General features: G+C 36.3%; 102 protein-coding genes, 1 tRNA gene, 1 other RNA gene, 2 pseudogenes and 2 riboswitches. Of the genes and pseudogenes, 23 read left to right on the top strand and 83 right to left on the bottom strand.

Translation table 11 applies throughout. The features are described from left to right. Window positions 1-244 precede the first annotated feature (244 nt). From JUJ52_RS02295 to JUJ52_RS02260, 8 genes are all read right to left on the bottom strand, one after another. On the bottom strand, window positions 245-1,027 hold the full coding sequence (locus tag JUJ52_RS02295) for a VLRF1 family aeRF1-type release factor (protein WP_205388780.1): 783 nt from the start codon (window positions 1,025-1,027) through the stop codon (window positions 245-247). 77 nt (window positions 1,028-1,104) lie between these two features. Beyond that, window positions 1,105-1,419 carry a DMT family transporter gene (locus JUJ52_RS02290; RefSeq protein WP_205388781.1) on the bottom strand — a complete coding sequence of 105 codons (315 nt, stop codon included), beginning with the start codon at window positions 1,417-1,419 and terminating at the stop codon, window positions 1,105-1,107. A 3-nt stretch (window positions 1,420-1,422) separates the two neighbouring features. Next, the gene (locus JUJ52_RS02285; RefSeq protein ID WP_026680015.1) at window positions 1,423-1,758 is read right to left on the bottom strand and encodes a DMT family transporter; all 336 of its coding nucleotides are present in this window, start codon (window positions 1,756-1,758) and stop codon (window positions 1,423-1,425) included. A gap of 84 nt (window positions 1,759-1,842) precedes the next feature. Continuing rightward, a riboswitch (guanidine-I (ykkC/yxkD leader) is annotated at window positions 1,843-1,941 on the bottom strand. A gap of 68 nt (window positions 1,942-2,009) precedes the next feature. Continuing rightward, complete coding sequence (locus tag JUJ52_RS02280) at window positions 2,010-3,296, bottom strand: hemolysin family protein (protein WP_205388782.1); 1,287 nt, start codon at window positions 3,294-3,296, stop codon at window positions 2,010-2,012. 371 nt (window positions 3,297-3,667) lie between these two features. Continuing rightward, window positions 3,668-5,158 carry a BCCT family transporter gene (locus tag JUJ52_RS02275; protein ID WP_205388783.1) on the bottom strand — a complete coding sequence of 497 codons (1,491 nt, stop codon included), beginning with the start codon at window positions 5,156-5,158 and terminating at the stop codon, window positions 3,668-3,670. Window positions 5,159-5,554: 396 nt separating this feature from the next. Continuing rightward, window positions 5,555-6,790, bottom strand: coding sequence for a C40 family peptidase (locus JUJ52_RS02270; RefSeq protein WP_026680012.1), 1,236 nt, complete (start codon window positions 6,788-6,790; stop codon window positions 5,555-5,557). A 265-nt stretch (window positions 6,791-7,055) separates the two neighbouring features. Further along, on the bottom strand, window positions 7,056-8,339 hold the full coding sequence (gene aceA, locus JUJ52_RS02265; protein ID WP_205388784.1) for an isocitrate lyase: 1,284 nt from the start codon (window positions 8,337-8,339) through the stop codon (window positions 7,056-7,058). Window positions 8,340-8,627: 288 nt separating this feature from the next. Next, window positions 8,628-8,732 (bottom strand): YhfH family protein, encoded by a 105-nt coding sequence (locus tag JUJ52_RS02260; protein ID WP_371413977.1) that lies wholly within the window; start codon window positions 8,730-8,732, stop codon window positions 8,628-8,630. A gap of 176 nt (window positions 8,733-8,908) precedes the next feature. On the opposite strand from JUJ52_RS02260, the gene JUJ52_RS02255 reads away from it, so the two are divergent. After that, window positions 8,909-9,937 carry an aromatic acid exporter family protein gene (locus JUJ52_RS02255; protein ID WP_246484484.1) on the top strand — a complete coding sequence of 343 codons (1,029 nt, stop codon included), beginning with the start codon at window positions 8,909-8,911 and terminating at the stop codon, window positions 9,935-9,937. 222 nt (window positions 9,938-10,159) lie between these two features. Here the strand turns inward: JUJ52_RS02255 and JUJ52_RS02250 are convergent, their stop codons facing one another. The 5 genes from JUJ52_RS02250 to JUJ52_RS02230 form a co-directional block, all read right to left on the bottom strand. Next, window positions 10,160-10,789 (bottom strand): response regulator, encoded by a 630-nt coding sequence (locus JUJ52_RS02250; protein WP_026680009.1) that lies wholly within the window; start codon window positions 10,787-10,789, stop codon window positions 10,160-10,162. A 4-nt stretch (window positions 10,790-10,793) separates the two neighbouring features. Continuing rightward, a complete protein-coding gene (locus tag JUJ52_RS02245) occupies window positions 10,794-11,822 on the bottom strand; it encodes a sensor histidine kinase (protein ID WP_026680008.1) in 1,029 nt (342 codons plus the stop codon). After that, complete coding sequence (gene liaF, locus JUJ52_RS02240; RefSeq protein ID WP_026680007.1) at window positions 11,819-12,550, bottom strand: cell wall-active antibiotics response protein LiaF; 732 nt, start codon at window positions 12,548-12,550, stop codon at window positions 11,819-11,821. Before liaF ends, JUJ52_RS02245 begins: the two co-directional genes overlap by 4 nt. Window positions 12,551-12,701: 151 nt before the next feature. Then, window positions 12,702-13,334 (bottom strand): PspA/IM30 family protein, encoded by a 633-nt coding sequence (locus JUJ52_RS02235; RefSeq protein ID WP_026680006.1) that lies wholly within the window; start codon window positions 13,332-13,334, stop codon window positions 12,702-12,704. An 18-nt stretch (window positions 13,335-13,352) separates the two neighbouring features. Continuing rightward, window positions 13,353-13,709, bottom strand: coding sequence for a lmo0954 family membrane protein (locus JUJ52_RS02230; RefSeq protein WP_026680005.1), 357 nt, complete (start codon window positions 13,707-13,709; stop codon window positions 13,353-13,355). Window positions 13,710-14,241: 532 nt separating this feature from the next. On the opposite strand from JUJ52_RS02230, the gene JUJ52_RS02225 reads away from it, so the two are divergent. The 5 genes from JUJ52_RS02225 to JUJ52_RS02205 all read left to right on the top strand — a co-directional run bounded on the left by JUJ52_RS02225 (window position 14,242) and on the right by JUJ52_RS02205 (window position 18,260). Next, window positions 14,242-14,568, top strand: coding sequence for a DUF3862 domain-containing protein (locus JUJ52_RS02225; RefSeq protein ID WP_205388786.1), 327 nt, complete (start codon window positions 14,242-14,244; stop codon window positions 14,566-14,568). A gap of 2 nt (window positions 14,569-14,570) precedes the next feature. After that, entirely contained in the window at window positions 14,571-15,446 is an 876-nt protein-coding gene (locus JUJ52_RS02220; RefSeq protein WP_205388787.1) for an ABC transporter permease subunit, read from the top strand. Next, on the top strand, window positions 15,430-16,335 hold the full coding sequence (locus JUJ52_RS02215) for an ABC transporter permease subunit (protein ID WP_228088642.1): 906 nt from the start codon (window positions 15,430-15,432) through the stop codon (window positions 16,333-16,335). Before JUJ52_RS02220 ends, JUJ52_RS02215 begins: the two co-directional genes overlap by 17 nt. A 350-nt stretch (window positions 16,336-16,685) precedes the next feature. Continuing rightward, window positions 16,686-17,201, top strand: coding sequence for a GNAT family N-acetyltransferase (locus JUJ52_RS02210; RefSeq protein WP_205388788.1), 516 nt, complete (start codon window positions 16,686-16,688; stop codon window positions 17,199-17,201). Between the two features lie 342 nt (window positions 17,202-17,543). Continuing rightward, window positions 17,544-18,260: a hypothetical protein gene (locus JUJ52_RS02205; RefSeq protein ID WP_026680001.1), complete on the top strand. Its 717-nt coding sequence runs from the start codon at window positions 17,544-17,546 to the stop codon at window positions 18,258-18,260. Window positions 18,261-18,691: 431 nt separating this feature from the next. On the opposite strand, the gene JUJ52_RS02200 is transcribed toward JUJ52_RS02205, so the two are convergent. Continuing rightward, on the bottom strand, window positions 18,692-19,750 hold the full coding sequence (locus JUJ52_RS02200) for a M42 family metallopeptidase (RefSeq protein ID WP_205388789.1): 1,059 nt from the start codon (window positions 19,748-19,750) through the stop codon (window positions 18,692-18,694). A 21-nt stretch (window positions 19,751-19,771) separates the two neighbouring features. Continuing rightward, window positions 19,772-20,347: a DUF1836 domain-containing protein gene (locus JUJ52_RS02195; RefSeq protein WP_026679999.1), complete on the bottom strand. Its 576-nt coding sequence runs from the start codon at window positions 20,345-20,347 to the stop codon at window positions 19,772-19,774. Window positions 20,348-20,500: 153 nt separating this feature from the next. Here JUJ52_RS02195 and trhA point away from each other — a divergent pair, with 153 nt between their 5' ends. After that, window positions 20,501-21,148 (top strand): PAQR family membrane homeostasis protein TrhA, encoded by a 648-nt coding sequence (gene trhA, locus JUJ52_RS02190; protein ID WP_205388790.1) that lies wholly within the window; start codon window positions 20,501-20,503, stop codon window positions 21,146-21,148. A 149-nt stretch (window positions 21,149-21,297) separates the two neighbouring features. Here trhA and JUJ52_RS02185 read toward each other — a convergent pair whose 3' ends face one another. The 3 genes from JUJ52_RS02185 to shc all read right to left on the bottom strand — a co-directional run bounded on the left by JUJ52_RS02185 (window position 21,298) and on the right by shc (window position 24,054). Further along, window positions 21,298-21,738 carry a CBS domain-containing protein gene (locus JUJ52_RS02185; protein WP_026679997.1) on the bottom strand — a complete coding sequence of 147 codons (441 nt, stop codon included), beginning with the start codon at window positions 21,736-21,738 and terminating at the stop codon, window positions 21,298-21,300. Window positions 21,739-21,843: 105 nt separating this feature from the next. Beyond that, window positions 21,844-22,062: a YppG family protein gene (locus tag JUJ52_RS02180; RefSeq protein WP_162986476.1), complete on the bottom strand. Its 219-nt coding sequence runs from the start codon at window positions 22,060-22,062 to the stop codon at window positions 21,844-21,846. Window positions 22,063-22,164: 102 nt separating this feature from the next. Then, window positions 22,165-24,054 carry a squalene--hopene cyclase gene (gene shc, locus JUJ52_RS02175; protein WP_205388791.1) on the bottom strand — a complete coding sequence of 630 codons (1,890 nt, stop codon included), beginning with the start codon at window positions 24,052-24,054 and terminating at the stop codon, window positions 22,165-22,167. Between the two features lie 83 nt (window positions 24,055-24,137). On the opposite strand from shc, the gene JUJ52_RS02170 reads away from it, so the two are divergent. Further along, on the top strand, window positions 24,138-25,283 hold the full coding sequence (locus JUJ52_RS02170) for a DUF2515 family protein (protein WP_166529754.1): 1,146 nt from the start codon (window positions 24,138-24,140) through the stop codon (window positions 25,281-25,283). Continuing rightward, window positions 25,210-25,665: a CBO0543 family protein gene (locus JUJ52_RS02165; protein ID WP_228088645.1), complete on the top strand. Its 456-nt coding sequence runs from the start codon at window positions 25,210-25,212 to the stop codon at window positions 25,663-25,665. Before JUJ52_RS02170 ends, JUJ52_RS02165 begins: the two co-directional genes overlap by 74 nt. Window positions 25,666-25,699: 34 nt before the next feature. Here JUJ52_RS02165 and JUJ52_RS02160 read toward each other — a convergent pair whose 3' ends face one another. From JUJ52_RS02160 to JUJ52_RS23560, 5 genes are all read right to left on the bottom strand, one after another. Continuing rightward, the gene (locus JUJ52_RS02160) at window positions 25,700-26,368 is read right to left on the bottom strand and encodes a response regulator transcription factor (RefSeq protein ID WP_228088590.1); all 669 of its coding nucleotides are present in this window, start codon (window positions 26,366-26,368) and stop codon (window positions 25,700-25,702) included. Window positions 26,369-26,441: 73 nt separating this feature from the next. After that, window positions 26,442-27,032 carry a class D sortase gene (locus tag JUJ52_RS02155; RefSeq protein WP_026679992.1) on the bottom strand — a complete coding sequence of 197 codons (591 nt, stop codon included), beginning with the start codon at window positions 27,030-27,032 and terminating at the stop codon, window positions 26,442-26,444. 30 nt (window positions 27,033-27,062) lie between these two features. After that, on the bottom strand, window positions 27,063-32,435 hold the full coding sequence (locus tag JUJ52_RS02150; protein WP_205388793.1) for a SpaA isopeptide-forming pilin-related protein: 5,373 nt from the start codon (window positions 32,433-32,435) through the stop codon (window positions 27,063-27,065). A 286-nt stretch (window positions 32,436-32,721) separates the two neighbouring features. Beyond that, entirely contained in the window at window positions 32,722-32,937 is a 216-nt protein-coding gene (locus JUJ52_RS02145) for a hypothetical protein (protein WP_121604397.1), read from the bottom strand. Between the two features lie 332 nt (window positions 32,938-33,269). Then, window positions 33,270-34,406: a response regulator gene (locus JUJ52_RS23560; protein ID WP_205388794.1), complete on the bottom strand. Its 1,137-nt coding sequence runs from the start codon at window positions 34,404-34,406 to the stop codon at window positions 33,270-33,272. Between the two features lie 364 nt (window positions 34,407-34,770). Here JUJ52_RS23560 and JUJ52_RS02135 point away from each other — a divergent pair, with 364 nt between their 5' ends. Then, complete coding sequence (locus JUJ52_RS02135; protein ID WP_205388795.1) at window positions 34,771-37,839, top strand: hybrid sensor histidine kinase/response regulator; 3,069 nt, start codon at window positions 34,771-34,773, stop codon at window positions 37,837-37,839. Window positions 37,840-38,011: 172 nt separating this feature from the next. Next, on the top strand, window positions 38,012-38,929 hold the full coding sequence (gene cyoE, locus JUJ52_RS02130) for a heme o synthase (protein ID WP_205388796.1): 918 nt from the start codon (window positions 38,012-38,014) through the stop codon (window positions 38,927-38,929). A gap of 749 nt (window positions 38,930-39,678) precedes the next feature. On the opposite strand, the gene JUJ52_RS02125 is transcribed toward cyoE, so the two are convergent. The 3 genes from JUJ52_RS02125 to JUJ52_RS02115 are packed head-to-tail and all read right to left on the bottom strand — an operon-like array spanning window position 39,679 to window position 43,335. Next, window positions 39,679-40,821, bottom strand: a complete 1,143-nt coding sequence (locus JUJ52_RS02125) for a Ger(x)C family spore germination protein (RefSeq protein ID WP_205388798.1) — start codon at window positions 40,819-40,821, stop codon at window positions 39,679-39,681. A 1-nt stretch (window position 40,822) separates the two neighbouring features. Continuing rightward, complete coding sequence (locus JUJ52_RS02120; protein WP_205388799.1) at window positions 40,823-42,259, bottom strand: spore germination protein; 1,437 nt, start codon at window positions 42,257-42,259, stop codon at window positions 40,823-40,825. Next, window positions 42,256-43,335: an endospore germination permease gene (locus JUJ52_RS02115; RefSeq protein WP_121605635.1), complete on the bottom strand. Its 1,080-nt coding sequence runs from the start codon at window positions 43,333-43,335 to the stop codon at window positions 42,256-42,258. The genes JUJ52_RS02120 and JUJ52_RS02115 overlap by 4 nt, the downstream gene beginning before the upstream one ends. 590 nt (window positions 43,336-43,925) lie before the next feature. Between JUJ52_RS02115 and JUJ52_RS02110 the strand changes: the two genes are divergently transcribed. The 4 genes and pseudogenes from JUJ52_RS02110 to JUJ52_RS02095 all read left to right on the top strand — a co-directional run. Beyond that, window positions 43,926-44,261 carry an ArsR/SmtB family transcription factor gene (locus JUJ52_RS02110; RefSeq protein ID WP_121605636.1) on the top strand — a complete coding sequence of 112 codons (336 nt, stop codon included), beginning with the start codon at window positions 43,926-43,928 and terminating at the stop codon, window positions 44,259-44,261. Window positions 44,262-44,304: 43 nt separating this feature from the next. Beyond that, window positions 44,305-45,302 (top strand): annotated as a pseudogene (locus tag JUJ52_RS02105) (NADP-dependent oxidoreductase). A 704-nt stretch (window positions 45,303-46,006) separates the two neighbouring features. Next, the gene (locus JUJ52_RS02100; protein ID WP_205388800.1) at window positions 46,007-47,284 is read left to right on the top strand and encodes a sensor histidine kinase; all 1,278 of its coding nucleotides are present in this window, start codon (window positions 46,007-46,009) and stop codon (window positions 47,282-47,284) included. Window positions 47,285-47,545: 261 nt separating this feature from the next. Next, window positions 47,546-47,884 (top strand): annotated as a pseudogene (locus JUJ52_RS02095) (transposase); the annotation flags it as partial. 757 nt (window positions 47,885-48,641) lie between these two features. On the opposite strand, the gene ssrA reads toward JUJ52_RS02095, so the two are convergent. The 6 genes from ssrA to JUJ52_RS02065 form a co-directional block, all read right to left on the bottom strand. Then, window positions 48,642-49,005: a transfer-messenger RNA gene (gene ssrA, locus JUJ52_RS02090) on the bottom strand. 123 nt (window positions 49,006-49,128) lie between these two features. After that, window positions 49,129-49,593 (bottom strand): SsrA-binding protein SmpB, encoded by a 465-nt coding sequence (gene smpB, locus JUJ52_RS02085; protein ID WP_121605639.1) that lies wholly within the window; start codon window positions 49,591-49,593, stop codon window positions 49,129-49,131. Between the two features lie 476 nt (window positions 49,594-50,069). Further along, window positions 50,070-52,241, bottom strand: a complete 2,172-nt coding sequence (rnr, locus tag JUJ52_RS02080; RefSeq protein ID WP_205388801.1) for a ribonuclease R — start codon at window positions 52,239-52,241, stop codon at window positions 50,070-50,072. Between the two features lie 48 nt (window positions 52,242-52,289). Then, window positions 52,290-53,036 carry an alpha/beta hydrolase gene (locus JUJ52_RS02075; protein ID WP_121605640.1) on the bottom strand — a complete coding sequence of 249 codons (747 nt, stop codon included), beginning with the start codon at window positions 53,034-53,036 and terminating at the stop codon, window positions 52,290-52,292. Between the two features lie 97 nt (window positions 53,037-53,133). Next, window positions 53,134-53,367 (bottom strand): preprotein translocase subunit SecG, encoded by a 234-nt coding sequence (gene secG, locus JUJ52_RS02070; protein ID WP_021289023.1) that lies wholly within the window; start codon window positions 53,365-53,367, stop codon window positions 53,134-53,136. 392 nt (window positions 53,368-53,759) lie between these two features. Further along, a complete protein-coding gene (locus JUJ52_RS02065; protein WP_121605641.1) occupies window positions 53,760-54,800 on the bottom strand; it encodes a M14 family zinc carboxypeptidase in 1,041 nt (346 codons plus the stop codon). 169 nt (window positions 54,801-54,969) lie between these two features. Between JUJ52_RS02065 and JUJ52_RS02060 the strand changes: the two genes are divergently transcribed. Together JUJ52_RS02060 and ptsP are read left to right on the top strand one after the other, a co-directional pair. After that, complete coding sequence (locus JUJ52_RS02060; protein ID WP_026681622.1) at window positions 54,970-55,893, top strand: alpha/beta fold hydrolase; 924 nt, start codon at window positions 54,970-54,972, stop codon at window positions 55,891-55,893. A gap of 159 nt (window positions 55,894-56,052) precedes the next feature. Continuing rightward, on the top strand, window positions 56,053-57,765 hold the full coding sequence (ptsP, locus tag JUJ52_RS02055; protein WP_166530214.1) for a phosphoenolpyruvate--protein phosphotransferase: 1,713 nt from the start codon (window positions 56,053-56,055) through the stop codon (window positions 57,763-57,765). 181 nt (window positions 57,766-57,946) lie between these two features. On the opposite strand, the gene JUJ52_RS02050 is transcribed toward ptsP, so the two are convergent. The 14 genes from JUJ52_RS02050 to rpoN all read right to left on the bottom strand — a co-directional run bounded on the left by JUJ52_RS02050 (window position 57,947) and on the right by rpoN (window position 72,146). Further along, window positions 57,947-58,927 carry a nucleoside hydrolase gene (locus JUJ52_RS02050; RefSeq protein WP_026681624.1) on the bottom strand — a complete coding sequence of 327 codons (981 nt, stop codon included), beginning with the start codon at window positions 58,925-58,927 and terminating at the stop codon, window positions 57,947-57,949. A gap of 62 nt (window positions 58,928-58,989) precedes the next feature. Continuing rightward, on the bottom strand, window positions 58,990-59,778 hold the full coding sequence (locus tag JUJ52_RS02045) for a TatD family hydrolase (protein ID WP_026681625.1): 789 nt from the start codon (window positions 59,776-59,778) through the stop codon (window positions 58,990-58,992). Continuing rightward, window positions 59,771-60,511: an ABC transporter ATP-binding protein gene (locus tag JUJ52_RS02040; protein WP_026681626.1), complete on the bottom strand. Its 741-nt coding sequence runs from the start codon at window positions 60,509-60,511 to the stop codon at window positions 59,771-59,773. Before JUJ52_RS02040 ends, JUJ52_RS02045 begins: the two co-directional genes overlap by 8 nt. Then, window positions 60,504-61,274, bottom strand: coding sequence for an ABC transporter permease (locus JUJ52_RS02035; protein WP_026681627.1), 771 nt, complete (start codon window positions 61,272-61,274; stop codon window positions 60,504-60,506). The genes JUJ52_RS02040 and JUJ52_RS02035 overlap by 8 nt, the downstream gene beginning before the upstream one ends. Further along, window positions 61,274-61,564 (bottom strand): thiamine-binding protein, encoded by a 291-nt coding sequence (locus JUJ52_RS02030; RefSeq protein WP_026681628.1) that lies wholly within the window; start codon window positions 61,562-61,564, stop codon window positions 61,274-61,276. Before JUJ52_RS02030 ends, JUJ52_RS02035 begins: the two co-directional genes overlap by 1 nt. A gap of 3 nt (window positions 61,565-61,567) precedes the next feature. Then, window positions 61,568-62,581 (bottom strand): ABC transporter substrate-binding protein, encoded by a 1,014-nt coding sequence (locus JUJ52_RS02025; RefSeq protein WP_226983538.1) that lies wholly within the window; start codon window positions 62,579-62,581, stop codon window positions 61,568-61,570. 315 nt (window positions 62,582-62,896) lie between these two features. Beyond that, a riboswitch (TPP riboswitch) is annotated at window positions 62,897-63,006 on the bottom strand. Window positions 63,007-63,348: 342 nt separating this feature from the next. Then, complete coding sequence (gene eno, locus JUJ52_RS02020) at window positions 63,349-64,635, bottom strand: phosphopyruvate hydratase (RefSeq protein ID WP_205388802.1); 1,287 nt, start codon at window positions 64,633-64,635, stop codon at window positions 63,349-63,351. A gap of 25 nt (window positions 64,636-64,660) precedes the next feature. Further along, a complete protein-coding gene (gene gpmI / locus JUJ52_RS02015) occupies window positions 64,661-66,196 on the bottom strand; it encodes a 2,3-bisphosphoglycerate-independent phosphoglycerate mutase (RefSeq protein ID WP_026681631.1) in 1,536 nt (511 codons plus the stop codon). After that, window positions 66,193-66,951: a triose-phosphate isomerase gene (gene tpiA, locus JUJ52_RS02010; RefSeq protein WP_026681632.1), complete on the bottom strand. Its 759-nt coding sequence runs from the start codon at window positions 66,949-66,951 to the stop codon at window positions 66,193-66,195. The genes gpmI and tpiA overlap by 4 nt, the downstream gene beginning before the upstream one ends. Before the next feature lie 22 nt (window positions 66,952-66,973). Beyond that, a complete protein-coding gene (locus JUJ52_RS02005) occupies window positions 66,974-68,155 on the bottom strand; it encodes a phosphoglycerate kinase (RefSeq protein ID WP_205388803.1) in 1,182 nt (393 codons plus the stop codon). 135 nt (window positions 68,156-68,290) lie between these two features. Further along, window positions 68,291-69,298 carry a type I glyceraldehyde-3-phosphate dehydrogenase gene (gap, locus tag JUJ52_RS02000; RefSeq protein ID WP_121605645.1) on the bottom strand — a complete coding sequence of 336 codons (1,008 nt, stop codon included), beginning with the start codon at window positions 69,296-69,298 and terminating at the stop codon, window positions 68,291-68,293. A gap of 37 nt (window positions 69,299-69,335) precedes the next feature. Next, entirely contained in the window at window positions 69,336-70,364 is a 1,029-nt protein-coding gene (locus JUJ52_RS01995; RefSeq protein ID WP_121605646.1) for a sugar-binding transcriptional regulator, read from the bottom strand. A 254-nt stretch (window positions 70,365-70,618) separates the two neighbouring features. Continuing rightward, the gene (locus JUJ52_RS01990; RefSeq protein WP_080668693.1) at window positions 70,619-70,861 is read right to left on the bottom strand and encodes a glutaredoxin family protein; all 243 of its coding nucleotides are present in this window, start codon (window positions 70,859-70,861) and stop codon (window positions 70,619-70,621) included. A 1-nt stretch (window position 70,862) separates the two neighbouring features. Next, on the bottom strand, window positions 70,863-72,146 hold the full coding sequence (rpoN, locus tag JUJ52_RS01985) for an RNA polymerase factor sigma-54 (RefSeq protein ID WP_205388804.1): 1,284 nt from the start codon (window positions 72,144-72,146) through the stop codon (window positions 70,863-70,865). Window positions 72,147-72,410: 264 nt separating this feature from the next. Between rpoN and JUJ52_RS01980 the strand changes: the two genes are divergently transcribed. Further along, entirely contained in the window at window positions 72,411-72,806 is a 396-nt protein-coding gene (locus tag JUJ52_RS01980; RefSeq protein WP_026681638.1) for a ribonuclease HI family protein, read from the top strand. Window positions 72,807-72,837: 31 nt separating this feature from the next. On the opposite strand, the gene JUJ52_RS01975 is transcribed toward JUJ52_RS01980, so the two are convergent. Both JUJ52_RS01975 and JUJ52_RS01970 read right to left on the bottom strand, forming a co-directional pair. Then, window positions 72,838-74,367 (bottom strand): solute symporter family protein, encoded by a 1,530-nt coding sequence (locus JUJ52_RS01975; protein ID WP_026681639.1) that lies wholly within the window; start codon window positions 74,365-74,367, stop codon window positions 72,838-72,840. After that, the gene (locus JUJ52_RS01970; protein ID WP_026681640.1) at window positions 74,364-74,720 is read right to left on the bottom strand and encodes a DUF485 domain-containing protein; all 357 of its coding nucleotides are present in this window, start codon (window positions 74,718-74,720) and stop codon (window positions 74,364-74,366) included. The genes JUJ52_RS01975 and JUJ52_RS01970 overlap by 4 nt, the downstream gene beginning before the upstream one ends. Before the next feature lie 363 nt (window positions 74,721-75,083). On the opposite strand from JUJ52_RS01970, the gene JUJ52_RS01965 reads away from it, so the two are divergent. Next, a complete protein-coding gene (locus JUJ52_RS01965; protein WP_228088589.1) occupies window positions 75,084-75,368 on the top strand; it encodes a hypothetical protein in 285 nt (94 codons plus the stop codon). A 691-nt stretch (window positions 75,369-76,059) separates the two neighbouring features. On the opposite strand, the gene JUJ52_RS01960 is transcribed toward JUJ52_RS01965, so the two are convergent. Then, window positions 76,060-76,986 (bottom strand): fumarylacetoacetate hydrolase family protein, encoded by a 927-nt coding sequence (locus tag JUJ52_RS01960; RefSeq protein ID WP_121605650.1) that lies wholly within the window; start codon window positions 76,984-76,986, stop codon window positions 76,060-76,062. Window positions 76,987-77,175: 189 nt separating this feature from the next. On the opposite strand from JUJ52_RS01960, the gene JUJ52_RS01955 reads away from it, so the two are divergent. Continuing rightward, window positions 77,176-77,817 carry a protein kinase family protein gene (locus JUJ52_RS01955; protein WP_121605651.1) on the top strand — a complete coding sequence of 214 codons (642 nt, stop codon included), beginning with the start codon at window positions 77,176-77,178 and terminating at the stop codon, window positions 77,815-77,817. 40 nt (window positions 77,818-77,857) lie between these two features. Here JUJ52_RS01955 and JUJ52_RS01950 read toward each other — a convergent pair whose 3' ends face one another. The 7 genes from JUJ52_RS01950 to aroD form a co-directional block, all read right to left on the bottom strand. Next, window positions 77,858-79,141, bottom strand: a complete 1,284-nt coding sequence (locus JUJ52_RS01950; protein ID WP_121605652.1) for a GntP family permease — start codon at window positions 79,139-79,141, stop codon at window positions 77,858-77,860. Window positions 79,142-79,168: 27 nt separating this feature from the next. Next, window positions 79,169-80,347 (bottom strand): thiolase family protein, encoded by a 1,179-nt coding sequence (locus tag JUJ52_RS01945; RefSeq protein WP_026681645.1) that lies wholly within the window; start codon window positions 80,345-80,347, stop codon window positions 79,169-79,171. 21 nt (window positions 80,348-80,368) lie between these two features. Continuing rightward, complete coding sequence (locus JUJ52_RS01940; protein ID WP_026681646.1) at window positions 80,369-81,145, bottom strand: 3-hydroxybutyrate dehydrogenase; 777 nt, start codon at window positions 81,143-81,145, stop codon at window positions 80,369-80,371. A 25-nt stretch (window positions 81,146-81,170) separates the two neighbouring features. Beyond that, window positions 81,171-81,848 carry a 3-oxoacid CoA-transferase subunit B gene (locus JUJ52_RS01935; RefSeq protein ID WP_034679183.1) on the bottom strand — a complete coding sequence of 226 codons (678 nt, stop codon included), beginning with the start codon at window positions 81,846-81,848 and terminating at the stop codon, window positions 81,171-81,173. Between the two features lie 16 nt (window positions 81,849-81,864). Further along, window positions 81,865-82,560: a CoA transferase subunit A gene (locus JUJ52_RS01930; protein WP_026681648.1), complete on the bottom strand. Its 696-nt coding sequence runs from the start codon at window positions 82,558-82,560 to the stop codon at window positions 81,865-81,867. 267 nt (window positions 82,561-82,827) lie between these two features. Next, complete coding sequence (locus tag JUJ52_RS01925; RefSeq protein ID WP_166530207.1) at window positions 82,828-84,195, bottom strand: sigma-54 interaction domain-containing protein; 1,368 nt, start codon at window positions 84,193-84,195, stop codon at window positions 82,828-82,830. A gap of 316 nt (window positions 84,196-84,511) precedes the next feature. Beyond that, the gene (gene aroD / locus JUJ52_RS01920; RefSeq protein ID WP_226983539.1) at window positions 84,512-85,279 is read right to left on the bottom strand and encodes a type I 3-dehydroquinate dehydratase; all 768 of its coding nucleotides are present in this window, start codon (window positions 85,277-85,279) and stop codon (window positions 84,512-84,514) included. Window positions 85,280-85,421: 142 nt separating this feature from the next. Between aroD and JUJ52_RS01915 the strand changes: the two genes are divergently transcribed. Further along, window positions 85,422-85,982: a shikimate kinase gene (locus tag JUJ52_RS01915; protein ID WP_026681651.1), complete on the top strand. Its 561-nt coding sequence runs from the start codon at window positions 85,422-85,424 to the stop codon at window positions 85,980-85,982. A 211-nt stretch (window positions 85,983-86,193) separates the two neighbouring features. On the opposite strand, the gene JUJ52_RS23680 is transcribed toward JUJ52_RS01915, so the two are convergent. From JUJ52_RS23680 to JUJ52_RS01905, 3 genes are all read right to left on the bottom strand, one after another. Next, the gene (locus JUJ52_RS23680; protein WP_226983665.1) at window positions 86,194-86,271 is read right to left on the bottom strand and encodes a putative holin-like toxin; all 78 of its coding nucleotides are present in this window, start codon (window positions 86,269-86,271) and stop codon (window positions 86,194-86,196) included. A gap of 221 nt (window positions 86,272-86,492) precedes the next feature. Further along, window positions 86,493-86,756 (bottom strand): hypothetical protein, encoded by a 264-nt coding sequence (locus JUJ52_RS01910; protein WP_051388336.1) that lies wholly within the window; start codon window positions 86,754-86,756, stop codon window positions 86,493-86,495. 578 nt (window positions 86,757-87,334) lie between these two features. Further along, a complete protein-coding gene (locus JUJ52_RS01905; RefSeq protein WP_026681652.1) occupies window positions 87,335-87,568 on the bottom strand; it encodes a phage holin in 234 nt (77 codons plus the stop codon). Between the two features lie 1,035 nt (window positions 87,569-88,603). Here JUJ52_RS01905 and erm point away from each other — a divergent pair. Beyond that, window positions 88,604-89,461 carry a 23S ribosomal RNA methyltransferase Erm gene (gene erm / locus JUJ52_RS01900; protein WP_205388805.1) on the top strand — a complete coding sequence of 286 codons (858 nt, stop codon included), beginning with the start codon at window positions 88,604-88,606 and terminating at the stop codon, window positions 89,459-89,461. 165 nt (window positions 89,462-89,626) lie between these two features. On the opposite strand, the gene cypC is transcribed toward erm, so the two are convergent. After that, the gene (gene cypC / locus JUJ52_RS01895; RefSeq protein ID WP_205388806.1) at window positions 89,627-90,886 is read right to left on the bottom strand and encodes a CYP152 family fatty-acid peroxygenase CypC; all 1,260 of its coding nucleotides are present in this window, start codon (window positions 90,884-90,886) and stop codon (window positions 89,627-89,629) included. 432 nt (window positions 90,887-91,318) lie between these two features. Further along, window positions 91,319-91,391 (bottom strand) — tRNA-Arg (locus JUJ52_RS01890). A gap of 225 nt (window positions 91,392-91,616) precedes the next feature. On the opposite strand from JUJ52_RS01890, the gene clpP reads away from it, so the two are divergent. After that, the gene (gene clpP, locus JUJ52_RS01885; protein WP_026681655.1) at window positions 91,617-92,204 is read left to right on the top strand and encodes an ATP-dependent Clp endopeptidase proteolytic subunit ClpP; all 588 of its coding nucleotides are present in this window, start codon (window positions 91,617-91,619) and stop codon (window positions 92,202-92,204) included. Between the two features lie 44 nt (window positions 92,205-92,248). Here clpP and JUJ52_RS01880 read toward each other — a convergent pair whose 3' ends face one another. The 22 genes from JUJ52_RS01880 to uvrB all read right to left on the bottom strand — a co-directional run bounded on the left by JUJ52_RS01880 (window position 92,249) and on the right by uvrB (window position 115,076). Then, window positions 92,249-92,503, bottom strand: coding sequence for an HPr family phosphocarrier protein (locus JUJ52_RS01880; protein WP_026681656.1), 255 nt, complete (start codon window positions 92,501-92,503; stop codon window positions 92,249-92,251). A 163-nt stretch (window positions 92,504-92,666) separates the two neighbouring features. Then, window positions 92,667-93,611, bottom strand: coding sequence for a DNA-binding protein WhiA (whiA, locus tag JUJ52_RS01875; RefSeq protein WP_121605658.1), 945 nt, complete (start codon window positions 93,609-93,611; stop codon window positions 92,667-92,669). A 29-nt stretch (window positions 93,612-93,640) separates the two neighbouring features. Continuing rightward, window positions 93,641-94,606 carry a gluconeogenesis factor YvcK family protein gene (locus tag JUJ52_RS01870; RefSeq protein ID WP_026681658.1) on the bottom strand — a complete coding sequence of 322 codons (966 nt, stop codon included), beginning with the start codon at window positions 94,604-94,606 and terminating at the stop codon, window positions 93,641-93,643. Between the two features lie 2 nt (window positions 94,607-94,608). Further along, window positions 94,609-95,493 (bottom strand): RNase adapter RapZ, encoded by an 885-nt coding sequence (rapZ, locus tag JUJ52_RS01865; protein WP_026681659.1) that lies wholly within the window; start codon window positions 95,491-95,493, stop codon window positions 94,609-94,611. Between the two features lie 25 nt (window positions 95,494-95,518). Next, window positions 95,519-95,983, bottom strand: coding sequence for an NUDIX domain-containing protein (locus JUJ52_RS01860; protein ID WP_026681660.1), 465 nt, complete (start codon window positions 95,981-95,983; stop codon window positions 95,519-95,521). Window positions 95,984-96,487: 504 nt separating this feature from the next. Then, window positions 96,488-97,441 (bottom strand): thioredoxin-disulfide reductase, encoded by a 954-nt coding sequence (gene trxB, locus JUJ52_RS01855; RefSeq protein ID WP_026681661.1) that lies wholly within the window; start codon window positions 97,439-97,441, stop codon window positions 96,488-96,490. A gap of 79 nt (window positions 97,442-97,520) precedes the next feature. Further along, complete coding sequence (locus JUJ52_RS01850; protein WP_205388807.1) at window positions 97,521-98,534, bottom strand: tetratricopeptide repeat protein; 1,014 nt, start codon at window positions 98,532-98,534, stop codon at window positions 97,521-97,523. Window positions 98,535-98,677: 143 nt separating this feature from the next. After that, on the bottom strand, window positions 98,678-100,345 hold the full coding sequence (locus tag JUJ52_RS01845) for a glycerol-3-phosphate dehydrogenase/oxidase (protein ID WP_121605660.1): 1,668 nt from the start codon (window positions 100,343-100,345) through the stop codon (window positions 98,678-98,680). A 223-nt stretch (window positions 100,346-100,568) separates the two neighbouring features. Next, a complete protein-coding gene (glpK, locus tag JUJ52_RS01840) occupies window positions 100,569-102,059 on the bottom strand; it encodes a glycerol kinase GlpK (RefSeq protein WP_026681664.1) in 1,491 nt (496 codons plus the stop codon). A 46-nt stretch (window positions 102,060-102,105) separates the two neighbouring features. Then, window positions 102,106-102,900 carry an MIP/aquaporin family protein gene (locus JUJ52_RS01835; RefSeq protein WP_121605662.1) on the bottom strand — a complete coding sequence of 265 codons (795 nt, stop codon included), beginning with the start codon at window positions 102,898-102,900 and terminating at the stop codon, window positions 102,106-102,108. Between the two features lie 185 nt (window positions 102,901-103,085). Next, the gene (locus JUJ52_RS01830; RefSeq protein WP_026681666.1) at window positions 103,086-103,634 is read right to left on the bottom strand and encodes a glycerol-3-phosphate responsive antiterminator; all 549 of its coding nucleotides are present in this window, start codon (window positions 103,632-103,634) and stop codon (window positions 103,086-103,088) included. Window positions 103,635-103,643: 9 nt separating this feature from the next. Continuing rightward, window positions 103,644-104,165, bottom strand: coding sequence for an acyltransferase (locus JUJ52_RS01825; protein WP_026681667.1), 522 nt, complete (start codon window positions 104,163-104,165; stop codon window positions 103,644-103,646). 3 nt (window positions 104,166-104,168) lie between these two features. After that, on the bottom strand, window positions 104,169-104,804 hold the full coding sequence (gene ppaX, locus JUJ52_RS01820) for a pyrophosphatase PpaX (RefSeq protein ID WP_121605663.1): 636 nt from the start codon (window positions 104,802-104,804) through the stop codon (window positions 104,169-104,171). After that, window positions 104,779-105,741, bottom strand: coding sequence for a nucleoside recognition domain-containing protein (locus JUJ52_RS01815; protein WP_121605664.1), 963 nt, complete (start codon window positions 105,739-105,741; stop codon window positions 104,779-104,781). Before JUJ52_RS01815 ends, ppaX begins: the two co-directional genes overlap by 26 nt. A 92-nt stretch (window positions 105,742-105,833) precedes the next feature. Next, window positions 105,834-106,709 carry a prolipoprotein diacylglyceryl transferase gene (lgt, locus tag JUJ52_RS01810; RefSeq protein ID WP_121605665.1) on the bottom strand — a complete coding sequence of 292 codons (876 nt, stop codon included), beginning with the start codon at window positions 106,707-106,709 and terminating at the stop codon, window positions 105,834-105,836. A gap of 12 nt (window positions 106,710-106,721) precedes the next feature. Continuing rightward, a complete protein-coding gene (gene hprK, locus JUJ52_RS01805) occupies window positions 106,722-107,648 on the bottom strand; it encodes an HPr(Ser) kinase/phosphatase (RefSeq protein WP_026681671.1) in 927 nt (308 codons plus the stop codon). A gap of 486 nt (window positions 107,649-108,134) precedes the next feature. After that, complete coding sequence (locus JUJ52_RS01800; RefSeq protein ID WP_026681672.1) at window positions 108,135-108,491, bottom strand: phage holin family protein; 357 nt, start codon at window positions 108,489-108,491, stop codon at window positions 108,135-108,137. Further along, window positions 108,491-108,685, bottom strand: a complete 195-nt coding sequence (locus tag JUJ52_RS01795; RefSeq protein WP_026681673.1) for a PspC domain-containing protein — start codon at window positions 108,683-108,685, stop codon at window positions 108,491-108,493. Before JUJ52_RS01795 ends, JUJ52_RS01800 begins: the two co-directional genes overlap by 1 nt. A 53-nt stretch (window positions 108,686-108,738) precedes the next feature. Then, complete coding sequence (bshB2, locus tag JUJ52_RS01790; protein ID WP_121605936.1) at window positions 108,739-109,404, bottom strand: bacillithiol biosynthesis deacetylase BshB2; 666 nt, start codon at window positions 109,402-109,404, stop codon at window positions 108,739-108,741. A 30-nt stretch (window positions 109,405-109,434) separates the two neighbouring features. Further along, on the bottom strand, window positions 109,435-109,788 hold the full coding sequence (locus JUJ52_RS01785; RefSeq protein WP_026681675.1) for a YojF family protein: 354 nt from the start codon (window positions 109,786-109,788) through the stop codon (window positions 109,435-109,437). Between the two features lie 420 nt (window positions 109,789-110,208). Continuing rightward, window positions 110,209-113,085, bottom strand: coding sequence for an excinuclease ABC subunit UvrA (uvrA, locus tag JUJ52_RS01780; protein WP_121605666.1), 2,877 nt, complete (start codon window positions 113,083-113,085; stop codon window positions 110,209-110,211). 5 nt (window positions 113,086-113,090) lie between these two features. Continuing rightward, window positions 113,091-115,076, bottom strand: a complete 1,986-nt coding sequence (gene uvrB / locus JUJ52_RS01775) for an excinuclease ABC subunit UvrB (RefSeq protein ID WP_121605667.1) — start codon at window positions 115,074-115,076, stop codon at window positions 113,091-113,093. Window positions 115,077-115,343 lie beyond the last annotated feature (267 nt).

Raw genomic sequence — 115,343 nt, 5'->3', positions numbered from 1 at the left:
TACATCAAACATTTCAAAATAACTACTTGGCTTAACGCAGTCATTGCACTGATTTTATACTTTCTTAACTTACTACAAAAAATCCCACGGTGCATGAATGGCACCGTGGTTTCTCCTTCATTCGACATACTCGACGAAAGCTTGCGTTATAAAATATATTGCCTATTACTCCTTCTCACGGTCATTCATCTATTCTCGTTGCTTAAAAACTGCTCTAATCATTTAACCATAAAGTCCATTTATTTTATCCAAAAACTTCCTGAAATATTTTTGATTCCTCATGATCAAGCATGTTTTTCTGAATAATTCGATCAATCGACTTATTCATTTGCTCTGCTAAAGACTGCGAAGATCCAGGTTCACCGATCACATATATTTTTTCCCAATCATTGTTTTTAGCGTGCTTATCCAACATTGGTGCGATCTTTTTGTACCATCGATGTTTATTTGCCTCATATCGGGATTGCAAATTATCTTTCTGAATAGATGGATTACCTGGACCCATTGCAGTCTTTTCTCGCCAGTTATCCGTCTCTAGATCTAATTCAAACGATTTTGTTTCATTAATTTCATTTAAGTAGGACTCTATAAACTTTACTTCATTTTGCTGCACAGGAATGATACCTGCTTTTGGATAGTCCTTTTTTAGCTTTTTCACTTGGTCTAATACAGGTGTTTCCTGCCAAAAGAACGCGGTCTCTAATCTCAATTGGACACGTGCAGCAAACCAAACTTCTTCATCAGCTGTTGCAAAAACAATAACGCCCTTACGAAATTCCTGTTCATTTCCGCGAATAAATTTTTCTACTTTTTGCTTTACAAGTTGAAAGCTTTTAAGTTCTTCCTTGTTATTGGCTTCCTCTAAATATTGTTCAAAATTACGCATGCCATTTTTGAATTGTATTTTCCATTCTCCCCCCTGTTGCTCAGGATCAGAGGGATCAGTATTTAAGTACATGGTAAATACCTTATCCGATCCTTCTCTATGAACGGCTTCTAACTGCTTTATTTCATGATTTAAATCCATCACATCGGCACTCCTTTACGTTAGTTTTCAACGTTACTTAGTATTGTTTAACCGATTATAATAGCGTGTAAACATATCTAAGAGATTAGCTTTAAACCAATAGCAGCAGTTAGAATCATACTGATAAATAGGAGCCTCTTCCAGTCTCTAGACTCTTGAAAGAATAACATCCCAGCTAAAGCACTACCTACTGTACCGATTCCTGTCCAAACAGCATAAGCAGTGCTCATTGGAATTGTCCTCATTGCTATGCTTAAACAAGCAAAGCTTGTGACAAATCCGCCAATAAGCCAAATGAAGGAAGCTAGACTGCGTTGATGATTTATTTTATTTATCCCCATCACTCCAATTACTTCACTCACTCCCGCAATAATTAAAAATAGCCAATTCACTTCTTACACCTCTTCTCTTTCATCCGTGGTAGTGACCATTTTTAAGCCAAGCACACCAATCAACAGAACCATTATGAATACGATTTTTATCATACGAAAAGGCTCATCAAACAATACAATTTCGGCAATAACAGTCCCAGCTGTACCAATGCCTGTAAATACTGCATAACTGGTTCCAATTGGAAGCTTTCGGGAAGCAATAATAAGCAAATGCATACTTATATAAATTGCAAACACCGTTAATAACCAAGTAAATAAATTGTAAGAATGCTTTAAACCAATCACCCAACCAATTTCAAATAATCCAGCCACCAAAATAATTATCCAATTTTTATTCATTCATACCACCTCACAACTTTTAGAGTACCCAATTGTAGCTCAAACTCCATTAAAAAAACCGGAAAGATATCCATACGTAAGATATCCTCCCGGGCTTTTATCCCTCCGTGTACACGTATAACGTGCATTTCCTCTCGGACCAGACCAATTAAAAACAATTGCGGAACCCTAGGAAATCGCTATGCAATTCATTTAGATTATATACAGTCTATATAAGTGTGTCAACCCTTATAGCAAGGCATCACTAGAACTTACTTTTTCGTAATCCTTACCTCTTTTATTTGATATCCATCCATTTCTTCCACAGTAAATTGAAATCCTTCATGATCAATAATTGTTCCTTTTGTAGCATCTAAATTCTTCATAAAAATCCAGCCACCGATCGTATCAATTTCTTCATCTTCCAGATTAGTACCGATTAATTGATTTACTTCATCTAGTTGTAATTTACCTGAGACGATCTTATTCTTATGATCAACGTTTTCTATCATTGGTTTTTCATGGAGATCAAATTCATCTCGTATCTCGCCAACAATTTCTTCTAATATATCTTCTACAGTAATTAAACCAGCTGTGCCACCATATTCATCATTAACAATGGCCATATGGATTCGTTCCTTTTGCATTTTTAACAAAAGCTGCTTAATTGGTGTAGCCTCTGAAACATGAAGGATTGGTCGGATAAATTCTTCAATCGATATCGGCTTTTCCTCTTCTAGACGACCTGTGAATAAGGCTTTTATATTGACGAGACCAATAATCGTATCTTTATCCCCATCAGCTACAGGGTATCTGGTAAATTGTCCTTCTTGAATAACTTCAAGATTTACATCAAAACTATCATCTTTATAAAAACAAAGAATCTCAGTCCGCGGAGTCATAATGTTTTTTGCAAGTTGTTCATCAAACTCAAAAACATTGTTTACATACATCATTTCAGATTGATTGATTTTTCCACTTTTATAACTTTCCGAAAGAATTAAACGTAATTCCTCTTCCGTATGTGCAATTTCATGCTCCTTCACAGGTTTAAATCCAAATAATTGAATAAAAAGCCGGGCTGAGCCATTTAACAGCCAAATAAACGGATACATTATTTTATAAAAGAAGATAAGCGGTCTAGCAAGATATAACGTTACTGCCTCTGCCTTTTGAATGGCAATTGTCTTTGGTGCTAATTCGCCAATTACAACATGTAAATACGTGATTAACAAAAAGGCTATAGCAAATGATACTATAGAAGCAATTGTTTCATTCATTCCTATACTGTCAAACACGGGATGAAGAATTCTTTCCAGGGTTGGTTCACCTAGCCACCCTAATCCTAATGCCGTTACGGTAATTCCTAATTGACAAGCAGATAAATAGGCATCTAAATTATCGATAAGCTTTTTTGCATGAATCGCCTTTTTATTCCCTTCAGCAATTAAATGATCTATCCGAGTTGAACGAACTTTAACGATTGCAAATTCGGTTGCTACAAAGAATGCGGTCAGCATAATCAATATAGCAACCAATAATAAGTTTACAATTTCCAATTATAATCCTTGTATCATTAGATACAAGGATTCCACCTCCTGCATAATAATTTATTTATACCTTATCCGTTAGCAGGTGAATCACCTGTCAACATAACCACTAATCCTATGGCCTTCCCACGTGAATCACCTCCCTCTCTAATAGCTTTTATTTTACCCTATTCGTATCCTATCGTCTATTCTTATGTATGTGTAGAAAGTGACTAGAAGCAAGCAAAGGAGATAATTAAAGTAAGAGCCAAACGATCATTCGAAACCGTTCGGCCTTTTGCTAGTTCTAAACAATTGACTATGCTTTTAAACACTAATCAGCGAAGTGTGTTATTGTAGTACTGCACAACAACAGACAAGCATTCAAGCTATGTTACTGACTATTTTTTATAATCTTTTTTAATCATTCGCAAAAAGGTAACTACCATGAATAATAAAATCACAGTAAATGGCAGTGCCGAGATTAACGAAGCAGTTTGTAAGGCTTGAAGACCACCTGCCAATAGTAAAACTACAGCAATCGCCGTAATGAGCACACCCCATACAATTTTTGTTACTAAAGCAGGATTTAAGCTCCCTCTCGATGTCATTGACCCTAAAATATATGTCGCAGAATCAGCAGACGTAACCAGGAATGTAAAGATTAAAAAGATTGACAACAATGATAATACCGTTGTAAATGGCAAATGCTGATAGGTTTCAAATAAAGCTACTGCGACATCAGCATTCACTGCTTCTGCAATGGAACTACCATTAAATAGATCATTGTAAAGTGCTGTTCCACCAAACGCAGCAATCCATATACAAGCAATTGCAGGGGATACTACTAATACACCTATAACGTATTCTCGAATTGATCTTCCTCGTGATACGCGAGCAACAAATGCTCCAACAAATGGTGACCATGCTGTTGACCAAGCCCAGTAAAATATCGTCCACTCTCTCACCCATGTTTCACCTGAATAAGGCGTTAGTCGTAAACTATATTGGACAAAGTTTGTGAAATAATCTCCTAAACCCAATACAAATGTATTGAAAATAAATACTGTTGGTCCTGCTAATAATACAAAAACTAATAATAAGAGACATAAGCCTAAATTGATATTACTTAACCATTTAATTCCCTTATCTAATCCAGTACTGGATGAAATTAAATATGTAATTAACATAACCCCAGCTATAGCCATTTGAACCCATATTGACGTCGGTACATCAAATACAGATTTTAGTCCTCCATTCATTTGTAAGATTCCTAATCCTAAAGAGGTTGCAACCCCCATTACCGTAGCAATAACCGCAAGGGAGTCAATCGTATTACCAACCATCTTATTCTTACCAACAATTGGTTGAATAGATGTAGAGATTAAGCCCCTTTCTTTTTTCTTGAATTGAAGGTACGCAATTACTAATCCAACAACAGCGAAGACTGACCATTGGCTAATCCCCCAATGGAAGAAAGCATATCCCATTGCAACTCTTGCAGACTCTTCCGTCATGGATTCTAATTCTGGAAATGGTGTATCGAAGAAATGACTCATTGGTTCTGCCACACCCCAAAAGACTAACCCAGCACCAAATCCTGCTGAAAATAACATTCCAATCCAAGTAAAGAAGGAATACTCTGGTTTCGAATCAGAGGCACCTAGACGTATTTTTCCATATTTACTGAACGAAATTCCAATTAAGAACAGTATAAAAACAAAAACCGCTAATAAATAGAACCAACCAAAGTTTATCGTCGTAAAATCAAATAACTTTCCTGCTACATCCCCGAACTTCTTTGGCATTGTAGCACCAATAATTACTAGTAAAAATACAATGATGGCAGATACATAGAAAACGGGATTTTTGAATGCGCTATTTTTATTCATAACAGATCCTTTCTATAAGTTTTATGTACCATTTACGGGATACGGAACGTAAAGAGGCACATTTTATTATACCCCTTTTATTTTTTAACTAAACCTCAAATTTCCAGCTCAATACCCTCAAAAGAAACTAAGCATTTGGACTGCAAAACTTACTTCCATCAGACAAGCTTATAATCGTCGTAACATGAATTATACTAACTCTCCACAGGATAGGAAGGCTTCAGAGCAATATATTGCAAACAAAAGCTCTCGTTTTCAAAGAGTCTCGCTTATTTCAGCTGCTAAATGAATGATTCTAATCAAAAAAACGAACGATAATTAATTTCATCAACTAATCATCGCTCGTTTTTGATTGCTTCTTATTTACTTTTTCCAGACTCTTTTAAATACTATCTATTATCGTACACGACGTACATGACCTTTAAAATGATTTTTCCAATACCCAGTACTCATATCAGCTACAGCTAGACCAGTTGAATTTTGAGCTCCGATAAACTTGCCACCGCCAACATAAATTCCAACATGTCCATTTGTTTTATACGTATTAAAGAATACGAGGTCACCTGGTTGAATATTGCTATAGGATACTTTTGTACCAGTTCCGGCAAGGGAAGATGTCGTTGAAGGAATAGAATATCCTGCTTGACCAAATGCCCAAGATACAAATCCTGAACAATCAAATCCGCTTGGTCCTTTACCTCCCCATACATATGGTACACCAAGATATTGATAGCCAGCATTAATTGCTGTACTAATGCCACCGCCTCCAGAAGATACAGATGGTTTAGATGATGAACCGCTACTGCTTAATGTTTGAAGCTTTCCAGCTGAACTTGAATTTGAGTTTGAAGAAGAAACAGTTGGTCTTTGTTGCTGAGCAATACTTTGTTTCACTTCATTTTCTAAAGAAGCTAGATTACTATCTTTTACTTGAAGCTCTTCTTTTAATGCTACAAGATCCTGTTTCTTATTTTTTAATGCTTCTTTTTTATTTTCATTTTCTCGTTTTTGCTCATTAATGGTTGCTTGTACACCTTTTAATTCAACCTTCATATCCTTAAGCTCTTCAAGCTTAGCTAATACTTTATCCTGTTTTTCTTCTACTTCTTTTTTATCTTTCTCTTGTTTTTCCATCAACTGGGTATCTGAGTCGGATATTTTATTCACAGCAGATACACGGCTAATAAAGTCACTAAAGCTTTTAGAACCAAAAATAACTTCTAAATAGCTAACATTTCCACCACTCTGTTGATAAGAAACTACACGCTCTTTTAAAATGTTGTAACGTTTCTCAATAGCTTCCTCAAGTTGAACAATTTCATCCTCTAAAGCTTGTACTTCTTTTTCTTTTTTAGCAATATCGCTTTCTGTCTTATCCATCATTTTTTGATTTTCTTTAAGCGCATGATTAACGTTTTTTATCTCTTTATTTAAATCTTCTAATTCTATTAAAACATCTGCAATTTTCGCTTCTGCTTCTGATAGATTTGCTTTAATTTCATCACGATTATCTTGAATCTCAGACTGTTTATTCTTGAGGTCATCCATCGTTTCCGCATGTGCATCCATTGCAAATGCACTACTTAAACCGACGACTGTCACAGTCGCTACTGTTACGATTGATTTCTTCACCTTTCTCCCCCACTTCTTTTTATCACGTCTGCAAATAAAATATGTATATTTTGTAATTCTTTTGATGGTATTATGCAGTAATGTGAAACTAGACTAGATTATGTATCCTATTAACTTAGGCAATTAGTAGTATAACAGTTAAAAATTGCACACATATTATAGTAATATTACAATTATGTTTCAAATGTGACATAAAACCTCTTTTTCCATTAAAAAAGGCGTTCATTCGATGTAGAATGAACGCCTTAGCCCAAGTTAATTTTCTTCAAAAAGAAGATGTAAATTGTTCCTCTTCTGTCGATCCCTTTAGTGCACCCGTTGAGAAACTACCACCAGATATTATTTGTGCTACTTCATCAAAATAGCCTGTTCCCACTTCGCGTTGATGACGTGTGGCACTATAACCAAATTGCTCACTAGCAAATTCTCCTTGCTGCAATTCGGAGTAGGCCTTCATTCCCTCATCTTTATATTTTCTAGACAGTTCAAACATACTATAGTTAAGAGCATGAAACCCTGCTAATGTAACAAATTGAAATTTGTAGCCTAATTCCCCTAATTTTTCTTGAAAAGTAGAAATTTCGTCATCCGATAACTTTTTCTTCCAATTAAATGATGGTGAGCAATTATAAGCTAGTAATTGATTTGGGTACTTTGCACGAATAGCTTCAGCAAACATGCTTGCTTCCTCCAAGTTTGGTTCTGATGTCTCACACCATACTAGATCTGCATATGGTGCATATGCTAGACCGCGGGCAATGGCTTGCTCAATTCCTGCTTTCGTTTTATAAAACCCCTCTGTCGTTCGCTCTCCAGTAATAAAACGAGCATCATATGGATCAACATCACTTGTAATTAAGTTAGCTGCGTTTGCATCTGTTCTAGCAATTATAATAGTAGGTGTTCCCATTACATCTGCGGCTAATCTAGCAGCAATTAGATTCCGTACTGCAGTCTGTGTTGGTAACAGTACTTTACCACCTAAATGACCACATTTCTTCTCTGATGATAACTGATCTTCAAAATGAACTGCTGATGCCCCGGCTTCAATCATAGATTTCATTAATTCGTAGACATTTAATTGTCCCCCAAATCCAGCCTCTGCATCAGCGATAATTGGAGCATACCAATCAATTGTTTGCTTCCCTTCTGAAAAATAAATTTGATCAGCTCGTTGAAGTGCTTGATTAATCCGTTTTACCACATTCGGTACACTATTCACAGGATACAGGCTCTGATCTGGATACATTTGCCCTGCCATATTTGCGTCTGCAGCTACCTGCCAGCCACTGAGATAAATGGCTTTCAAACCTGCTTTAACTTGTTGAACAGCTTGGTTTCCAGTTAATGCCCCTAATGCATGAATATATTTTTCTGTATGCAACAGTTTCCATAGCTTACGTGAACCTAATTCTGCTAGTGAGTAGTTGAGGTCAATTGAACCCCTTAATCGAATAACATCATTAGCAGTATATGGTCGTTCTACTCCTGACCACCGTTGATTATTTTCCCATTCTTCTTTAATTATTTCTGCTCTACTATTTGTCATCATAATCCTCCTTTAAAATCAACTACGATATAGTGAAACTTCAATCTGTTAGGGTTTGGTTTTCCCCCTCTAATTGTTAGCACCAAAAGGATATGACCTAAAGGCCCTTAAACCAATCGGACATTTACTGGCAGTTGATCCCACACTTACCATTATTGGTTTCTATTACTTGATGTGGAGAGCTTACTGCCAGTTATATGCGGGTAAAATCTAATCTGTATGACTATTTGGCAACAATTATTGTTATAATACATATTTATTTGTTATATAACAGAGCATATAAAAAAATTAGTCCTCCTTTTTAGATAGACAATAATCACATTCCTGTATATATCCATTAGTCTTCATCTTCTCTCCACAATCTGGACATCTTGCTGTTTCACTATTCATCAATTTAAGAACCTCCTTTTATATAACAATTTTATTTTTTGTATTTTGTTATAAAACAGTTTATGGTAATATTTGAAAAATTGCAACCCCTTTTTTAAACTTAGTTGAAAAAATTTTTTCGTTGTTGGAAAATAGATGATGGATAAGTGATTTAGGTTAAGACAGCTTAGGAGATGACGATGGTGAAACGATTTCATTTTATTGGGAGTAGAGTGGTTAAAACTGGAGTTGCTGTATTCATAACTGCTTGGATTTGCTCATTACTAAATATCCCGGCTGTATTTGCAGTTATTACAGCAATTGTAACAATAGAACCCACTGTTTCTGATTCTATTCGTAAGGGAATTATTCGATTTCCAGCTTCTGCAATTGGTTCTGCATATTCGGTATTTTTTATATTCTTATTCGGAAACTCTCCCTTAACATACGCACTAGCCGCAACATTTACGATCGTTACTTGTTTTAAGCTAAAACTACATGCCGGGCTTTTAGTAGCAACACTCACTGCTGTAGCAATGGTTGAAGTTATTCATAGCAATTACTTTATATCATTCTTGATTCGTTTAGGAACTACGACCCTTGGCCTATTAGTTTCCACAGGAGTGAACATGTTTGTTTTACCACCTGATTACACAAAAAATATTACAGTAAATATGGAGAGCATTCGTAAACAGACAGGAGATATGATCGCAAAAGTTTTTCAATGCATGGTCGATGTTGATAAGTCACCAATCACTATTAACCCAGCAGATCAAGTATACAAAAAAATACAGCTGACAGAGACACTCATTCGCTTTCAGAAAGATGAATCGAAATTCCATCCACTTGCTGATAGCGAGAGAAATTACTTTAAGATAATAGAAAAACAGCTGATATGTTTAAGGCTTATTCATTACCATACAGATAATGTACTCCATACTCCAAAGAACTTTAGAATGTGGGGAGAAAACGAACGAAGGATTATTTTACATGCAGTAGACGAACTCGTGGAAGGATTTTCACATGCGAAACAGTTTGAATCACAAAAGCATCAACAATGTTTGAAACAATTAAGTGAAATGTTTTGGGAAGAAAATGGTCTGTCAAAAAATAAACATGACTACGACGCCACCACTTTTCCTCCAGAACTTATTATTATTTATGAATTAATATCTATTTACCAACTAGCTGATCGTTATTTTGAGCGTAATCAAAAGTTAAACAATTAGATCGGCCGTGCAAAGACAAATAATATAGCGCTTGGAACTACTTTTTCCACTTCGAAGCAACTGGAAAATACATGACTCTAGTGATCAGAACAACCGTGAGGAGTTTGCAAAGGAATTGGTCTACTCACGAGAAGGCTGATCAAATGTCATGGGAAAATAGAATATGATAGCTATATGTATGAACTATCATTTGCGTCTTCTTTTAAGCATCATCTAGTTATGTTATTCCACTAGATGATGCTTAAATGCATAGATAACTGCCTGAGTACGATCCTGTACCTCCAGTTTACCTAGTAGATTACTTACATGTACCTTTACTGTTTTTAAAGAAATGAATAACTCATCAGCTATTTCCTGATTTGTTTTACCTTGAGCCAATAGGAGTAAAATTTCTTTCTCTCTTTCTGTTAACTGTTCATGTAATTCCACTTGCGGTGTACGCATGCGGTTCATAATCTTTCCAGTTACTTCTGGCTCAAGTACCGTTTGCCCTTGATACGTAGCACGAATAGCTTTGGCAATTTCTTCAGCCTTGGATGTTTTCAACATATAACTAGTAGCACCAGCTTCCAATGCCGGATAGACCTTTTCATCATCTAAGAAGCTAGTCACAATAATAATCTTTGCGTTTGGCCATTGTTCCATAATTAATTTTGTTGCTTCAATTCCATCCATATCTTTCATGACTAGATCCATTAAGATAATATCTGGTCTTAATTCTAATGCAAGTTCTACAGCTTTCTCACCATCATCAGCTTCTGCAATAACTTTAATATCAGGTTGAGCGGATAAATAGGAAGTGACTCCAATTCGAACCATTTCATGATCATCAGCAAATAAAACGTTAATCATTATTCTAATCCTCCTTTCCTAGATTCGGTACCTTTACTTCTATTCGTGTACCTTCATCTGGGAGACTAATTACCTTGAAGCTCCCACCTACCTCATACGCACGTTCTTGCATATTCTGTAAGCCGTAAGAGCCCGTCTTTATTTTTTCCATAACAAAACCAATACCGTTATCTGTTACTCGTAAAATTACGTTTTCATCTCTTTCAACAAGCATTACTTGTAATGTAGTTGCTTTTGCATGTCGCAGCGTATTTGACACTGCTTCCTGAAGGATACGAAACAATTGGTCCTCTACACCTTTATCTACAGTAAACGCCTCAACGTTCCAAGTAATATCCATTGGAACTTTTTGTGTTAATTCAAGCAATAATTCTTCTGCACCAGCTTGTAGGGATTTCCCCTTCAAGGCAACTGGCCGAAGATGTAGCAGTAATGCCCGCATCTCTAATTGAGATTGATGAATCATGTTTTCCACCATTCGCAGCTGCTTTTTCATTACAGTATCCTTAGGAGGGTTTGTTTCATTGATAGCCGACATCATCATGGAAGCAGCAAATAACTGTTGGCTGACCGAATCATGTAATTCTCTTGCTAAGCGATTACGCTCCTGAACAACAATTTCTTGTAAGCTTTGTTCGCGTTCAGTAGCTCTTTCTGTTGCTAATCGCTGCGCTTGTTCTGTCTGAGCCCTAATTTTATTTTGTATTTGTCCCATATACCGGTGAATGTCTTCTAAATCTTTATACGCATCTATATCAAGGGTTAGTTTTTGACCTTTAATGATTTCATCCAGTTGTCTTTCTACGTGATGAATTCGTTGTCTCCAATAATATCCAGTTACTGTCCCAATAATCAATCCCGCAGCAACAGATATAACAAAAATAACTAGCACGAACGATACATCACCTAATTTTTGATCTACAATACGGCTCCAATCATTGACGAACGCGACAAGTGTTAACCCAACCATTGCAATTGATAGTAAAATACTAAACATAACAGCAGTAACAATATGACGCAAAATCATATTCATATTCGCTTCACCTCAATATCACCAGACAATAATGAGGTAACAATTTTCACACGTGGAACAACGGTATCATAATCTTTCGTTTGATAAAGCAAAGATTGATTCATCAATTTTTCATGGTAATGTCCCAATATATGCGCGCGTCCGAATACGGAACTATGGTGTATACTTACTTCAACATCATAAGGAACATAAATTTCCAAGTTACCAACCAAGTGACGTATAGAGATAACTGCTGTGTCTTTAGGAAGTACTGTATTACTTAAGTCAATAATCCGATCACCAAATGCACCATGAATATTAACATCTTTCCATTGATAGGCTGTTTCCTCTGTTCGTTGGTCATCAAATAGTTTATGGTCTAATAATGGTTGCTTACTTATAATTGTTTCATTCGCCTTATGCTGATTCCCCATTATGGAAGGTCTCAGAACTTCCGCTGCTTTTTTGGATTTGCTATAGTTAACCACAAACAAAACGATAGCGGCAATAATTAAGAACCTTACCGCAAGCATATTAAGAATCGCAAAAATAATACCAACCATACCGCTCCAAAAGATTACCTTTCCCCATAGACTGTGGAACTTTTTCCTTCCAATATAAATAAGCAAGGCAAAAAATAAAGCTGGAATTAGCATTCCGCCATGGAAAAATGTGAGCTCAATAATAAAGAGGATTACTCCAATGATCAATATCCAATTTAGAGTGTCCGTTGTTAATCGTTGAAACATGAAGTAAGCCTCCCTTCTTTATTATGTAAAACAGGCGCATCCACGTGCGCCTGTATAGTATATCATTTTTTTAATTGCTGACGAAGAGAAAGTGTGATATCTCGATGGTTTAATAGGAACGGCACCTGCACTGCACTTTAGTGATACTTATTTATACTTGCTCCTTTTCTTTCATTTCTTGTTCTAGTTTGGCTATTTTGTTATCAAATGTACTACGATAGTATGAATTATTAACTCGATACTCGAGTCCTTCGATGTATCTTTCCATCTCCGCAAATTTAGAAAAAGGTTTATCGGATGTTTCGTCTACCACTTTGTTCATCTGATGGTTGGCACGTGCAACATTTTCTCGACCCATTAGCTCCATCCTGCGTAGATGCATATCTTTTAGCTTATGCTTCATATCTTCATACTTCTGCTCTAAGGTGTCTAATTCTTGTTCCGCCTCATCACGTGATGCTTTCAATCGCTCTGCACGAGCTTGATATTCTTCGTGTTCCCTCACTGCAAATGCATGCATTTGCTCTTCTCCTGCTTTCTCAGCAATTTCTGCTTGTTTTAGACGTTTTTCAGCTAGGTCATTAGCCATCTGATACTCTTTTGTAAACTCATCCTTTAACTTATATTGTCTTTCCACAAGCTTTCGCACTTTTTCTTTTTCCTGTTCACTTTGACGTAAGTAATGATTTAATGCTGCAATTGGATTTTTTTGTTCCTTCTGGTCCATAAGGTTATGAAGATCACTTGTTACAGAATCTTTAATACGTGTAAATATATTTGTCATTTTTCATGCTCTCCTTTTTTAGTGATGATTTATTTCAGCCCATTCACGCTCAAAATTAGTAAATGGGTCATCTGATTGAACTTCATGAACGATTGGTTCATGGTCTTCTTTTTTCCAGCTTTTATATATAAAGTAAAGTCCAATTGCTGCCACAACACCTATTAATGCAAACATATTTGAAATAGTGATGCTTAACACAATCAGCCCTAAGATAACCCAACCAATCTTTCCAATTGTTGAGTCACTTTTCATAAATTGTTTAAAGATAATGTAAAGTAGCCATATTCCTAAACCTAAAAACACCATTGGTCCCAAGTTTGCTACTAATACGATCAATGCAGCTAACCCTGCTAGAAATAATAGAAATTTCTTCACTTTGTTTCCTCCTTTCTTTATCTTAATTCCATATTACAGAAGTGTAGGGATTATCGTAATGAACTACAGCCATATTTTGAACTAGTACCTGAGACGTAGAAAAGTGTTAAATTGCAGAACAAAAGCGCCCGCGTTTAGAAACGTAGCAACTGGAGCGAGCCAGCAGTAGATAAAGGAATTATGTGCTTGCGACTCGATGATGATTTAAATTAGGGCGATTCGTGAAGTCGCCTCGTTTCTGGGTCTGGAGCTAAGTGACCCATGTTCATCTGTGTCGCTATCGCTTCGCTTATATATTAAATAGGTTGCTTATTAAATTCTCACCATAAACACAAACACTGTAAGTCTTTAATATAAAACCATTTATTCGAACAAAACTAGCAAGGGTGAAGAAGTGATTTTCGTGATAAATAGTTAAGAAGCTATGTTCTAAGCATATAAAAATCACTCTGAATCGGGTGAATTTTCAATCTTATATGCTAAAATAAAGTATAAGTCTAAAAAAGGAAAACTAATTTGGGGGATGAAATTCATGAAAGTGTTTCCACAGATTTCTTTAATGTTTATACTGGTTGCGGCATTGCTGACAGGGTGTGACGAGGGAGAGGTACAAAATCCAGATGGTCCTGTGACGATCCAGCAATATAACCAACTGGAGAATAGAATGGAATTCGATGATGTGATTGACATGCTGGGACAGCCGGATCTTATTAATTTCCAAGAAAATACGGAGGATGAAGTGGAATTCATCGATGAAAACACCTTGTACAGCTGGGATGGAGCAGCTCCGGACTCCGGAATAACTTTACGTTTCAGAGACGGGAAACTTTCCAGTAAAGAACAGGTGGGCCTTGAATAAGTATGTGGAATAATATCGCCAAGTCTTTTAGTGAAATTACTCTTATTCTATTCGTTATATTGCTAATCAGCTGTACACCTGGGTTATTCCAAACCCAGAGCTTTACCTATTTCTTACAGAGTTTGGGGTCAGGGATTTATTATTTGTTACAGCCGCAGAAGCTAACCGTTCCATTAAGCAATGGCGAGGAAGTAACTTTCTTTGCAGCGGTTTCCAACGCATATTTAAATTCCATTATCATTATACTTGGCTCCCTAATTTTATCCATTATTGTATCCATTCTATTTACATATGTATTTCACATGCTGGCAGCATCTATTAAAAAAGCGCTATCTGGGGTTTTTTTTATCATCGAAGCCATGCCGGATGTGTTAATAGTTTTATTATCTATCCAGTTTTTTATCTGGATTTTTAAGACTACAGGAATTTCTCTGGGGATTTACGAGTTTGGCGGGGAGACGATATACCTCTTGCCAATACTGGCATTAAGTTCCATTCCAACGATCTACCTGTTTAAATATATGGTGGCAGGAATTGCTGAGGAAAAGACCAAACACTATTATTTATTTTCACAATCAAGAGGCTTCGGGGAAAGCTATATCTTTTTCGTTCATCTATTCAGAAACACACTTTTAACACTCCTTCAATATTACAAAAATATCTTTCTGTACATGATTTCAAGCTTATTAATACTAGAAATTATTTTGCGGTTAAGCGGGATCATGAGCTTTGTCAAAGTGTATGGAATTGGAGACTTCCGAATATTGATGTGGGTGCTTATTATGCTGTATTTCCCTCTATATCTATTCAACAGAATAGGGGAATACGCAGTAAACAAATGGACGTTTAGCAAGGAGGTTGATGAGAGTGTTGGGTAAAGTAAACATGAAAATCTGTATAGGCATTCTATTGATCTTGATCCTTGTGTTATTCAGTTTCTTTCCCAATCTAATTCTCTCAAAGAAGCAGGCACCCTCCATTATGCTGGATGACAATGGTGACTTTATCGGGAAGCCGCCCTATTCTCCCGTGGAGTTTCCTCCTTTTGGGACAAATGTTATGGGAGAGTCTTTAGTTTACAACATACTGGCCGGTGCGAAATATACAATTATCTTTGTCCTTATTGTATGCTTGTTCCGTTTTCTCATTTCTTCCGGTTTAGCACTTATATATGCATTTTATATTCATAAGTTTAGAAATCTGGTACAACGTGTTGTAGAGATTACTTATATTATTCCACCTGTTATTATTGTCTTTTTTCTGCTTGCACCAATGCTCTGGTTCTTTCAGGAAGATAGTTTCCGCTTTATGTTTTTGCTGGTGCTTGTATTAATTGGTATTGGCACACCTCCCTTAACGTTATTAATTGGAGATGAGATAAAAGGGGAACTACACAAGGATTATATCAAGATTGCAAAATTACAAGGCGTGAGTAACTTTTATATTTTTAAAAAGCACATATGGAGAAACATAAAACCAAGGATTGGTATTTTCTTTATTCAGAATAATATTCAGCTACTCTTATTATTAATTCATTTGGGAGTACTGGGGATATTCATTGGAGGTAGTAGGAAAATAGATATTACCGAAGAAAGGAGTGCTTTTTTTTCCATCACCAATGAATGGGGTGGATTAATTGGTTCTTCCTATCAGGAATTTTTACATCATCCATGGATTGTAATGTCTCCTCTGTTTTCATTTATGATATTGATTATTTTACTAAAAATCGTACTGGCAGGAATAGAAGAGTCGACCAAATTAAAATAGTTACATATTTCGAATATTAGCTTTTGTGTTAAAATTAATAGAACAGTTCGTGTAAGAAGGTATATAATTAGACTACAAATAGTCACTGTTCATGAAACGGGATAGGTTGTTTCAGGATATATGTTAACGTTTAGGAATGGCAGTGGTTTTAGATATAGCTTAAAAGGAGGCCGTTAGTTGATGAGCTGAGGGGTTAAAATCACGCTTTGGACTCTTGTTGGTGTTTTTATTATTTTCTCTATTGTCAGCATTGCAACCTTCTATGCTTTCGAGTTCCGTTGAGTAAGCGGGCGTGTTTATTTAATATCGTTTATTTTTCCAATTTTGGAATTTTTGAAGGGAGAAAAAATATGTACATAAAAACAGAAAGATTAATTATACGTCATTTTGAATTAGATGATTGGGAAGGAGTATATGAGTATGCTTCCCAAAAGAGTGTAATGAAATATATGCCAGAAGGTGTATTAACAAAAGAAGAAACAAAGAAGTTCATCCAAAAAAATATTGATGATTCAGCTGAAAAATTCCCAGTAATACTAGCTGATGGAGATATTTTAATTGGACATTTAGAATTTTTTAAATATTTCGGTGATCATTCTTATGAAATAGGGTGGGTATTTAACCCTAAATATTATAATAAAGGTTACGCTTCCGAAGCTGCATCTGCGATAATAAAATATGGTTTTGAAGACTTAAAGTTACATAGAATTGTTGCTACATGTCAGCCAGAAAACATTCCTTCGTACCGTGTTATGGAAAAGATCGGCATGAGAAGAGAAGGTTATTTTAAAAAATGCATCCCTCATGGTGATCAATGGTGGGATGAATATTCCTATGCTATTTTAGAGGAAGAATGGGATAACTAAATAGTTTCTGCTACATTGTCAGTTACCTTATTGTGCTTACGGGTGTAATAACGAGCGGTTATAAATAAAGAGAAATTTCAATCGGTGGGGGGTTTTTGTTTTATCCCCCCGATGGTTCGTACCACAAGGGTATGACCTAAAAGCATTTGAACCAATCAGGTCCAACATATTTAATATTCGATAGTGAGAACGAATGCAACTACGAAGAATTAAATTCAATTTTTTGTGAAATGTCAGATTATTTAATAACATAAATTATTATAATCAATTCGTTTAATTGAGAATTATTATCACTTATTGTATATTAGTTAGTAACAATACATAAAGTGAGGAGAATATATAATGAAAATATACTGGACTAAAATAAATAAGATTATTGAAGAAACGCCTGAGGTAAAAACATACCTGCTCGACTGTCCGGACGACTTTACATGGGAAGAAGGTTCCCACACCCACTTCGCACTGGAAGGTTTTAATGCTGGAGATAAACCAAATCGCAGCCTGATTCGCCACATGTCCATCTCCACTTTACCGCACGAAAATTCAATCGGTATCACAACACGTATCAGAGAGCAGTGCTCTGAGTTTAAAACGATTTTAAGAAATCTTAAGGTCGGCAATGAAATTGCAATATTTAAAACGCATTCGAATGTACCACTTAAACGAGAAGACAAAAATGTTTACCTTCTGTCATCAGGTGTCGGTCTAGCAACTTTCAGACCGCTTGTACTTGATTATTTTGAACGTGCTGATAACGTCAATAAAATTCATTCCCTAAACATCGATTCATCAAAAGAATTCTTATTCACTGATATTTTTAAATCCGTACCAGACAAGAAGTTTACATCGCAGTTCGTCGATAACCGTAAAGATTACTATGAAGAAGTGAAAGATCTTGCTGCAGACAAGGATGGGCTCTTCTACGTTGTCGGTAGCGACGAATTCCTCATACAGAACATTGAAATGCTACGTGAGCAGGGCATCAAGCCGGAACAAATTATGCTCGACAAGCATGAACACGAACTGCCTAAGTTTTTATCATTTGATTTGTCAATTTAAGCGAGAAATATATTCTCTTGGTACATACTAAATAGATGTTGCGCTAACGAGTGTTTTTTTGGAATAACGGCATTTAAATTAGTTATTACATTCATGGAATGACACATCGAAAAGTAAAAGCTAAGTATAAATGAATGTTTTTTGAAATGCATCCAAACGGATTAATTGTTGTTGAAAGGGTTAGAAAAAGCAAAATATAATAACGAAATAGATTCAACGGATGTGGCAATAGCATTTACAGTTGTACTGAGGTGGAAAAATATACAAAAGAAGGAAATGTGATTTTATAAGAAGATTGATTATAACCTACTAAGAGTACCACCAAGAAAACGCGAAATTATAAAGGTAAGGAAATTACAATGTTAAAAAGCCCAATTCCTCAGCTTTAATTGAGAAATTGGGCTTTTTTCCCGAAACCCTCTAGCTTTAACTTACTTTCTTGTTACTGTTTCTGAACATACATAATGAAAAAGCAAATCTTCCGTATTTTTTAATGATGATTCATGCGTTCTTTCGAATGCATGAGATGAATCAATTCCAGGTCCAATTAGTCCATGAATAATATCATGACCAGCTCTAATAGCTGCCGAAGCATCGGAGCCATAATACGGGTAAATATCTAATTTATAGCCGATATTATTTTTTTGCGCTAAATCTACTAAATGCTTGCGGAGCCCATAATGGTATGGTCCTGATGCATCCTTCACACAAATAGAAACCGTATATTCGTCAGTGGATTGACCATCTCCCATTGCCCCCATATCTACAGCCAGATATTCTGTTGTTTCTACAGGAATATTTGAATTCCCCCCATAGCCAATTTCCTCATTATTAGAGATGAGAAAATGAGTCGTATAGGGTAGCTCTATGGATTCTTCTTTTAGCCGCTTAATAAGCTGTAGTAAAATACCGACACTCGCCTTATCATCTAAATGACGTGATTTTATAAATCCATTTTCTGTTACCTGTACGCGAGGATCAAAAGAAACAAAGTCTCCAACTTCTATACCTAGTGAGCGTATATCATCAGCATTTTCAACCTTTTCATCAATTCGCACTTCCATATTCTCTTTATCTCGTTTTGCTTCACCCGCATCTTTATATACATGAACCGATGTTTGATGCATTAAAATAGTACCTGTATAATTTTTACCATTGGCTGTATGAATCGTACAGTATTCACCTTCAATTGAATTAAAGTTAAACCCACCGATCAAGTCTAGACGCAATCTCCCATTATTCTTGACTTCTTTCACCATTGCTCCTAGCGTATCGACATGTGCTGTTAGCATACGATGCTCACTATTGTTTTTACCAGGTAAAGTGGCAATTAACCCTCCCTTAAGATTACGTTTTGTCTCTACATTTAATGCTTGAAGAAATTCCTCGACATAGCTGATAACTTGATCGGTATAACCAGATGGACTTGGAATCGATACCAATTTCTCAATAACTCCCTTTGTTTCTGTTACATTTGGATATGTATGCATAATTTTCCCCTCCACGATGGTTTATATATTTTCTTTAGCTATGTTGTCTACGATCCTCTCTGCTGCCCTACGATAATAATTACTCATATTTACGAAAGAAGCAACCAATAATAACTGTGTTAAGTAGTCAGATTTCTCACTATCTAGTGCCACTATATGCTTCGTTACTTCTTCAGACAACAACGACATTTCGTCTTTTAGTTGCCCCATGCTTTCATCGGCCATTTGAACATAACGCTTATATAAGTCCGTTAAATCAAAGCCTTCTTCGGTTATCATTGTGTTTAACGGATCTAAAGTCACCTTTACATCATTTATGGATAAAGCTCCTTTCATTTGATAGATCATGGCAATAAGCATCATATGAACTTTTGAATACTTTTTATTCTCAATAGGGAAAAATAATTTACCCTTCGCATAATTATTGATCATTGTTTTAGTTAGTACTTTTTCATTTTCATCTCGCTTTAAAATACCAAACTTATTTTCAAATAACTGAATAACCTGATCCATATACAAATCCAAGTCTGGGATTTCTTCTAAAGAAAGCTGACTATTTAATTGCATGCCGTCTAAAATGTCTTTATTGTTTTCCATTATTCAACCTCTTTAACGTTTTGTCCTAAACATTTCTATCCTATTATTATACGTGAGAATAAATATGAAGTAAACCTTGACTACATATCAAAATACATATATCATTTAAATATAGTTTTTAAAACTACATCACATTATAAAGGTGTTGGTTACATGTGTATACATATTCGTGAGCCAATTAATGGGCTTACACATTTATTTGGAGCTGTTTTATCCTTCGCTGGATTGCTAGCACTAGTCATAAAAGCAACAGCTACAACAGATTCTTCACTAGCTATTGCAGCTGTAATTGTATTTGGTATTAGTATGACATTGTTATATGCTGCCTCGGCCACCTATCATATGGTGATTGCAAGAGATCAAGTCATCGCATTTTTGCGGCGAATCGACCACTCAATGATATATGTATTAATTGCCGGGACGTATACGCCTTTTTGCCTAATTAGTCTACAGGGGACCTTAGGGTGGGCACTATTTGTGATTGTTAGTACACTAGCAGTACTCGGTGTTGTTTTTAAATTAATATGGTTTCATTCACCTAGATGGCTATCTACTTCATTATATATAGGTATGGGTTGGATTGTTGTATTCTTCAGTTCATCTCTAGCACCAATTATTAATACAAGTGGGATGATATTACTAGTATTAGGTGGTGTTTTTTATACGATTGGTGGCATCATTTACGGGCTTAAACCAAAAATATTATCATTTAAACATATGGGATTTCATGAGATTTTCCACATATTTATTCTAATTGGTAGCCTATTTCATTTTATTTGCGTCTATGGATATGTCTTATAAGGAATTAAAAAACGTGTGGTTTTTATTAAAATGCCCTTTACAAAGGGGGCTTTATATAAACCACACGTTTCTATTATTTAGATTAAAAACAACACCTTCTCAAAAGAACGCTCTCTTTCAACAGGTCCCTTTGAAACATCCTTATTCTTCTAATCCTTCTGAGGATCAGAAGGATTAGATATATCAGATAGAGCTTCTCCAGCTTCATTCTCTAATTGATTATCTACTGCTAAATCTCCTAAAGCAACCATTCCAACAATTTGTCCGTTCTCGACAACTGGCAAGCGACGGATTTGCTGTTGCGCCATAAGCTGCGCAGCTTCATGTGCATCCATTTCTGGTGTACCTTGAACGACTTGTTGTGCTGTCATCACTTGAGAAACCGGAGTTTGGGCAGCTTCTCCCTGTGCTGTAGAACGTAACGTAATATCACGATCAGTAATCATCCCAACTATGCTTCCATGTTGATCTACAACCGGAAGCGATCCAATATTATGTTCGCTCATTAGAGCAGCTGCTTCTTGTATCGATTGTGTATCATTGACTGTATACACATTCGATGTCATAAAATTTCGTAATTGTTGATGCATTAGTATGAACCTCCTTTTTACAGTAGCATTCGTCATTTGGCTTATTTTTATTATAAAATAAAACAAAAATAAACGTGTCACCATGCAGTGACACGAAACATATGCTTACTTCTTAAAGAAAGTAGTAATTAATGGACTTACTTGACCATATATCTTCCCCATTTGCGAGGCAACTTCTGTCATTTTATTAAAATCCAATTGTCCATCTTGATCACGGAATTGGGCAATAATATTTTCTGTTGTAGATGCTTTCTTAGGAGTATTCCTGCCTTGGAGTGGTCTTCCAAACCAATCAGCTTGACGTCTAGGAGGTGCTTGCCTCATTATTGATCTTCTTTGTCTATCAGGAAACATACCTACATCACCTCTTCATTATAGTCTGTTATAGTTTATGTGCTGACATGTTCAGTGATAAGGATATTTATACTAGGATTTATCATCTTCAACAAATTTTTTCTTGTAATGTGCTAATGCTAAAAGCGGGAAAAGGTATTCATAACTGTGATAATGCATGTAAAAGCTACCAGGTAGTGCTTGACCCTTTGGATAGTTTGTCGTCCAATTATTTTGTTTTTCTTGATTAGATAATAAAAAATCCATTCCTCGTTTTATTCCGTTCGTTTTTTTAACCTCAGCAGTAATCAACGTATCAAGCGCCCAAGCTGTTTGTGTCCGTGTGCTTTCCTTTAATGGAATATACGTTTTCTCCTGATCACTTTTACATGATTCCCCCCATCCACCATCTTCATGCTGTATTCGATACAACCAATTAACCGCTCTTCTGATTGAGGCATTCCCTGGATTAATTCCTGCTGCAACTAGTCCTGTTACTGCTGCCCAAGTACCATATATATAGCAAATACCCCACCTTCCATACCAAGAGCCATTCTGCTCTTGATTTTTGATTAACCAATGAACAGCTCGCTTTACTAGCGGATGAGACTGATTCAATTTCGTAAACGTAGCTAGGAATTCTAATGTCCTGCCAGTTAAATCTGCTGTTGAAGGATCAAGTAATAGTAGCTCTGCTCCTTTTATTGGCAACCATGTTAGAAGTAAGCTATCTACATCTTTTTCAAATGCTCCCCACCCACCATCATCATTCTGCATTGCTAAAATCCATTCTACTCCCCTATCCCATATAAAGCGATCCGTATTCTTAGTAAGGACACTTGTTCGTAGAGCTCGTAATGCTGCTGTTGTATCATCATGATCAGGTACTATAGTATTGACGTTGGAAAATCCCCATCCGCCGGGAAGTATATATGGTGTGTGAATTGCCCAATCTCCATAGAACTGTTGTTGTTTAGCACGAATATAATTTGTAGCCTCTTGAATGGTCTTTGAACGCGAAGAAACACCTGCTTCCTGTAAACTATAACTAATGAGTGACGTATTCCAAACAGTGGCAGTTGTAAATTGCATATGCAGTTGATTATCAACGGTGATGATAAAGGATCTTAATCCTTTTATCGCTCGTTTAATAACGGGATGATCCTTCCTGTACCCTCTTGCTATTAAAGCGAAAATCATCAGAAATGTTGAACTAAAATAGGTATTAAATGTTCCATCTGGTTCCACTCGCTGAAGTATATATGTTTCAGCTCTGTTTAACGCTAATTCATGTAATTCATGAGGCAGTCCTATTAATTTTTTTATCCCGCCTTTTAATATAGAAAAAAACGTTTGCCACTCCCGTAAATCTTCTTCCCAATTGGCCTTTCTCTGCATAGTTAGATCCGATAAATTAGGTGATGCAGATGTTGTTAACTGCAACTTTTTATCTGCTACTAGTAATATAGGTATGAAGTGAGCACGAGCGTAGACAGAGAAATCAAAAAGATTAATTGGAAAATAAGCTGGGAGCAATATGCCCTCAATGGGTATCGGTATATGCCTTGGCCAACTATATTGTCCTGTTAAGGCGAGCATTATTTTAGCAAATAATTGAATATTATTCAGTCCACCGTTACTTATTATAAAATGGCGAGCCTTTTGGATATGCTTATCATCTATTGTGTAATAGCCGCTATAAAGTAAAGCATAATAGGCTTCAACTGTAGCTGTAAGATTTCCTGGTCCTTCATCATAAAATAATTTCCATGCACCATTTGCTTGTTGTTTATTTGCAATTCGTTCAGCTAAAGACTTTATCAAATTAGAATCATTGATTTCCAACGTTCGTAATAGAATAATCATATAACTATCAGTTGTTATTCCTGTTTCAAATGGATAAGTCCAAGATCCATCCTGATTTTGCGTTCCTTTCAATTCATCCAATAACTTATTCATCGCTGCTTCCAGTTGTTTATCCATACGATATGTACTCCTTTTTGAAAGCTATTATGGAAAAACATATGCCACTACTACGATGCATATGCCTTAGAGGGAGGTGCTTTATGATAAAATGTATGGTTAAAAAACGAGCAACGAGCAATCGGAAATTAAAAAGACATTTAAAACATATCATTAGACATAGACCTCTGTCTGTTTCTGAATCCGATCTCACCGAATGGGAATTTAACCTCATTCAACAAATCAAAGCAAAAACAAGCAAATTAAATAAGAATAACGTAACAAGAACAAAAGCTTATTACCAATTTTACTGCGTTTATCCGGAAATTCACTGGGCACTCTTAGGTCATCTAGTTTCTAGAAATGGTGGTTGGAATATGACAGACCTTAAAGGAGATTTACTTCCCAGATTAATGACAGAGGCTGAGCGTGAACATTTTTTCTTATTTTTAGAGCGGGGAAACTGGCTCATTTTTCAAGACGTATTCCCACAATGTTTATTATATCAACATAGTCTGATAAATCAGAAGAACTTATTCTACTTACTTCCATACTTGAATGTTTCGGTGTTTATGGAAGCTATTTGGAATGATTTTTGGAAGTTTAGGGATTGTCGAAAATTAGCTATTGCGATGGTCATTAATGAACAGAATTATTTAGAAAATAGAGTCGTTCTAAACAAGCAATTTCAAGAAACCGTATTACACACCATCGAATTTAAACTATACGATGCTTTACGATTCAACCACATTATCTTCCCTAAACTTAGTGAAGTAACTGGTAGGCCTCGGATTATCGGCGAAACACTTTATCAATTCGCTGATCTACATAAACGAATTATGATCGGCATTCGCTTATATGACTTACTTTTTCAACGTAATCCCGTTCTACAAGCTATCTTACAATGGGCAAGTAAGCATCCGCATACGGGTTCGCGGTCTGATTATTGGAAAGATCTATTTCATCCAGTAAATGAATCTGTACCAGGTACCATATACAAACGAAGAACCAAGCATTGCAAGTTAAGAAAGGATGAACCACGTATTTATAGTCCACCATTAAAATTTGCTTGGAAGGATATAGAACATGAGGAGGCAGAAAAAGGGGATTGGTTCAACGACTTTCGAATATTACATTACTTAGATAAAAAAGAAATAGATACAGGTGGGGATATATATGATGATTATTGTAACGACCTCGAAAAAATCGAATTTGCGATTATCGCAAAAAATGCGATCTTCCAAAAGTAAGCGATCTATTCATGCATATATCACTGTAATATTATTCGCCTCACTAATCGGTACTTACTTAGATTTAGTTTGCGTTGAAATGGGGATGTATTCCTTTCCTATACGACTATTTCCAAGACTCTTTTCCATTAATATACTATTTACGCTCATCATTCTCCCAGTAGCTTCCATTTTATTTATCCGTGTTATGCGCCACTTAAAAACCATTCCCCGTACCTTTTTCCTCTTTACATGTAGCTTTCTGATTTGCATGATTGAACAAATAGCTGAACAAGTAGGCTTGTTTGTTCATCATGAGGATTGGAATCACATTTATTCGTTTGTTGGTTACTTCATCTTTTTAGTTGTCATATGGAAGGGATTTAGTTGGTTGTCTAACTAATAAAAGCTTACAAATATAGTGTAGTACTCCTTTCTTAATCATCTGCCATTAGGTAATGTAAAAACTCTATTACACTTTTGCGATTGCTGTTTTTTACTTTTTTATAAGCGTTGCTTACATAATCTCTAATTGTTTTTTCAGATAATTGTAGGGTATTGGCAATTTCTTTATTACTGTAATTTTTATACATTAAATACAATACGTCCATATCTCGCTTACTAACATCTATACCATTACTACATAATTTCTGTTTCAGCTTTTCTTTATTACCAATATTTTTTGGCCCAATTATATCAATCATTTGCTTTGCAATAGCTTCGGAAAAAACAAATTGACTATCGTAAACATTTCTTATGGAATGAACAAGTCCTTCGCCGGTAATAGTACTTACTAAGAACCCTCGTCCTTCTTTATCAATTGCTGTACGAATAACATTCACGTCCACATCTGACATCATAAACATTAAACTTATATGTGAGTAGCTCTCTCTAATTTCCTTTAGCTTAGACTTAATAGATTTCGTAAATTTATTTAACTGTATGAGTGCAATATCAGGTTTAAAATCCTCTAGTTTCTTAAAGATCGTTCGATTATTCGTATTACGTTCAATTTCTAACATTTCGATATCCGGTTCGTTCTCTAATAATAAATGTGTGTTTTGATTTATACCTTCACTCATATTTATGCATACAACTTTAATCATCTGACTTCCCTACTTTTATTTACAGATTGAAAAAATAATCCTGTAGCAATTAAACAACTACAGGATTTAACCATTAAACTTCACGATCTATTAATCTACCCTTTAATGCAATACGCTCTTTTCCATCTATTGTACAGGTGATTAATGTAATTTCCCTTTTATTATCTTTATCCTCAAGAATCTCAACCTTCGTTGCCTCAATAACTTCTGACGAGGTAATCTCATATACATATTTCTTAGTCGCCGTATGAAGAATAGCTTTATCACCTATCGACACTTCTGGCAACTGGCGAAAATGTCGATCACCTCGATATCCACGATGCCCTGCTATTGTAAAGTTTCCCTCACCTGGAGTTTGATTCGGTTTAATCTGAGTTAATGCAATACTCAAATTCGCTTCAGTAGTTTCAGGCAACACCTTTTGTTTTAAGTCGATGGAAGGGATTTCTAATTCAATCACTTGCTTTAATTCTTCTTGTGTGAAGGGCAAATCATCGATTGTAGATAAATCCACTGACTCATCGTCTGATTGCGCTATCAAGGATAACGCGTCTTCAAGAGCATTTACTTCTTTTTGTTGATTCCATTCATAGTATAAAGGAATTGCAACTAAGATGAGTCCGATGAAAATAAACGCTCCCCCAATTATTTTATTTCTATTCATCAATGAACGCATCCCTTTGCTTACCAAAAATTATACTTGTTTACGTCTTCGGAACACGACTATCGTTCCAATCATTATTGATGTAATTCCTAATATCAACAAATACCTAAGCCATTCTTCTCCAGTTTGTGGAAGTTTATTATAGGTTGGCGTAGTATCTTCTGGTTTGTCGGTTCCTGATAGTGTAGCTTGATTTGTAGCAGTTAACCTGACAAGGTCTGATTGACCTTTTTCTATCTTGAATGGAATCGGTGTAGAATCCAATTGATAGCCTATCGGTGCTTTTGTTTCCACAAATTGATAGCTTCCAGGCTTTAAATTATCTACGGTAATTTGACCTTGCGCATCCGTCAGTAGCCCTTGCTTCAACGTCTTACCATTTGCATCTTGAAGCTTGAATTCAGCGTTTGGCAACAGCTTATCGCTATTACTATGATCAACTTTGGTAAGTACAACAGAGCCTGGAATTATTTTATTTTCTACATTTAGTTGAACCAATTTGACATCCGCTTCTGTTTTACTTTTCTCGATTGTAAATGGAATGGATGTGTCATCTAAATAATAGCCAAACGGAGCTTTTGTTTCGACAAACCGATAGTTTCCTGGTTTTAAATCGTCTACAACTAGCTTTCCAGCTTTATTTGTTGTTAAGCCTTCTTGTAGTATATTTCCTTCTGCATCCTCCAATGTAAATTCCGCACCAGATAAAGATATATTACTGTTATCTGCATCTACCTTCGTCAATTCCACCTTACCAGTAATCCATTCATTTTCTGCAGAAATAGATAATGGTTCAGCTTGACTTTTCTTAACTTCAAATTCAATTGGTTTTTGATCTAATTGATAATACGCTGGTGCTTTTGTTTCTACAAATTGATAATGACCTGGTCGTAGATTGTTTATCAGAAGTTTTCCATCTTCATTCGTTGTCATTCCTTTTTTGATGGTATTCCCATCCTTATCTTGTAATTCAAATACAGCATTCTCTAGGAATTTTTCATGGTCATATTTGTCAACTTTCGTTAATTCTACTGAGCCTGGAATGAGTTGATTCGTAACCTGTACCTTTGTAGCATGGACAGTATCTTCCGTTTTACTTTTCTCAATGGTAAACGGCATCGGTTTTTGATTTAGCTGATAATGTTCTGGTGCTTTTGTTTCTACAAATTGATAGTTTCCTGGTTGTAAGTTATTAACAACCAACTTTCCATTACCATTCGTTGTTATGTCTTCCTTTATCAGGTTTCCTTCATTATCTAATAAGTTAAACGTTGCACCTTCAAGTACGATTTCCTTATTATCACTATCAACCTTTGTTAATTCTACCTTACCCCTTATTAATTGATTAGGAGCTTCAACTAAAATCGTTGCTGTTTCTCCATCTTTCACCGTAAATGGGATTGGTTGATGATTACGTTGGTAAAACGTTGGTGCTTTTGTTTCCACAAATTGATAGTTACCTGGTTGTAAGTTTCCAACAAATATCTCGCCCGCATCATTCGTTGTTAAAGATGGGTGAACAATCGTTCCATCTGCCTTTTCTAGCTTAAACGTCGCACCTTTTAACACTTTTGCATGATCTTTTTGATCAAATTTAGTTAATTGAACAGAACCTAGTTTTTCATTTTCTGCTGATAAATAAATAGCTTCTGTTTGTTTATCATGAATAGAAAACGGAATAGGTTTTTCACTCAATTTGTACCCATCCGGGGCTTTTTTCTCCATAAACCTGTACTCACCTGATTTAAGCTGATCGATAAAGATGATCCCCTGATCATCTGTTGTTAATTCTGCAATTTCTTCATACGTGTCTCCAACTTTTTCTTGTAATGAAAAAACTGCACCAGCTAATACTTCATTCGTCTCTTTGTCTTTTTTCGTCAGTTCTACTGCACGGATTATCTCGGTGTTCGTAACCGTTAGCTGATTCCCTGTTTTTTCATTGTTTCCTTGCTCAAAAGGCTGATAAATCGTAATAGTTTGTTGCTTATTATCTATCAAATATCCATCTGGGGCCTTTTCCTCTGTTAAAATATAATCTCCATATAGCAATCGATCAAAAGCAACTACGCCGTCTTTTCCAGTCGTTAGCCTATCAATAACTACACCACTATCTTTATCTACGAGAGAAAATACTGCTCCTTGTAATGGCACCCCTGTTGCTTTATCCGTTTTCGTAACGGTCAGGTGTCCAATTTCACCTGTACCATCACCCATCCCAGAGGTACGTCGTACTTGAACCGTTTCACTTGATTCATGCTCAACGATATCAATGTTCTCTCCGTTAAACGATACGTCATTTTTTATTTTAGATCCAGGTTTATCTAGAATAAGTGATTGATATTCCAAGATATACGCTTCATTGATTTCTTCTGAAAATGTAAGTGTAAAAGAATCAGGATTTTTATGAAGTGTTAACGTATAATCTTTGTCGCGCTCTAATTTATCTTTCTTTGCTACTTTCCCATCCTCACTTATCGTTGTAGCGTACACATCAAATGAGCTTTCCAATAACGATTGGTTCTCACTAGGGTTATCAATAACAGTAGCGTTGGTAACCCGAGACTGTCCAAAATTAATATTTACCTTCCAATCAATAATTTTGCCATTTTGTTTCCCTGTCTTTGTTGTATACTTTCCTCCATGCGGAATGGCAACAGAAGCATGTAGATCCGTCTCTTTTGTTTCACCATTGTATAAAGTTGCTGTATTTTCATAGCTCGCGTCTACAAGATCTAAATCCTTAAGGCTTGTTTTATAGACGATTTTATACGGTGAATGAATTTCCTGATTAAACGAAATTTGAAAACCTGGAGTTCCATCCTTGTCTTTAATCCAACTTATGGAGTAGTCTTCACTTGGTACATGCTCTTCGACTTCCGTTCCATTTTCGCCGCCAGTCAAATTCATCTTATATATGGTAATCGAATCTTTTACTAGCCGCTGATTTCCTTGAATGAAGTCTTTTATAATAGGATTTTCGATTGTTTTTAAATTATAGTTTACTCCAATATTCCAGGTGATTTCTTTATCTACTGCATTATAGGAGCCATACTTAAACCCGTTCGACTGTGTATACTCATCTGGTTTAAATTGCTTGCTTGTCTCTTGCGTTTTTGAGCTTCCGTGTTCATCCGTCCAATTAAATATTGCCTTATTTTCTAAATAATTCTTCCCTTTATCCGCTCTTGCTTCGTAAATAAATTCGGTAGTGTATGTTATGGTATGCGGCGTATTTATTTGATTGTTAAACCGAATTTCAAATTGATTAGCTTCATTTTTAATTAATGTATAGTCTTTTCCTTCAACAAGTTCCTTATTCTCAGTTGCAATTTTAAGCGTTTCCGGTTTTAAGATTAGCCCTTCATTCGTAAATACATCGGTTAAAACCACATCGTTCATTGGGTGCTTATCTTTATTAAATGTAACGGTCCAATCCACGGTTTTATCCTTATAATTTGGTGTTCCGTGACTCTTAAATAAGATTTGTTGGCCGATATTCTGACTACCCTCTGCGTTATGATTGCCAGTTTCTACTTTATTCGTTATTTTTTCATTTTCAAAAACGCGTTCGGACGCTTTTGTTTGATAAGTAATTTTATAGGCAGATGTAACATTTTCATCAAACTGTAGATGAAATCCATTTTTTCCTGCTTCTGTCTTAGCGGTTACTGTATAATTCTCAAAATCTTCACCATTACCTACCTCATTACCATCTTTATCAATAGTGATCTTCTTAACGTCAAAAGAGCTCTCGACAAGGTCTTGACTGGTGTTAAAAAAGTCTTTTAATAGAGCATCCTGCTGTTTAATTGTTTTTTCATTATAGTTGTATTTAATTTCCCATGTAATTATCTGATTTTCTTTATCGTAGGCTATTGATTGTTTTTCTAAAGGACTGCCACGCTTGACACTTACCGTAGCATCTGCAGATTTTGGTTGTTGGTTATCAGAAACCAAACTTGCTTCATTATGAAATGCCTTCTGATCTTCATCTGTAATTTCTGTTTGATATACTAACCGATAAGCAGTATGAATATCCTTATCAAAAACAATGGTAAAATCTTCACCGTTCTCCGTCTTACCTATTGTATACGTATTAGGATTCACTTCTTCTCCCAATGATACTTCCCCATTTAGCTTTGTATCTAGATGATAGAGTTTAATGGAGTCAGCCAATAAGGATTGACCTGCCTGAATAGGGTCTTGTAACAGTGGATTCTTGAGTGACTCTAGACTTTTATTAAAGTCGACTGTCCACTCAATTGTCTCCGCATTATAATCACGATTTGGTATTCCTTTTTTCTCAACAGAAGGTCCAATTGGTAGAAATTCGATTGGGATCGTAACCGATTCTTTACCCTCAATTGGTGTAACGATCACTTCTTTCTCTTCTGTGATAATAATATCTTCACTTAACTCCGTCCAGATCTCGATAGAGCCATTGATGTTTGAAAAGTCTTCAATAAACTTCGTGAACGTAATGGTAGCTGATCCACTCTCATTAACAGAGAAATACCCGATTGTTTCTCCGTTAAAATTCATTTCAGCTTTATCAATACTGTTATATACTTTAAGCTCCTTTGGAACGTCAAAGTGAAATTCATCTCCAGCTTTATATCCATGATTATTTGCAAGTTCCCATGTATAATTGATGGATATAAGCGAATTAATATCTGGTTTTTCAACTGCATTACCGTCAGTATCCTCATAGGATAATTCAGCACTTGTAAGAATGTTTTCCATTATTTCTTTTTTGGCGGTAAGTTTATTCTTTTTCTCTGTACCCTCACTCTGTGCCGTATCTGATTCACTGCTTTTTTCGCTTTTACGTTCTACATGATCATCTTCTTTAGGGAGATTGTCCTCAATGGTAGATTTTTCTTCTTGCTTTTCGTTAGATTCAGTGTCTTTGTGGGGTTTTTCTTCTGCTTCCTCTTCCAATGCTTGCTGATTATCCGTTTCATTGGTCAAGGCAGGGGAATCTTGATGCGCAAGATCTATAATAAATGTCCCACTTGCACGAGGTGCATTCACTATTTCCTCATTGAAGGTTATTGTTATCGTATTATTCGTATCTGTATAATACGATCCAACCTTCTTACCTCCATTTGTTACTTCTCCTTGATAATTCTTTTCCATGTCTACACCAGTAGGCAAGTCATGGATGTAAGCTTTATCTTTTTCTACTTCTAATCCTTCAATAGACCAACTTACTTTCATACTAGAAGCCTTTGTGTCTTGATCCATAATAGGATTACCTGCTTCATCTAAAAGCTCTATCTTCTTTACAATTCCAGTCTCAGCGCCTTGAGCATGACTCTGAATCGGAAATGCTAGACTGCTAGATATAGTTTGCAAAAGAAGCAATAGACTAAAAAGCACATATAGGGATTTTTTCACTACACTATCATCCTTTCTTTTCTCATTAAAATAAAAATAATGGGCATATCGAATCAATTGCCCTTCCGACTTGAAATGGTAACAAAGTAACCTCTACAAAATCTTTACATTTACATAACATTTCCATTATGTAATCGAAACCAAATCATTAAAACTGGGCCTGTAATCCGTTTTTGAAAAGAACAAAAGTGCAAGCACCCGATTAGAAACGTATTAAGAAAAACGGAGCAAAATTCGCTCAGTCCTTATCACTACATGCTCCGATTTACGCTTCCTCTAGTAGCTATTATGGAATAATAGCTACTGCTTGCTTGACCACCACTCCGGCTGCCCACTTCTCTTTCCGTGGGGTTTGTCCTTCAGCTAACTTTTTTAGCAAAACCCGCTCAAAAAAGTGGATCTTCAGGTCAAACATTTCCCACAGGAGTTGAAGTAGCCGGCCTTCGCTATTATCAGGCTCTACAACGCTAGCATGAAGTAACACAGCTGCTTTTATACTCACGGATAGCGATTTTCACTTTACCCATTGTAAAAAAAGTCAACCTATTACTTATGACAAGAATTGTTGCACCTTCGCATAGCGGAGACGAATTACGTAGACTCCTGCGGAATTAGCGCGAGCCGAAAATCCACTTTGCAACGTGTTCTTCTTTGCAAAGTTAGTTGAGGCCGTGCCCGCGGAAAGCGAAGTAATTAGTCGGAGCATTGCCAATATACATCAACATTTCAAAATAACTACTCGGCTTAACGCAGTCATTGCACTGATTTTATACTTTCTTAACTTATAAAAAAACCATGCTGGATAAGTGATCCACCATGGCTTTTTTAAACTATTTAATTATATTTTTTCCATTGACTGTACCAATTACGAATGTCTGCATGAGGCTTCGTTCCAAATTCTGTATGTAAAAATTCTTTTAAATTCTGATAATGCCTCTCAACATTAATCGAGTCATTCGTTGTAGCATAAATCTTCAGTAAAATAAAATGAGCTTCTTCGTTCTCTGGATGGCTATCACAAACTTTTTTAAACCATTTTTTCGCCTCCTGATACGACTGCTCCTTCCAATAAAAATAAGCAATTCTTAATGCATAATCCAACCAAACTTGTTCAAGCTGTAATTGATGATTTTCTGCCCACCAATAACCATGTTCTTCTAAATAAGAACCTTTATACAAATCCATAATCTCAACATATCTATCAATCGAATTTATAGTCATAGGAGGTGCTAGTTCTAGTTTTTCCTTCCATAGCTGGATATCTATCGTGATATTTTGCGTAGATAGGGTATACCCTTCCTTGGTATTTATAATCTTAAAATTGCTTGGATATTTCTTTAAGACATTTCTTACATGGTAAACAGCTGTATATAATTGGGCATAAGCTTTTTCAGGGTCTAAGTCTGGCCAGAGTAACTCGATTAAAAAGGACTTCTGAACTAGCTTTTCTTTGTTGTGCAATAGATATAGAAATAATTCCTTCGCCTTCAAGGTTCGCCATGAAATAACTTCCGTTTCCCCATGGCTAGTTGTGAGTGATAAGCTCCCACATACATTTATCTGTAGCGTATTATTTAATGAGTTATTAGAAGACATAGATTTAGATTCACCATTAACTTTTGCCAAAAGACGTTCTACGGTTTTGTTTAAACGTTGTATCGAAAAAGGCTTTAAAAGATAATCTAGTGCATTTATTTCAAATGCTCTTACCGCATGCTGATTATATGCAGTAACAAAAACGATTTGTAAATATGGATGACTGGATAGTAATTGTTCAGCTAATTCCAGACCATCTACCTGTGGCATTTCTATATCTAAAAAAACAACATCTGGATGTAGCTGTTGAACCTTTTTTCTTACCATTAGCGGGTTAGTTAGTTTATCAATAACATCGATATCACTATTTTTCTTAAGAAGATGTTCCAAAAAATCTACTGCCATTTGTTCATCGTCTACAAGAATCGCTTTCACCCATATATCCTCCCTACTCCCATTTAAGTATGAATCGATTGTACTATATAAGGTATTTAACTCGTAGTCTATCTATAAAATTAGTAGAGGTCAAAAGATTGGATTTATACGTAGCATTTTACTTAAGAAATAGCTACATACTATTTATGAAGAAAATCGGAAACCTAATACAATACAACTAAGCTTGCAATATTAATCATTGAACTATATATTCGAACAGAATTAGGATGTTCTATATCTTTCTACTGATTTCTAAAGGAATGAATGACCTAGCCTTTGTTATCTACCATAAAAATATATCATTGAATAGAAATGATAAATAAGTTAGAGTAGAGCATATTAATTTAAAGGACTGTGACAAAACATGCGTAATAAGAAACAGATGTCTCTTCCAAAGATATTTATTATTATTAGTGTTTTTCTCATACTGTTGAGTTGTTTACGGATTGGCTGGCTCCTGTACCATCAACCATCCGAGCACCCGCAGGCGAAAAACGGAGTCATTGACCTAAGTACTTGGGATTTCAAGGATGACCAAACCATCACACTCAATGGAGAATGGGAATTTTATCCTAACCAATTTCTAACGCCATTACAGCAATGGAAGGCTACCAATTATATAAATGTACCAGGCAATTGGAAAGGTGAATGGAATCAAACCAAAGATAAACAAACATCCTATGGATATGGTACGTTTCGCTTAAAAATTATTCTTCCAGAGAATGAGCAATCGTTATACGGAATTCGTATAAAAGATATCACAACTGCGGCTAATGTATACATCGACGATAAACTCGTAGCAGCATCTAATCACCCTACTAAAAGCAAGGAACAGCATGTACAAAAAAACGGACCTTTCTCTACTATCTTCCATACAAATAATACGAACGAAATGGAGCTCTTGATTCATATATCAAATTACCAAATTCCTTTTGAAGGTGGTATTACGAACGCGATTCAGTTTGGTACGGATCAGGCTATTAATAAGCTGGAAAGCGGATCAATCGCTTTTCAAGTAACTATTTTTATCATTTATTTATTACATAGCATGTACGCCATTTGTTTATTTCTCATGGGGAGAAAAGGGAAAGCACAAAAAGAACTTCTCTTTTATGGACTAATGCTAATCTTAGCAGCATTTACTAACTTAATTGATGATAATATCGTTTTGGAGCTACCAATTCCTATTGAATGGTATCAAAAGCTTCTATCCATATTATTTATTAGTACGTTATTGGCATTATTAGCATTTGTAAAATCATTATACCGTGTAAAAAGCCGTTTATTTACATCACTTCTAGTAATTTATTTCATCCTATCTGTCAGCTTAGTGGTAGTTCCTATTGACTTTTTTGTTTTTATTAATTTTGGAATGATGATCTTTTTCCTAATTGCTTTCTACTTCTTATTCTCACAAACGATTAAAACAATCAGAAGAGGAAAGGCAGATGCCATCTTTATTCTATTATTTGTAACCAGCTACACATCAAATGTATTAATATGGGGAAATATTGTAAATATGAATTTAATTGATATGCCGTATTACCCATTCGACTTTCTTATCTCAATCATTACCATTGCTTTATTCTTATTCAAACGTCATATCCGTATGGCTCATTTGAATGAGAAGCAAAAAGCTGAACTGCTTAACGCAGATAAAAAGAAAGATGAATTTCTAGCAAATACCTCCCATGAATTACGAAATCCGCTTCATGGAATTATTAATATTGCCCAAACTATTTTACGTAATGGGTCTGCTTCTTTATCAGCTAAAAATAAAGAAAGCTTACACCTACTCATACAAATAGGGCAACGAATGACCTTTACGCTCAACGACATCCTTGATATCTCTCGATTACAAGATCAATATATTACATTAAATAAGAAAAGAGTAAACATGCACTCCGTAGCTGCTGTTATTCTTGATATGATAACTTATATGACAGAAAATAAAAATTTACAATTACGATTAAACATTCCCCCCTCGTTTCCAGAGGTATATGCAGATGAAAATCGATTGCTACAAATAATCTTTAACCTTGTTCATAATGCGGTTAAATACACGAATGAAGGAAGTGTTACGATAGACGCCTCTTATGAAAATAAGATTGCAACCATTCATATTAGAGATACCGGTATAGGGATAAGTGAAGAGACGCAACAAAATATCTTCAAGCCATATAACCAAGGAAATATGAAAGATAACGGCGGAATTGGTTTGGGACTCAGTGTTTGTAAACAATTAGTAGAATTACATGGTGGGACCATGTCTGTTCAATCAGTTATTGGTAAGGGTTCTACATTCTCTTTTACGCTCCCAATAGCAGACAACGCAACAAATGTAGGGGAAAATAAGATAGCACCAGCTACTCATGAACATGTTCATAACTTTTATCCAATAGATGAGGCAGAGACGGAGGTATCAGCCGCAAGAGAAAATAGAAACCAAGCACGTATACTTATGGTCGATGATGACCCGATTAATTTACGTATTTTACACAACGTACTTAGTCCATATTATGACATGATTACTGCCACTAGTGGTAAAGAAGCATTATTACATATCCATTCAAGAGAATTGGATTTAGTTATCGCAGATGTAATGATGCCAACGATGTCTGGCTATGAATTAACCAAGATTATCCGAAAGCAATTCTCCATTTCGGAGCTACCTATTTTGCTGTTAACAGCACGGAATCAATTAGAAGATATTTATACTGGATTTCAATCAGGTGCTAATGATTATGTTGCAAAACCAATAGATGCCTTAGAGTTAAAAGCTCGTGTTGATGTTTTAACAAGTCTAAAAGCATCCGTCCATGCACAACTTCGGATGGAAGCTGCTTGGCTTCAAGCACAAATACAACCACACTTTTTATTTAACACACTGAATACAATTGCTTCCTTAGCTGAGATTGATACGAAGAGAATGATAAAACTGCTTGAAGAATTTAGTAATTACTTGCGAAGAAGCTTTGATATGACGAATAAAAATGCGCTTATTCCTCTTGAGGATGAACTTGATTTAGCACGCTCGTATTTATTTATTGAAAAGGAACGCTTTGGAGATAGACTACATGTTTCCTGGGAGATCAAAGATAACATTCCAATACAAATTCCTCCGCTATCCATCCAGCCAATCGTAGAGAATGCTGTTAGACATGGTATCCTAAAGCAAGTAGAGGGCGGTACAATTCGTATTCAAATAGTAGAACATAACACTTATTATAGTATTACCATCATCGATGATGGTGTCGGAATGGATCAACAAAAAGTAAAGCAAATTCTAAGTGATGAATGGGTTTATGGAAGCGGACGTGGGATTGGACTAGCGAATACTAATCGACGATTTAAACAATTATATGGAGTAGGCTTAGATATTCAAAGTACGCCTTATATGGGTACAACTGTTACTTTCAAAATACCTAAGTAAAATGATTGTCATTGCTTATATGTCTATCATCAAAATAATTCTTCTGTTATTGAGAATAAGACAGTAGATATATATGGTATGAAATAATGTCCATTATGTGAAGAAAATACATTTTAACTATTTATGTGACTATATTTGTTAAAATGAAAGGGTAAGAAAGCGAGATGGTCACATGAAGAAAAAAGAAAATCAAATGCATGCAAATCAATCCTTAGTAAATGCTCTTGCACAGACTGTAAAGACCGGCATTATTAAATCCAATCTAATCCCAATGTTTGCAGGGTTATTTTTAGCTATTTATACCTATCAATATAGCCTCTATGAAAAATTACCCGAAATTCTATTTGCTTTTGTTGGAACGAGCCTCGTTATTGGTGCAGCTGGTGCTTTTAATAACTTGTATGATCGAGACATTGATGAAATCATGGAAAGGACCAAAAATAGGCCAACAGTAACTGGAAGAATTAAACCAACCTATGTTTTATGTCTTGGAATTTTGATGTCTTTGGTTGGCATATTCACCCTTGTACTAGCAACACCACTGGCAGGACTACTGGGCTTTTTAGGCTTATTCTTTTATGCAGTACCCTATACAATGTGGAGTAAGCGTAGAACTGTTTACAACACCGAAATTGGTAGTATTTCAGGTGCGATGCCGCCACTGATCGGTTGGGCAGCTATATATCCGGATATTACTCACCCTGCAATTATTGGCTTGTTTATCATATCCATTATCTGGCAAATGCCACATTTTTATGCCATTGCTATTCGCAAGCATAAAGAATATCAAGCTGCAGGAGTTCCTATGCTTCCGGTAGTTAAAGGGATTCGGAGAACCTATATTCAAACAAATATTTATTTAGTTGTCGTGGTAGCAACCAGCTTCTTACTTGGTACACTAAGTCTAGGCTTACAGTTAGTAGCTCTGCTGCTAAGTCTTTCTTGGTTGTCACTCAGCATTATCGGTTACCACAAAATGAATTCGGAGAAATGGGCAAAATCGATGTTTTTATTTTCACTTATTTATATGACTGTACTATTTTCTACCGTCATTGTTTATTCATTAATGGGAACTATTTTTAATTTATAGGTTACTTGAGGCAGCATAAGCTTAAAATCAAGCTTATGCTTTTTACATATTCAACTCCACTCTGTTTTTCGCATTACTTTTCTAACAACGGCTTTAATGATAGCAAAAAAGAGTTATACGATAAAAAGCATAATTAGAGTTGATACACTATTTGTATGGGATGATTTTGAGACTGCGTTGTGGGTCTTCTTTGTATTATTACTAATCGTGAGTTTTATTCATCAGCTTGGTCATTATACAATGGCAAGAATATTTATTGGAAGGTCAGTATTGATACTTGGTAGAGGTAAAGAATTATTTAAATATAGATCGATTCGAGTAAATAGAATCTATTTTCTAGACGCCTTTGTCATTATAAAGCCTTAAGAATTGACAATCTCTTTACGCACCTCCTTGTCCATACAGGAAGAAATATCTTCAATATCGGTTCCTGCTGCTGCTCATTTATCTCATACTAGTGAATATCTCACTGGGCACACAAGTCTGTTATTAATTTGGTTATTTTTCAGTATTTTTTGCGCTAATTCCTATACAATATAGCAAAAAACACGCTAGTGATGGCAAAGCCTTATACGATATAATACGCAATCAAGAAGCAACCGATACCTACACCTAAAAGATACTAGCTTTAGAAGTATAACCCAGTAGTACCCCTAGTCTTCTACAGGCTAATTTGCTTTCCATTCATTAAGCAAATGCTGCTATAGTTAGCATTGTTAAGTGAAAGCTTTTCTCCTTAATATTACTAATTAATTATTTTTTCCAGCTCCAGCATGTCTCAAAACTAAATCGACTTGTATTTCATCTAATATTCCATCCTCCGTAAAAAAAGAATCCTTATTAACTAAGTTCTTCCAATATTTATGTTGGTCGCGATATAAAATATGTTCTAGACGAAAAAAATCAGTTCCTTCCTCTTTTCCAAGTTCATATAAATCTGTTATTTGATTTTTTATGACCTCTTTTGTAGCTTTAATTACTTTATCCGTAATAATAGCAGAGCTCTTGTTTTGATTGGTAACGTACCCCTCGGCTTCAATATGTACATTAAATCTTGGCTTACTTTTTTTCATAATATTTTTAATGTTGACTTTTAATTTTTCAATTACCACTAATAGTTCATCATCATTATCTAGATTAGAGACTAATACGGCAGTTCGATCCGTATCTGGAGTGATCCAACGTAAGCCCTTTAATTCCTGCAATTCAAAGAATCCTTTAAATGTATTGTTTTTCATAAAAAATGTTCCATCATACATTAACTTGGCATCATCCTTATTATTTTTCTTCCATTGTGTATGATTAATAGCCAATGAAGGAATGTAGCTAGTGAAAGCTGGCTCATATATTTCTCTAACAAATTCATGTAATTTTAAAGGTCGAAACAACGAATTTTGTTCAATTATATCATCAGGATTATGCAAAATAGTCTGTAACGTTCCTTGATTAAAAAAACCTTGTGTAGAGAGTATATCCTTGATATCAGCTTTTGTACCAAACACCCACGGCGTTAACCGGAACTCGTTATATCGGGTCATTCCGTCAAAAATGCTTGTAATACCATGCTTTATAGCGGCTTCCCCCAGTAAAATACTAGTGACATGTGACCAAATTATTTTTTCTTGAGCTGAATTATACAATTTAAACAGGGCATCATTAAATGTTTTTGCTGACGACTGAGATACAAAAATATCAGGAGGTGTATTTGTGGCACCTTCTGCATTTGATAAACCACTTAAGCTAACCATTTGTACATACGTAATATATTTATCATCCTTGTAATCAATACCAATAGCTGTCGCATAATTCTTATTTTGAATCTCTTTTACATCACTACAGCCTACAATTACTATTAGAATGAAAAAAAGATGGATCATAACCATTTGTCGCATATTATCTTCTCCGTTTCTGAAGCATCTGTGCTGAATTATTCCGGCGTTTAAAAGGATTAACTAATAATGCAGCCAGAAATTCTTTAAAACTTAATGCAACAACCGGCTCAAGGTAGGACAATGAAAAAGATTCTAAACGAGCCAAATAAACAACAATACTCAATAGTCCTAGTAAGAAACCATATATACCTAAAAATCCAGAAATTAATATCATATATACCCGTACTATACTTACTGTTCCAATTAATGATTGATTAACTAGGGTATACGTAGATAGAGTGGAAAGCGCAATCACAACAATAAGTGTTGCAGAGGCAAGTCCTGCACGAATCAGTGCATCCCCAATAATAATACCTCCAACAATTGCAATCGTTTGCCCAACAGGCTTCGGCATCCGTACCCCAGCTTCTTTAAGGATTTCAAATAATACTAACAAGAATAAAAATTCCAGTATAAATGGTAATGGCATACCACCTCTAGCCTCTACAACTGTCGCCAATAAATTAAAGGGAAGCAGGTCAATATTAACGGACGCGATAGCGATCCAAAAACCAGGCAAAAAAACGGATAGTAGAAGCCCAATTAGTCTAAATACTCGCTGGAAGGCAACAATATGATAAGGAAAGTGGACATCCTCTGGAGATTTCAACAATTCAAACAAATTAATTGGACCAATTAGGATTAATGGGGAGCCATCGATAATGATGATAAATCTCCCTCTTAACAAACACTCCACTGCAAAATCTGGACGTGCAACATTATCAAATAACGGAAATAATGAGAACGTTCTATCAGACACCCATTGTTCCAATTGACCACTGCTTAAAATACTTTCTACCTTTATATTATTTAACCGCTGACGTACTTCTTTAATCACCTGCATATTCGCCTTATTATGTATATAAATAAGTGATGTTTTCGTTTTACTAATGGATCCTAACTCGAATGATTCATTATATAAATCCTCTGTTTTTAAACGCTTTCTAATCAATGCGATATTAACATTTACATCCTCGGTAAAACCGTCTTTCGGCCCTTTTATGGATAATTCTGTGTTCGACTCTTCTGGATTACGTTGAGGGATTTTTGCAATATTTACTGCATATACAACGTTTTCTCCTACTTTATAAAGAATGAAATAACCAGATAGGATTTTCGAAATGACGTCATCGAAGCTGTCGATAACATAAAGAGGTGGTAATTCTTCATTATTTGTATGAATATTGTCTTCCAAAATAGCTGTAGTTATTTGATTATAATAATTATTTAATTGTACAGAATCAACCATTCCATTTACGTAAAAAGAGCCAATTGCAGCTTCATCACTAGGTATATATTCCACATCTGCATGGACAGAGAAAAAATCTTGTAGCTGGTCAATACGTAATGTACTACTGCGTAATTTTTTAGTTATTTGTTGTGTTGTATATTTTGTCATGAGTTTGTATTTTCTCCTTTATTAGAGAAGATTCCAATGAGTACTAAGATAAGAGTCAAGCAAACTCCAAAAATCAGTGCGCCATAATAAAAATAATCCTGTGTAAACTTTTGTATCCAAATATCACTATTTTGTGGCGCGGTTACGACCATTAATGTCATAATAATGACTCCAATAATTGTCCACTTTAATTTGGTCGAAGGTTTATTCCAAATATTCCAAAGTAAATAAAAGCATAACGATAATCTTATAAACACGCCGCTTAGTAACTGAAACACTGCAAAATAATCTAGGTGTGAAACATGCTGTCCAATCATTACTAATCTCCACTGCTCAAAAGCAGGAAATCTCATTTTTGAAGCAATATAAGGACCAAAAGAAGCTATCGAACCTAATGTTGGCCCAAGGATAAGAATGGTTAATACAGTTATTAGACTAATCAACCCCAAATAGGAGTATTGTTTTTTCATTTGATCTTGGAGTAAAAAAAGAATGATAAAATCAATATTAGCCCCTAATACCATCATGATCCCTTTTAATACTGGTTCCTCTCCTTTCGTAAATATAGGAAAAAGAAAGGAATAATCTTTTTCAATGAATGTTGCAATTGCGACAAAATAGCCTAAAACCATGACAAAAGGTAGTAATAATAAAGCAGAATATACAATTGTTTTTAAGTTTGCAGAAGCAGCCCAAATACAAATAATAATGAAAGGTATAGCTATAATCCAAATAGATGTACGCGGTAAGAAATATATTTGAACCGTATTAATTAGATCATTAAACGCTATAATCGCAATTAGTAAAATATATATAGAAATGGAAATGATAATAATGGTTGAAATTAGTTTACCCGTACGTACATTTAACCATTTTTGTAAATGCTGTTGTTTCAATTTATTTATGATTCGTCTTAAAAAGAGTGCCCAAACCATTATTATAAAGTAAGCGATAATAGATGCTATCCAAGCATCTCTTTTTGCAACTTCTAACAAATGGGGAAGTAAAATCACATGATTCGAGATACCAATAAACATAACTAGCAATAGAAATATTTGTAATCGAGAAAACTTCATATGTACCCCCTATTCATTGCTTTCATATGTATTGTTTTCTTATTCATGGCTAGTTATACAGAAATATGCATAAAGATATCAGCTGGTTAAATTTGACGGAAAGGTTGATTTAATCACAACAAAAAACGTTCTCCTAAAGCTTTAGTAAGAGAACGGAAAACAGTTCTAAAAATTTAAAACTACTTTTAGCGAATTATCCATTAGAAATATAAACAATATTTAAGGATACTGCTTTTTCTCCCGAAGCTTCAGGAAGAGGTTATGCAACGGAAGAAGCTGTGAGTAGTTTAGTCAAGAAGTTATTTGATGATTTTGAGATTCGTAATAAAGTGATTCTGCATTTCATGTTTCTTCCTTTTAGAAGACCTCTAGATTAATTATCTAGTGTTGGAATACGAAAGCATTCTAACATCATCTCCTTTTTAAAGTTGCTGAATATGAAAGTTAATAATGCTTCCCCCCCCTAAAATATCTTCGTCTCGATTTGCTTTCTCAATATTGCATCTAACATAACAATAGTATACTGTTGTTTTTATTAATATGGTTTATCAACTTAAACCATTAAACTGATTTTGGAGGTATTTTATTGAATGAATAAACAGGATCAACTAAATATAATCAAAGAGGATTTTATTAAATGTCAAAAAGTACTTTTGGCAATTGGTGATGAAACACGTCAATCAATCTTGTTAGTTCTAATGGGAACTGATTGTCAAACAGGATTACGTGTGGGTGAAATCACTGAACAGACACATCTTTCTCGACCTGCTGTGTCCCATCATCTTAAGGTTTTGCGAGAAGCCGGTGTGATTTTAATGCGTAAAGAAGGGACAAAAAATTTTTATTATATTAATGTATGTACAGAATTAGATTTATTAAAAACGCTTGTGTTGAATATTGATCATTTCATGCAGAAGTTTTATTAATAATGATGGAATTTAACACACACATTATTTGGAGGTATAGGCTATGAAAGCAATGGTTATTGATAGGTATGGAAAAGTGCCAATGCGTTTGGCAGAAATGCCCACACCTGAAATTGATGAATATGAGGTACTTGCAGAAATTCATGCAGCTAGTATTAATCCTGTTGATTTTAAGATACGCGATGGGAAAGTGAAATTGTTAGTTAAATATAAAATGCCACTTATTTTAGGGAATGACTTTTCTGGTGTCGTTGCAAAGGTTGGCGCAAAGGTAACTCGTTTTAAAGTTGGTGACGAAATATATGCACGTCCACGTAAAAGCAAAATGGGTACTTTTGCTGAATTTATTGCTATTCATGAAGATGATATCGCCTTAAAACCTAAAAATTTGAGCTTTGAAGAAGCAGCATCGATCCCACTAATTGGGTTAACCTCCTATCAAGCACTAATAGACATTTTGGATCTACAAAAGGGACAAAAGATTTTAATTCAAGCTGGGGCTGGAGGTGTCGGTACATTTGCTATTCAACTGGCCAAATTAGTAGGTGCCACCGTTGCAACGACCGCCAGTGAAGCTGGCGCGAACTTAGTAAAATCACTTGGTGCAGATGAAGTTATAAATTACAAGACAGAAAAATTTGAAGAGATCTTGAAAAAATATGATGCCGTATTTGATACACTGGGTGGCGAGATACTGGAAAGATCATTTGAAGTGATAAGGAGCGGAGGAAAGATAGTTTCTGTTTCAGGATTACCGAATGCTCGTTTTGGTAAAGAATATGGTTCTGGATTTTTTAAAACATTGTTGTTTTCAGTAGCAGGCCATAAACTTACTACGCTTGAAAAAAACATAATGCGCCATATACATTTTTGTTTATGAAGCCAAGTGGAGAGCAATTACGTATAATCGCAAACTATATTGAGACCGGTAAAATCAAACCTATAATTGATAGAGTTTTGCCATTTGAAGATGCCCAAATAGCGATGGAATATGTGGAGTCTGGAAGGGCGAAAGGGAAAATAATATTGAAAATTAGATAGTTGTTGAACAAAGATACTATACATTCAATCGACATCTATTTGGAATGTACTTACAGTAAAGGTTGCTTTTGTTAAATAATTTTAATAAAATAAGCAAACTTTATTTTACTGTTATCTAACATACATTAGAAAATTAGAAACCAAAAGGGTATAGCTATGTACTTATAATGCAAAAGTATTCAACAACTAAATATATAAAAATTTGACTAATAATTTTAAAATAGACAAATGAAAAAAATCAAGCATAGTTTTCAATGTTTAAAACTTATGCTTTACGTCTCACTTAAACTAAAAACCACCAATGATGTATGTGGATGAAAGCTATTTTGGAGTATGATAATATCATTACTTCTGCATAAAATCGTTGGATAAAAAATCATCAAGAAACAAGTTCATTCGCCAATTAGTGAAGCTTTATGAACTTGTGCAGATATCTTTGACTAATACAGGTATTGAACAAGGCAAAAACAGAACTAGCTTAAATTAGTTCTTGCTCTCCTTATTGTTAGGACCTTTAGCAACACTTGATAATCGTTCCGAAGGGGAAAATGAACTTGCTTGATTAGGCAAGGAAAATCAATATTTAATTTGTTTGTTTCGAACATGTAATATGAGTGTTATTATAAATGAGTTCATCATAATTAGAAAGTGGAGAAATGAAGGATCAATAAACTAATAATCTATCGAATTAATTGGAGGCTTATATGGCACTTGATCTAGCAACGCTTCTACTAGTTGTTGGTATCATTAATTTTATGGGATTAATATTAATGATTGTTTTATGGAGAATTAACCCTATGGTAAAAGGGCCTGCTTTCTGGACTTGGTCGTCTGTTAGTTGGTTTGTAAGCTTTATTAGTATATATTTTTTTGATGGAAGTTTGATCACATTCTTAAACAATTGTTGTACATTGATCGGTGCAATTCTATTAATGGAGGGTATCCTTAGATTTCGCGATTTTGGTAATGAAAGAAAAAGACAAAAACTAATAATAGCGTTAATTCTGTTATCCGTTATCATGTCGTTTATAAATCAAACAAATCCTACTGCAAGATATCTTTACCATGATTTTATTGTCGTACTCGTTGCAGTAATTGCGATAGTTGCTATACTCTTTAAAACAAATAAAGTTCAATTTTTAGTACATTTATATACAGCTGTTTCAGTCGTTTTGATCATCCCAGTTTTTTCTTATAGATGGTATTTAGCATTTAGCGGTCAAATCGAGGGGCAACTAATTGGACCAACACAACATTCATTCCAAGTTTTGTTAGTTCTATTTATTCTCCCTTTTTACATTGGATGGCCTTTAGGATTAGGACTTGCTTTATCCTATCAAATGAGGCAGGAATTGAAATCAGCAATGGAAGCAAAATGGTTACAAGCACAAATACAACCACATTTTATATTTAATACTTTAAATTCCATCAATGCACTAAGCATTGTAGACGTTGAAAAAATGCGTCGATTGGTAGATCAATTTAGTGAATTTCTACGGAGTAAATTTGACTCTGATTCCTTTAATAAATGGACACCTTTTGAAGAGGAAATTTCCGTTGTAGAATCCTATCTGTATATAGAAAAAGTAAGGTTTGGCAACAAATTAAAAGTTCATTGGAAAGTAGATGATGTAGAAGGTTTTTATCTACCAACGCTGACAATTCAACCAATTGTTGAAAATGCAATAAAACACGGGATTATGCAACGGACTTCTGGTGGAACAATTGAAATTAAAGTTTTTAAGAAATATGATTATTTACGAGTTATCATTAAAGATGATGGAGTTGGAATGAGCAATGACGTCATTCGTTCTATTAAACGCATTGATTCAATCGATTTTACAGGAGTAGGGATCAAAAATACGAATAGAAGACTAATTGAAAGTTTTGGAACAGGTTTGCAAATCAGAAGTAAGATAGAAGTTGGTACGGTGATCGCCTTTAACATTACAAAATACGTTTCTAAAAAAGCCAAAAAATAGCCTCCGTCATTTCAATATAACTGCTTATAAACCTTGGCTGACCATCCAAAAAAGTAGAAATTGAAAAAATGAAGTAAATAAATGCTGACAAGAAAAAAATAAGGAAGCAGCGAAGTATTTAAGTAATCAAGCTACTCTAGAGGATCCGGAAAAGTTAAAAAAACTAATAATAGAACGTGAGGGATTTCTAAGGAGTGAAAGCAATGAGACTTAAATCCAAAATATACAAGATCTCCGCATTTGGAACGATGTTGATGCTGTGAAACAAAGAAATATACCGTCTATACGATTTTAGGGTACACCATGGAAGGCAGAAAAGAAATACTCGGGTCTATGGCTAAATGAGACGGAAAGCAAACACAAGTCGATGCAAATCTTCGATGAAATCAAAGCAAGGGGTGTCGAAGACATACTCTTTATTTCCATGGATGGTGTGAGTGATTTGGAAGAAGGATCACGAGCAATTTTACCTGACGTTATCGTTCAACGATGCATCGTTCATTTGATTCGCAATTCCATCAAATCGTTCCAAGCAAGGATTATAAAGCTTTCACAAAATCTTTAAGAAAAGTCTATGGTGCACCAACCCTTAAGGCTTGTGCGAAGGGAATTATTCTTCTCTATATTCAATTACAACCCTGCTTAATAGTAAATTTCTTATTTCTTCATATACTTACTACTTACAGTATCATGATAAACATATTCTATACTACTTTTAAACTTGTATTAATAACCATTAATACAAGTAGGAAAATTATTTCCCTTTTAAGGTAACCAATCTTATCTGACCAGCTAGGTTTACTATATCCATCTCCTAAATAAAAAGACAATCATAATTAACGAATGTCTAAGGTTAACTCATGATTAATGTTATCATTTTTTTTCAGATATTCTCTGAATTCGTACCATGAAAAGAGTGTACTGTTCCTAAAAAAAGATAACAACATTATAGATTTCTCCATCTCCCTTACTGAAATTCTCTCCGTAACCTGCGTAATAACTTCAATATATATTAGTTCCAATTTCTCTGTTTCCTAATCTTTTAGTCATTTATATCCAAGTATAAGAACAAAAGCACAAACGTCCGATTAGAAACGTAGCGACTGTAGTAAGTCAACGGAAATAAAGGAATCACGGTAAGCTTGCAAGCCTATGATGACTTATCGTAGGGTGATTCATGAAGTCGCCTAGTTTCTGGGCGCTGCTCAACGCACCCATAATTACCCACATGAGTAACTTTTGTAATTTCATAAACAAAAAAGCCATCCTCAAATGAAAGACGACTTTAATTAGCAAAAATATATTAATTCAGGTAAATATGTTACCGCTTAAACTAAAAAACCACCAATTATGTATTTGGTGGAGACGGTGGGAATCGAACCCACGTCCAGAGATATCGCCACTCAGGCTTCTACACGCATAGTCGATATATTATCATTCGCTTACTCTTCAGCCTATCGACAGGCTTTAGAGAAGCTAGTCTGATTGGTTTCAACAATCATCCTCAGACGGTGGATCATTGTATAGCCCGCTCGATTTGAGACCCTTCAATCTGCTACACGGGCAATAGCAGGAAGGATCGCTTAGCAGTGCTTACGCAGCTGCTAAAGCAGGTTGATTGTTTTCTTTGCCAGTTATATTTAGGCGATAACGTTTTACGAGCCGTAACCTCGACGCGCAACCTGAACTCAATCTACCCCTGTCGAATCCGTAACGTCCCCATAAAATAGGAGTAACGCTAGGAAGAATGAGCATATATAATTTTATTTTGCTTTCCTAATTACATGCTTCATTATAACATTTTTAGTATAAAAGTCAAATTTTTCATGAGATCTGCCTTGCTTTTATCGCATATGCTCTTTGATAGCACGATCTACATCTCGCTTCATTTGTTTACGCTTAAGATCTTCCCGTTTATCATATTTCTTTTTCCCTTTTCCTAATCCTAATAATACTTTAGCATATCCATTTTTGATATAAATTTTTAATGGAACCAGCGCATAACCTTGCTGTTGCGTTAAGCCAATTAACTTATCAATTTCTTTACGATGGAGCAAAAGCTTACGTGTTCGAGTTGGATCATGATTAAATCGATTTCCCTGTTCATATTCCGCAATGTGAAGGTTAATTAGTTTAACTTCTCCTCGATCGATCCTAGCATGTGAATCTTTAATATTTACTCTTCCTGCTCGAATTGATTTTATTTCTGTACCTTGAAGGACGATTCCCGCTTCAAAGGTATCCTCAATAAAATATTCATGGGATGCTCGTTTATTTTGTGCAATTGTATTTCCTTGTCCTTTAGGCATAAGAACTTCCTCCTACTGCTTACATGAACCTTATTCTATCAAATATTTGGAAGTATTCCAATAAAAAAATGAATCAAATCATTACTAATAAGCTAATAGTCAGGACAGTCATATCGCTCATTACTTCATCTATCGCAATAGATGTGCTTCATCATATTACTTGGCTGCTGGTAATAATTCATCTAGCAAGATAAATACCTTCATTCCGGCAACCATGGAGAAAATCAATTGGTTGAAAAACATTGTGTAATAATGGCACCAAGTGGTTCTACAAGTTCAAATAAGAACGACAAACAAAAAAACTTCCTCTTAGTAAGCGTTACATAGTTTTATCGTTAGTATTAAGCATCTAAATAGTGGCTTCTACCAAATTAAAATAGAGGAATATGACAAACACTTTATTAACTTATATAACGGTAACACTATGCAGCAAATCTTGAAACCGCTGATCAATGAATAGATGCAGCGGTTCGTTCTTACTTCTTTTTAACTCTTTTAGCTTTTATCCGTTTTTGCTTCTTTGGCTTTTTCGAATAAACCATTTCGAAATCAACGGTACGTTCATCTAAATTAACACCAGCTACTTTCACCTTTACTTCATCACCAATTCGGTACATATTTGCTGTACGTTCACCGATCATCGCCTGACTTCGTTGGTCGTAATGATAATAATCATCCGTTAAGTAGCTTACATGAATTAATCCTTCAATTGTATTTTCTAGTTCAACAAACAAGCCAAAATTGGTAATAGAGCTGATTACACCAGTATACGATTCACCAATTTTATCTTTCATAAATTCTGCTTTTTTCAAATCATCTGTTTCTCGTTCTGCATCCACAGCTCTTCTTTCTGCTTCTGAGGTTTGTCTAGAAATTTCTGGCATTGCATCTTTCCATTTCTGCATCGTTTTCTGATCCATTTTTTTCTGAATAAGATACGTACGGATTAATCGATGCACTGTCAAGTCTGGATATCTGCGAATCGGTGAAGTGAAATGCGTATAAAACTCTGTTGCCAGCCCAAAATGACCAATGCTTTGTGGATCATATTTTGCCTGCTGCATGGACCGTAGCATCAGCTTGGATACAATCATTTCTTCTGGTTTACCCTGCACTTCTTCCAGTACCTTTTGTAATGCCTGTGGATGAACTTCGTTGTTCGTCCCTTTTACGACATAACCTAGCCCTGCTAAAAATTCAAAGAATGTCTGTAGCTTACCTGGGTCAGGGTCTTCGTGGATTCGATGGATAAATGGAACATCTAACCAATGGAAATGCTCTGCTACTGTTTCATTAGCGGCTAACATAAATTCTTCAATTAACCGTTCAGCAACAGAACGCTCACGTAGTACCACATCTTCTGGCTTACCATTTTCATCCACTAAAACCTTTGCTTCCTTAAAATCAAAGTCAATGGCTCCTCGATCCATCCGTTTATGACGCAGTACGGAAGCTAATTGCTCCATATTTTCAAAAACAGGTACTAATTCCCTATAACGTTCACGTAATGCCTCATCTTTATCTACAAGAATTTTATTTACATCGGAATAAGTCATTCGCTCATTCGCACGGATGACACTTTGGAAAATCTCATGGTCAACAATGTTTCCACTAGTATCAATTTCCATTTCACAACCTAAGGTTAATCGATCGACTTGAGGATTTAAGGAACAAATACCATTGGATAAACGATGAGGTATCATTGGAATAACCCGATCCACTAGATAGACACTTGTTCCTCTTTCTAGCGCTTCTTGATCAATCGGACTTCCTTCTTCCACATAATAACTAACATCTGCAATATAGACACCTAGCTTATAATTACCATTGTCTAATTTTTTTACAGAAACGGCATCATCTAAATCCTTTGCATCTGCACCATCAATAGTAACAATTGTTTCATTACGTAGATCTCTTCTTTCCTTTATTTCATCTGCTGAGATTGTTTCTGGTGTAGCAGCGGCTTGATCAAGCACTTTATTAGGGAAGTCCATCTTAATACCGTGCTTATGGATAATTGATATAATATCAATACCTGGATCATTTTTATGACCAAGTATATGAATAATTTCTCCCTCAGCACTTTTCTTTCCCTCTGGATATTTTGTAATATGGGCAATTACTTTATGCCCACTTACAGCTCCATTCGTCATATTTTTTGGGATGAAGATATCATTAGGAATCCGCTTATCATCCGCTATCACAAACCCAAATGAACGATTATCCTCAAATGTGCCCACTACCTGCAAAGTTGCTCGTTCTAATATGCGGATCACTGTACCTTCAGGACGATTTCCATCTTTATCCCTTTTTTCAATACGTACCAGTACTTTATCGTTATTCATTGCAGATGCCAGATCAGAGTGGTGGACATAAACATCATCTTGCTTCTCATCATCTGGAATTAAGAATGCAAATCCTTTCGCATGCATTTGAATTCTGCCCCGTATCAGATTCATTTTTTCTGGAAGACCAAATCGATTTTTTCGAGTTCGAACCAGTTCACCTTCTTCTTCTAATTGATTAAGTACTTTGACCAGTTCTTTGAATTCTATTGCATCCTCAATTTCTAACACTTCTTCTAATTCGTCTACTGCTAATGGTTTTGTTCCATTTTCTTTAAAATAATTTTGTATTTTTTCCTTCACTTTCTTCACCTTCTTTCTATTATTGTTAACGTTCTTTGTTGAATATAATCATTCTTCCCAGTTTAATGTTTCAAGGAATTGATAAATATCTTCAAATACTTGTTCTTTCTCTTTATCCATTGTGATTACATGTCCAGAGTCCTCATACCAATGAATTGCTTTTTGATCAGATTCGACATTATCATAAATATAATTTGCACTATCCGTATTTATCATGTTATCTTTTCTCGCCTGAACTACCATCGTAGGTGTGTAGATTGTATCCACTTCATTTTTGACCTCATTAATAAATTTTCCTAGGTGAGTAAATACATCGGTTGAATTCTTCAACAGTTCCTCAACTTCTTTTTCGATAACATCTTTATCTTTTCTTTCTAATTGTTTGTACTCTTTAGCAAATGCTGTAAATCCTTTGGTTAGCTGTGTTTCATTATCAAAAAACATAGGAGAACACATCGTTATGACTGCTTTTGTTTTTTCGGTATAGGCAATTTTCAAGCCTAATACTCCTCCTAAGGATAAGCCAGCTACTGCTATTTCATTGTATCCAAGTTCCTTTAAATGTTGATAGGCTTCTTTTACATCTTCCCACCATTCATCTGGTGTTGCCTTTACTAATTCTTCTGGTGGTAGTCCGTGTCCACGATAAATAGGAGCATGACTTGTATATCCTCGTTTTTCTAAATACCTTCCTAGCATTCGGACATCTGCAGAATGCCCAGTAAAGCCATGTAGTAATAATACCGCACGCGGTCCAGCTTCAAACGTAAAAGGTTGTGGTTGTTTAACTTTCATTCTTACTGCAACTCCTTCTGCTTTCTTTCTTTATCTACTTTACCCTTTTTACCTTAAAGTAAAAACCCTTACCACTATTAGTGATAAGGGTTCGTATCTATTGTAAAACATATGCGCTCAGAAAAGCTAGTACAAAAAATATTACGGCTGTTACGATCGTTCCTCGGTGTAAAACAAGATCAATGCCTCGTGCTTTCTGTTTCCCAAATAATTGTTCAGCACCACCGGAAATCGCGCCAGATAAGCCTTCACTTTTCCCAGACTGCAATAATACAAGTACAATCATAATAATTCCATCAATCACTAATAATACATTTACGATTCCTAGCATATTTGTATGATACCCCCTGTAACATATAACCAAACAAAAAATCTGAATTTCATCCGTTACCACATATGCCGTACCTAGCATACTTGAACCTACTTATAACTTTAGCATAACTTACTTTGTCATAGCAAGCTTTTTCGATTACGTTAGACAATTGACCATGAAGAGTATAGTACGAATTACGCCGGCAGAATTACTAATGCTTTAAATAGATCTTGTCACGTCTTCTCTATCCCCCGGCGTCCCTTATTTTCCAGTTGTTTTCTCTGTGGAAAGGCTTTGAGAATAATCGATATATTTTTATTTAAAACCACAGTACGGAGAAATGGAAAACCTTGCGACTGACATATCCTACCAAACCTTTGATACGGAATAGAAATACACATTAAATCAGTTTATTCTGTTGTTCTCCTTGTCTGATAAGGTAAAGAATCCCAAAAAGAGGTATCTTTTGACTCAATCGATCTATCAGCAATTGCCCTAACTGTTTCCTCCAGTGTAATGACTGTTTGCTTAATTAAATATCCATTACTTTTTTGACCAAGTACATACGATTCCCATTCATGATCTGCCATTCCACGCATTTCAAATAGTAATGTCGAAATACCATATTCTACTGCAATTCCATTTCGACTAATCGTCTCCGCCGAACCTCCCTGATATTTACCGATATGTCCCCATCCTTTAGAGTCAATAGCATCATATACAACTGCACCTAATTGTTTCGACTTTTTAACTACCGTCTCATTAGCATTGTCTGTAGTTGGATACAATATAGAGCCCGAAACTAGTTTACCATCTACCTCACTTTGGGTTGCTTGATGGTGTAAATCAATCATATAATCAACATCGTAGGGACCAAGTACATTGTCATGTAATGCTTTTGTTTCTGGTTGTAATCTTTCAACATGATCTCTATTTAGATCCACTTCATTTGCGTTATATCTCGTTAAATGATGGTCTCCACTAGCAATATAATCATCTAAAGGAAAGTTTACATCTCCCATCGCACCATCTACATTTAGTCTAGGAATGATAAGGACGTTTACGTCCTTGAGAATACCTTTCATTTTTCCGGTTCCAAGTTGTTTAATAAACTGTAATGCTCCCTCAGTAGTTAATGCTTCATTGCCATGCTGCTGAGTGAGGAACAAAATAGTAGGATTTTCTGGATTCTTGATATATTTTACTAAGTGTAGATCTCTGCCCTTTACCGATTGACCAATTACTTCTAATTCCATTGCTTCTTGCTTTGCTTCTTGCTTATGCAAGAAATCTACTAGTTCTTGATGCGAATGAAGAATCGAATTCGTAATGGTTTCCTTCCCGTTATAATTTGGACCTTCTCCCACTGCATTTACTATTGGTGTCCCAATGGCTGTTGTTCCAAGTATTAAGGCCCCTGTAATTGAAAGTGTTATCCATTTGTTTTTCATGATTGTATCACTCCTATTTTTTAATCTTTGTCATTAAATGATTCTATAAAAATTGTCGAATCCCTTTCTTTTTATCAGAAAATAAGGAATAATACTTATGCATAACATCATCATTCCACTAATAAGACTATTTGTGCAGAAGTGGGAATACAAACGGAGGAGGAGTAAAATGAATCTTAAAAATACCTTTTGGTACACATCACCAGATAATGTTGATATCTTTGTTCAAAAGTGGGAACCCAAAAAACAAGCTAAAGCAGTCATACAAATTGCACATGGTATGATGGAACATATCGAACGATATGAGAATTTTGCTTCATACTTAACTTCACAAGGTTTTATTGTTTATGGAAATGATCATCGAGGGCATGGTAGAACTGGTGAGAGACAGGGGAAATTAGGATATTTCGCTGATAGTCATGGATTTTTTAGGACTGCTGATGATCTCGTCCAGCTATCTAAACAAATTAAAGCAAGCCACCCTACGTTACCTCTATTTTTAATTGGTCATAGTATGGGCTCTTTTCTTATTCGCATTTTTATTCAGCAAAATAGTAGCTTAGTGGATGGCGCTATTCTATCTGGAACGGGTCATTTTCCTCGTTTAAAAACAATAGCCGGTAAGCAACTGGCTAGCTTCTTTTCACCAAAGAAAGAAGCACCGTGGATGAACAAGCTTGTATTTGGTACATATAATAAAAAAATCGCAGATGCTTCCACTGGCTATGAATGGTTAAGTAGTGATCATGTAACGGTTCAAAAATACGTAAAAGATCCATTTACAGGCTTTATCCCTACTGGTCGTTTCTTTTTTGACTTAATGGAAGGTTTACTTACTATGCAAAAGACAAGCAATAATAAGCATATTCGTCATAATTTTCCACTTCTCATCCTAAGTGGTGACTGTGATCCGGTCGGTAACTATGAAAAGGGGATCTGGAAGACAGCACGACTTTTTGAAAAAGCCGGTCTTGAAAGCATAACTACAATGGTCTTTACAAATGGTAGACATGAACTGTTGAATGAAGCAAATAAAGAAGAGGTGTATACTGCAATAAATAGCTGGTTACAAGCAAATATTTCCAGTATATAGAGTGAAACCCCGAATTCACTCGTACTTTTTAAATAATTTCTAACTTTTTTCCGTCTTTTTCGACAAACTTTAAATAAATTGTCGCTGATTGCTTGTACCTACTAATCCAAGGGGGTAAAATAGAGGTTGATTGAATTGTAGAAAGGTTGGGTAACAAATATGTCAAATGTTCAAGGAATTGCCGCTTCATCTGGAATTGCAATCGCAAAAGTATACCAGCTTGCATCTCCAGATTTGTCATTTGAAAAAGTATCTATCGACAATCCAGATGTCGAAATAGAGCGATTAGATAAAGCGCTTGAAATTTCTAAGCAAGAACTTGAGAAAATCAAGGCACATACTAAAGAAAATATCGGTGATGAACATGCCGAAATTTTTTCAGCCCATTTATTAGTACTTAGTGACCCTGAACTAATAAACCCTATTAAGGATAAAATAAAAGCTGAAAATGTCATTGCCGAAACTGCTCTTGAAGAAACAGCCAATATGTTTATCGATATGTTTAAGAATATGGATAATGCCTATATGCGTGAACGCGCTGCAGATATTCATGATGTAACAAAGCGAGTTATGGCTCATTTATTAGGGGTTACCTTCCCTGATCCTGCTTTAATTAACGAAGAGGTAATTGTCATTGCGAACGATTTAACCCCTTCGGATACTGCACAATTAAATCGTGATTTTGTTAAGGGCTTTGCTACTGATATCGGTGGCCGCACCTCCCATTCAGCGATTATGGCTAGGTCATTAGAAATTCCTGCGGTTGTTGGTACGAAAGAAATAACAGCATCTGTTAAAAAAGATGATACGATCATTGTTGACGGAAATGCAGGAATAGTTATTATCAATCCGTCTGAAGAAGAAATAGCAGAATATCGAAAGAAACAAGAAGCGTTTGCCGAGATGAAGCAAGAATGGGCTAAGCTAAAAGACGAGCCTACATTTTCGGAAGATGGAGAACAAGTGGAACTAGCTGCCAACATTGGTACTCCAGATGATGTTGAAGGTGTGCTAGCTAATGGCGGTGAAGGCATTGGACTATATCGTACAGAATTTTTATATATGGGTAAAAGTCAGCTCCCAACAGAAGAAGAGCAGTTCACTGCTTACAAATCAGTACTAGAGCAAATGGAAGGAAAGCCTGTCGTTGTTCGTACATTGGATATTGGTGGAGATAAGGAATTAAACTATTTAGACCTTCCTGAGGAACTAAATCCATTCCTTGGCTTCCGAGCTATTCGCTTCTGCTTAGAAAATGAGAATGTCTTTCGTCCACAATTACGTGCACTTTTACGAGCAAGCGTTTACGGTAACTTAAAAATCATGTTCCCGATGATCGCAACATTGGAAGAATTCCGCAAGGCTAAGGCTATTTTAATGGACGAAAAAGAATCCTTACTAAAAGAAGGTTTCGAGGTTTCCAACGACATTGAGGTTGGTATCATGGTGGAGATTCCATCCACAGCTGTAATCGCTAAGCAATTTGCAAAGGAAGTTGACTTCTTCAGTATTGGAACAAACGATTTAATCCAATATACGATGGCTGCTGACCGAATGAATGAGCAGGTTTCCTACCTATATCAACCATATAACCCTGCAATTCTGAACCTAATCCATACTGTTATTGAAGCAGCACATAGTGAGGATAAATGGGTTGGAATGTGCGGTGAGATGGCAGGTGACTCCATTGCTATTCCAATTCTACTTGGTCTTGGTTTAGATGAATTCAGTATGAGTGCAACGTCGATCTTACCGGCTCGTACACAACTTCGTAAGCTATCTAAAGAAAAAATGGTAGCTTATAAAGATAAAATCCTTTCAATGGGTACTGCTGAAGAAGTTGTAGAATTTATTAAAGAGAAAACAGAATAGCTATACAAATAAAGAAGGTGATTTCTCCCTGAGGTCATCTTCTTTGTTTATAAGAAAGTATAAATGACTACTTCGTCATGACTCCCCTGTTTCAAGTTTAGATTGAACTGCTTGATAAACCCATTTGCAAACGCTTACTTATATTATAACATACTATTACTATTATAGGGAATATTTTCTTCTAGCTGAATCTTTCACCAGTCATAATGGACATGAAATCAATATAGAATTTTTGATAATCGAGATTAAAGGCAATACGATGGACTCTCCCACCTACCTCTTCACCATCTTGCATATCTTCTAAATTAACATATGGACGAATATCAGCAATACTTTGTCCCCTCACTATTCCTGTCTGTGCTTGAATGATATGAACAGGAAGATATTGATATGTCATCATATCAGGCTTTACAACGGCCATAAGTGTCAATACATCATGTAATGGGCTACCTTGAATCGATGGGTTGCGTTTTTTATAAAAATCATAATAATAATCCAGTAATACTTTCACAATACTAACGGAACCCATTCGATCAATATACTCAACCATTTGAGGTGTTGCTATCGCATATTTAGTGACATTAAGAGGAATAATGGTTACATTGTTTGCGTGAGCAAGTACTACTTGAGCAGCCACTGGGTCACCATGAAAATTAGCTTCAGAGACAGCTGTAATATTACCTGGTACCCAGAAAGCGCCACCCATAATGTAATATTCCTTTATGGTAGTCATTAATGATTTATATAAGATGAATAAGCTAGCTAAAGAAGTCAATCTTCCAATATTAACAATCACTAATTCATCTTTATACGTTTCAATTAAATCAATAATTTCACAGAAATTTTCGCTAATACCATTCTGCATATTTTTAGGGGGAATAATTGGTCCCAATCCATATTCCCCATGTATTTCCGGAACATATACTGGGGGTTCTCCAGTCATTGGAATATGTGCACCAGCAATTACTTTAATATCCTCTACCTCTTTTGTTGGAAAAAGACTGCGGATATATAAGATATTCGCAATTGCATTTTCTCTTGATACGTTTCCATAATCCGCCACAATGCCGATGACTTCTACATCATCGTTCAAATAAGCATAGATAAGCGCGATTGTATCATCAATACCTACATCACCAAATAACAACACTTTTTGAGACATAAAAACCCTCCATAAACATATGTCTTGTTAACATGATATTCCCATTCATACTCGTCCTATGTTCACTTGTCATTCTTAAGATGAAAGAACTGGGATGTATTAACATAAAGTTGTTCCTGTACATCAGGAAGAGGCATTTTTTTAATTGTCGCTATTTGTTTAATCGACTTATGGATCATTTTTGGATGGGTCAGTTGGTTGATAAACGGACCAGCAAACTGCCAAGGCCCATCCGTTTCCACCATCATATGAGTTATTGGGTATTTATTAACTAGCTGGTTAATTTCTCGTTCGTACATGACATCTGGTGTGATGGATATAAAATATCCATTCTGGCTCATTCGTTCCATTGTAGGTTTGTCACCCTTAAACCAATGAAACTGTGCATTGGTGATGGAATACTTTTCTAATAAATCACAGGCAATGGTAGCATCATCATAAACTGCATGAAGTACAATTGGCTTATTCCATTCTTTAGCTTTTCGTATAAATAATTCTAGTAATTCAATATATGGCTTTACCATTAAATTTGAATTTTCTTGTCGCTTGTAATAAGGTAGACCTACTTCACCTACCGCAATTGCTCTGTCTAGATTCGAGTCAATAAATTGTATTAAATCAGCTATATCATTATCGTTAGGTATTTCTTGTTCCGGATGAAATCCGAAAGCAGGTTTAACTGCGGAACATCTCTCCGCTAACCTTAAATTGGAAATTGACGATGCTAGGTTATTCGAAACAGAAATTAGTGAGCTAACATGATGCCGTTTCAAAGATTTAATAATTTCTGTTTGTTCCTCCTGTGTATACATATCTAAGTGAATGTGTGCATCAATAATGAAGCTATCCATTTGTAGCCCTCAATTCCTGATATATCCTTTTCTTATACTCTAGAAATGCTTCTGATAAAACTAACGCTTCCTCTCTTGGTCTTGAAAAAGGAATTGTGAATTCTTTTTTTATCGAAGCCGGACGAGCTGACAACACGATCACACGATCAGATAGAAATAATGCTTCTTCTATATTATGCGTTACGAAAAGGATTGATCGTTGATGCTCATTCCACATTGCTAATAACCACTTTTGCATGTCCAAACGGGTAAATTCATCCAATGCGGAAAATGGTTCATCTAAACAAATAACAGGCTGGGGACTTAAAATACTGCGTACAAAAGAAGCGCGCTGCTTCATTCCTCCAGATAATTCATGGGGATATGCATTTTCATATCCTTTTAAGCCAGCTCGTTCTAGCATTCGTTTTGCTTCTAATTCATCTTTTCTACCTGCAATTTCTGCCGCTAAGACAACATTTTGTAAAATCGAACGCCAAGGAAGTAAGGAATCTGATTGAGGCATATAGCTGATGAATCCCCGTTTGCCGATAATCTCTTTTCCATTTAATTTAATCGTACCGGAATTAGGTGAGGTAATCCCTCCAATCAGTCGAAATAACGTGCTCTTCCCACTTCCTGATGGTCCAACAATCGAAACAAACTCTCCGTTTCGCACCGTTAATGAAATACGATTAAGAATAGTAGTTTCCCCATATTTTTTTGTTAGATTTACAAGTTCTAAGTTACTCACTGATCTTCCCTTCTTCCGGTTTCCATTTAATTACTCTTTTTTCAATTAATGAAATACAACCAAAAAACAATAAACTTAACAGCACTATAAATAAGATAGCAACAAAGACACGATCTGTTCGGAAAGACGAAGATGCCAAAGTCATATATACTCCAATTCCTTCACTTGCACCAAGCCATTCAGATATCACCGCTCCCATTACGCTATATGTCGCCGATATCTTTAAACCACTAAACAAAGAAGGTAATCCATATGGCCACTCTAGCTTACGAAAGATTTGCCCTTTACTGGCACCTGTCATTTGCATATAGTGTTTCAGTTCTCCACTTGTTTGTCTAAATCCATCTAAAGCTGCTATAGTTATTGGAAAAAAACAAACAAGTGTAATAACAATTAATTTCGGCAATATTCCAAAACCAAACCAAATTACTAATAAGGGAGCTAAAATAATAATAGGTATATTCTGTGATATTATTAATAATGGATAAAAGGCTTCCCTAACTGTCGGAATGAGATGAAGACAAACAGCAACGAGCGTACCTACACTGCTGCCTATCATAAATCCGATAATCGATAGTTGGATAGTCGATTGTAGATGACTAGCATAATTTGGCCAGCCATTGACAGCTTCTTGCCATATTACACTTGGAGCAGGTAGTAGCCAAGCTGGGATCGAAAAAATACGACAAGCTATTTCCCAACTGATAAGGAAAAGGATGAGGACCAGAGCTGGTCGCCATCCCTTTTCTCGCAATCTTCTCATTAGCGATACTTCTCCGTTAATTGTTCCATGGAAGCTCCAGAAGGTTGATAAAGAACCTTCACCTGTGAAATAACATTTTCACAACCAATTTCAGTCATCCTTTTATTCATCTTCTCAATAATTCCAAATAGTTCTGCAAGATCACCTTGCATTGTAGTTTCTAGTGGACTTACCTGATACTTAACTCCGGAATGATCGATAATCTTAATCGCTTCATCCACATACGGAATAACATCTTCACCATTTTTCGTTTTCGGGATAATTTGAATACTAACTAGTGCATCTGCCATCATTTATTCCTCCTTTGTTTCTGGTAAAAACTCATTTGTAAATGCTTTTTCACTATCTAACGGTTTATCTAACAGCTCATTCTCATACATCCAATTGGCGTAATTCTCCCATACCTCTTGCTTTTGTTTCCCCCACTGGTCCGCATCATCTTGATACTTTGACGCTAACCAAGCTTGACTTGCTTTTACTAATTCTGCATCCAAATCAGGAACAGCGTTAATTAAGATATCAGCGGTTTCCTCTGGTTGCTCAATTGCTAGATTATAACCTTTAGATACTGCAGCTAAGAATTGCTTAACTGTTTCTGGATCATCTTTGATCATTTTTTCATTGGTAGCTAAAACCGGCGTGTAATAATCTAAATTTGACGAATAATCGGTTAAATACACCATATTAATTTCTTCATCACGGAGCTCTGCCTCTACACCAGTCCAACCATAATAAATCCACGCAAAATCAATATCTCTTTTCACCGCAGTAAAAAAGTCCGTATCGCCCATGTTGATAATATCAACTGATTCTACATTAGCATTTTCCTGCTGCATGAGTGAGGTTAGAACCGCTTTTTCTACTGGAGCTCCCCAGCCACCATATGTTTTATCTTCAAAATCTTTAGGTGTAGTAATCTGTTTATTCTTGGGTGAGGCAAAACCTGAGGTATTATGCTGTATAACAGCAGCAATGGAAACAATCGGTATATCTTGTACACGAGCTTCAGTAATCCCCTCCTGATAACTCACACCAAAATCTGCTTTACCAGATGCAATTAACTGATCTGCTCCCGCTTCACCAGGCATAATTATGTCCACATCAAGGCCTTGCTCTTCAAAATATCCCTTCTCTTTTGCAACATATAATCCTGTATGATTCGTATTTGGTGTCCAATCAAGTACAACAGAGATCTTTTTCTTTTCTGTTGAGTCATTGTTCTGCTGACTTTGTTCTTTCTCTTCTGTACCACATGCCGTTAATATAAGCAGTGTAATCCCTAAACTAAGCAGTAAAAGCTTCTTCAATGTTTTCCTCCTCTTGAATACCTTTCTCATTGTAAGGAACAGCGTATGTATCATCTTGTTTGACTGTAATTCCTTCGCTAAGAATAAAAGCGCAAACACCCGATTAGCAACGCAGCGACGATTCAACGGAGATAAAGGACTCACGGTGAGCTTGCGAGCCGATGATGATTTAGATTAGGGCGATTCATGATGAAGTAGCCTAGTTTCTGGGCGCTGGAGCTGGACGCAGCTCAACACGCAAATTTTATAATTTCTTAGACTATAAAAAATGCCCTAGATGGTTAATCACCATTAGGGCATATACAACTTAATATTTGATGTATCAAACATGTTCCCTACGCTGGTTTAAACCAGATCAGGTTCTAAGAGTCAGTACCTTACGGATACAATCTCAACCAGCAACACTGGTCCCCCTACAACTTTAGTATTCTATTATTAATTCCATAGTAACTATGACATAATTCGTCCATTTAATCAAGTTTAAGAAACTCAAAAAATATAGAAACTTCTATGAACATAGAAGCAACTTCTGCATAAAGTGACACTTTAATCAGTGGGGGTTTTATTTATCCCACATTGATTGTTAGCACCACAGACCTAAAATCCTTTGAACCGACCGGACATTTACCGGCAATCGATCCTCCACTTCCCCATAGTGGTTTTACTTTATTGCTTAAAGTGGATTATTACTGCCAGTTATATGTGTGGGATAAACCTATAAAAAACCTCTTAAAGTATAACCACCATACCTTAAGAGGTTTTCTTCCCTATTTATTTAGGTTATAGAACGCTGTCTTACCAGCATATTCACCCATGCCTGCTAGCTCATCTTCAATGCGAAGCAGTTGATTGTATTTAGCTACACGATCTGTTCGAGAAGGTGCACCTGTTTTGATCTGACCTGCATTAGTCGCTACAGCAAGGTCAGCGATCGTTGCATCTTCTGTTTCTCCTGAACGGTGTGAGATAACCGCTGTATAGCCAGCGCGTTTTGCCATTTCGATTGCTTCGAACGTCTCTGTTAATGTACCGATTTGATTAACTTTTACTAAGATAGAGTTTCCAATACCTTGTTCAATACCTTTGGAAAGCTTATTAGTATTTGTTACAAATAAATCATCTCCGACAAGCTGTACTCGTCCACCAAGACGATCTGTTAATACTTTAAATCCATCCCAATCATTTTCATCTAGTCCATCTTCAATGGAGATAATTGGGTATTTGTTGATCATGTCTTCATACCAATCAACCATCTCTTCAGAAGTACGAACAACACCTTCACCTTTTAGATTATATTTACCATCTTCATATATTTCTGAAGCAGCAACATCCATTGCAAGCTTCACTTCTTCTCCTGGCTTGTAACCAGCAGCTTCAATTGCTTCCACAATTGTTTGTAAAGCTTCTTCATTAGAAGCAAGGTTTGGTGCAAATCCGCCTTCGTCACCAACAGCTGTGTTATACCCCTTTGATTTTAATACATTTTTCAATGAATGGAAAATTTCAGCACCCGTACGTAGTGCTTCTTGGAACGTTTCTGCTCCAACTGGCATAACCATAAACTCTTGAATATCTACGTTATTATCGGCATGCTCACCACCATTAAGAATATTCATCATTGGTGTTGGTAGGGTTTTTGCATTAAATCCACCGAGGTAGTTATATAACGGTACTTCAAGATAACTAGCAGCAGCATGTGCTACAGCCATGGATACACCAAGAATTGCGTTAGAACCAAGTTTGCCTTTATTTTCAGTTCCATCTAATTCGATCATTAACGCATCGATGATATTCTGACGAGTAACATCAATCCCAAGTAATTCAGGTGCAATTATTTCATTTACGTTTTGAACTGCTTTTAGAACACCTTTTCCAAGATAACGATCTTTATCACCATCACGTAATTCCACAGCCTCGTATTCACCGGTAGATGCACCGCTTGGCACAAGTGCAGAACCGAAGGCACCTGATTCTGTAAATACTTCCACTTCAACTGTCGGGTTACCGCGTGAGTCTAATACTTCACGTGCATATACATCAGTAATGTATGGCATAATTTTTCTCTCCTTTAATTTCCTTTTATTTAATTAATGATTCGCCAGTCATTTCTTCTGGTTTTTCAATACCTAGTAAATCCAATAAGGTTGGTGATAGATCAGCTAAAATCCCACCATCTCGTAATGTTATATTTTCTTCTGTCACAATTACCGGAACAGGATTTGTCGTATGAGCAGTCATTGGCTTACCTTCAAGCGTAACTACCTCATCAGAATTACCGTGATCAGCAGTAATAATGGCATTCCCGCCAAGCTCTTTAATTTTATCAACAATTTTCCCTAGACATTCATCAACTACTTCAATTGCTTTAATAGTCGGCTGTAATTTACCAGAATGTCCAACCATGTCCGGGTTAGCAAAGTTCAAGATAATTGCATTGTGTTCACCAGCATCAAGTTCTTTGAGCAACGCGTCCGTCACTCCATAAGCACTCATTTCTGGTTTTAAATCATATGTTGCAACCTTTGGCGAATCAATCAATACACGTTTTTCACCATCAAATTCTTTCTCACGACCACCACTCATAAAGAAAGTGACATGTGGATATTTTTCTGTCTCAGCAATACGTAATTGCTTCAAATTATGCTGAGATAATACTTCGCCAACTGTATTATCTAGGTTAACAGGTTCGTAAGCAACATAGCCATCGACTGTTTCACTAAAATTCGTTAACATTACAAAGTCCAAATTTTTTGGCACGTGCTCACCACGATCAAAATCACGAAAATCTTCATTTGCAAAGGTACGTGAAATCTGAATAGCGCGATCTGGACGGAAGTTATAAAAGATTATAGAATCTCCATCTTTAATTTTCCCAACTGCTTCACCGTTTTCATCTGTGATGACAGATGGAATAACAAACTCATCGTAAATTTCATTTGCATATGAATCGTCAACAACCTCTATTGGGTCTTGATATGCTGGTCCTTCTCCATATACCATTGCATCATACGCTTTTTTCACACGATCCCAACGTTTGTCACGATCCATGGAATAATAGCGGCCTGAAATGGTTGCAAATTGACCAACACCGTATTCCTTGATCTTATCCTGCGTTTGTTTAATATATTCTTTCGCTGTTTGCGGACCAACATCTCGTCCATCAAGAAATGCATGGATGTACACTTCTTTCAACTCATTATCTTTTGCTAGTTTTAATAAAGCAAATAAATGATTGATATGACTATGCACGCCTCCATCGGAAAGCAATCCAAAAACATGCAATGCTTTTTTGTTTTTCTTCGCATTTTCTATTGATTTTTTAAAGGCCTCTTTTTCAAAGAACTCGCCATTCTTAATGGACAAATTCACACGAGTTAAACTTTGATAAACGATGCGCCCAGCTCCAATATTTAAATGCCCGACCTCGGAGTTTCCCATTTGCCCTTCAGGTAGACCAACTGCCTCACCACATGCTGTTAATTGGTTGTGAGCATAGGTATTCCAATAACGATCAAAGTTAGGAGTATTGGCTTGCTTTACAGCATTTCCTTTTTCCTCATCACGAAGAGCGAAGCCATCCAAGATGATTAATGCTGCTAATTTATCCTGTTTCATTTTTTACCTGCCTCCACTAATTGTAAGAAGGATTCTGGTTGAAGGCTAGCACCACCAACTAATGCACCGTCAATATCGGATTGTGCTAGTAACTCCTCTATATTAGCTGGTTTTACACTTCCACCATATTGAATAACTACATGGTCTGCTGTTTCCTTTGAAGTAAGTTTTGCAATAACTTGTCTAATATATGCACATACTTCATTTGCTTCAGCACTTGTAGCTGTTTTACCTGTACCAATTGCCCAAATCGGTTCATAAGCTATGATCGTTTCAGCCACTTGTTGGTCTGATAGACCTTCTAAAGCTTTAATCACTTGGTTTTCGACATGATCCATTGTTTCATTTGCCTCACGCTGTTCTAGGGTTTCACCAACACAAACAATTGGAACTAAATGATGATTAAATGCAGCATGAACTTTTTTATTCACCGTTTCGTCCGTTTCATTATAATATTCTCGTCGCTCCGAATGTCCAAGTACAACATGCGTTATACCTAAATCCTCTAGCATAACTGGACTTACTTCACCGGTAAAAGCTCCACTTTCTTCATAGTGCATCGTTTGTGCAGCAACTTTAAGATTTGTATCTTTTGTTTTATCAACAAGAGATGCTAAAAATGGGAATGGCGCACAAACAATTGCCTCTACATTCTTATCTTCAGGTATTTTTGCTCCGACTTCATCAACAAATTGATTCGCTTCTGTTGAAACTTTGTTCATCTTCCAGTTTCCAGCAATTACTTTCTTGCGCATCTTCTCACCTCATTATGTTTTATTATTTATCACTTAATGCTTCGACACCAGGTAGCACTTTTCCTTCCATAAATTCAAGGGATGCACCACCACCAGTTGAAACATGATCCATTTTTTCACTAAGATCAAATTTTTCAACAGCAGCAGCAGAATCGCCACCGCCAATTACAGTATATCCTTCTGTCGTTGCTAATGCATTTGCAACTGCCTTTGTGCCATTGGCAAATGCTTCCATTTCAAACACACCCATTGGTCCATTCCAGATGATTAGTTTCGAATCAGCAACGATTTGTGCATATTTCTTACTTGTTGCCGGTCCAATATCTAACGCTTCCCAATCAGCAGGAATCTGATCAATTGCTACTTCTTTCGTATTAGCCGTTTCCGCAAAGTCATCTGCTACAATCACATCAACGGGAAGGACAAAATTAACACCTTTATCCTCTGCTTTTTTCATAAAATCCTTAGCGAGTTCGATCTTATCTTCCTCTAACAAAGAGTTACCAATTTCGTACCCTTGTGCTTTAATAAAGGTATAAGCTAAACCGCCACCGATAATTAAATTATCTACTTTATCAAGTAAATTATCAATGACATTTATTTTATCTTTTACTTTAGCTCCACCAATTATTGCCGTAAATGGTCGTTCCGGATTATCCAATGCTTTCCCTAATACTTCAATTTCTTTTTCCATTAAGAAACCTGCAGCAGCAGGAAGCTTCTCAGCAATACCTGTTGTTGAAGCATGAGCGCGATGTGCAGCTCCAAATGCGTCATTAACATAGTAGTCAGCCATACTTGCAAATGCTTGTACAAGATTCTCATCATTCTTTTCTTCGCCAGCTTCAAAACGAACATTTTCAATTAAAACAATGTCTCCATCGCTAACTTGTGAAACAGCTTCGTTTACTTCATCTCCGTAAACAGCATCCGTCTTCACAATTTCTTTACCGATTAAATCACTTAATCGGTCTGCAACAGGATCTAAGCGTAGTTCCTCTACAACTTCACCTTTAGGACGTCCTAGATGACTGGCAAGTATTGTTATTGCTCCCTGATTAGAAAGATATTCAATAGTTGGCAATGCTGCTCTGATTCTAGTATCATCAGTTACTTTACCATCTTTCATTGGAACGTTGAAATCAACTCGGCAAAATACTCTTTTTCCTTTTAGCTCAAGATCTGTTAATGATTTTTTGTTCATGTTCTTCTGCCTCCCTATTTTAGGAATATGTAGTTCTCATTACAATTTAGGGATTCCCTTATATGGGATCATTAGTCATGCAAATAAAAACATGGAAAACGGAGGAGGATTTGGTCCCTCCCCCGCTTATTTATCTTATAGTCCTTGTTTTTTCAGGAATGCAGCTAAGTCCACACAACGAGAAGAATAACCCATTTCATTATCATACCATGAAATTACTTTAACCATGTTATCTTCTAGTACCATTGTTGATAAACCATCTACAATAGAAGAATGAGTGTTACCAACAATATCCGATGATACAAGCGGTTCTTCGCTATATTCTAGAATTCCTTTTAACTCGCCTTCAGCAGCTTCTTTTAGTGCAGCATTTATGTCTTCTGCTGTAACATTTTGGTCAAGTTCAGCAACTAGATCAACCAATGAACCATCTGGAGTTGGTACTCGTACTGCACCACCATTTAGTTTACCATTCAGTTCAGGAAGTACTTTTCCAACTGCCTTAGCTGCACCAGTAGTAGTAGGAATAATGTTTTGAGCAGCCGCTCTTGCACGACGATAATCTTTATGCGGTAAATCAAGAATTTGTTGATCATTTGTGTAAGAATGGATTGTTGTCATTAGTCCACGCTTAATTCCAAATTTGTCGTGTAATACTTTTGCATATGGTGCTAAGCAGTTTGTTGTACAAGACGCATTAGAAATAATATTATGTTTAGCTGGGTCATACTGATCGTCATTTACACCCATTACCATTGTTAAATCTTCATTTTTACCAGGTGCAGAAATAATTACTTTTTTCGCTCCTGCATCGATATGTTTCTGAGCATCTTCACCATTTGTGAAGCGACCAGTAGATTCAATGACAACTTCTACACCAAGATCTCCCCAGCCTAAATCAGCAGGGTCGCGTTCTGATAATACTTTAATTTCTTTTCCACCTACTACAATGTTAGAGCCATTAACAGATACTTCTTCATCAAGATGTCCATGAATGGAATCATACTTTAAAAGATGTGCAAGCATGTTTGCATCTGTTAAGTCATTTACTGCAACTACTTCAACCTCATCATTCTTAAGAGATTGACGAAATACGTTACGTCCAATTCTACCAAAACCGTTAATTCCTACTTTTACTGTCATGTATATTCCTCCTAAAAAATTATTTACAATATTATATTTAAAGGGAAGTAGTTCCCCTTAAAATCTCTTCTGCCGCCGCTTCATCGGTAATTAGCAAATCACTTTTTCCTTGTTTAAAAAAGGATGCTATTGCTTGGGCCTTTGACTCTCCACCAGCGATGGTTATGACATAAGGGATTTTTTTTAGATCTTCTAATTGAATCCCTACTGTCCGCACTTTATGAACCACATCGCCCTCGCTATCAAAATAATAGCCAAAAGCTTCACTCATCGCTTGATTTTCCTTCAGTTTTTTCACAACAGTTTCAGAAGTTTTTCTGCGGTGCGCCATCGTCAGTGCGTCTCCTACACCGTGTAATGCAATCGTAGCACTCTTTATTTGTTCCAAGGTCTCATTTATCGATGGCTCCTGGATAATAGACTGATAAGCTGATTCACTCAGTGGATCTGGGACATATAGTAGTCGGTAATCACCGTTGGCTTTTCGGGCCATCTCAGCAGCAATTGTGTTTGCTTGATTTTCAACTTTTTCACCAATTCCTCCACGAGCAGGGACAAATAAGGTACCTTCTTTATTTAGTGGTGTCATCATACTCGCTACTGCTGCCATCGTTGTTCCACCTGTTACAGCTATGGTACTATCCTCACCAACGATCGTTTTCAAAAAGGCAATACAGGCTTTTCCTAATTCTTGTTTTACCCATCCATAAGCATCACTATTACCCGGGACAACAATAACATTACTTATAGATAATGTATCCTGTAATTGCTCTTCTAAAACGCGTAACCCCATGATTTCACCCATAAATGAAGCTAAGCTCTCCAGTACTACTTTTCCCTCTTCCGAGATATACATTCCTTTTGCAGTAACTTGAATTAAATCTTGATGCTGCAGTAAGTCAATTTCTCCTCGAACACTTCTCTCTGTCATGTTGGTGTTGTCAGCAAGCCCCCTTCTACCAATTGGCTGTAATAAGTCAATACTTCGCAGAATTGCATAGCGTTGCTGCATAATTTCTAGAACATCTGGTAATAATTTTTTCTGTAAGTCAATCAGCTCTCTCATCAAAGGACTCCTTTATATATGGACATAAAAAGTCCCGGATGGTTATATCGCGTCCCGGAAGCACCAAAAAAATAAATCCTTCCTACAATTTTTATTATAGCAAAGATGTAAAATTACACAACTAAAAAGTATATTTATCTAAAAAAGCTTTTACTACTTTCTGTATGACCGTTTTTTTGCTACTTCGTAAACCGCTTACCTATCTTATAATAGTTACTAGGTTTAACGATTCGATAGTGGCATGATAAACGATGTCATACCTTAGCTTCTAGAGCCTCACTTAATACTGCAAAATTAAGCTGAGCAGCATCAATAGAAATGTCATCTATAACCACACACGGAATAAGCAGTTGATATGTCTCCAACCACTTATCATTCGTGTAAATATCTCGCTCTTCCAGTTTAAATGGATAGTCCCTCTGTAAAACTTCCAGCATGAACTTAGCATCATCACATAGTGGACAAGAATCTTTCGTATACAAAATGATGTTCAGCATGCTATCTCTCCTTCCGTTTGAGTGATGCCGGAATATTTAATTGTTCTCGATATTTCATCACTGTTCTTCTTGCGATTTGCAAATTATAATCAAGTGCTAACTTATTTTTTATCTTCTCATCCGATAAAGGATTTATCTTATCTTCATTGCTAATTAGTTCAGCTATCATCTGCTTTACTGCTAAGGCAGATGCTTTTGAACCGTTTGCTTGTTTAATACCTGATTGCAAAAAGAAGTTTAGTGGCAGTACCCCATTCGTTGTTTGAACATATTTATTAGCTACCGTTCGACTTATTGTGGAAACATGCAGATCTAAATCACTTGCAATCTCTCTCAGAGTCAGAGGCCTAAGCATAGATGCTCCTTTTTCAAAATACATATGTTGCTTTTCAACAATCACCTGGATTACCCGCTCCAGCGTATCACTTCTATAGACAATAGCCTTTTTTAACGATTCTAGCTGATTTAATTTTTCTTTCACATAGTTAGCAGTTTGTTTTTCCTTAAAGGTACTATTTTGGTAATCCGTATTTATCGTAATTTTTGGAACGCTCCACGAATAAAATGATATCTTCCAGTTACCAGCCTCTTTAAAAATAGTAGCTTCTGGAATAATATAGTCAGCTTTTTTCGTTGTAAGAAGCTGACCTGGCTTAGGGTGGCAATTTTTAATATGATCAATGACTTCTTCAACGTACGAATGAGACACTCCATAGTGTTCTGATATTCGCTGAATATTATCATCTGCCAGCCATTCTATGTGTTCTTGTATGAGATCCTGCAAAAAGGCTGGTACGAACGAATGTGCTGCTAGTTGTAACTCAATACATTCAGATAATGATCTAGCACCTATACCAGCTGGTTCTAAGGATTGTATATGCTTTAAAGCTTCTTCTACTATTTCAATGGTAGTATTACACTTAGCTGCCCATATGTCCAATGATACATCTAAGTAACCGCTTTCATTTAATGAATCAATTCCAAACAAGACAACAGGTCTTATTTCCTCGGAAATAGAAAGCGTAAACAATTGCTGTTTTAATTGATCATATAAGGTCAACTCCGATGAATTGATTTCTCCAATAGAAACAGAGGTATCAGAAGAACGATACTGAACATGCTCATCATTATACCTAATTTCTTCAATGACTGGATTTTCTTTTTCTATTTCCCTTATATATTCCATCAGTTCCATACTAGACATTTGTAATACCTGAATGGATTGCATTAGGGACTGATTCATTTTCCATTGCAACACTTGCTCATTTACAAGTTGTAATTTCATGTCTATCCCCCCAATACTTCCCCTATCATTTATTTTGCCATAAATTTTTTATTACAGCTAGTTTATTAGCTAAAAAATAACGATAGGTTTTCTCCCTACTATCTACGCATGCTATAATAATGCTGAAGCTTCAATAATGCGATTCGTTTATCCATCGCTGTTAGTTAGTCCTACTACTGTCACTAAGATCTCGGCATATGCTCCGATTAGTTGACAGTAAAAACACAGTTGAAATGTATTTCACAAGTAAGGGAGTAATCAAGAATGATCGAAGTGTACACAGATGGTGCTGCAAATGGAGATCCTGGTCCAAGTGGTGCGGGGATATTTATAAAAAAAGGGAAAAATAATTATCATTATGCGTATCCATTAGGTATACTATCAAATCACGAAGCAGAGTTCTTTGCTGTAATTCAGGCACTTGAATTATGCAGAAAAGAATTCCCAGAGGAGATTCTTTCCTTTCGATCTGATTCTAAGCTAGTCGTCGATGTAATTGAGAAAGGATTCACTAAAAACCAAAAATTTTTGCCATTACTACAGAAAATACAAGAGGAAGCAGCACACTTTTCTTTCTTTTTTATCAAATGGATTCCCGAGAAACAAAACTTCCATGCTGATAAACTATCTAAAAAAGCCATTCATTTAAATAAAAGCTGACTCCGATGGAGAGCCAGCCATATTTACATTTCTATTCCCTATACCCGGTATTTGCTTTTACTTGAACTTCTGCATAATGGTTTAAATCTACTTCTTTAGAAAGCATAGTTCCAATATACCCGCCTAAAAAGCCTAATGGTACTGAAATCAATGCAGGATTGGTTAATGGGAAAATAGGTTCACCAACAAATATTGCTGCTCCTTCAATAGGTGAAAATACATTTGGACTAATCGAAACTAGAACAAGCGCTGATACGAGACCGAATAACATTGCCGTAATTGCTCCTGCTGTATTAAATCGTTTCCAATAAATTGTATAAAGGATCACAGGTAAATTGGCACTTGCCGCAACACAAAATGCTAACGATACAAGGAATGCAACATTCATTGTTTGTGCAAATAGGGCAAATATGATGGAGAATACGGAAACGCCTAAGGAAGCATAACGTGCTGCAAGCATCTGCTGCTTATCCGTTGCTTTTCCTTTTTTTATAATTTGTCCATAAATATCATGAGCAAAAGCGGAAGCTCCAGACAAAACAAGGCCAGCGACAACAGCAAGTATGGTTGCAAACGCTACCGCTGAAACGAATGACATTAGAAAATTTCCACCAAGTGCTTCTGCTAATAATGGAGCAGCCATATTACCAGCAGGATTTGCCGCAGTAATTAGCTCTTCCCCAACAAATGCTGCTGCTCCAAATCCTAGAAAGATAGTTAATACATAAAATATACCAACGACCCATGTTGCTGTTACGACAGAACTTCTTGCTGTTTTGGCATTTCTTACTGTAAAGAACCGCATTAAAATATGTGGCAGCCCTGCAGTACCGAGAACTAAAGCTAACATTAATGATATTGTATCTAGTGGTACGTTATACTTCAATCCTGGGTTTAAGTAATCTGCTCCATGACTAGTTACCGTTTTCATCTCGCTAAACATGCCTAGAATATTAAAATTAAACTTCGCCAATACCATAAATGCAATAATCACTGTACCAATCATTAATAATACTGCCTTAATAATTTGCACCCAGCTCGTTGCCGTCATGCCTCCAAATAAGACATATATTGTCATCATTACTCCAACTATTAGCACTGCAATCCAATAATCTATATCAAATAATAGCTGAATTAAAGCTCCTGCACCAACAAGCTGGGCAATCATATAAAATATGACAATAGTAATCGTGCTAAGCGCGGCAATTCCTCTTACTTTTTTAGCATCAAATCTTGCATTAATCATGTCTGCCAATGTATATTTCCCTAAGTTCCTAAGAGGCTCTGCTACTAAGAACATTACAACTAAATATGCTATTAAAAATCCAATACTATAAAAGAAGCCATCAAATCCGTAAAGCGCGATTGCTCCCGCTATGCCTAAAAAAGAAGCGGCTGATAGGTAATCACCTGCGATAGCAAGACCATTTTGCCACCCCTTTAATCCACCACCGGCAGTATAAAAATCTCCGGTTGTTTGCGTTTTTTTAGCTGCATAATAGGTAATTACCAAGGTAGCTATGACAATAATTAAGAAGAGTGTTACTACGGTAGCATTCATTCATGTCTACCCCCTAGCTGATTTTCAACGATTTCATCTGATTGGCGGTCAAAGCTTGCTGATTTTTTAACATAAACGGTACAAAAAACCCAAGTCATAATAAATTGGCAAAACGCAAAAATCCATGCCCAAGAGATATCGCCAATTACCGGCGTGTTTAAAATTGTAGAATACGAAGTTAAAATGGGTAACATAAAATAGAAAACTAAAAAGAAAACAGTAAGCGGTAGAATAAACTTTTTCCGTTTAGCAATTAAATTTTTAAATGCTTTACTTTCAGATACTGCAATGAAATCTGGCTTACCTTTCGAAAATTCTTCTTTTTTGAAATCGCTTTCAACACTCATGCTCATTCCTCCCTCAATTTTTCATTATTTATAAAGTGAAACTTCCATCCGTGGGGGAGTGTGTTTATCTCCCACGGATGGTTAGGTGAACCAATCGGACATTTACTGGCAGTCGACCACACACTTATCCATATTCATTTCACTTTATCGCTTGAAGTGGGGGGCTTACTGCCAGTTATATGCGGGATAAAGTGAAACTTCCATCCGTGGGGGAGTTTGTTTATCCCCACGGATGGTTAGGTGAACCAATCGGACATTTACTGGCAGTTGATCCCCTCTTACCTATATTGGGTTCACTTTATTACTTGAGGTGGGGGCTTACTGCCAGTTATATGCGGGATAAAGTGAAACTTCCATCCGTGGGGGAGTTTGTTTATCTCCCACGGATGGTTAGGTGAACCAATCGGACATTTACTGGCAGTCGACCACACACTTATCCATATTCATTTCCCTTTATCGCTTGAAGTGGGGGGCTTACTGCCAGTTATATGCGGGATAAAGCGAAACTTCCATCCGTGGGGGAGTGTGTTTATCTCCCGCGGATGGTTAGGTGAACCAATCGGACATTTACTGGCAGTCGACCACACACTTATCCATATTCATTTCACTTTATCGCTTGAAGTGGGGGCTTACTGCCAGTTATATGCGGGATAAAGTGAAACTTCCATCCGTGGGGGAGTTTGTTTATCCCCACGGATGGTTAGGTGAACCAATCGGACATTTACTGGCAGTTGATCCCCCTCTTACCTATATTGGGTTCACTTTATTGCTTGAAGTGGGGGGCTTACTGCCAGTTATATGCGGGATAAAGTGAAACTTCCATCCGTGGGGAGCTTTGTTTATCCCCACGGATGGTTAGGTGAACCAATCGGACATTTACTGGCAGTCGACCACACACTTATCCATATTCATTTCACTTTATCGCTTGAAGTGGGGGCTTACTGCCAGTTATATGCGGGATAAAACATAACCCTATTTTTCAATACTCAAATAGTATACTAACTTTAATAAATATTCAATCTATTTTAAAAATTTATTATAAATTAGGCTAAAAGTAATAGGTTAATTTTGATTAAATATCTGGATATTTAGGTAATTTCACACCACTTTCCTTCACACGGATTATAAAAAGAGAATATAAACAACGAATTTGATGCAAAAATAATAATAAGTTAATTTAGAATATTCGATATTTTTATAGAAATGAGCGCTTTTGAAATAGAAACATTTACATTGTTTTATTCTATTTGTATTCGAGTCAGTAGTAGTAAAAACAAAAAAGCCCCAATCGTCTGAAGTAGATAGATACAGACGAACTTGGACTTTCTCCAATAATTGCTATAACTTATTCCCTTATCTTATTTTCCATCTGGCCAATAGCTTCAATTTCTACTTTTACTACATCACCATCATGTAAAAATTGTGCTGGTTCCCTAGCAAACCCAACGCCATCCGGTGTACCTGTCATAATAATATCTCCTGGGTATAAGGTTATTAATCTCGAAATAAATTGTATTAAAAATGGAACATCAAAAATTAGCTGATTAGTGTTTGCAGATTGGCGTTCTTCCCCATTTACAAATGAACGAATTGATAGATTAGATGGATCTTTTAATTCTTCCGTTGTTACGATCCATGGTCCGATTGGTGTGCTACGATCTAATGTCTTACCTTGTAACCATTGGGGTGTTCGCTTCTGAAGATCTCGAGCTGTTGTATCATTAGCTATCGCATAACCCGCAACATAATTCAGTGCGTCATCCTTGAGAACTTTAGAAGCCTTTTTCCCAATTACAACTGCAAGTTCAACCTCATAATCAAGCTCGCTTGTAAAGGCAGGTTTTTCGATTACATCCTCTGGTCCAATTAAAGCATTATTATACTTTGCAAATATTACTGGATACTCGGGCATTTCACCTTTCATTTCCTCTACATGATTCGCGTAGTTTTTGCCTACACAGATGATCTTACTGGGTTTTTCAATAGGTGTTTTTAATCTGACATCATCTAGAGGGATTCTGTTTTCTCCTTCTTCTTTTTCAAGATTGTATTGAACTGCTTCATATGCTCGCTCAATTGCTGATGAACCGATTGCGAAAAAATGAGATGCATCACTAGGAAGATATTTTTCTAAATTCGCTATTATACCTTTCTTTTCATGTGAACTTAGCAATTGCCGATATGCATTCTGTACATCCAATACGTAGTTATCTAATACACAGCCAATTCGCGATTCTTCTTTTCCCTTTATGCAGTAATTGACTAATTTCATACCTACACCTCTTTCATTTAGTCAGTAGCAATAATTTTATCAATATTTATAATAAAAGCACAAGTACTCCTCCCATATCAACTCGCGCTTAGAGAACAGACAGAAAACTGAATGAGTCTTAAAAGCAGAAATAATCGTTCTTTTTCTTTATAATTATAATAAGAATAGATATAGGGAGGAGCGGTACATGTGCAATCTGTTATTGAGTTAGTCGATAGTGTAGAAATTATATCTGCCAAACCACAGTTTATAATTGCTAAGAAAGATCCTTCATTAGAAATCATCGGAATTGGAAGAAGTGCTGTGGTTTTTAAGATTAAATCCACCTCAATGGCCCTCAAAATATTTCCTCCTGTGTTTGAACATATTGCGTTAGAAGAGGCCAAAATATATGCTTTATTGGAAGGGAACAATTTTTTCCCTTCTTTATATGAAGCTGGTAATAACTATCTATTAATCGATTATATTAGCGGATACACATTATATGACTGTTTACTGAAAGGAATTCCACTTACGGAATTGAATATTAAAAAGGTGGACGAAGCCTTACATTCCGTTAAACGATTAGGTTTAAATCCTTCTGATATTCACTTACGGAATATTATGCTAACGTCAGAGGGAACGATTAAATTAATTGACGTAGCCCGTTTTCGACAAACTACATATGACTCTCAATGGGATGACATTAAATTAGCCCTCTCCACCATGTATTTTAAAAAGTACACTCCTAAGAAGATACCTGCATGTATTTTAAATGGCATTGCTTTTTTATATAAAAAGAGAGTAGTACAAGCACCTCTAATTAAATTAAAGAAAGTAGAAAATAAGTAGAGCAAGTACAGTATTTCGAATAACCGTACTCGCTCCATTTCTAGATTAATCCAATTGAAGCTAGGATAATAGCTATGATAACAGATATAACTGGTATAAGAACTGCCACTACGAAAATATCTTTATAGCTATCTTTATGAGACATTCCAGTTATAGTTAACAATGTTAATACTGCACCATTATGCGGTAATGCATCGAGGCCACCTGATGAAAGTGACGCAATACGATGAAATGCCTCTGGTGATATTCCTGTATTCATGGCTATATCATAGTATTTTGAGCCTAATGCCTCTAAGGCAATTCCCATTCCACCTGAAGCGGAACCTGTGGCTCCTGCTAATATATTTACTGCAACTGCTTCAGATATTAGTGGATTTCCTTTAATACCCATTAGTATTTCAGTAAGCTTTTCAAAACCAGGAACCACCTTAACCACCGTTCCAAAGCCTACTGCTGCGCTTGTATTAATAATAGCTGTAACCGATCCGACCGCTCCACTATTGATAGCTTTTATGAAATACTTCGTTTTATGAACATTAAGCAATAGTATTAAGATAATGCCGGATATCAACGCGATGACGATATCCCATTTCAATAAATTCAAGGTAAGCAATACCGTTAATAATGGAAGTAACGATAACAGGAAATTTGGTGTCGATTCCTCTCTATCTTCAACATTTTGTTCTGTCGGTTCTGAAAACGTTTCACCGTTAGCAGTTAATTTCTTTTCTCGCCAGCTCAGATAAAAATAACCACCACCGCCCATAACAATAGCTGCAATAATTCCCATTATTGGTGCAGCGACTGCACTTGTATGAAAGTATTCCATCGGAATTAAATTCTGTATCTGAGGCGTACCCGGCAGTGCAGTCATGGTAAAAGTAAAAGCTCCTAAAGCAACCGTCGCTGGGATTAACCTTCTACTAATATTCGCTTCCCGAAATAGCGTTAATGCTAATGGATATACAGCAAATACAACAACAAATAAGCTTACTCCACCATATGTTAGAACTGCCGACGATACTAATACCCCCAATATTGCTCGCTTCGTACCAATAATCTTTGTTAAAGCTACTGCAACAGATTTAGCCATTCCTGTATCTTCCATTAACTTCCCAAAGATAGCTCCTAACATAAATACCGGAAACCACTGCTTAGCAAAAGATACGAATCCCCCCATATATGTATCTTTATAGGCATCTAGCAAGTCGAGTCCTCCAGTTAGTGCCACAACCCCAGCAGCTATTGGAGCTACCCAAATAATAGACCAGCCTAAATAGGCAAGCACCATTAATACAATCAGCCCCAGTATGATTCCAATCATGAAAAATCCCCCCATATCATTTTGATATTAGATTACTTCAACGATCATGGCTATCCCTTGGCCACCACCAATACATAATGAAGCCATGCCATATGTTTGCCCTCTACGCTTCAACTCTTTAATAAGTGTATATAAAACCCTCGTACCACTCGCGCCAATTGGATGTCCTAAAGCAATTGCACCGCCGTTAACATTTACTTTAGCACGATCCAATCCCATTTCCTTCTCTACAGCAAGATACTGTGATGCAAAAGCTTCATTCACTTCAATTAAATCGATATCTTGTAGACTCATGTTTGCATTATCTAAAGCCTTTTTCATCGCAGGTACTGGACCAATTCCCATGATAGATGGATCAACTCCAGCCACCCCCCATGACATAATCCTAGCAATTGGTTTAAGTTGCTGTTCGTTAATGAACTGCTCTCCAGCTAAAATGACTGCAGCAGCACCATCATTTATACCACTTGCATTCCCACCGGTAACAGTACCCTCATTTTTAAATGAAGTCTTTAACGTTGACAAACGTTCGATTGTTGTATCTTCTCGGATATGTTCATCTGATTCGATCCATAGGGAACCCTTCTTAGACTTCACTTCTACCCCTACAATTTCTTCACTAAATTTACCATCACGTCTAGCTTTACTCGCCCGTTGATGACTTTGATAGGCGTACTCATCTTGTTCACTTCGAGAAATGTGATATTTCTCCGCCAAATTTTCAGCCGTCACGCCCATACCAGCTCCAATGTACTCATCGGTCAATGCGGACCACAACATGTCATCCATCTTCGGCGTTCCTAATTTTGTACCAAACCTACTTCCTCTTAGTGCATGAGGGGCTAAGCTCATATTTTCCACGCCACCAGCTAATGCCACCTGTCCTTCTTTTAATTGAATAGACTGCGCCGCATTAATGACAGCCTGGAGACCAGATCCACATAGTCGATTCACCGTTAATGAAGGACTTTCAATAGGTACTCCCGTATCTAATGCAATATGCCTTGATAAGTAAGGGGCATTCTTTGCAGAATGAATCACATTTCCCATAACTGTAAAATCAATCTGTTTCGCATCAATCTGACTTCGCTGAATAGCTTCTTTACTTACAATTACGCCAAGTTCTGTAGGATCTACATCCTTCAACCCTCCCCCAAATGTACCAAATGGGGTCCGTGCTCCTTCTAAAATATATACATTCTCCATCTATTTTTCACTCCTTACCCATTATTGAGCTGTATAGCCGCCATCTATAATGATTGCCTGACCTGTTACACCTTTTGCTTTATCGCTAGCAAGAAAAACGGTATAGTCAGCAATTTCCTGGACAGATAATAATCGTTTCTGAGGAACCAATGGATAAATAACCTCCTCTAGTACTTTTTCTAGAGAAACATTACGATTTTTTGCTAAACCTTCCATTTGATTACGAACTAATGGTGTATCCACATAACCAGGACAAACTGCATTTACGGTGATTCCATCCGCTGCACCCTCTAAGGCAGCTACCTTTGTTAAACCAATCAACCCATGTTTAGAGCTATTATACGCAGCCTTTCCAGCAAAACCGATTACTCCGTTTATCGAAGACATGTTAATAATACGTCCACTACCCTGCTTTTTCATGATTGGGAAAGCATACTTTGTTGCAGTAAACGGAGCGACTAACATGACCTTTGTCATAAACTCGAATTTCTCCGTTGGGAATTCCTCAATGGAAGCCACATGCTGTAATCCAGCATTATTAATAAGTACATCTAGTTTTCCATAGTGATCTACTGTTTGATCGATAGCCTCTTTTAGTTGCTCCTCATTTGTAACATCACATTGAATTCCTAAACAGTTATAGCCTTTTTCTTGCCAATGATTTACTGATTGTTTAACTTTTTCTTCATTTATATCCGTAAAAACTACGAAAGCTTTATTTTTCAAAAATTCAACACCAATTTCATAGCCAATGCCACTTGCTGCACCAGTTATAAAAACAACCTTATTTTCGACCATCAATAGTTCCTCCTGTTCATTTTTGTTAAAATGCTGCTTCTACTAATTGGTTACTTACGCTAAGTTCAGCTCCAGTAGACGCAATTACTTTTTCAACTGTCCATCCCCTAGCAATTTCTTGAAGAATCAGACCACTGCTCGTTACATCAATTACTGCTCGATCCGTAATGATTCGATCAACGACCTGTTTTCCAGTTAACGGTAATTGACACGCTTTTACTATTTTGGGGTGTCCGTCCTTCGTTACATGGTCCATAATGATAACTATTTTTTTGGCACCATGTACAATATCCATTGCTCCCCCCATTCCTTTAATCATTTTTCCTGGGATCATCCAATTTGCTAAATCGCCCGATTCAGAAACCTCCATCCCACCTAAAATTGCTAGATCCAGATGTTCACCACGTATCATAGCGAACGACTCCGCACTACTGAAATATGAAGCTCCTGTTATGGCGGTCACAGTCTCTTTTCCGGCATTAATTAAATCTGGATCAACCTCATTTGCATAAGGAGATCTGCCAATGCCAAGCAGACCATTTTCCGATTGGAGAACAACCTTTTTGTCGGCTTGAATATAATTGGCAACCATTGTTGGCATACCAATTCCTAGATTAACATAGGAACCGCTTACAATTTCACGCTCAGCTCTTATTGCCATATTTTCTCTTACGTTTACTTTACTTACTTGCTTTAACACCATTATTTCCTCCCTTTTACTACGCTTCTTGTTTTATTGTTAACCGCTCTATTCGCTTTTCCTGTTTCCCTTGAATTAATCGATTCACATAAATACCAGGTGTATGAACAGAAGCCGGGCTTATCATTCCTGTTTCCACTATCTGTTCTACTTCCGCAATGGTAATACTTCCAGCAGCAGCCATCATTGGATTGAAATTTTGTGCCGTTTTCGCATATTGCAAATTACCATCTTTATCCCCTATTGCTGCTCGAATGAGACTATAATCAGCTTTTAGTGAGGTCTCAAGTAAATAATCCTTGCCAGCAAATTGACGTACTTCCTTCCCCTTAGCTATTGCTGTACCCACACCAGCTGGCGTATAGAAAGCTGGTATCCCGGCTCCACCTGCTCGAATTCTTTCAGCTAACGTCCCTTGAGGAACTAGTTCTACTTCTAATTCTCCTGTTAATACCTGACGTTCGAATTCCTTATTTTCACCTACATAGGATCCAATCATCTTATCAATTTGCTTATTTTTTAGTAATAAGCCTAAGCCCCAATCATCAATACCACAATTATTAGAAATTACGGTTAAATGTTTTACATTTGTTTCAACTAAAGCCAAAATAAGATTTTCTGGTATTCCTACTAAACCGAACCCCCCTACCATAATAGTTGCTCCATCTTCCATACTATTTATCGCTTCTAAAAATGATTGATATATTTTTTTCATTCTCTGCACTCCTTTCACAATTATTATGCAAATAACATGCCAACCCTTACGAATTTTTCGATAAGTTTCTCCTTAACCCGCCAATCCTTTGTATAAATAGCATTCCATATTATCTTTTATTAGTAGAAACGGCATAAATAAATACCCCGATTCCATGTTTATGGAAAACGGGGTATTTATTATTAGTATTCATTTGCAAACCCTTACTTCTATTTACCATCTACACATGATTCCAAGTTTATGGAACACATTCCGAAATGCCGGAAGCTAGGAAAGCCCATACTTTCTAAGTTTTTCATAAAAACTTGATTTTTTAATTCCTAGGATCTGCATTGCCCTTTCTTTGTCTCCTTTGCTTTCTTTCATTGCATGTTGAATTGTTTTCTTTTCGGTTAGTTCTAGAATTTCTTTTAAATTCCCTGTCCGCTTCTCTATATTTGCGGGTGGATGCATACGATCTGGTAAATCAGCAACAGTTATTGTTTCATCGTTGGTTAAATGCACTGCAGATTCAATGACATTTTCTAATTCACGAATATTTCCGGGCCAACTATAATAGGTCAGCTGGGTCATTGCTGCTGGATCAATATCCATTACTCTTTTTCCTGTCCTTGCTCTTACTTTATGCAAAATAAACTTTGTAATTATTCGAATATCATCAGGTCTTTCACGTAGGGGTGGTATAAAAACTTGTACAACATTAATTCGGTAGAACAAATCCTCTCGAAACAATTGCTTTTTTATTAACTGTTCCAATGGTTGATTTGTCGCAGCAATGATTCTTACGTCAACCTTTTTAGGAGCCTCTGATCCTATTGATTCTATTTCGCCTTCTTGAAGCACTCTTAAAATTTTTACTTGTGCGGATAATGGCATATCCCCTATTTCATCTAAAAATAACGTCCCCCCATCTGCTAATTGGAACTTTCCTAGTTTCCCCCCTCTTTTTGCTCCAGTAAAAGCTCCTTCTTTATAACCAAATAACTCTGATTCAATTAAATGTTCTGGAATCGCTGCACAATTTACTTTAACAAATGGTTTTGTATTCCTCTCACTTAGATGATGAATACTATGAGCAAATAGTTCCTTCCCTGTACCACTTTCGCCTCGAAGTAAAACAGATACATCACCAGGTGAAACCTTTTTTATTTTTTCCTTTAACTCACTCATCTGCTTGGAACTACCAGCTATATCATGAAGTGAATAGGTAATGCCATGCTGCTCCTTTAATTGATTCCGATAATGTTCAATTTCAAGTAATAAATCTTTAATATGACTGTTCATCAGCATCCATTCTTTCGTATCACGATACAGAACGGTTCCAACTGCACCGACTATCCTGCCTTCAGAACGAACCGGAATTCGATTAGCAATCATGTGATTACCACGAATATACTGTAAATCTGCTATTTCTTCCTTACCAGTTTGTACAACAATATGCATCCTTGTATTTTCTATAACATCCGCTACATGTTTACCGATAACTTCCTGCTTATCCAGCTCTAGAAAACGACAATAGCTATTATTCATATAAGTAACCAAGCCTTGATCATCCACTACTACAAAGCAATGATAGGCATTTTCGAAAACGGTTTCAAAAATTTCATCTTTATACTCAGACGTTAATGTTGCCATAACACATTCCTCATTTCCCTTTGACTATTGGTTTACGATTATTAGAAAGAAAAACGTAATTATTACCTCTTTATTGCAGTGATAGGCTTTATTCCGTATATAACTGACAGTAAATGTCCGGGTTAAGAGCCTTTAGGTCATACCGCGGTACGAACTATCATTGGAGATAAACTAACCCCCTATGATTGAATTTTCACTTTATTTAATCATTAGAACATGCAACGTAGAATTTTTGTAAAACTTTATATCTCGTGCGGGTGTTTTTTCGTTGTGGGTATTTCTTTCAGCCTAAAATTCCAACTGCTAAAAAATGTGTTCAGCAGTTGGAATGATAGTGTAGTCTCTCCATTAAATATTTCAACTCTTCAGCAGCGATTTGTCCTGGTGCAGAGGCATGCTTTCCTGAGCCAAAGGTTGCTGCAGAACCTACGAATTCGCCTGCTATTCTACTCAATATTCCTTTTTTTCCCATCGCAATAGTTATATATGGCTGCTTTGCAGTAGTTTTTATAGTTTCCGCAACAGTTAACAACCGGAGAACATCCGATATGCTATTAGGCATAACAGCAATCTTAACGATGTCTGCTCCAGCGTTTTCCATCGAAATCAAGCGATTAGTCATCTCTTCATTCGTCGGCGTACCTTCAAAATCATGATTAGACATAATTACTATAACTTGGTTCCTCTTTGCCTTTTCCACCAAACGTTTAATCTCAACGGTGCCTGTAAACAATTCAAGATCAATTAAATCAAGATATCCCGATTCGATTGCTGTGCTTAACAAATTTATATATACGGATGTATTCAAATTTTTCATTCCACCCTCTTTATAGGAACGAAATGTAAAGAGTAGTGGTATGCCATCCATTTCTTTATGTAATTCTGAGAGTACGTAAATGACCGCTTCGATACTTTCCGCCTCTTTTAAAGCATCAACACGCCATTCAATAATATCCGGGTTTTCTTTCTTTACCTCATTGAGTTCAGACTTTAACTCATGTAAATTAACACCCATTAAAGGGATAATCACCTTCGGAATACCTTTACCAATAAGGATATCCTTTACGGATACGATATTCATCATTTATCCTCTCCCTAGCAACTTATCTACTCATTATAATCGTTACAGCAATCATTGCCAATATGAGATTATTTCAATTAACGTGCATGTGTATACTATTTCGCTTATAATTAGGGAAACATTCCTGTGAAGAAAGAGGTTACTTATGAGCACGAACGAAACACCATTACGACAAAAAAGTATAGCATTAATTGGATTCATGGGTGTTGGAAAAACATCTATTGGTAAAGAAGTGGCAAAAATGCTTTACCGAGATTTTATTGATGCAGATAAAGAAATTGAAGCAGCGTTTCATATGCCTGCTTCTGAGATATTCCAGACTTATGGTGAAAAAGTCTTTAGACATAAAGAGAAAGAAATCTTACAAAAACTTTGCAAGCAAAAACTAAAAATTATTTCTCTAGGCGGTGGTGCCTTTCTTCAGGAGGAAATAAGAAATGTCTGTCTGGAAGAATGTATCGTATTTTATTTAGATTTATCGTGGGAGTCGTGGCAAGAAAGAATTAGCTTACTCATAGACAGTAGACCTGTTTTGCAAGGCAAAAGCTTAAAGGAAATTAAAGCACTATTTGAAGAACGGAAATCAATTTATCAAGATCACCATTCGGCTGTTGCAACTGATCAATTAATGATTGAGGATGCAGCGGCTTACATTGTTAAATCACTTAAAACAGCTTGGGACATTTATGAACCACAAAATAACTAACTGAAGGTTTGCATATTTGTGCTAATCGGGTATAATAAAAATAGATAATATGAATAAAATAAAAAAGCATTTGATCTAGACTTAGAAAAAACTTTAATAAAGACCGCTGGTGCTGGTACACCAACGGCCATGTACAATAGCCCTTCAAGGGGGCGGCTCACACAGTTTATAGAAAATAACTACCCACTATGCTTGCCAGGCTTATGGGTGGTTATTTTTTTTGTGACAGTAAAGCAACAACCAATGAACCAAACGAGATCATTAGCACAAGTGCTTCGAACACTGTCATAGGCATCACCCCCCTCTCCTGTTCATCAGTCAGGGAGTGAAACCGCCACCCATGAAAGCCTTATTGTACAATACCATTGTAACAAAAAATAATATCTAATCCTATTTTTGCTTGAAAATAGGGCAATATATTTATGTATAGAAAAAAACTTACTCTATGGCTTCATTTCATTCACTCCAGTTCGTTAAAACTTACATGGTGCGAAAGGTTCATTCTACCTGTTAATCTTCGTCGTCTTTTTTAGCATTCTCTTCTGCTTTAGCATCAGCTTCTAAATCTAGCCAGGACAGCATTTCACGAACAACTGCATTTATTTTTTCATCTATTGCCTCGTCACCATATTTCTGTTTTGCTAATTCTATATTTTTAATGACGTCTTGACCAAATTGTATGATCGGTGTGTCCGCTTCCAGATTATTAAACAAATCAATAAATTCATCAAGTGCTTTATCAAAGCGTTTGCTTTCCATATCATTTGCTTTCATGTTTATCACCCTTTTATAGGATACCCAAAACCTGCTTCTCCTATTTTAACTAAAACAAAAATGGGGTTAATAAAAAAACGAACGATTATTAGTTTAAATTAATGATCGTTCGTTTTTTAATGGTATAGGGAATGACAAAGATAAATATGGGCGTGTTAAGAGCGACCAGAAACGAAACTACTTCGCGTATCGCCCTAAGCTAAGTAATCATCGGCTCACAAGCTCACCTTTGTTTCCTTTATCTCTGACTCGTTCCAGACGCTACGTTTCTAATCGGACGCTTGTGCTTTTGTTCTTAGAATAATTAATTTAGCACCTGAAATATGCGAGACTCCTTGAAAAAGAAGAATGCATTTTCTACGTGCGATGTATTGCTTCCGAAGCCTTGCTTATCCAGCGGGAACAGCACGAGTTCGAAGATCCACTTGGTAACATGTTTTCCTTTACCAAGTGAGCTGAGTGGCCATGCCCGCGGAAAGCACGTATAGTTTCATGGTGCAGCGATGGTACTCCTATTGATAACATGATTATTCATATTTTGAGTAAAGAAGTTGTGTTTTTTCCCTGCCACTTATAACTTAATTAATTAAGTTATTCGCCTGCAATACTTCTTTTTGCTTCTTTCCTTTTACTGTTACATAATTATTTTTAAACCATGCCCACACACTGGCACACACCGTAAAAATCATCGAAATAATTTCACCCCAAAGTTCGTGCGTACCAGGTATTGGGTTCAAATCTGCTGCAATGAGAAATTGGTTAATTAAAGCTAATACTAAGACAATCGTGCGAATAAGCGTACCTCTATCCATGTCTCTCACCCCCTGTACAATAAGATTAAAGAATCCACAAAACAAAAATAATGGAGCTCGTACTTATATATATGCGAAGAAGGTGTAAACATTAGCTAAAACCATTACTATTTTCATTCGTAAATTAAATTTACAGAAGTAAATCACTTATTCTATATATTACGACACTGATTAACAAATTCCTGCTCTTATTCGTAATTTAACAAGTAATGTAGATGTTTAAGCATTAATTTCCGACAAAGCGAATTTTTTCAATCAGTTGGGGGGTGGTTTATCACCTACGGATTGTTAGTACCAGAGGGATATGATCTAAAGTTCTTTGAACCAATCGGACAATTTACCGGCAGTCGCCCCCCTTATCCATATTGGGTTCACTTTATTACTGGTATTGGAGACTAACTGCCAATTATATGCGGGATAAACAAGAAGAGTATTAGAGAGATATATGTATGGAAAATAATTTGATGTGAAGGATGAATTGACAGATAATGTAACAACTATATTTTTACATAAGAATTATAAATCCGAACGAAAGTTTTATGGTGAGTTACTCAAATTATCGTAATTAACTATTACTACGTTGAGTAGCAAGTATAATTTTTATTGACGTACACTTTAGCAGTATTTATAATATAAATGAATTCTAGTGTAAACTAAACGAAGGAGGGTTGTTAAAAAATTATGGGTGGAATTATTATTATCCGTACTTTGAACCGGTAATTTAATACGTTCGAAGGCTCTGTTTTGCTACAGAGTAAGCGGGATAAATCTGCTCATTTTTAACAATCTTCATTACTATATTTTATTAATAAAATGAGAGGAAGGACTGATTATACAATCTTTCCTTTTTATTTATATGAGAAATTGCTTTAGCTCTTTAAATAAGAAGGCTCATTTTGTGCTGATTAGTTTTTTTACAATATCTCATTCTGCATAATGATGCATTCCGTTTACTGGAAGCTACAGACGCCTATGTCTGTGGCTTTTTTGCATTCAGAGCCGAATGCAAATATTTTAAGAAAGGACTGTTAAATCATGGCAAGAAGCAGGAAGAGATATCAGCATAAAAAATCGTCTACTGGAACTCCATCAAATTTCAGTGGGAAGCATTTCATTCACAATAAGCGTTTAATAAATGATATTGTAAATATTGCTCGTATTTCAAAAAGCGACCTTGTATTAGATTTAGGAGCTGGAAAAGGAGCAATTACTAGTATTTTAAGCTCCCGAGCAAGAAAGGTTCTCGCTATAGAATACGATTCAAACTTCATAAAGAAATTAAAACAACTTGAAATGAAAAACACTATAATCATAAAGCAAGACATATTACGTATTTCATTACCTCAAGAGCCATTTGTAGTTGTTTCGAATATTCCATATGCTATTACAACGCCGATTATGAAAATGTTTCTTAATAAACCTTCAAGCGGTTTTCAAAGTGGGGTTATTGTAATGGAAAATGGTGTAGCTAAAAGATTTACATCAAATTTTGTGAAGGAATCATATGTGATCGCTTGGAAAATGTGGTTTGATATTCAGTATGTTAAAGGAATTTCTAGGAGAAATTTTTCCCCGCCACCAAAAGTTGATTCCGCTGTGATTAAAATAAATAGAAAGGCGAAACCGATTGTACCTATTAGCGATTATTTAATCTTCTGGGGACTAGCTGATTATGCACTTAAACATCCACAATATCCTATCGAGATTGCATTAAAAGGTATATTTACACCACCGCAAATGAAGCATTTAAAAAGAAATCTTCAAATAAATAATGAAACTCCAATTGCATCTTTAACGGAACTGCAATGGGGTTCCCTATTTGAAACAATGATAAAGTATGTTCCAAAATCCAGATGGCCAAAGATAAAAAAAGCGAAATTAAACCATTTTTAAAATCTACTTACAAAAGGTTGTGGAATGAGGATTCCTTTTTACTTCTCATTCCACCCATTAATCCGCATATTTCATATCTCAATAGGAGACAATTAACCATTAATTGACTGTTCGCCCTCTATACATAGCCTCTCACTATAACCGCAATTAGAATAGAAAATGGATTTATTCTCTCTTGCTAATGTTTTTTATCACCATTTTACTACGGGGAATACTTGGCATGCTAACCATACTAAAACTTAAATCTTGATCAGGAACATCATAGTTTATTCGATTTACTAGATAATCAAGGCTTACTTTCATTATCTCTATGGTCACCCACTCACCAGCACACCGATGCCCCATAAAATAATCTCCCCCACCTTGTGGAATAAAGTCAAATAAGCCACCATCCCATGTAGTAAACCGATCAGGGTTGAACACATCAGGGTTCTCCCAAATGTTTGGATCGTGATTGGTACCATAAAGATCTAGTAAGGTTAACGTACCTTCTTCAAATTTAAACCCTTTCCAAATGAAATCGTTTTTTACCAGTCCGGCGACAAAAGGAAAAAATGGATAGAATCGCCGAACTTCTTGTATGAACTTCAGAGAATATTTCTCATCACTCCTTTCAAGCTTCTTCGTTTCGTTTGGATAATGATAAACTGTTAAAGCAATAAAATTGATGAATATAGCAATCGCTACAAGTGGCCGTAAGATATTAATCACTTCTACAGCAACTGTATCTGTATCAAGAGAATTCCCATATGGATCGTGATACCTAATAAATTTGTACAAAATACTATTTTCAGATACATTCACTTTTCCATCACGAATCTCTTCAACGAGTTTCCCTACCCACTTTTCTATACGATTTCTAGCATTCCTTCCTAGCCAATGGGTGGGGCCAATAGCTGCTACTGACTCGAACATTGCCCCTAAATCTTTCGTTACCCCTTTTACTTTATTTGCTGACACGGGTATACTTATCCATTCGCAGGCTGTTCTGCACATAATTTCCTTAACTTCTTCATAAAAAATAACCTTATCCATTTGCACCCATTTATCTACCGCTAACTTCCATTGTTTTCTTATAATTCCAGTCAATCTGTCCAGTTCATTGGAAGACATGATCGACATAAACATTTCCTTACGTTGTCTATGGGCTTGTCCATCTAAAGCCTGAACTCCATTCTTACCGAATAATGTTTGTACTGCCCGATTAGGAGCTGCATCTTTTCTTTTAAATTTCTCGTTGTCATAAAATATTTCTGCTGCTTCTTTACCTCCCATGCAAATCGCTTTTTTTCCAACTAGCCTTGTCTCGAAAATATCACAACTAAAAATTTGACGTCTATTTAAGATATACCTATATCCTTCTCTTATAAGACTTAAAGTATGATCTATTCCTTCTTCTCGAGGTATTTGACTTCTATTCGACATATGATCCAACTCCATTTTCGAGTAATGATCTTAATTTTTGTAGATTATCCCCGGTTTATTCGCAAAAATACAAGGACAATCGTTCGTGAAGGTATGACACAGCTTCTACTTATTAAGATTAAAGGTAACTACGCTTGCTTGAATACATGTGCAACTAAGACACACGCAGGAATTAAAAAGACAAGGCTTCCGCGGACTGCACTCGTCCGGCTGTAGTGAAAATCAACTGTATTCCACTATTAACATATAAATTATTCTATATTTAATAGGCTGGATGGTTAATGAAATTGACTTCATTTAAATCTTAATCTGTTTCTAACTGAAAAAATTGCAAAAAATATTGCAAACAAAAAACACGTATAAATCTTGAAGTATCAAGATTTATACGTGTTTTATTACTTATTTTATTATCTTCTTCTACGATCATAATTACGCGCCCGGAGGGATTCGAACCCCCGACTCACGGTACCGGAAACCGTTGCTCTATCCCCTGAGCTACGGGCGCATGTACTATTCACTAATTAAGACACATAGAATATTATAACGTCATATTAGTAGTTACACAAGTATTTTTAGTTATCATAGGTTTATTTTTGACAATTATGGGAATGATGGAAGTGTATTTTCATTGGTTACGAGTTAAACTTTTTGTTTGACCTTTTTTGACCTATTAGTTATGATAAATATATCCGATCTAATGGATATTCGAATAGATAAGGGAGGATTTTACATGAATTTAATACCTACAGTTATTGAACAAACAAATCGTGGAGAGCGTGCCTACGATATTTACTCACGCTTACTAAAAGATCGTATCATTATGCTAGGGAGTGCCATCGATGATAATGTGGCAAATTCCATTGTAGCACAATTACTATTCCTTGAAGCAGAGGATCCAGGAAAAGATATCTCGTTATACATTAATTCACCAGGTGGATCTATCACTGCTGGTATGGCTATATATGATACCATGCAATTTATTAAATCTGACGTCTCCACAATCTGCACAGGGATGGCAGCATCTATGGGTGCATTCTTACTTGCAGCAGGTGAAAAAGGGAAACGCTTTGCATTACCAAACAGTGAAGTTATGATTCACCAACCGCTTGGAGGGACACAAGGCCAAGCTACAGACATTGAAATTCACGCACGTAGAATCATCCAAATGCGTGAAAAAATTAATGAAATTCTTTCAGAGCGTACTGGTCAACCAATAGATGTTATCGAGCGAGATACAGATCGCGATAACTTTATGTCAGCTCATAAATCTGTTGAGTATGGTCTGATTGATAAAATAATGGAACGTAAACCAGAATAGTTTTATTCAAAAAATCCCTTTCACAAAAAGAAAGGGATTTTTTATTACTTTTTGGCAACAAAGGAAGTAAGTTGTGACAATGCTGCTTCTTCATCTGCTCCTTCTGCGATCAACGTAATCTGTTCTCCAGTAGTTATCGCTAAGCTCATCAAGCCCATGATACTCTTTGCATTCACTTTTTTACCATTTTTCTCAAGAAATATATGAGATGTATATCGGTTAGCCTCCTGTACAAATTCTGCTGCAGGTCTCGCTTGTAAGCCAGTTGTCAGTTCCACCTTAATTGACCTCTCAACCAAATACCTCATCCTCCCCTTAAATGAAAACGCTATCAAATATTACATAAATAGAACGAAATATGGTGATTCAGTGGAATTTCCCACTGAATCACGAAGGGCTACATTAAACTACAAGATTTTAAATTATCCGTATTATATCATGAATGGTAATCAAATTAAACAATTACTGTAAAACTTCACCTTTTTTAATTTTTTCAGCAAAAGCATCGATTTTTTTCAAGCGATGGTTTACACCTGATTTTGATATTTTACCACTTGTAACTAATTCACCAAGCTCCTTTAGGGAGACATCCTGATGTTTTACACGTAAAACTGCGATTTCCCTGAGTTTTTCCGGTAACTGATCTAAACCAACTGTACGTTCAATTAGGTTAATGTTTTCTATTTGACGAAATGCTGCACCAATCGTTTTATTTAAATTAGCCGTTTCACAATTAACAAGTCGATTAACAGAGTTTCTCATATCACGCACAATTCGTACATCCTCAAACTTAAATAAAGCATTATGTGCACCGATAATGCTAAGAAATTCCGTAATCTTTTCTGCTTCTTTCATATATACGATATATCCATTTTTCCTTTCCAGCTTACGAGCATGTAAATCAAACGCATTAAGTAAATCACAAAGTGCATCATTATGCTCCTGATAAAAGTTAAATACTTCCAAATGATAGGAAGATGTCTCCGGATTATTAATGGAGCCACCTGCAAGAAACGCTCCACGTAAATAGGCACGCTTGCAACAAGATTTTTTTACGTATCTCTCGGATATATTCCTTGTAAAGGTATAGGGCTCTTGCAATATAGTTAAATCCTTTAATAAAGAACGCACATCTTCCTTTAGCCGAACAATATAAACATTATTTTTCTTTAATTTCATTTTTTTGCGTACTAATAACTCTACAGGTAGAGCATATGTTGACTTAATTAATGTATAAATTCTTCTCGCAATAGCTGCGTTCTCCGTCTGTACGTCTAAGGTGTATTCTTGCTTGGATAGGGATATCGCTCCATTCATACGGATGAGTGCAGCCAATTCTGCATGCATACAGCAATCATCTATATCGATGGCTGTTAATTCCTTTTTTATCTCAGAAGCAAAAGACAATCATATCCCCCCTTTACTTGTATTCTTAGCTATCCATTATTTTTTAAAATAGAATATAATAATGATGCAACTTTATGATTATCATGTCGTAATGTAGATTGAGTTGGATCAATTATATCCCCTTCAATAATTCTTAAGCCCATTTCTAATAAACGATCTGTATCATAAATAACCGGAGCTGCATTTTCCTCCGCATACATATCACGAACCGTCTGCTCTATTGGTTCATTATGCACCACAATTGCATCAACACTCTTTTCACCAATATGATCTCGTATTGCCTGAACATGGTCTGCTGCTGTATAACCTGTTGTTTCTCCAGCCTGTGTCATAACGTTACAAACATAAACTACCTGACCTGTTGTATGACGGATAGCTTCATCAATTTGTGGCATAATGATTGTCGGCATTATACTTGTGTATAAGCTACCTGGAGCAATAACAATTAGATCTGCCTTTTTTAAGGCACGGACTGCATTTGGTAGTGGTTGAACAGGTTGTGGGCTTAAAAACACACGCTCAATTCTTTTCTTTGATAATGGAATATTTGATTCACCTGAAATAATAGTGCCATCCTCCATCTCCGCATGTAATGACATGTTATCATTGGAAATAGGGTAAATCTTCCCTTTGACATTTAAAACACGTGAGATCTCACGAATTCCCATATTAAAATTACCTGTAATTGATGTCATTGCAGCAAGTAGCAAATTTCCCATGGAATGGCCGGATAATCCATTACCAACACTAAAGCGATGCTGGAATAACTCGATGAGCATTGGTTCTGCATCTGATAGTGCAGCAATTACATTACGAATATCACCAGGAGCTGGAATTGCCATTTCATTTCGTAATCTACCTGTACTGCCGCCATCATCAGCTACCGTCACAAGTGCCGTTAATTGAATAGGCAGATCTTTTAAGCCACGTAGTAAAACTGGCATTCCTGTTCCGCCCCCAACAACTACAACACGCGGCAGGGTTTCTTCACTCATAATTAATATCCCTTTCTTTTATCGATGTCACGATGGCTGACATGAGTAATATATTGAGAAGATAGCTCTTTGGCAAAGTACTCTGAAAGTGCAACAGAGCGATGCTGTCCCCCCGTACATCCAATTGCAACTACTAATTGTGATTTACCTTCTTTTTTATATTGAGGGAGCATAAATTGTAAAAGATCTAATACTTTAGCATTAAATTTCTGTGTATCTGTCCATTTAAATACATAGGAAGCAACATCTGCATTAAGCCCCGTTAAGGGCTGTAAATTTGCGACATAGTGAGGATTAGGTAAAAAGCGGACGTCAAACACCAGATCTGCATCAATTGGCAGACCATATTTGAAGCCGAACGAGACCATATGAACAGAAAATACTTCTTGCCTTTCCTCTGAATATTTTTGAACAATCTTTTCTCGTAGATCCTTAGGCTTTAAGTTTGTCGTATCGATTATTCGCTGAGCTCTTCCTCTTAATTCATCAAGAATTTCTCTTTCCTGCCTAATACCATTTAGCGGAAGACCACCAACATCTAAGGGATGAGAACGCCTCGTTTCTTTATACCTACTTACTAATTTTTCGTCCTTTGCATCCAAAAATAAGATATGTTCTTCAAGCCAATCTTCTTTAGCCAATACGTCTAGTGCCTCAAATAACGTATCAAAAAACTCCCTAGCTCGTAAGTCCATAACAAGAGCTACTTTTTGTATGTTGTTCGTAGAATCCTTCATTAGCTCAATAAATTTCGGTAGTAATGTAGGAGGTAAGTTATCTACGCAATAGTATCCTAAGTCTTCAAAGCTTTGAACAGCTACTGTTTTCCCAGCTCCAGACATCCCTGTAATGATAACCAACTTTGTTTCTTGTTCTCCATTTCTCATTTTGTATCTCCCCTTTACCTAAATCCTACTGCTCTATAGGATCAATCCGAAAATTAATTAGTTCGTCTTTAGCTGTATATGAAAAGGCACCCGACACGACTTGCTCATTAGCAAGCAGATATTTATAAATCATTTGATCCCCTTCTGCCATCGGTAAATCTAAAACTTGATTTACGGGGACCCATTCTAATTCACCTTCTCGACAATATGCCGTAAGTTCACCACTGTACTTGCGGCATATAAACGTATACATCATCCATTCCTTTATAAGTGTTTGTCCTTCCATAATAGAAAATGTGAAAACACCTGCTAATTTTGGATTTTTGAGCACTAATGCTGTTTCTTCTCTATATTCGCGAATAACAGATTCCTGGATCGTTTCTCCTTGTTCCTTTTTTCCTCCAGGAATAGCATACCAGCCATGCCTTGGCTTTTTTAGTACTAATATATGGTTATTATCTATTACTATGCAATTCGTTACCTGTTGCATTACAAATCACCCCGTATGAAGAGGAACAACTAAATTCCATTTCTTTTATTATACTAGTTTACGAATTAAACTTCCATACGACTGATTTATGAGACTATATGTATACAATATAATGGGGATTTCGACAAAAAAAGAGCACAGGTTTTCACACCTGTGCCAAAAACTAATCTATCTATTAAAAGGGGGTCAATTAGTTACTTCTAATTATAACCCATGATTATTTCGAACATATTACAACAGGATTAAGAACCAATTACTATTGGTAAATTTTTCTTTATAAAGTAAAGCTTTATCCATGGTGAAATTTCGTCGTCCCCACCGATGTTTCGTCTCATACAATTGTTACTATGATCTATGCATACACTCCATCCATCGATATGATGAACACGATCAGTTCAACTTTTCCATTGAAAGAGAGCACAAAGGTAGGTTCTATTGTAATTCTCCAGTTAGACTTTTACCGGTGTGATCGCTCATTTATTCTCTATAGTACCCTCTTAATAGCTAGGAATTTGTGGTTTTTAGTTCTTCTTGTAGATCTTCCACATACTTAATCGCTGCTTCTGCTGCAATACTTCCATCTCCAGTAGCAGTCACAATTTGACGTAATGTCTTATCACGAATATCTCCTGCAGCAAAGATACCAGGAATCGTCGTTTCCATATTTTCGTTTGTTGGTATATAGCCTTCATCATTTGTAATTCCTAACGATTTAAATGGTTCACTTAAAGGGACCATTCCAATATATACAAACACTCCATCAATAGAATGCTCGTATGTTTCTCCCGTTTTATTGTTTTTCAAAGTTGCACTTCCAACTTTTCCGCCATCTTCATTAATTTTTTCCACAACAGTGTCCCAAATGAAGTCAATCTTTTCATTATCAAAAGCGCGATCTTGTAGAATACGTTGGGCACGTAAAGCGTCACGACGATGCACAACTGTCACCTTATCAGCGAATCGTGTTAAATAAATTCCTTCTTCTACAGCCGAATCGCCTCCTCCAATAACAATCAAATTTTTCTCTTTAAAGAATGCACCATCACAAACCGCACAATAGGAAACACCACGACCACTCAATTCTTCTTCACCTGGAATTCCCAGCTTTTTGTATTGTGCTCCAGTAGTAATGATTAGTGCTCTCGTGTTGTATTCTTTATTTCCTGCTACGATTGTTTTATAGTCTCCATGATCGATAACTTCTTTAATATCACCATACGCATACTCTGCACCGAATTTTTTTGCATGCTCAAACATCTTATTAGAAAGATCCGGTCCTAAAATATGATCATAACCTGGATAATTTTCAACATCCTCGGTATTTGCCATTTGGCCACCGGGAATTCCTCTCTCGATCATTAATGTCTCCAAATTAGCTCGAGAAGCATAGACCGCTGCAGTCATCCCAGCTGGACCAGCCCCTGCAATAATAACATCATACATATGATTTTCGGACATCGATATCGCCCCTTTTTCACTATAATAATTCAGCCATACTAAGCTTAATAAAATCAACGTGTTTCGTCTATTATTATGCTCAATTCCTACTACTTTGTTCCCAAGGCGCCTCCTCCTTGGTTAATTTGGGGTGTTTTTTTATGCCTTCTTGCCAAATAACAGTTGCTTTCTCTTGTTCACCAATATAATATGCAGACTTGGTATACCAACGGAAGTAAGAGGGATGTCCTTTTACTTTCGCTTTGACAAGTGACGAAAAACGAGGATACGCTGCTTGGTGCTCACCTGTTCTTGATAAAGTAACAGCGATTCGCAGTTTTTGTTGTTCATGAATTGGATATACATTTAGTAATGTCTGAATATGCAAATCATATTCTTCTTGTGCTCCAATTTGATAATAAAATAAAGCTAAATTTGTATGGCTATACAATGAATTAGGATCTTCCTTCAACATAGTTAATTCCATCTCAATAGCTTCTTCTGGATGTCCAGAGAAAAATAATGCCTGAGTATAATCATGTTTTGTCATTTTATGTTCCGGAAACAAAGTCATCATTTCTTCTAATACCGGAATAGCTTTATCCCATTCCATATTTTCCATATGATAGAATACGGTTTCTTGGTAAATAAGTAGTTCATCCTCATCTTCCAATTCCCAGTCATCGATATCTTCATCATCTTCAATATTGATCAGCTCTAATAACCTAAAGGCTTCTTCACTAAAATCACCCTCAGGTTCTTTTTCTAAATACAAATCAGCATATTTTTTGGCGTCGTTTAATAACCCTAAATGTGCATAATTATTTGCTAGTAAATAGTAGCAATCAACATATTCAGATGATTGTAATACGTTGGTTAACAATTGGTTTGCAGCATGATAAGAACCTATTTCAGTATATATAATTGATAGCTGACATTGGTACAATGCATCAGATGGTTTTTTCTCAACAGCCTTTTTTAACCATTTAACAGCTATATCAAATTTTCTTTTTTGAAATGCTTCTACACCTTTTGTGAAATAAAAATCACCTTCAGGAATAAAAGGGAGAACGTTGTTTTGTTTTCCATTTATATTATTTGTAACGTGTTGCATGTATATCCCCCTAGTTTGTTAACATACGAACAAAGTATACCATAATTACTAGGTGATTTATATAGCGTGATAAGAAAATAGCCCCACGACGTAAAAAAACAGAGCATAGCTTTTTTGCAATGCTCCGCTTTATATTTATTACCTTATTCTGCTACAGGGTGAACAGCATCATATAGCAGCTGCTGTAGTTCCTCTGTAAACATTTCTTTTTGATCATCTGTCCAATTTAACGTTCGTGCCATGTAGTCAATCACTTTTTCCTGATGTGATTTTACCCACTCTATTTCAAAGAAGAGCGCACCTGTACGTCTAATAAAGAAGTCAACTGGTTTATAAGCAGCTTCATATTCCATCGCATAAAGTAATTGAGCGAAAACGACTGGATCAATTTCTGCTTGTTTCGCTTCCTCCTGCTTCGTTTGATATAACTCAAAAATAACATCAAAGTTAGCACCATACTTCTTAATTAAATAAATAGCAGTTGCTTCATCTAAACCTTCTGCTACAGCTTCTACGGTTTTTCTCTCTAAATACTTTTTGAAGCCTTTAGAACCGCCAACTTCTCCTCCTGCGATTGGTAAATGTACTGTATCTGATTTCGAATACATGATACCTTCTTCTTCTTGAAGCTGTTTTGTTACTGTATTAACAGCTTGTTCTGCCATTTTTCGATATCCAGTTAATTTACCTCCAGCCATGGATATTAAACCAGAATCAGAAACAAAAATTTCATCTTTCCGTGAAATCTCACTTGGATTTTCTGTCCCCTCTTCTGCAATCAACGGACGTAAACCAGCCCAACTTGATTCGACATGATCCGCTGTAATGTTTAAGGAAGGGAACATATAATGAATCGCATCAATTAGATAGTCACGATCCTCGACTGTCATTTTGGGATTAGCGATGTCTCCTTTATAACTAGTATCCGTTGTCCCTACATAGGTGATGTTTTCTCTAGGAATAGCGAAAATCATCCGTCCATCAGGTGTATCAAAATAAATCGCTTGCTGTAAAGGGAAGACTTCTTTCGGGAACACCAAATGAATCCCTTTTGTTAAGTGTAATGCTTTACCTTTTTTCGATCCATCTTTTTCTCTTAAATTATCGACCCACGGTCCACCTGCATTAATAATTTTTTTAGCAAAAATGCGATACTGTTCTCCACTGATCTGATCTTCTACGACAACACCTTTTACGCGGTTTTTATCATTGTAAATAAATTCAACCACTTTAGTATAGTTTGCCGCAAGTACTCCTTTTTGCACGGCTTTTTTTAATACTTCAATGGTAAGTCGCGCATCATCTGTTTTGTATTCAACATAATAACCCGCGCCTCTTAAATTTTCCTTCTTAACAAGAGGCTCCTTCTCTAGCGCTACTTCTGGGTTAAACATCTTCCGGCGTTCCCCTTTTTTAACTCCTGCTAGAAAGTCATAGACGCGTAATCCAATATTAGTAGTAAATGGACCAAATGTGCCACCTTTATGGAATGGTAGCATCATCCATTCAGGTGTGGTTACGTGTGGACCATTTTCATAAACGATGGCCCTTTCCTTTCCAACTTCTGCAACCATCTTTACTTCAAATTGTTTTAAGTAACGTAGTCCACCATGTACTAATTTCGTTGATCTACTGGAGGTTCCAGCTGCAAAGTCCTGCATTTCTACTAGCCCTGTTGTTAATCCTCTAGTTACAGCATCTAAAGCAATACCTGATCCTGTAATTCCACCACCAATAACTAGTAAATCTAACTCTGTATTTTCCATCTTTGTTAATCGCTGATTGCGTTCGTGACTAGAAAAATTACTCACTATTATTCACTCCCCGTTTCTAGTAATGTCTATACATATCAATACCCATATTTCTGGATAGTCATGTATACGCAGACGGAAAAAATTCCTAATACATAAAAAATAAAGCCGCAAAACAAACTAATGCAATTCTTACATTAGTTGCTTGCGGCTTCTCCAATTCTCCGTCCACACTATTAACTTACTTATAGTATAGCATAATTCATTTACTTCGTATAGTACTTTACTTAAAAGCTTGTGCTGCTTTTATTGCTTGTTTCCATCCCGTATATAATTTGGTTCTTTCTTCTTTTATGATTGTAGGATTAAAGGTTCGATTTACTTTCCATTGCTGAGCAATCTCTTCCTTGCTTTCCCAAAAGCCAACAGCAAGACCCGCTAAATAAGCAGCTCCCAATGCCGTCGTCTCATTAACCACTGGACGTTCTACAGCAACATCAAGCATATCGCTTTGAAATTGCATTAAAAAATTGTTTTGGACAACTCCACCATCAACTCGGAATTTTTTCACTTTCATACCAGCTTCCTGTTCCATAACATCGACAACATCTTTTGTTTGATACGCTAATGCTTCTAAAGTAGCTCGTACAAAGTGTTCTTTTGTAGCTCCTCTCGTTAAGCCAAATATAGAACCTTTGACATCACTATCCCAATATGGCGTTCCCAATCCAACAAATGCAGGGACTACGTATACACCTTCTGTAGAAGAAACAGCGTGAGCAAGTGATTCAGTATCTGACAAGTTTTCGATTAATTCTAAGCCATCTCGCAGCCATTGGATTGCTGATCCCGCAACAAAGATACTTCCTTCTAATGCATACTCTACCTTACCGTCGACTCCCCAAGCAAGTGTAGTAAGGAGACCATGTTTTGATTGCATTCCTTGTTCTCCTGTATTCATTAGCATAAAACATCCTGTACCATATGTGTTCTTTGCCATTCCTTTTTCAAAACAAGCCTGTCCGAACAAGGCCGCCTGCTGATCTCCTGCAATTCCAGCAATTGGAACCTCATGTCCAAAAAAGTGATAATCCACCGTAGTACCATACACCTCTGAAGACTGCCTTACCTCTGGCAGCATGGATTTCGGTACTCCTAAAATTTCTAATAATTCTTCATCCCATTTCAGATCATAAATATTATACATGAGGGTTCGAGATGCATTAGAATAGTCCGTAATATGGCGTTTCCCACCAGTTAATTTATAGACTAGCCATGTATCAATCGTACCAAATAAAAGATCTCCATTATTTGCTTTTTCTCTTGCACCATCGACATGATCTAATATCCATTTCACTTTTGTCCCTGCGAAATAAGGATCAATTAATAAACCTGTTTTTGCCCGAAAGACATCATTATAACCTTCATTTTTAAGCTGATCGCAAATATCCTTAGTTTGTCTAGATTGCCAAACAATCGCCTTATAAATAGGTTTGCCAGTGTTTTTATCCCATACAACTGTTGTTTCTCTTTGATTTGTTATACCTATACCAGCTAAATCAGATGGCTCTAAATCTGCCTTACGAAGTGCATCAGAGATACAAGCAAGTATAGAAGTCCATATTTCATTGGCATCATGCTCTACCCAGCCTGGTTTTGAAAAATATTGTTCAAATTCCTTTTGTCCCGTTGCAACAATCTCACCAGCATGATTAAAAATAATTGCACGTGAACTGGTTGTCCCCTGATCAAGTGCTAATATATATCTTTCCAATTTCTATTCCTCCCCAAAAAACCGTCATACGTTTATTTAGTAATTATTAAGCCTTTTTTAGTTCATTACCTAATGCAGTAATAAACAATAGTAAAACACCAGCAGTAAAAACCCAAAATACTATTGTAGCATGAGATTTAAAAATTGCCTCATAAAAAAGTCCACCATAAATACCACCAATTGCCGGGCCAGCTACCGGAATCCAAGCATAGCTCCAATTAGAGTATCCTTTCCCAGGAATTGGCAAAATCCAATGAGCCACTCTTGGGCCTAGATCTCTAGCTGGATTAATCGCATATCCTGTCGTTCCACCAAGAGACATACCAATAGCAATAATGAGCAACCCTACAATTAGTGGATTCAATCCTTCTGTAAATGTATTCGCACCAATAAACAATAAACCCATTACTAGTATAAACGTACCTATAATTTCACTAATTAAATTTGCTAGCGTATTAGGAATAGCAGGTCCGGTAGAAAACACACCTAGCTTTGTAGCTTGATCTTTCGTTTCTTTCCAATGTGGTAAATAATGAAAAAAAACGATAATCGCACCAATAAAGCCACCTAGCATTTGTGCTGAAATATATAACGGAACCTGCGCCCAAGGAAATTCACCAATTGCAGCAAAACCTAGTGTAACAGCTGGGTTAATATGGGCTCCAGTAATATTACCTACTGCGTAAACACCCATGGTAACGCCAAGACCCCAAGCTATGGAGACTAGAACCCAACCTGATCCTTCAGATAATGTGTGCTTCAGATTGACCCCAGCTACTACTCCCCCGCCGAAAATAATTAGAATCATGGTACCAATTAACTCTCCAAAAAATGCAGACATACTAAAATACCTCCATTAAAAAAGTTGATATTTTGGTATTCCACAATTCCAGAAAGTTATTAATAGATTCTTTAAGCGTACATTTTCACAAAGATAAAAAACTAGGCACTCGTCAATCTACATTAACGATTACCTAGCCAATTTTAAACTATATCTATTATATCAGCGAACAACCATGAAATAAATTACATCATCTTCCAAAGATCTGTATTTGATGTTGAAACAGCAACAGCACCAGCTTGTAAAGCAGCTTTAACTTCTTCCTCGTTGGTAATTAATCCTCCAGCGATTACTGGCAATTCCGTTTTGGCATGGATCTGATGCACCATTGATGGAATAAGTCCAGGCAATACCTCGATACAATCTGGTTGTACTCGATTAATTACTTTTATATTTTGCTCTAGGGCTAAGCTATCTAATAAAAACACACGTTGGATTGCTAACAATTGATGCTTTTTCGCCATACTAATAACATTTGCTCGAGTTGATAAGATACCGTCTGGCTTAATTTCTCTTAACAAAAACTCCATACCATAATCATCCGACTTTAATCCTTGAATAAGATCGAAGTGTACCAATATATTTTTTTTTGCGCGCTTAGAATAGTCCACTAAACTTTTTATCTGCGCCAATCTAGTTTCTAGAATAACTATGGATTCATGAGGGGTATCCAAAGCCTTATCAAAATCTTTCATTTTTCGGATCGCAGGTAAAATACCAGTTGGTATGTTCAATTCAATCACCTACTCTAGCTTCAATTTTTCTTCCCTTTCTTTAACTTGATCTTTTGTATACTTCACTTGCATCGGGTTTCCACCAACAAAAGATCCAGCTGGTACATCCTTATGTACCAACGTGCCAGCAGAGACAATCGCATGATCACCAATCGTTACACCTGGTAATATCGTTGAATTCGCTCCAATCATTACTTCATCACCAATCGTTACCGTTCCAATACGATATTCCTTTATTAAATATTCATGTGCCAAAATGGTTGTATTATAGCCAATAACACTATTTTTTCCCACTTTAATTTTTTCTGGAAACATAATATCCGGCATTACCATCAAAGCGAATGCTGTATACTCTCCAACTTCCATCCGTAAAAGCTTGCGATACAACCAATTTTTCATTGGCAAAATAGGTGTATACCTTGCTATCTGAATCACAATAAAATTTTTCATTACCTTCCAAAAAGGTACTGTATTATAAATTTGCCATAATGCATTCATATTCTGCACAGGGTAACGCTTTGTTTTTCGCATTGGCTACACTCCAGTAATTTGCAGTAAATCACGTATATCATCTAGCATATATGTCGGTTTATATTCCAGTAAACGTTGTTTACCTTTAAAGGTCCAAGCAACACCTGCTGTTTGTACCCCAGCATTTTTCCCCGCTTCAATGTCATGATAATTATCACCAACCATCAATGTCCTCTTGGGATCGGCTTGCAATGCTTCCATTGCTTTTAACACAGGTTCTGCATGCGGTTTTGGATGCATCACATCATCTATAGTAATAACTGTTTCAAAATAGTTATCCAGCCCTGTTAATGAAAGCCCCTTATTTACCCCTTTTCTCATCTTTGTTGTCACAATCGCCATTTCAATCCCATTCTCCTGTAGCTTTTTTACAGTATCAACTACATGCGGAAACGGTTTTACATAATTATCATGTTCTTTTAAATTATGCTCACGATAGGTTTCAACCATACTATCTGCTCGTCTTGCATCAATCTTGGTAAATGTATCAACCAACGGAGGTCCATTAAATTCTATAATTTCCTCACGCGAATATTCTAAATGATAAGCATTAAATGTATGAATAAATGACGCAATAATTAATTCATTTGTATCGATTAGTGTCCCATCTAAATCAAAAAGTATTGTACGAATGCTCATTAGTGGTTTCCTTCCTTCTTTTGTTCTTATCTATGCTGTTCCAAATGAATGAAATTGCCATTGTTAATAAAATTGCTGTAATGAGTCGAATAACTAGTAGTGGCCATACTGGGATTCCCAATGGGATAAATACGACCGTATCCTCAACTACTGCGTGACAGGAAACAAGAAAGATGAGTGCTAGAATCATATCTTTTTTTTCAACGCCATCCTCTTTCACAGCCTGAATCATCACACCAGCACCATATGCTAAACCTATTGTCAGCCCAGCTACCATGGTCATTGAGGTATTCTCTTTCATTCCAAGAACCCTTGTAAACGGAGCAAATTTAGTAGACAGATAATTCAACCATCCTTTTTCACGTAAAAATTGCATAACTATCATGAGTGGTATCACAATCATAGCTAGCTGAGCAATGGCCACAATAGCTGTTTGCAGACCATGTAGAATAATCTCTCCCCAACCTGTTAATTCAGGATTTGCCGAAGAAATGAATCCATATGCTGCTTGTTCCGCCCCGCCATTCCACAGGAAGTTAATGATAATCGCAGCGAAAAGCGCCAACCCTATTCTAATTCCTGAGATCAACCACCAATTAACACCTACCCTAGAGGCAACGGCAGATTCAATAAATAAATTATGGGAAAATGATAACATAATCGCCATAATAAATACTTCTTTAACCGTAAAATCAAATGAAACAATCGCTGCTATACCCGCATAAAGATTCAGCGCATTTCCTAAAACAAGTGGTACAGCAGCTTCCCCAGACAACCCTAACCATCCCATTAGAGGAGTAAGTTGCTTTATAATCCATGGTAAAACGGGCGTGAATTGTAAAATCGTAACGATTAACGTAACAGGAAAAATAACTTTTCCTAATGTCCATGATGTATTTAATCCCTGCTGCATTCCTCGAAGTAAAATCCCCTTCATTCCATATTCCCTCTTTCATATGAAACTTTAATTCCTTAAAATAGTATACATTTAGCTACGATTCTAACGCCTCTTTATAACTAGATGTTATTTTATTTCTTCTTCTTATTTTTTTTCTTTTGATACGTGTTTTTTACCACTTTCCCCTTATGTTCCACCTCATTATACCGGGTATTAATCGTTTTTCGGCGATAAATGATTAATAGTAACGCTACAACAATAATGACAATTGAGATAACCTGTGCCTGACGTAGTGATCCCAAGACATAAAGACTATCTGTCCGCATTCCTTCTATGAAATAGCGTCCAATCGAGTACGTAATGGCATAGCTTAAGAATAATTCTCCACGAATAGGGTTAAATTTACGCAATATAAGTAGAAATACAAACACAAGAATATTCCAGAACGACTCATATAAGAACGTCGGATGGTACATAACCCCATCTATACACATCTGGTTCATAATAAAATCAGGCAAGTATTGATGAAAGCTATTATATGTTGATTCTGCTATCTCTCCGCCATGTGCTTCCTGATTCATAAAGTTTCCCCAGCGGCCGATTGCTTGCCCTAGAATTATACTTGGTGCGGCAATATCTGCTAATTGCCAAAATGATACTTGTTTAACACGTGCATAGATAATCGCTGTTATAATAGAACCTATTAGAGCACCATGGATTGCGATACCACCTTCCCAAATAGCAAAGACATCACTCCATGGACCACCTGCATAACGATCCCATTCAAAAATAACGTAATATATTCGTGCAGAAATAATAGCAATAGGGATGGCAAATACCACTAAATCAACCATGATATCCTTTTTCATACCTAAGCGGTCAGCCTCTCGAGTAGCTAAAAATAAGCCTAGAAAGGCTCCCGCTGCTATAATCACGCCATACCAATATATCGGTAATGATCCTATATGTAAAAATACACGGTCAAGTGCTGGTGCATTACAACTCATCTTATTTTCCTCCTAGCTATTTTCTTGATCAATCATATTTGTTAACCGCTCCGAAAACTCTTCTGCCGCATTAACACCCATACGTTTTAAACGGAAGTTCATAGCCGCTACCTCAATAATGACAGCCAAATTTCTTCCAGGACGTACTGGTATGGTTGCCTTTGGTAATTCAACTTCCATTATCTTCATTTTATCTTCATCAAGACCTAAACGATCGTATTGTTTCTTTTGATCCCAAATTTCTAAATTAATGATTAATGAAATCTTTTTATAGCTTCTAACAGATCCCGCTCCAAATAATGTCATTACATTAATTATTCCAAGGCCTCTAATCTCTAGTAAGTGCTCTATTAAAGGTGGAGCGTTACCGATAAGACTGTCATAATCCTCTTGACGTATTTCGACACTATCATCGGCTACTAAGCGATGCCCTCTTTTCACTAGTTCTAGTGCTGTTTCACTTTTACCTACTCCACTTTGACCAGTAATCAGCACACCAACTCCATAAATATCTACCAACACCCCATGAATTGCAGTAAACGGGGCAAATTTCGCTTCTAAATAATTTGTTAGCCTACTAATCACTCGTGTCGTTTTTCGCGGTGAATGCAAGATAGGCACACCTGATTCATTAGCAGCATCGATCATCACTTGTGGTATGTCCATATTTCTTGTTACCACTATTCCTGGAGTAACATCTGTACAGAGTTGGCCAACTCGTTCGACTTTTTCTTGATCTGTTAAATCTAAGAAATACGCCATTTCCGTCCTGCCGATTAACTGTAGTCTTTCTTTTGGATAGTATTTAAAGTACCCTGTCATTTCTATTCCAGGTCGTGAGATATCACTTGTAGTAATCTCTCTATGTAGTCCGTCCTCACCTGCGACAAGGGTCAGATTGAAATTCTCTAATAAATCCTTCGTCCGAACGGTTGACATGTATTTATCCTCCTTATTGTTGCCATTCAAAACATAGACTCCATGTTATTTAGTTGGATACTTTCCTTCTAAAGAATATCTCAATAAACAATATGGACACGTATTCAACAAGATATCGGCTTTCCACGCGCCATAAAATCCTGTGAGACACCGTTCTCCTTATCTGCCTCTGTCTATCGCACTTAAAATTTATTCTAACAAGAAGATCAAAATTTTCAGCTGGCAAATCACTCGTAATTCGTTTTACGTGAGATAAGAATATTTATCTAAACGGCTTGGACATATATATTAAATTAAGTTTCGTTGAGAAATGCTCCTTACCTAATACATGAAATAATGTCGGATAACCTTTAGGCAAAAGTTTTCTTCATTGTAGCATATTCTTTATAAGATTTGCTATCGCCTAACTCCTATGGCAATCAGATTGAACACTACGAACAATTTTACACATGAAAAATCGCAGGCTATCTATCACCTGCGATCCTGTTATCTAATTGAGTCTTTTACTACACTATTCAAAAGTAAATTAATGATAGATAGTATGATAGCAGCTAAAACCGCTGTACCAAATCCGTCGATAACAAAAGAAGCATCCATTAATGCCTGTGTAATCATTAATGTTACAGCATTAATGATAAATAGAAATAATCCTAAGGAGAGAATGGTTATCGGCAAAGTAAATAATATGAGTATCGGCTTAACAATTACGTTTAAAACAGCTAAGATCAAACTTGCAAGCAATGCCGTACCAAATCCGTCCAAGTGAAAGGAATCAAATAATTGTGCAACAGCAATCAGGGCAACTGCATTTAAAATGATAGACACAATCCAGCGTAGCATAATTAATAGTTCTCCCTTTCAGTAGGAATAATTAAGGCAGCCGCTAAATATACGAACGCAAAACTAAATAGACTAAAAATCAAACATACAACAAATACAAGTCTTAGAATCGTTGCATCTATATTAAAATAATCAGATAGTCCACCAAAAACACCAGCTACCATACGTTTCGTATTGGAACGATATAGCTTTTTCATGGGATTACCTCCTTTTGATTATCATCGTATTCCATTCGCTATCCAATCATTCATCATACTGAAAACTGCCAAGTAAAAAATTCCTCTGTACCAAACCGTTCCTTCGCTTCTTGTAGTACTTCCTCACCAAGTTCCTTATAATTTTTCAGCGGACCAATAATGCCTCCAGCTTGAGAGTCATGACAAAGAATGGCATCCATTTTTTTCTCAAAATAGGCGGAAACATCATTAATAACATCTGGTTCTCCGAGTTCCTTTTTAAATCCACGTGCAAATGCCTGCGCCCATACAGTTGGTCGCTCATCCATCAGTTCAACAGCTTTAATTGCCGCTGCCCCAAGTGCGTTATGGTCTGGGTGAACAGCATAATTAGGATAATGTGTAATAACTAAACTTGGCTTTATCTCTTCTAATATGCCTTTTAAATGCTGTGCAATTTCCATTTGATCTTCAAATTCAATGGTCTTATCACGATAACCTAGCATTTTTAGGTCCATATCAAGAACCTTACATGCGTTTTTAAGCTCTTGCTTTCGAATTAATGGTAATGTCTCTCTATTTGCGAAAGTGGGTGATCCCATATTTCTGCCCATCTGCCCTAAGGTCCCACATAAATATGTTACAGGTATTCCTTGACTTCGAAAATGTGAAATTGATCCTGCAGCACCAAATGATTCATCATCTGGATGCGGTAATATAACAACAACATGTTTTTCCAAGTTGATCACCTATCCCCTTCTTTTGTCTTTTTAATTATTAAACGGTGTTTCACTAATCTGAAGCGCAACCATTAATCTACCTTCCCGATCATGACCAGCTAGTAATAATTTTGATCCTTCATGAATTACCCAGTCTGTTAATCCTTCTGCATAAATCCAGCCGAACTCGGTCTTTAAGCCGACTCGATACGCATTGCCATCACCAACGATCTTCGCTTGATTAAATGTAACCTGCGCATTCCGCACATAAGCCCCAACATTATATGCTTTATCATCAAAATGGCTAGCGTACGCTCCATTTGTAGTTTCCACATGTATGTAGACCTGTTTATTTGTAAAATCGTCTAAGCATTGTTGTACACTCTCTACTTCAATTGGTTTCATATCAGTTTCCTCCCAATCAACTTCTTCTTTTAGCTTATCGAAACAACCGCATGGCGTCAAAAAATTAAACCGACTCTAATGCTTCATTTCATATAAAAGCCCGAATTTTATCTCAAATCTTTCAGATAACATTCGGGTTACTTTTTTAAAGATAGGTAGTTCCTTCATCGCTCTCAAAATGCTTCGCTTTCCATGGGCACCGCCCATAGCCTCTCAGAAAGCACAAAGAGCTTTCTAAGAGGTCTTCGGACCGTGCTGTTCCCGCAAGGACAAGGATGACTTCGCCAACGATACATCGCATGCAGAAAAGCTCTCTTCCATTTACGCATATTGACCATGCTAAAGTCTGCTTCATTTTATTATTATAATGAATCGTTCATTCGTTAATATGCAATTAAGTTCTGCCACAGCCTCTTCCAATTATTTTGTAGCTACTTTTTCCTTTACTTCTATTGCATTGTCCATCCGCTTCATGTCACGTTCTAATACTGGCTTTAAGTATTTTCCAGTATAGGATGCTTCTGCTTCTGCGATTTGTTCTGGGGTACCTGTTGCAATGATCTGTCCACCGCGATCTCCACCCTCAGGTCCAAGATCAATGATATGATCAGCAGATTTAATAACGTCAAGGTTGTGTTCAATGATTAAAACACTATCACCATTATCGACAAGTCGTTGCAAAACACTTAATAAGCGATTAATATCATCAACATGCAAACCAGTTGTTGGTTCATCTAAAATATAAAACGATTTACCATTTGATCTACGATGCAATTCACTTGCTAACTTCACACGTTGAGCTTCCCCACCTGATAAGGTCGTTGCCGGTTGCCCAAGTCTTACATAGCCAAGCCCAACATCATAAATGGTTTGTAGCTTGCGTTTTATTTTAGGGATATTTGCAAAAAATTCTAAGGCCTCCTCGATTGTTAAACCAAGCACCTCTGAGATATTTTTTCCTTTATATTTTACTTCCAATGTTTCTCTGTTATAGCGACTACCTTTACATACTTCACATGGAACGTAAACATCCGGAAGAAAATGCATCTCAATCTTTATAATCCCATCTCCACGGCAAGCTTCACAGCGCCCACCCTTTACATTAAAACTAAACCTTCCTTTTTTATAGCCACGTACCTTTGCTTCATTCGTTTGAGCATATACATCACGGATATCATCAAACACACCTGTATACGTAGCAGGGTTGGATCGTGGTGTACGACCGATAGGTGATTGATCGATATCAATTACTTTATCTATATATTCCATTCCTTTTACTTTCTTATGCTTACCTGGTTTATGCTTTCCACTATACAGTTCTTTTGCTAGCGACTTATAGATAATTTCATTTACTAACGTACTTTTCCCAGATCCGGAAACTCCGGTCACAACCGTCATTAACCCGATTGGAATTTTCGTAGAAACTTTCTTCAAATTATTTTCCTCTGCCCCTACTACTTCGATAACACGCTTATCTTTCTTCCTTCTTTTTACTGGTAGCGGGATAAACTTATGACCCGCTAGATATTGACCTGTTAGTGATTGCTTATTTTTCATGACATTTTCCGGCCTATCGCTAGCAACAATTTGCCCTCCATGTTCACCTGCTCCTGGGCCAATATCAATAAGCCAATCCGCTGCTAGCATAGTATCTTCATCATGTTCAACAACGATGAGTGTATTATCTAAGTCACGCATCCGCTTTAAAGTATCAATTAAGCGGTCATTATCACGTTGGTGTAGACCTATCGAAGGTTCATCTAATACGTAGAGCACACCTGTTAGAGCTGAACCAATTTGTGTAGCTAGTCTAATACGCTGTGCTTCTCCTCCTGAAAGTGTTCCGGCAGAACGAGATAGTGTTAAATAATCAAGTCCAACATTATTTAAAAATTCTAATCGATTATCTATTTCTTTTAAAATCATGCTAGCAATCTGTTTTTCTTTTTCCGATAGATCTAATGTATCGAAAAATTTCTTTGCCTCCATAATAGAGAATTCTGTAACTTTACTGATATGCAACCCATTAACCAACACAGCTAATGCGCTTTCCTTTAACCGATAACCTTTACACTTCGGACATTTCTTCTGCGCCATATATTTTTCTAAAGTTTCACGTATATAGTCAGAGGATGTTTCTCGATAGCGCCTACTAACATTGTTTAATACGCCCTCGAAGACAATATGACTATCGCGCACACTGCCAAAATCATTTACATAGTGGAAATGAATCTTTTCCTTCCCGCTACCATAAAGAATTTTATCCATTTTATCTTTGGGGATATCGTTCACAGGCTTATCCATATCAATCTCAAAGTGTTCACAGACACTCTTTAAAAGCTGTGGATAATATTGTGAACTGATTGGCTCCCACGGCGCAATTGCGTGTTCGTTTAATGACTTTTCCCAGTCAGGAATAACTAAATCCATATCTACTTCCAATTTTGTCCCTAAGCCATCACAGGTAGAACAGGCTCCAAAAGGGCTATTGAAAGAAAATAATCTCGGCTCTAATTCATCGATGGAAAAACCACAAATAGGACATGCATGGTTTTCACTGAAGGTCAATTCTTTATCACCAATGATATCAACAATAAGCTTACCTTCCCCTAAAGAGAGGGCCGTTTCTATTGAATCACTTAAACGTCCTTCTATACCAGCTTTTACCACAACTCGATCAACAACTACTTCGATCGAATGCTTCTTGTTTTTTTCTAATTTAATCTCTTCCGTAACTTCACGCATTTCTTTGTCAACACGAATGCGAACATATCCTTCCTGCTTCAACCTTTCAAATACCTTAACGTGTTCACCCTTCCTTCCAGATACGACAGGTGCAAGTAGTTGCATTTTCGTCCGTTCTGGATATTCCATAATTCGATCTACCATTTGTTGGACCGTTTGTGAAGATATTTCAACGCCATGCTTAGGACAAGTAGGATGACCAATACGTGCATATAATAACCGTAAATAGTCATATATTTCTGTTACTGTACCAACTGTAGACCTCGGATTTTTACTTGTAGTTTTTTGATCAATGGATATAGCGGGTGACAATCCGTCAATTGCATCAACATCAGGCTTATCCATTTGTCCAAGAAATTGTCTTGCGTAGGCAGAAAGAGATTCTACATATCGTCGTTGACCTTCTGCATAGATCGTATCAAAAGCTAAAGAGGACTTACCAGAACCAGATAATCCTGTCAAAACAACCAATTTATTTTTGGGAATTTCTACATCCACATTTTTCAAATTATGTGCTCTGGCACCCTGAATTTTAATTGATTTACTTGGCATTAATTTCACCTTCCTGCTTTAAGTTCAAGTATAATATCACGAAGTTCAGCTGCTTTTTCGAAATCCAGTGCTTTCGCAGCGTCCTTCATTTCTTTTTCCATCTGCTCAATGACTTGCTCTTTATCCTCTGATGCTAACTTGCTAATACTTTTCGCTTTTCCATCATATTTAGGTTGGTGGTCCTCTGCAACAACCGTGGCACGAATTACTTCTCGGACATCCTTCTTAATGGTCTTAGGTATAATATTATGCTCTTTATTATATGCCATCTGTTTTTCACGTCTGCGATTTGTTTCATCTATGGCAATTTGCATCGATTTCGTTATTTTATCGGCATACATAATAACCATGCCATTTTCATTACGTGCAGCCCGTCCCATCGTTTGAATTAATGATCGTTCCGAACGTAAGAACCCTTCCTTATCTGCATCTAAAATAGTGACTAAGGATACTTCCGGTATATCAAGACCCTCACGTAATAAGTTTATACCGACAAGAACATCATATTTCCCAACTCTTAAATCTCTAATTACTTCAATTCGTTCCAACGTTTTGATTTCCGAATGTAGATAAGCAACCTTGATTCCCAGTTCCTTCAAATAATCTGTAAGATCCTCCGACATTTTTTTCGTCAACGTTGTTACGAGGACACGCTCATTTTTACTTGTTCGTTTATTGATTTCTCCAATTAAATCATCAATCTGACCATCTATCGGTCGAACATCTACTTTTGGATCTAATAATCCAGTCGGCCTAATGATCTGTTCTGTCATATCAGGTGAATGTTCCTCTTCATAAGGTCCTGGGGTAGCAGATACATAGACCAACTGATTAGTAGCTTTCTCAAATTCTGTAAACTTTAATGGGCGGTTATCCAACGCTGAAGGTAAACGAAATCCATGATCAACCAGTACTTGTTTTCTGGCTTGGTCTCCGTTGTACATTCCTCTAATCTGCGGCAATGTAACATGTGATTCATCAACTACTACTAGAAAGTCATCGGGAAAGAAATCAAGCAACGTATACGGAGTTGCTCCGCTTTCTCGAAGCGTTAGATGTCTAGAATAATTCTCAATTCCAGAGCAAAATCCCATTTCATTCATCATTTCCAAATCATATCGAGTACGTTGCTCTAATCGCTGTGCTTCTAAGAGCTTATCCTGCTCTCGTAATTCCTCTAAACGTTCTGCTAACTCCTGTTCGATATTTTTGATCGCAAGCTTCATTTTTTCTTCTCTTGTTACGAAGTGAGAAGCCGGAAATATAGCAATATGCTCTCGATCACCGATAATTTCTCCAGTCAATGCATCAACTTCCCGAATCCGGTCAATTTCATCTCCAAAGAATTCAACACGAATACAGTGCTCTTCCTTCGATGCAGGTATGACCTCGACAGAATCGCCGCGCACTCGAAATGTACCACGCTGAAAATTTATATCATTCCTTGCATATTGAATGTCAACAAGTTCACGTAGCAGCTGATCACGATCTTTTTCCATTCCTACTCGAATGGAAAGCACCTGACTCTCATATTCTTCTGGAGAACCTAAACCATAAATACATGAAACACTAGCAACGATTAAAACATCATTTCGTTCAAAAAGAGCAGATGTCGCTGAGTGTCGAAGCTTATCAATTTCATCATTAATACTTGCATCTTTTTCAATAAATGTATCTGTAGAAGGAACATAAGCTTCTGGTTGATAATAATCATAATAGCTAACAAAATATTCAACTGCATTATTTGGAAAGAACTCTTTAAATTCACTATATAGTTGTCCAGCTAACGTTTTATTATGTGCAATTACTAATGTGGGACGATTAATTTCTTGTACTACATTTGACACGGTAAATGTTTTCCCCGTACCTGTCGCCCCCAATAATGTTTGATGACGTTGGCCAGCCTTCACTCTCTCAACAATCTCCTTAATTGCTTTAGGCTGATCACCACGTGGTTCGTACTTTGATACAAGATCAAACGTATTTTTCACTAGAACTTCCTCCGATCATCTATGACTACAATTATTTTATCACATTTGCTAGACATTTTAACACAAAAACGAACAAATATTCGACTTTTTTGTTTTTCCATTTGTTTCTAGCATACCCTTATTTGCCAATTTAGAACCAAGTTGGATAAGATTAAATCAATTGCCATCTTGCTGCTATGTTTTCGTAATAGAGATACTTCTTCCTCCTCATGGTAAAATTTTATAAATTCCAAGACTATTAAAAAAACGGAGCAAAATTCGCTCAGT

It is taken from the genome of Virgibacillus sp. AGTR (assembly GCF_016919725.2).
GTDB lineage: Bacteria > Bacillota > Bacilli > Bacillales > Amphibacillaceae > Virgibacillus > Virgibacillus salarius.
This window is presented reverse-complemented; position numbering and strand designations above follow the sequence as displayed.

Excerpts from the sequence above, each read along its gene's own strand:
- JUJ52_RS02255 (WP_246484484.1), top strand. The coding sequence starts at position 8,909 with ATGGTGAAACGATTTCATTTTATTGGGAGTAGAGTGGTTAAAACTGGA.
- JUJ52_RS01925 (WP_166530207.1), bottom strand. The coding sequence starts at position 84,195 with ATGGCAACATTAACGTCTGAGTATAAAGATGAAATTTTTGAAACCGTT.
- liaF (WP_026680007.1), bottom strand. The coding sequence starts at position 12,550 with ATGTTTCAACGATTAACAACGGACACTCTAAATTGGATATTGATCATT.
- rapZ (WP_026681659.1), bottom strand. The coding sequence starts at position 95,493 with ATGAGAAATGGAGAACAAGAAACAAAGTTGGTTATCATTACAGGGATG.
- JUJ52_RS02225 (WP_205388786.1), top strand. The coding sequence starts at position 14,242 with ATGAAAGTGTTTCCACAGATTTCTTTAATGTTTATACTGGTTGCGGCA.
- JUJ52_RS02210 (WP_205388788.1), top strand. The coding sequence starts at position 16,686 with ATGTACATAAAAACAGAAAGATTAATTATACGTCATTTTGAATTAGAT.
- JUJ52_RS01995 (WP_121605646.1), bottom strand. The coding sequence starts at position 70,364 with ATGAGAGAGCTGATTGACTTACAGAAAAAATTATTACCAGATGTTCTA.
- secG (WP_021289023.1), bottom strand. The coding sequence starts at position 53,367 with ATGCTAGGAATCGTAAATGTATTATTAGTGATTGATGGAATTATTATG.
- JUJ52_RS02170 (WP_166529754.1), top strand. The coding sequence starts at position 24,138 with ATGATAAAATGTATGGTTAAAAAACGAGCAACGAGCAATCGGAAATTA.
- JUJ52_RS02135 (WP_205388795.1), top strand. The coding sequence starts at position 34,771 with ATGCGTAATAAGAAACAGATGTCTCTTCCAAAGATATTTATTATTATT.
- JUJ52_RS01930 (WP_026681648.1), bottom strand. The coding sequence starts at position 82,560 with ATGAAAAAAATATATCAATCATTTTTAGAAGCGATAAATAGTATGGAA.
- JUJ52_RS02115 (WP_121605635.1), bottom strand. The coding sequence starts at position 43,335 with ATGAAGTTTTCTCGATTACAAATATTTCTATTGCTAGTTATGTTTATT.
- JUJ52_RS01935 (WP_034679183.1), bottom strand. The coding sequence starts at position 81,848 with ATGGTGTTAAAGCAAGTAAGTAAAGTAAACGTAAGAGAAAATATGGCA.
- cyoE (WP_205388796.1), top strand. The coding sequence starts at position 38,012 with ATGAAGAAAAAAGAAAATCAAATGCATGCAAATCAATCCTTAGTAAAT.
- JUJ52_RS02215 (WP_228088642.1), top strand. The coding sequence starts at position 15,430 with ATGAGAGTGTTGGGTAAAGTAAACATGAAAATCTGTATAGGCATTCTA.
- JUJ52_RS02005 (WP_205388803.1), bottom strand. The coding sequence starts at position 68,155 with ATGAACAAAAAATCATTAACAGATCTTGAGCTAAAAGGAAAAAGAGTA.
- JUJ52_RS02100 (WP_205388800.1), top strand. The coding sequence starts at position 46,007 with ATGGCACTTGATCTAGCAACGCTTCTACTAGTTGTTGGTATCATTAAT.
- JUJ52_RS02250 (WP_026680009.1), bottom strand. The coding sequence starts at position 10,789 with ATGATTAACGTTTTATTTGCTGATGATCATGAAATGGTTCGAATTGGA.
- gap (WP_121605645.1), bottom strand. The coding sequence starts at position 69,298 with ATGACAGTAAAAGTAGGAATTAACGGTTTTGGTAGAATTGGACGTAAC.
- JUJ52_RS02180 (WP_162986476.1), bottom strand. The coding sequence starts at position 22,062 with ATGAGGCAAGCACCTCCTAGACGTCAAGCTGATTGGTTTGGAAGACCA.
- JUJ52_RS02185 (WP_026679997.1), bottom strand. The coding sequence starts at position 21,738 with ATGCATCAACAATTACGAAATTTTATGACATCGAATGTGTATACAGTC.
- JUJ52_RS01825 (WP_026681667.1), bottom strand. The coding sequence starts at position 104,165 with ATGCGAAAAACAAAGCGTTACCCTGTGCAGAATATGAATGCATTATGG.
- JUJ52_RS02050 (WP_026681624.1), bottom strand. The coding sequence starts at position 58,927 with ATGTCTCAAAAAGTGTTGTTATTTGGTGATGTAGGTATTGATGATACA.
- JUJ52_RS01835 (WP_121605662.1), bottom strand. The coding sequence starts at position 102,900 with ATGTCTGCATTTTTTGGAGAGTTAATTGGTACCATGATTCTAATTATT.
- JUJ52_RS01960 (WP_121605650.1), bottom strand. The coding sequence starts at position 76,986 with ATGAAATTAGTCAATTACTGCATAAAGGGAAAAGAAGAATCGCGAATT.
- JUJ52_RS02275 (WP_205388783.1), bottom strand. The coding sequence starts at position 5,158 with ATGAATAAAAATAGCGCATTCAAAAATCCCGTTTTCTATGTATCTGCC.
- JUJ52_RS02030 (WP_026681628.1), bottom strand. The coding sequence starts at position 61,564 with ATGGCAGATGCACTAGTTAGTATTCAAATTATCCCGAAAACGAAAAAT.
- gpmI (WP_026681631.1), bottom strand. The coding sequence starts at position 66,196 with ATGAAACAGGATAAATTAGCAGCATTAATCATCTTGGATGGCTTCGCT.
- JUJ52_RS01870 (WP_026681658.1), bottom strand. The coding sequence starts at position 94,606 with ATGAGTGAAGAAACCCTGCCGCGTGTTGTAGTTGTTGGGGGCGGAACA.
- aceA (WP_205388784.1), bottom strand. The coding sequence starts at position 8,339 with ATGACAAATAGTAGAGCAGAAATAATTAAAGAAGAATGGGAAAATAAT.
- JUJ52_RS02195 (WP_026679999.1), bottom strand. The coding sequence starts at position 20,347 with ATGGAAAACAATAAAGACATTTTAGACGGCATGCAATTAAATAGTCAG.
- JUJ52_RS02285 (WP_026680015.1), bottom strand. The coding sequence starts at position 1,758 with ATGAATAAAAATTGGATAATTATTTTGGTGGCTGGATTATTTGAAATT.
- JUJ52_RS02235 (WP_026680006.1), bottom strand. The coding sequence starts at position 13,334 with ATGACAAATATATTTACACGTATTAAAGATTCTGTAACAAGTGATCTT.
- trhA (WP_205388790.1), top strand. The coding sequence starts at position 20,501 with ATGTGTATACATATTCGTGAGCCAATTAATGGGCTTACACATTTATTT.
- JUJ52_RS01915 (WP_026681651.1), top strand. The coding sequence starts at position 85,422 with ATGAGCACGAACGAAACACCATTACGACAAAAAAGTATAGCATTAATT.
- rpoN (WP_205388804.1), bottom strand. The coding sequence starts at position 72,146 with ATGAAATTACAACTTGTAAATGAGCAAGTGTTGCAATGGAAAATGAAT.
- JUJ52_RS02200 (WP_205388789.1), bottom strand. The coding sequence starts at position 19,750 with ATGCATACATATCCAAATGTAACAGAAACAAAGGGAGTTATTGAGAAA.
- uvrA (WP_121605666.1), bottom strand. The coding sequence starts at position 113,085 with ATGCCAAGTAAATCAATTAAAATTCAGGGTGCCAGAGCACATAATTTG.
- JUJ52_RS02065 (WP_121605641.1), bottom strand. The coding sequence starts at position 54,800 with ATGAAAAACAAATGGATAACACTTTCAATTACAGGGGCCTTAATACTT.
- clpP (WP_026681655.1), top strand. The coding sequence starts at position 91,617 with ATGAATTTAATACCTACAGTTATTGAACAAACAAATCGTGGAGAGCGT.
- cypC (WP_205388806.1), bottom strand. The coding sequence starts at position 90,886 with ATGTCGAATAGAAGTCAAATACCTCGAGAAGAAGGAATAGATCATACT.
- JUJ52_RS01975 (WP_026681639.1), bottom strand. The coding sequence starts at position 74,367 with ATGAATGCTACCGTAGTAACACTCTTCTTAATTATTGTCATAGCTACC.
- JUJ52_RS02155 (WP_026679992.1), bottom strand. The coding sequence starts at position 27,032 with ATGAATAGAAATAAAATAATTGGGGGAGCGTTTATTTTCATCGGACTC.
- ptsP (WP_166530214.1), top strand. The coding sequence starts at position 56,053 with ATGTCAAATGTTCAAGGAATTGCCGCTTCATCTGGAATTGCAATCGCA.
- JUJ52_RS01910 (WP_051388336.1), bottom strand. The coding sequence starts at position 86,756 with ATGAAAGCAAATGATATGGAAAGCAAACGCTTTGATAAAGCACTTGAT.
- eno (WP_205388802.1), bottom strand. The coding sequence starts at position 64,635 with ATGCCATACATTACTGATGTATATGCACGTGAAGTATTAGACTCACGC.
- tpiA (WP_026681632.1), bottom strand. The coding sequence starts at position 66,951 with ATGCGCAAGAAAGTAATTGCTGGAAACTGGAAGATGAACAAAGTTTCA.
- smpB (WP_121605639.1), bottom strand. The coding sequence starts at position 49,593 with ATGCCTAAAGGACAAGGAAATACAATTGCACAAAATAAACGAGCATCC.
- JUJ52_RS02295 (WP_205388780.1), bottom strand. The coding sequence starts at position 1,027 with ATGGATTTAAATCATGAAATAAAGCAGTTAGAAGCCGTTCATAGAGAA.
- JUJ52_RS02035 (WP_026681627.1), bottom strand. The coding sequence starts at position 61,274 with ATGAGAAGATTGCGAGAAAAGGGATGGCGACCAGCTCTGGTCCTCATC.
- shc (WP_205388791.1), bottom strand. The coding sequence starts at position 24,054 with ATGGATAAACAACTGGAAGCAGCGATGAATAAGTTATTGGATGAATTG.
- JUJ52_RS02045 (WP_026681625.1), bottom strand. The coding sequence starts at position 59,778 with ATGGATAGCTTCATTATTGATGCACACATTCACTTAGATATGTATACA.
- JUJ52_RS02160 (WP_228088590.1), bottom strand. The coding sequence starts at position 26,368 with ATGATTAAAGTTGTATGCATAAATATGAGTGAAGGTATAAATCAAAAC.
- JUJ52_RS02060 (WP_026681622.1), top strand. The coding sequence starts at position 54,970 with ATGAATCTTAAAAATACCTTTTGGTACACATCACCAGATAATGTTGAT.
- JUJ52_RS01940 (WP_026681646.1), bottom strand. The coding sequence starts at position 81,145 with ATGGTCGAAAATAAGGTTGTTTTTATAACTGGTGCAGCAAGTGGCATT.
- JUJ52_RS02165 (WP_228088645.1), top strand. The coding sequence starts at position 25,210 with ATGATGATTATTGTAACGACCTCGAAAAAATCGAATTTGCGATTATCG.
- JUJ52_RS01850 (WP_205388807.1), bottom strand. The coding sequence starts at position 98,534 with ATGCAACACGTTACAAATAATATAAATGGAAAACAAAACAACGTTCTC.
- JUJ52_RS01945 (WP_026681645.1), bottom strand. The coding sequence starts at position 80,347 with ATGGAGAATGTATATATTTTAGAAGGAGCACGGACCCCATTTGGTACA.
- JUJ52_RS01980 (WP_026681638.1), top strand. The coding sequence starts at position 72,411 with ATGATCGAAGTGTACACAGATGGTGCTGCAAATGGAGATCCTGGTCCA.
- JUJ52_RS01785 (WP_026681675.1), bottom strand. The coding sequence starts at position 109,788 with ATGAAACCAATTGAAGTAGAGAGTGTACAACAATGCTTAGACGATTTT.
- erm (WP_205388805.1), top strand. The coding sequence starts at position 88,604 with ATGGCAAGAAGCAGGAAGAGATATCAGCATAAAAAATCGTCTACTGGA.
- trxB (WP_026681661.1), bottom strand. The coding sequence starts at position 97,441 with ATGTCCGAAAATCATATGTATGATGTTATTATTGCAGGGGCTGGTCCA.
- aroD (WP_226983539.1), bottom strand. The coding sequence starts at position 85,279 with ATGATGAATATCGTATCCGTAAAGGATATCCTTATTGGTAAAGGTATT.
- JUJ52_RS02075 (WP_121605640.1), bottom strand. The coding sequence starts at position 53,036 with ATGAAAGTTAAACAACCACAACCTTTTACGTTTGAAGCTGGACCGCGT.
- JUJ52_RS02245 (WP_026680008.1), bottom strand. The coding sequence starts at position 11,822 with ATGAATATGATTTTGCGTCATATTGTTACTGCTGTTATGTTTAGTATT.
- JUJ52_RS01795 (WP_026681673.1), bottom strand. The coding sequence starts at position 108,685 with ATGAAAAAGCTATATCGTTCCAATACGAAACGTATGGTAGCTGGTGTT.
- JUJ52_RS01950 (WP_121605652.1), bottom strand. The coding sequence starts at position 79,141 with ATGATTGGAATCATACTGGGGCTGATTGTATTAATGGTGCTTGCCTAT.
- JUJ52_RS23680 (WP_226983665.1), bottom strand. The coding sequence starts at position 86,271 with ATGACAGTGTTCGAAGCACTTGTGCTAATGATCTCGTTTGGTTCATTG.
- JUJ52_RS02120 (WP_205388799.1), bottom strand. The coding sequence starts at position 42,259 with ATGACAAAATATACAACACAACAAATAACTAAAAAATTACGCAGTAGT.
- JUJ52_RS01905 (WP_026681652.1), bottom strand. The coding sequence starts at position 87,568 with ATGGATAGAGGTACGCTTATTCGCACGATTGTCTTAGTATTAGCTTTA.
- JUJ52_RS02125 (WP_205388798.1), bottom strand. The coding sequence starts at position 40,821 with ATGCGACAAATGGTTATGATCCATCTTTTTTTCATTCTAATAGTAATT.
- lgt (WP_121605665.1), bottom strand. The coding sequence starts at position 106,709 with ATGAGTTGTAATGCACCAGCACTTGACCGTGTATTTTTACATATAGGA.
- JUJ52_RS02205 (WP_026680001.1), top strand. The coding sequence starts at position 17,544 with ATGAAAATATACTGGACTAAAATAAATAAGATTATTGAAGAAACGCCT.
- JUJ52_RS01970 (WP_026681640.1), bottom strand. The coding sequence starts at position 74,720 with ATGAGCATGAGTGTTGAAAGCGATTTCAAAAAAGAAGAATTTTCGAAA.
- JUJ52_RS01860 (WP_026681660.1), bottom strand. The coding sequence starts at position 95,983 with ATGCAACAGGTAACGAATTGCATAGTAATAGATAATAACCATATATTA.
- JUJ52_RS01815 (WP_121605664.1), bottom strand. The coding sequence starts at position 105,741 with ATGAAGGGGATTTTACTTCGAGGAATGCAGCAGGGATTAAATACATCA.
- ppaX (WP_121605663.1), bottom strand. The coding sequence starts at position 104,804 with ATGAGCATTCGTACAATACTTTTTGATTTAGATGGGACACTAATCGAT.
- JUJ52_RS02110 (WP_121605636.1), top strand. The coding sequence starts at position 43,926 with ATGAATAAACAGGATCAACTAAATATAATCAAAGAGGATTTTATTAAA.
- JUJ52_RS01990 (WP_080668693.1), bottom strand. The coding sequence starts at position 70,861 with ATGCTGAACATCATTTTGTATACGAAAGATTCTTGTCCACTATGTGAT.
- hprK (WP_026681671.1), bottom strand. The coding sequence starts at position 107,648 with ATGTCAACCGTTCGGACGAAGGATTTATTAGAGAATTTCAATCTGACC.
- JUJ52_RS02220 (WP_205388787.1), top strand. The coding sequence starts at position 14,571 with ATGTGGAATAATATCGCCAAGTCTTTTAGTGAAATTACTCTTATTCTA.